We start from the raw sequence: 101,476 nt of genomic DNA on the forward strand, positions 1-101,476 counted from the left end.
CATGGCCGTCTGGCCGAGCCCCTGGAAGATGAAGACGCCGAAACCGCCGCCGCCGATCAGCGCCGCCACCGTCACCAGCCCGATCGCCTGCACCAGCACGATGCGGATGCCCGTGAGGATGACGGGCAGCGCCAGCGGCAGGTCGATGCCGGTGAGGATCTGCCGCCGCGTCAGCCCCATGCCGGCGGCGGCATCGCGCACGGCGGGGTCGACACCCTCGAGACCGACGACGGTGTTGGCGACGATCGGCAGCAGCGAATAAAGCACCAGCGCGATCAGGGCGGGGGCCGCGCCGATGCCGCTGATCCCGAGCGCTGCAGCCAAGGGAACCTGCGCCGCGAGATAGCCAAGCGGCAGCATCAGCAGGCCGAAGAGCGCGAGGCTCGGGATCGTCTGGATCAGGCTCAGCCCCTGCAAGAGCGCATCCCGGAGCTTGGGTACCCAGAAGCAGACGATGCCGAGCGGCAGGCCGATCACCACGGAGATCGCCAGCGACCCGAAGGCGAGCTGCACATGCGTCCATGCCTCGGCCCAGAACTGGTCGCCGCGATTGGCGAATTCGCGCATGATCGAGAGACTGTCGAGCAGCCCCGACCAGAGAAAAACACCGAGCAGACAGGCGTAAGCCGCAAGCGCCGCGACCCGCATCCACGGCTTCAGCCGCACCTTCACCAGCGCATCCGATATGATCAGCGATGTGACCGCGAGCAGCACCCAGAAGCCGCCGCCCGGCGTCATGCGCGCCGCCGTGCTGCCCTCCGGTGTAAACGACGTCTCCACGAACCCGATCGCCGCCAGCAATGCCGCCAGACAGAGCGTCGAGATAGCAAGCCGCGCATAGGCGTTTTCGAGAAACAGCACGGCGCAGGCCGAGAGAACGAGGAGCAGGGTGAGGATGATGACGGAGGGCTGGTCCAGAAGCTGCATCAGCAACATCGGCTTGCCCGATGCGATCCGGTTCGCCTTCACGTAGATGAATGGCAGCAATGCCGCCGCCGCGACGCCCGTGACCACGAGAACGACGCCGAGCCGGTCCAGTCTGCGGACCGCTAAGGTTTCTTCCATCGATCCATCCCAGCCTGGAAGGAAAACGGCTCCGCATCCATTGCTGGATACGGAGCGTCGGCGATTACTTCAGGAAACCTTTTTCCTTCAGGTAGGCCTCGGCGACGCTCTTCGCCGGCTCGCCATCGACCTGGATCTTGCCGTTCAGCTTGCGCAGCTCGTCGGCCGTCAGGCTCTTGAAGATCGGCGCCAGGATCTCTTCGATCTTCGGGTTGGCCTTCAGCACCTCCTCGCGGATAATCGGCGTCGGCGCATAGACCTGCTGCACGCTCTTGTCGTCTTCGAGAACGGTGAGCTCGGCCGCCTCGATGGCGCCATCCGTTCCGTAAACCATCGCGGTATTGGCGCCGTTCGTCTGGTCGGCGGCGGCCTTGATCGTGGCGGCGGTATCACCGCCCGAAAGCACGATTTCCTGCTCCGGCTTCAGCGTGAACCCATAGGTCGTCTGGAACGCCGGCAGCGCGCCGGCGGTGTTGACGAACTCGGCCGAGGCCACGAGCTTCGCTTCGCCGCCACCGGCAACCCACTTGCCGAAATCGGACATGCTCTTCAGGTTGTTTTTCCCGGCAACGTCGTTGCGCACAGCGATCGCCCATGTGTTGTTGGCGGGCGAGGGCGTCAGCCAGACGATCTTGTTGGCGTCGTAATCCAGCTTCTTGGCCATGTCATAGCCCTGCTGGATGTTCTTCCAGGCCGCATCGTCGGGCTTGTTGAAGAAGAAGCCGGCATTGCCTGTGTATTCGGGATAGATGTCGATCTCGCCTGCGGTGATCGCCTTGCGCAACACGGGCGTGGCGCCGAGCGCGATGCGGTCCTTCGTCTTGATGCCGTTGGCGTTCAGCGCCAGCGCGATCACGTTGCCGAGCAGCGTGCCCTCCGTGTCGATCTTCGACGACACCACGACATCCGCGGCCTGCACCGCACCTGCCGTCAGGGCACAGAGCGATACGGCAAGGGCTATTCTCTTCAGCATGACCATCCCCTTTAATCCTTCAAAGGCGCGGAAAGCCTTGGCGCAAGGCGAACCGCTCGAAACTCCCCGGCGAAGACAGCGGACTGTCGGCGACCGATCCAATGCGTAACTGACATAGTGTGCACGATTGAAAAATCGATGCGATTGCGAAAATACTGTTCACGACACTGTCCAATCGATCGATGTTCCTACTCGCAAACCCGATCCTGCGATGTTAACCCGGAGATCAGGCTCAGGCTTGGACGATCATGAGATGACCAGGGAGGAAAGCGTGACAATCTTGCTTGAGGTATGCGTGGATAGCCCGCGCGGTCTGGCGGCGGCCATCGAAGGCGGTGCCGATCGTATCGAATTGTGCTCGGCGCTCGAGATTGGCGGGCTCACGCCCGTCGCCGGCATGATGAAAGCGGCAGCTGCCGCTCCCATCCCCGTCTACGCGATGATCCGCCCGCATGCCGGCCCTTTCGTGTTCGACAGCGGCGATGAAGCGGCGATGATGGCGGATATCGATGCCGTCAGGGCCTTCGGCCTCGCTGGCGTGGTCATCGGTGCAAACCTTGCAGATGGCACGCTCGACATGCCGCTGCTGCGCCGGTTGAAAGCGCATGCCGCCGGCCTCGGCTCGACGCTGCACCGCGCGTTCGATCTCGTTCCCGATCCCGATGCCGCCTTGGAGCAGGCCGTCGAGCTCGGCTGCGAGCGCATCCTCACCTCCGGCTGCATCCCCAAGGCCATCGATGGCCTGGAGACATTGGCGCGGCTGTCGAAGAAAGCGGCCGGGCGGATATCGATCATGCCGGGCAGCGGCGTGCGTCCCGCCAACGCGCCACAGATCCTGCGCGCCACCGGTGCCCGCGAAATTCACGGCTCCTGCAGCTCGCCAGTCGCAAACGTCGATCCCCGCGCAGTCGCCTTCGGCTTCGAGGCCGCGTCGCCCAACCGAACGGACGCGTCCATCGTGCGCCAGATGCGCGAGGCGATCGATAGTCTTTAGGAGACCTTGATGACGGCCTTGATCAGGCCGCTCTTCTCATGCGCCCAGCGCGCCAGATCGCGCGGGGTATCGGTAAGCGTCGTGCGGTGGGTGATCAACCGATCCACCGGCACGAGGCCATTGGCGATCGAGGCCGCCACATGCTCGAAGTCGATCCGCGTCGCATTGCGGCTGCCGATCACCATCATTTCGCGCTTGTGAAACTCGGGGTCGGAGAAGCGGATATCGTCCTTGACGACGCTGACCAGAACCAGTGCGCCGCCATGCGCAACGAACTGGAACGCCTTCTCCATCGAGGGGCCATAGCCGGTCGCGTCGAAAACGACGTCGAAGCCATCCCCGCCGGTCTTCTCCTTCACCGCATCAAGGCTCGCATCGTTGGCGACGATGCCTGACGTAAATCCGAAGCGCTCGGCGGCCATCTCCAGCCGCTCCGCACTGGTGTCGAGCAAGGTCACCTCATGGCCAGCGATCCGCGAAAAGATCGCAGCCCCGAGACCGATCGGGCCGGCGCCGATGACGAGCGCGCGCGAGCCGGCTGGCGAAAGCGAGCGACGCACGGCATGCGCCCCGATCGCCAGGAATTCCACCGTCGCCGCCGCCTCAAGGCTCAGCCCCTGCGCCGCATAGAGATTGCCCGCCGGAACCGTGATCTCCTCGCAGAATGCCCCATCGGTGTGGACGCCGAGCACCTTGATGTCGGTGCAGCAGTTCGCCTTGTCCTTGCGGCAAGCGACGCATCGGCCGCAGGAGATATACGGGTTTACGATGACGGGCGTACCGACCGCGATCTCGACCCCAACGCCGGTCTCCACCACCGTTGCGGAAATCTCGTGGCCCATCACCCGCGGATATTCTAGAAACGGATGCTTGCCCTCGAAGATATGGTAGTCGGTGCCGCAGATGCCGACATGGCTGACGGCGAGCCGCGCCCAGCCGGCTTCAGGCGTGCCGGGAGAGGGGCGCTCAACGATCTCGAGAACACCCGGTTGTTGGCAAAGCACGGCTTTCATGACGGTTCCTGCATTCGATTAAAGGAGAGCCGACGGCGTTGGCCGGCTCCCCATATTGGCATTTAAGAGCTGCGGCGACGGCGCAGCTGATCGAAGTGGACGATCACGATGATCAGCAAGCCGGTGATGATGCGCTGCCAGAATGAGTTGACGTTGAGCAGGTTCGCGCCGTTGTTGATCGTCGCCAGAATGAAAGCGCCGATCAGCGGACCATGCACGGAGCCGACCGCGCCAAACAGCGAGGTGCCGCCGATGACCGACGAGGCGATCGCCTGCAGTTCCCAACCGTCAGCCTGCGTGGCGTTGCCGATGGCGATACGCGACGCGAGCAACACGCCGACGAAGGCCGCGAAGGTCGCCGACAGGATGTAGGCCATGTAGATGATGCCGTTGACCCTGACACCCGACAGACGCGCTGCCTCGCGGTTGGAGCCGACCGCGAAGAGATAGCGGCCCCAGCGGCTGAGATGCAGGAAGATGTAGGATGGGATCGCGACCAGCACGACCATCCAGAACAGGCTCGGGACGCCGAGGAAGTCGGCGCGGGCGAAGTTCGTGAAGGGCTCGTTGACGATGTTGATCGTCGAGCCGTTGGTGATCAGAAGCCCGATGCCGCGCAGCGACGTCAGCGTCGCCAGCGTGATGATGAAGGGCGGCAGGCCCATCTTGACGATGCCGAAGCCATGAAACACGCCTATGCCGACGCCGATCAGAAGCGTGATCAGGATCGCCGCCCAGACGGGGAAGCCCGCCTGCAGCAGCCATGCCAGGATAACGGTACAGAAGCCGACGATCGCGCCGACGGAAAGGTCGATGCCGGCGGTGATGATCACGAAGGTCTGGCCGAGCGCCAGGATCGCCGTCATCGCGCCCTGGCGCAGAAGGTTGGAGATATTGAGCGGCGTCCAGAAGCTGGCGGTGACGACGCCGAGCAGGATCCACAGGAAGGCCAGGAGGCCGATCAGGGTCAGGCCGAACAGGATGTTGACCTTGCGGCGCGGCGGCGGCGCGGCGATCTCGGTGGGGGTTACGGTCATTTTTCTCTCTCCCTCTTATTCTTTTAGACGCCGATCGCTTCGCTCAGCACTTCTTCATGCGTGGCGGCGTGGAAGTCGTGGCTCGCCACCAACTGGCCACTGCGGAACACATGCAGCCGGTCCGCCAGTTCGTAGACCTCGGGCAGGTAGGAGGAGATGAGAATGATCCCCGCGCCCTGCTTCAGAAGCTTGGCGAACAGCCGGTAGATTTCCGCCTTTGTGCCGACATCGACCCCGACGGTCGGTTCGTCGAAGATGAAGAGCCGCGCCCCATGGCTCAGCCACTTGCCGATGACGACCTTCTGCTGATTGCCACCCGACATCGCCGACACCAGCACACGCCGGCTGGGCGTCTTGATCGCGAGGTCGCGGATCTGCTGGTCGGCGTTTTGCGTCTCCTCGCTGTGGCTGATGACGGGGCCCTTGCTCAGCCGCTTGAAGACCGGCAGGTTGATGTTGAGGCCGATCGGCAGGTTGAGGCAGAGACCCTGGTCGCGGCGACTTTCCGGCGCCAGCGCGATGCCGAGCTCCATCGCGGTGCGCTCGTCCTTGATGTTGACCTTCTTGCCCATCCAGTGGATTTCGCCGGCCGTGGTCTTTTCGCGACCGTAGAGCCCGAGCGCGAATTCGCTGCGTCCGGCGCCGATCAGGCCGTAAAGTCCGACGATCTGTCCGGCTTTCACCGAAAGCGACACGTTCTCGAAGCCCGGCCCGGACAGGCCGTGCACATCGACGATGGTCTCGCCGATCGGGATTTCTTCCTTGTGATAGATCTGCTCAATAGAGCGGTTGATCATCAGCGCGATCAGCTCGTTTTCGTTGGTCTCGCCGATATCGCGCGTTCCCACATGCGTGCCGTCGCGCAGAACCGAAACGCGGTCCGCGAGTTCGAAGACTTCTTCCATGCGGTGGCTGATGTAGACGATCGTGACACCTTCGCTCTGCAGGCGTCGGATGAGCTTGAAGAGCTGTGCGGATTCCTGGCGCGTCAGATAGGCGGTGGGCTCGTCGAAGATCAGGAACTGCGTGCCGCGCATCGCGGCGCGTGCGGTCGCGACCAGCTGCTGCTGGCCGATCGTGAGATCGCTAAGCGGAACGCCTGCGGGCAAGCCGAAGCCGAGATCGTTGAGAACGGCCTGCGCCATCTTCTCCATTTCGCGCTTGCGCATCAGCCCGAATTGATTGACCTCGTCGCCGAGGAAAAGATTGGCCGCCACCGTCAGGTGCGGGCAGAGCACGACTTCTTGGTGCACCGCGTTGATCCCTCGTGCGATCGCCTCGTTGGGCGTCGCCAGCGCGACCGGGTGTCCGCACCAGAGCACTTCGCCGGCCGTGCGGGTGATGACGCCGGTCAGAAGCTTGATCAGCGTCGACTTGCCGGCGCCGTTTTCGCCGACGATCGCGTGGATCTCGCCGGCAAGGAAGGTGACCGTTGCCGGCTTCAGCGCCTGCACATATCCGTAATTCTTCTGCAATCCCTTGAGTTCGAGGATCGGGGCCCCCGCGGGTACGCGGTTCGCCTCCTTCAGCTTGGCGCTGTCATCGTGGCGATGACTGACCTCTTCCAGGCTCATTTGCGTCTCCTCCTCGCGAATTGCCCATGTCGTCCTTCGCCGTCCGCTCCCCTTGAGGAGTTCGGCCGAAGGGAAGAAGGGCCGTGCGGAATCGCTCCCGCACGGCGCTCGTCAGGTCGTTACTTGATCTTCGGGTTCAAGAGAGCGTCGATCTTCGGGTCGCTCATGTTGGCCTTGGTGACGAGGTTGGCGCCGGTATCGACGTTTGCCTCGACCTTCTCGCCCTTGGATACGGCAAGCGCGGTCTTCACGCCGTCATAACCCATGCGATAGGGGTCCTGCACCACGAGGCCGGCAATCGAGCCGTCCTTGAGGAAGCCGACCGTCTTGTCGTCGCTGTCAAACGCGATGACCTTGATCTTGTCGCCGAGCTTGTTTTCGGCGATCGCCTGGCCGACGCCCTGGCCGAGGATGAGGTTCGAGGCGAACACACCCACGAGGTTCGGGTTGGCGGTGATCAGGTCGGTCATCATGTTGAGGCCGGTCGTTGCCTGGCCGTCACCATACTTGTCGGCGATGAGCTTCAGGCCCGGATGCTTGGTCTTCAGCTGATCGAGGAAGCCTTCGCGGCGCTGCTCGAGCGAGCCGACGCCGGGCAGGTTGGTCAGGATGACCACTTCGCCTTCTTCCTTGCCGGTCATTTCCTTGATCGCCGCGGCCAGGCCATCGGCTGCAATGCGGCCGCCCTGGACGTTATCGGTGGTGAGGAACGACTTGAAGGCCTTCGAATCCGCGCCGGAGTCGATACCGATGATCGGAACAGACTTGGCGGCTTCGTCGATCGGCTTGCCGAGCGCCTTGAATTCGGTCGGCGAAATGACGATCGCAGCCGGCTTGCCGGCAACGGCGTTCTCGAGAATGCTGATCTGGCCGTTCACGTCGGACTCGGCCTGTGCGCCGAGCTCCGGCACCTTGACGCCGAGATCCTGACCCGCCTTGCGGGCACCGGCCAGCACGATCTGCCAGTAGAAGGACGTGGTGTCCTTGACGATAATCGGAATGGTCACGTCTGCCGCAAAGGACGGCATCGGCACGGCTGTTGCCATGACGGCGGCGCCCGCGAGAGCGGTAAAGGCGCGACGCGAAAGAATGGACTTCATGCGCATGTTGGTTCTCCTCCAAGTGCGTTCTTCCTCCAGGAAATCTCTCGCGAACGCGAACAAGAGACTTTTATCGATAAAAAACATTTACGAGTTTGAAGCTAGCCGAGGCCTGCCTTGTTTGCAAGACTGCGCCGGGTAAGCCCTTTGGCTCTTTCCGGACCAGTCCTGCACTCGCTTATCGATCGAGCCGCCGGCGTTAAAACGCCGGCAACTCCCCATTCCCAGTCTCGTTGCCTTTTCCTCCGAGGCCAGACGTCCCTCCAAGACATCCGGCCAAAAAGGCTTCGAGTTCGATTTATGAAACATAGGTTCCGCGTGAATGTCAATGCGGAACGTTTATTCCGTTTTTATCCTTATCCCCAGAATACCTCTTCCGGCAGCACGACGCCTTTCTTCAGGATGATGTTGCCATAGAGCCGAAACTCGGTGGTTGCGACGATATAGGCGGCCTTGCGCGACCGTTCGTAGAAAGCGAAACGCTCAAGCGTCGAAATGCCGAAATCGCCGGCGCGCTTGGATACGATGGTCTGAAATTCCTTGCAAACCTCGGGCACGGCCGTCGGATCGCCCACCACTTCCATCACCCAGGCCGATTCCGGCACGAACGTATCGAGCGGCATATGCGTCAGGATCGCTTCCGCCATGGTCGTGGCACTGACGCCATCGGCGCGGATCATTTCCGGGCCCATGGAAAAGGACGGGAAGTTGGCGTCGGCGATGACGATCTCGTCCCCATGGCCCATACGCGCGATGGCGCACAGTAGATCGGGGCTGAGGACGGGATGAATTCCTTTAAGCATTCTGTTTTTCCTTAAACGCGAACAGCATCGTCGCCGAGTGGCGGCGCAACGAGAGTGAAGCTATCGAATTCCGGATAGATCGTCTCCGGCAAAATCGGTGAGAACAGGTCCATGTTGCGCGTCACGCTGGATGCCTTGCCGGTGCCGATCAGCACCGACGACACGAGCGGGTCGCGCAGCGCGAACTGCAGCGCCGGCGCGGCGAGCGATACACCGTTATTGGCTGCGACCTGTTCCATGCCACGCACCTTGGCGAGCACCTCTTCGGTCGCCGGCATATAGTCGAAGTTCGACCCCGCCACCGCACCGGTCGCCAGAATGCCGGAGTTGAATACGCCGCCGACCACAAGCGACGTCCCCTTCTTGCGGCAGAGCGGCAAGAGTTCGGCTTCGGCCGAGCGGTCGAGCAGCGTGTAGCGGCCCGCCATCAGGATGCAGTCGATATCGGCATTGCGCATCACGTCGAGGCACACGGGCACCTCGTTGACGCCAAGCCCGAAGGCCTTGATCGCGCCCGATGTCTTCAGCTCTTCCAGCGCCTTGATGCCGGTATCGAGGAACTGCTTGAGATAGACGGCATTCTTCGCCGCGCCATGCGTATAGCCGCCGATATCGTGCACATAGAGGATATCGATCCGGTTCAGCCCCAGCCGCGCATAGCTGAATTCGACCGAGCGCATGATGCCGTCATAGGAGTAGTCGTAATCGGCATCGAAGGAGAGCGGATCGACATAGGAGTAGTCGGGAACCGTCCCCGTCGGCACCGGGCGCAGCAGCCGCCCGACCTTGGTGGAGAGCACCCATTCGCTTTCCGGCTTGCCGCGCAGGAAATCGCCGACATGGCGCTCGCCGAGCCCCAGGCCATACCAGGGCGCCACATCGAAATAGCGGATGCCGCTATCCCATGCCGCGTCGAGCGTTTCCATCGCCTGGTCGCGCGGGCAGGCGCGGTAGAGGCCGCCAAGGGCTGCGGCGCCGAAGCTCACCTCGGTCACCTCAAGCTCGGTCCGGCCGATCCTCCTCGTCTTCATCATTCCTCCCTGAAGACTGTCGATATTATTGATTAAAGCGTTGCTCCGAGATGCCAAGGCACGAATTCGTTATCGCCGTAGCCGAACTCCTCGCTCTTGGTCTTCTTGCCCGATGCCGTATCGATGATCAGATCGAAGATCTCGCGACCCTTGCCCGATATCGTCGCGTCGCCGCTGGCGATCGTGCCGCAGTCGATGTCCATGTCCTCTTCCATCGAGGCATAGAGCGCCGAATTGCTGGAGAGCTTGATCGACGGTGCCGGGCGACAGCCGAAGCAGCTGCCGCGGCCGGTGGTAAAGGCGATCATGTTGGCTCCACCAGCGACCTGGCCGGTGGCCGAGACGGGATCGTAGCCGGGTGTGTCCATGAAGACGAGGCCGGGCGCGGTCACCCGTTCGGCATAGCCGTAGACAGCCGTCAGTGGCGAACGCCCGCCCTTGGCGACAGCCCCGAGCGACTTTTCCAGGATGGTGGTCAGGCCGCCGCGCTTGTTGCCGGGGGAGGGGTTGTTGTCGAGCGAGGCGCCGTGCATCGCCACATATTTCTCCCACCAGACGATCTTCTCGTCGAGCTTGCGGGCGACCTCCTCGCTGACCGCGCGGCTGCGAAGCAAGTGCTCGGCGCCGTAGATCTCGGAGGTCTCCGACAGGATCGCCGTGCCGCCGGCGGCAGCCAGAAGATCGGCCGCGACACCCAGCGCCGGATTGGCGGTTATGCCCGAAAAACCGTCGGAGCCGCCGCACTGCATGCCGATGATGATATCGCTGATCGGCAGCGGCACGCGACGCTCGCGCCCGACATCGTCGGCGATCTCCTTGAGCATGCCCATGGCACGCTCGACGGCGCGGCGCGATCCGCCGGCATCCTGAATGTTGAAATGACGCTTGGAATTGCCGGCGCCGCTCTGGCCGTAAAGCGTCAGCTGGTTCACCTCGCAGCCGAGCCCGATCATCAGCACGCCGCCGAAATTCACATGCCTGGTATAGCCGGCAAGTGTCCGATGCAGGACAGCCATGCCGTCGCCTGTCGAGCTCATGCCGCAGCCCTGGTCATGGACAATAGGCACGAAGCCGTCGATGCCCTCGTAATGCGGCAGGATGGTGCGGTTGGCCTGGTCGGCGATGGCGCGACAGACCGTGGTGGAACAGTTCACGCTGGCGATGATGCCGATATAGTTGCGCGTCGCCGAGCGTCCATCGGCGCGCTTGTAGCCCATGAAGGTGCGCGCGCGGTCGGCCGCACTTGCTTCTTCCGGCGCCGAATTGGCGGTGGCGGCCAGGCGGTCGTTTTCGAAATGCAGGTTCTGGCTATGGATGTGCTGGCCGGCCTTGACGTCCGATGTCGTGCGCCCGATCGCCTGCCCGTACTTCACCACCGGCTGCCCGAGCGCAATATCTGACAGCGCGATCTTGTGACCGGGGTCGATCTTCTCCAGTGTCGTTATCCCCGCCACCATCTCGCCGGCGGCGATCGGGGCCGTGGCCACCGCGACATTGTCGCCTGATGACAGGATAATCCAAGGGTCTTTCTTCAACGATCTTCTCCCTAGGGAAACACTCGCTGCATCGGCGAATGTGCATTGCTTTTGTTTTTTATCTACAATAAACATTTTCAAGTCAACGGGATTATTGATCCTGTGGACGAGGGAGGCAAACAGCCGCGGACGATCCAAAATAAGATAAGGATCGCCGAGAGATAAGCTCCTGCCACGCGCCGGCGCCCGCCATTCGCGGGCTTTCGCCGTGTGGCGCAGGGCAACAAGGCGGGGTGTGCATGGCGCGGCAAAACACGGTCTTCAAAGAAGCGTATAATCGCTATGTCGCGGCGCTGCGCGCCGACGAGACCCTGCCATCCGAGCCCGACATCGCCGCCAAGCTCGGCATCAGCCGCAGCACCGCCCGCGCCATCCTGACCCGGCTGGACGAGGAAGGCATCATCAGCTGGAACAAGCGCCAGAAGGTAGTGCTGCGTACGCCGACCCAGGCAGATCTCTTTCCCTCGGAAGAGACGGATTCCCTGCACAACATCATCGAGCGCAGCTTCATGCAGCGTATCCTGTCGGATGATGCAGCTCCCGGCACGCAGATCAACGAACTGGAGCTCGCCCGCGACATCGGCACCGGCACCACAAGCGTGCGCGAGTTCCTCATCCGCTTCTCGCGTTTTGGGTTGATCGAGAAGCGGCCGAACAGCCACTGGATATTGAAGGGTTTTACCCGCGAATTCGCGCTGGAGCTCGCGGAGGTGCGCGAGATGTTCGAGCTCCACTCCGCCGCCGAATTCGGCCGGCTGCCTCAGGACAACGAAGCCTGGCGGGCGCTGGCGGAGATCAAGGCCGAGCACCACGCCCTGCTCGATGATCTCGATGGTCGCTACAAGGAATTCTCAGCCCTAGACGAGCGCTTCCATTTGCTGATCCACGGCGCGGCGAAGAACCGCTTCATCGCCGATTTCTACGACGCCATCGCCATCGTCTTCCACTATCACTACCAGTGGAACAAGGCCTTCGCCCGCCAGCGCAACGAGCGCGCCATCCACGAGCATCTGGATTATATCGCCGCCCTTGAAGCCGGCGATCCCGTCGCGATCGAGGCCGCCTGCAGGGTGCACCTGCGCTCCGCGCGCCAGACCTTGCTGCAGTCTTTGCCGCAGACTGCGACGGACGCGGAAGCCTTGGCGAAGTAACGCCTAGCGGCGTCGTGCGGGCGAAAAAAAGCCCGCTCAGGGCGGGCCACGTCTCGCGAACTCAATACAATCGATAACGCAATACCAACGAGACAGCTCAACCTACCACCCCGCGCGCCGCCTTGCACTTCGCTCATTCGGATGAGTTTCGCAGGCTGGCATCAGGCAATGGGAGCAGGCGCTTCTTACGGCGTCATGCGTCTCGGCAGATCGAAGCAAGCTCGATCGCAAACGGCTTAGCGCCGGGGAAAATCATTCCATCCGGAAGCACGCGCCTTCGCGAAAACGATCTGCGCCTCACGCCCCAGAAAGAGCAGGCCGAAGATGCCTATGATCGTCAGGATATCCCACATGTGCGCTCTCCCCGTTTGCGTTGCGGGCCGTGCCTCAGACCCCTCATGACACGGCCCGCCCAATCCAAACGCGACCGCCATCACGTTTCAGGACGATCGCACTCATATGCGACATCAATGCGTCGCGGTATCGCGAATTCTGGGGATGTGGCCGTTTGGCGCATCACTTTACGGTGCGCGCGCAAGGGCAAATCGTGAGCGCGAACGAGGTTCGGACTGACGCTATGTGAAGGCGGTCGAAATTCTTTCGGCCGGGCCTAATTCCTGAGTTTCCTGATCGAAAACCTCGAAGAGCGACTTGGAGACTACTTGATGGCGCGACTTTTGTGACTTTTTTCGCGGCGGCCACAAGAACAACTCCCGAGTTGTACCATTTTCGTCAGATTTAGCTAATCGTATCCATACTTTGTTAACCGTGATTTTCTTAGTTAAGCACCCATAGGCTGTAAGAATCAGCCGAAACGCTCTTCGTTTTAATTCAAGGTTTTATTTATCTGGATCTCCGATGACGTCCCTTTTGACAAACACCTCGGCGCTTGCAGCACTACAGACGCTAAGCTCTCTCAACTCAGGACTGCAGGAGACCCAAGGCCGGATATCGTCGGGCCTGCGCGTGGAGACGGCGTCCGACAACGCCGCCTACTGGTCCATCGCCACGACGATGCGATCCGACGGCAAGGCGGTGTCCGCGGTCTCGGATGCACTGGGAATGGCGTCCGCCAAGGTCGATGTCGCCTATGCCGGTACTGACTCGATCGTCGACGTGCTGACCGAGTTCAAGGCGAAGCTCGTCGCCGCCACCGAGGACGGCGTCGACAAGGCTAAGGTCCAGGATGAATTGAAGCAGCTCAATCTCCAGGCCGAAAGCATCGTGGCTTCGTCGAGCTTCAATGGTGTGAATTGGTTGACGACGAATGCGCCGACGCATCTCATGGTCACGGATGATCTCACGGCCTCCGTCATGTCGTCGTTCGTCCGCTCGGATGACGGATCGGTAAAGGTGGAAACTGAAAACGTGAATCTCAAGCTGAGCAGCATGCTGAACACCGGTGGTGGCGGCATCCTGCAGAAGGAGTTGGGCGGTGTCGGCGATATCGGCGGTTTCCGCGGCACCAACATCAATTCCGACGCCCATCAGGGCCACGAGAACCACAATTTCACCGGCCCCGCCACCTTCGGTTCGGCGGACTACATCGACTTCGATCTGGTTGTCGATGCAGGAGACTATTCCGCTGGCGAAACCTTTACCGCGCTCAGGATCGACAAGAGCGTGATCGACGCCGCCTTGGGCACGAACGACGGCAAGATTCGCAATGCTTCCGACATGCGCAAGGTGCTCAACCAGGTCTTCTCCGATAACGGCGTCCCCGCGACAGCCAATGAGACGCGTTTCTCCGGTTCGCTGACGGCGGCGAGTTTCGAGATCGCTTCGCTGGAGACCTCTGGTCATCCGGGCTCCAGCATTGACATAACGGGCGTTGCATCGGATTTCGGCGGCGTCTACCCGTCCGGCTTCGGGCTCGGTCTGGAGAATGCGCCGCTTGCCAATCACGACAATATGTATCCTGAGGCCCACATGACGTTCGGCCGGTCGTTCACCGTTTCCGCGGAGGCGTCGATCACCTTCGACGTACAGGTTGGTCCCAGCCCGATGCAGACCTACACGATCGACCGGGCCACTGTTGATGCGGCGCTCGGCACGAGCGATGGCTATGTCGGCAATGCCACGGACCTCGCCACCATCATTGCATTCGCCTCGGCGGGCAGCAATCTGGTGGTCGTGCCATCGGGCGACACCATCACATTCTCGGCCGATCGAAGCATCTACCCCGAGGCGGGCAACCACGCCGCCCGTGTCAGCGTTGGCAACGTGCAGTCCGATCCGCCGTGGACGCTCGAGTTCGACCTCGACGAGGTCGACGTCACTGGCTCCGCCTTCGGCGTGGATGAGTATCTCACCGGCGTCGAGTATATGCTGAAGCGATCGATCGAAAGCGCCAGCACGCTCGGATCGCTGCAGAGCCGTATCGAAGGGCAGACGCTTTTCGCCAGCAAGCTCATGGACAGCCTCGACAGCGGCATCGGCCGTCTGGTCGATGCCGACATGGAGCAGGAATCCTCCAGGCTCGCCGCCCAGCAAACCCAGCAACAACTCGCCATCCAGGCGCTGTCGATCGCCAACTCCGCGCCGAGCGGCATCATCAGCCTGTTCCGGTAGTTTGGGCTGGAAAAATTTCGGCCGCTCTTTTGTCGATGAGGTGTCGCCTCTGGGCGGCGACGTTTAGTCCGTGATGCGGCTCTTACTCCGCAGCTTCGGGAACGGCTGGCAAAAGGCTATTTTGCCAATCCTCGTATGTTTGGGTCGTGCCTTTTACCCGCCAAGCAGTACGGCCGTTGGCCGCTCTCCCATACACGATTGCGGCTGCGGCGCTCGGACTGGAGAAAACCACATCCTCTCTGAAAACGGAACGTCCTGTTTCATCGGGGCCGATCTTATTTTGCTGAGAAAGTGTTTCCCAGAGATTTTTATAGTTATGACTCGTTGTCCCCTCCCACGCCGAGCGGCATTGTGATCCTGCTTGCACTATGAATTCGCCATCTATCTCCTGAGCAGACGCCGCGAGGTTGTGCCGGGGGCTTGTAATTTCGAATACGGGCGACTGAGGGCTTCGATTGATGTCGCGCCCAGCAACAACGGATGAGCTTTTCAGAAGCGTCGCAGTTTCTCGAAGAAATTCGAAGCCAAGCAAGGGCAGCATCAACCTCAGTTGGACCAGAAAATATTCCATGTCGGCGATATCTGCTTCTGGCAGGTTGGATGGCTCCGGAGAAGTGTCATTGGTCAAGCTAACCAAGCCGGAGTTTGCGGACACTAAAATCAAACGACTTTCTAGATACTTGATGTGACCGCTCGTTAGGTTAGAGTCTTTGCTCGTGATAACGCAGGTTTTTTCCCAGAAAGCCTTTCGGTCATCTTTGTTATGCTGGGTTAAGCGCCTTCCGATGTTTTCGCTTTGTCCGATGTAGACAAACGTCTGGCCGTCGTCGTCCGGATTGGGGCCAACAAGAAAGTATACTCCTGCTTTTGTGATTTCGGGCCGGGATAGGAGGCCTGCGAGTTTTGAGCGTGGTGCGCTTAGGACATGCCCAGTCCAGTTTATTATCTCGGCGGTCAAGATCCCCTGGGGCGTTCCTTCCACTAGATGAAGCCGAACTGACTTTCCTTGCGCCACGCTCATAATTTGTCCTGATGTGTTCCGAGAATCATTGCCGCAATACAACTAACGCGATTTCGCGGAGTCAACGGCAAACGAGCCCTGAAATCGGAGGTCACAAGATTCGTACGGACAGATTCGAATAGGAGAAATCTCTCTCAGTCGCCGCCGGCCGACAGGATCGAAAGGCCGTTAGCCTTAAGCACCGAAGACGCTATCATCGCGCGCGAAAGCCGGCGAAATATCGAAACTCTGAGAAATCTAAAAAATGGTGCCGCTTGCAGGACTCGAACCTGCGACCCCATCATTACGAATGATGTGCTCTACCACCTGAGCTAAAGCGGCAATCCGGCGGGTGATTTGTGTTCGGCCCGCGATTTGCATGGCGCTGATACAAGCATTGTCGGAAGATTTCAAGCGCCCTGTCACGTCTTTGGTAAAAAAGAACGCGGCTGTGGAAATATGCCCCGCGCCGCTCAGGCCGGCGAGGGGAGCGCCAGTCGGTCGCGGGCCGCGTCGTATTCCTTTTTCATGCGGTCCACGAGCGCCTCGACGGGTTCGACGGCCTTGATGGCGCCGATGCCCTGGCCGCTGCCCCAGATGTCCTTCCACGCCTTGGCGCCGCCAACGGCCTGTTCGAAATCCATCTTCGAGGCGTCGGCGACCGGCAGGTTGTCGGGGTCGAGGCCGACGGCCTTGACTGACGGTTTCAGGTAGTTGCCGGCGACGCCGGTGAAATAGTTGGAATAGACGATATCGCTCGACGCGCCATCGACGATCGCCTGCTTGTAGGCGTCGGAGGCGCGCGCCTCGTCGGTCGCGATAAAGGGGCTGCCGATATAGGCCATGTCGGCGCCCATCGCCTGCGCGGCCAGGATCGCGCCGCCATTGGCGATTGCGCCGGCAAGCAGAAGCGGACCGTCGAACCATTCGCGGATTTCCTGCACCAGCGCGAAAGGCGAGAGCGTTCCCGCATGGCCGCCGGCACCCGCCGCCACCGCGATCAACCCATCGGCGCCCTTGCGGATCGCCGAATTGGCGTGCCGGTTGTTGATCACGTCATGCAGCACGATGCCGCCATAGGAGTGCACGGCCGCATTCACCTCGGGCACCGCGCCGAGCGAGGAGATGACGATCGGCACCTTGTATTTCACGCAGAGCATCAGGTCGTGTTCGAGCCGCTTGTTCGACGTATGGACGATCTGGTTGACGGCAAAGGGTGCGGCCGGCCGGTCCGGATTGGCGGCGTCGTGTGCTGCGAGATCCTCGGTCATCATCGCAAGCCACTCGTCGAGCTGGCTTTCCGGCCGCGCGTTGAGCGCCGGGAATGCGCCGATCACGCCGGCCTTGCACTGCGCCAGCGTCAGCGCCGGGTGCGAAATGATGAACAGCGGAGAGGCCACCACGGGCAGTCTGAGGTTTCGCGTCAGGATCGAGGGCAGGGCCATGGGTCACCGTGAAGAATTGACGTTTACGAAAACGTCAATGTGATAGCAGAGAGTTTTCGCCAGGAAAAGACCGTGTCGCGGTTCCGCCAACATCGCTTGCTCTATAAAAAGGCCTGCCTTTCGGTATTATCCCCTATTGAACGGGCGCCGTCGGCAGCCTCAGCCTTGCGGTTTGCGGCATCAGCCGCTACCGCAGTTGCATATTGTTAAGCATATGACGCCTGTCATCAGCACGAAGGACCGGACGTGAGCGGATTAGAAACGGCTATTAGAACGGCGCTAGACAATGCCGATCGCGACAATCCCGAAGTCCGAGCCAAGATCTATCAATCCGCGCGCCAGGCGTTGGAAGCCGGCCTGCGCAAGCAGGACGTCACCGATACCAACGCGATCGCCCATCATCGCCACCGTCTGGAAACGACGATCCACATGATCGAGGCGGAGGAGCGACAGCGCCTTCATCCGCGCCAGGGGCCGCCCGAGGTGCCGGTGCCGCCAGTCGTCGATATCCCGCCACCCCCGCCGCCTCGCGTGCCTGACGATTTCGACAGCCCCACCATCGGCGGCGAAACGCGGGTGCCCGCGCCTGACGTCATGGTCGCCGACAATCGCTACGAAGAGGACTCCGGTCTCGGCGGCCTGCATGCCGGCGATGCCGATCATCTGGCTGCGGCGCCCGAACCCTTCGTGGCCGAGAAAAAGCCGGCCAACATGGATTTCCGGCCCGAGCGCGCCGTCGCTCGCCGCAAGCCACGCAAGTTCTTCTCGCGCTTGCTTGTTTGGTGCGTCCTGCTTGCCTTCATCGGCATGGGCGCCTGGTGGGCGCATACGTCCGGCCTGCTGATGACGGCGGCCGAGCGCGATACCAGCGTCGCCAATCCGCCCGCCACCACTGCACCGGAGGATTTCAACGGCGCGAATGACAATCACACCGCCGACAGCGATGCCAGCCAGGCACCGGTCATCGATCCACAGAATTCCTTCTCCGCCGCTTGGCTGGAGATATTCAAGCCGTCGGATGCCAACAAGATCGTCAAGGGCGCGCAGTCGCGCGTCGAGAGCATTGCCGAAAACGATGGTCCGGCCGTGCGCCTCACCTCGCAAAGCGCCGGCGCCGACGGCAACGTCGGCATTACGGTTCCGCCCGATATCCTGCAGCAGCTCGCCGGCAAGTCCTCGACGATCGCTGTGACCCTGCAATCGACCTCCGACGAGCCGACGCAGATCACCGTCGAATGCGATTTCCAGTCGCTCGGCGATTGCGCCCGCCACCGCTTCACGGTCAACCGCGAGAAGTCGGACGTTCTTCTGCAGGTCCGCTTCGATCGTTCGCTCGCGCCGACCTCAGCCGGCACGCTTCTGATCAACAGCGACGTGGACGGCAAGGCGAGGGGCATCAACCTCTACGCCGTGCGCATCCTGCCCGGCCAATAAGGCGGTCGGGCAAGGCGCTCAGTTAGTACGTTTGGCCACGGTCACTTAAGGAACTTCGGCCCCTGGCCGATGATCTTGTCGTCGAGCTTGCCGATAGCGTCCTTGTCCTTGCCGTCATAATCGATGGTCTTCAGTATGTGGCGGATGAGGTTCAATCGGGCGCGGCGCTTGTCGTTGGCGTGAACCACGGTCCAGGGCGCGAATTCCGTGTGCGTTTCCTTCAGCATCCGGTCGCGCTTTTCGCTGTAGTCGTCCCACTTGGTCAGCGCCGCGATATCCATCGACGACAGCTTCCATACCTTCCGGGGATCATGGCGACGGTCGTGAAAGCGCTTCAGCTGCATCTCGCGGCCGATATCCAGATAGAACTTGAAGAAGAAGATGCCCTCGTGACTGATCACCTTCTCGATCTGCGGCGCCTGCGCGAGAAAATCCTCATATTGCTTCGGCGTGCAGAAGCCCATGATCGGCTCGACGCCGGCTCGGTTGTACCAGGAGCGGTCGAAGAGCACGAACTCGCCCGCCGTCGGAAACTGCGCGATGTAGCGCTGGAAATACCATTGTCCGGCCTCGCGGTCGGTGGGCTTGGTCAGCGCCACCACGCGCGCAAGGCGAGGGTTCATGTGGGCGGAAGAGGCGGAGATCGCGCCCCCCTTGCCGGCGGCGTCGCGGCCTTCGAACAGCGCCATCACCCGCTTGCCGGTCGCCTGCAGCCAGAACTGCACCTTCACCAGCTCGATCTGAAGCGCCTTGAGCTCTTCGAGATACTCTTCTTCCTTGAGCTTCTTGTTATAGGGAAAGTCGCCCGATTTCAGCGCCTCCTCGTCCACCCAGTCGGGCAGCACCGGATCGTCCACGTCGAAGACGCGCTTCTTGCCCTTGATATCCAGTTCGACTGCTCTGCTTTCGACATCTTCCGACATGGCGATCCTCCTCTTTATGTGCGTAGCCGCCAAGGCGAACATATTTCCTTTTGAAAATCAAACCTCTCGTCATCGGTAAAAATTATGTGCGCAGTCGGGGCGCATTGTCGGTTTGCTGGCGGCATCGGTAAACTTCTGTCATGAAAGAGCGCTATCAGGCGAAGTTTGATAGCCAACGAAGAACGAATCGACGTCGCGAGGGGCACTTGGAACAGCAAACGCCATGGACGGCCAAACTGACGGCGAAGCTCCGTCGGGAGAGCTTCGTGCTTCTCGTCGCGCTGGCGATTGCGTTCATCGCGGTGACCGCTGGCATGAACGGCTGGGGCGTGCTGGGCCTGCTGGCGATCATGCTGCTTGCCATCATGTGCTCGTCCGAGCCGCGCCCACAAGTGGCCTCGGCCCCGCCGGCGTCCGAGGTCGAGGAGCCGGCCGCGCGCAGCCTTCTGCCCGAGGTGTCGGCGACGCTATCGGCGCTCGACATTCCCGTCATGGTGCTGGCCGGCGATGCCTCCGTGCTGTTCCAGAACCGCGCCGCTGAAAAGGCCTTCGGAGAGGTCGTCATCGGCGCCCATATCTCCGCGCGCCTTCGTTCGCCCGGCATTCTCGACATGGTTCGCGAAACCATCGTCACCAACGCGCCGAACCAGATCGAGCACTCCGAACGCCTGCCGTCCGAGCGCGTCTATATTGTCCGGAGCTCGCCGGTCGAGCTCGGCGCCGTCAGCGGTGCCAATCATGGTGCAAGCGAGCGGCTTTTCGTCCTGTCCTTCCGCGACATATCGGAAGTGCGCCGCATCGATCGCATGCGCTCGGATTTCGTGGCCAATGCCAGCCACGAGCTGCGCACGCCGCTCGCCTCGTTGCGCGGCTTCATCGAAACCATCCAGGGGCCGGCGAAAAGCGACTTCAAGGCGCAGGAACGCTTCCTCGGCATCATGTTCGATCAGACCACGCGCATGAGCCGCCTGGTCGACGACCTGTTGTCCCTGTCACGTCTCGAATTGAAGTCGCATATCGCACCCGATGAGAAAGTGGATCTCGTCCCTCTGCTTGGCCATGTCCGGGATGCGCTTCTGCCCCTCGCCAATGACGTCGGCGTCGATATCCAGCTGCATCTGCCGGAAGGCCGAGCCGAGGTGGCGGGCGATCGCGATGAGCTTGTGCAGGTGTTTGAAAACCTGATCGAAAACGCCTGCAAGTATGGCCAGGAAGGCAAACTCGTCGAGGTCTTCCTGAAAAATGGCCCCAGCGGACCGGTCGAGGTCACCATCGTTGACAAGGGGCCGGGTATTCCGGCCGAACACGTGCCGCGCCTGACGGAGCGCTTCTATCGCGTCAACATCGAAGACAGCCGCTCCAAGAAGGGCACCGGCCTTGGCCTTGCCATCGTCAAGCACATCCTGACGCGCCACCGCGCCCGCCTGATCGTCAAGTCCGAGGTCGGCAAGGGAACGAGCTTTACCGTCCGATTTTGACATAAAAGACGTCCCGGTCTTTATGAAGCCTGATTTTATCTATGCATTTCAATTGCATAGACTGTCATAAATGTTTCACCGAACTGACATAAAAGCTCTTGTCATCAGGGGCTAAAGAATGCGTGCCGCTGACAGAGACGGCACCGTCAAAGGGCCGTTCAGGCCCCACCCAGACAGTTATAAGCCCGGGAGACTATTATGAACGCTTTTAAACTTACGGTCGCTGCACTTGCTGCTTCCGCCGCTTTCGCAGGCGCGGCTGTTGCTCGCGACCAGGTCCAGGTCAGTGGTTCGTCCACCGTTCTGCCTTACGCCAAGATCGTTGCCGAAACCTTCGGCGAAACCTTCAAGGACTTCAAGACGCCGGTTGTTGAATCCGGTGGCACCGGCGCTGGCCTCAAGGAATTCTGCAAGGGCGTAGGCCCTGACACGATCGACGTTGCCAACGCTTCGCGTCCGATCAACGCCAAGGAACTGGAAGCCTGCAAGGCTGCCGGCGTTACCGACATCCAGGAAGTCAAGATCGGCTACGACGGCATCGTCTTCGCAACCGACTCGTCCAACCCTGACGTCGCTTACGAGCCGGCCGACCTCTACAAGGCTCTCGCCGCTCAGGTTGTTGTTGACGGCAAGCTTGTCGCAAACCCCTACAAGAAGTGGTCGGAAGTCAACTCCAAGCTCCCGGCTGTTGATATCGCTGCCTACATCCCCGGCGAAAAGCACGGCACCCGCGAAGTGTTCGAACTGAACGTTCTCGCTGCTGGCTGCAAGGATAGCGGCGCTCTCGACGTGATCTCCAAGGAAATCGCTGACAAGGCTGCCCAGAGCAAGGCTTGCGTTGCAGTTCGTAAGGACGGCGCTGCAGTCGACATCGACGGCGACTATCCGGAAACGCTGGCACGCATCGCTGCCAACAAGACCGGCGTTGGCGTATTCGGCCTCTCCTTCTACGAAAACAACGCTGACAAGCTGAAGGTCGCTACCGTCAAGGGTATCGTTCCGAGCCCGGAAACGATCGCTGACGGCACCTACCCGGTTTCCCGTCCGCTGTTCTTCTACGTCAAGAAGGCTCACCTGGGCGTTATCCCGGGCCTGAAGGAATACGTAAACTTCTTCGTATCCGACCAGATGGTTGGCCCTGACAGCCCGCTCGTCGAGTACGGCCTGGTTGCTGCTCCGGACGCTGAGCGCGAAGCGACCCGCAAGTCGGTCGAAGACGGCAAGACCATGTAATAAACTTTGCCGGCGCGATCCAAGGGGTCGCGCCGGCATTGCCTTTGTCCGCTCTAAGGGAGCGGTGAAGCTGAACTACTCCATGATTGGAAGCCGAGATGGCCGAAGCGCCGTTTCGCTCTTGGGGGCCGAGGGCCTGGGGGACCTTAACGAATGAGTACATCCGTCTTACTCTTGTGCCTCGTTGTGCTTGGCGCGGTTGCCTTTGTGGCAGCACGCAGCCGCGCGACGGCGCTTGCCGGAGGTAAATCCTCGGCGCTGCACTCCCGGCCTGGCTACTACGGTGCCTATGCCGCAATCTGGGCTATCCTGCCTGCGCTCATCGTTCTGTGCGCCTGGCTTGCCATCAGCCCCTCCATTATCGAATCCTCCGTCCGCGGCGGCTTTCCTGATGACGTCAAGGCTCAGCCAGCCGCTCAGCAGAACCTGAACTACGGCATGGTCAGCGCCATCGCCCGCGGTCTGCCGCTGCTCGCGAGCGAAGACGTTGCCGCAGGCGTCGGCGATCCCGCCGGTCTCCAGGCCAAGCTCGCCGCCAAGGGCGTTCCGCTCGCCGGCGTGCCGCAGCCTTACATGATCGAAGGCGCGCAGAAGCTGAACACCGAGAGCGGCATCAGCCGCTTGATCATGACGCTGGTCGTTCTGGCGCTCGGCGTTGCCGGTGGCTTCTATGCCCTGCGCGAAGTCGCTCCCCGTTTCCGGGCCCGCAACCGCGTCGAGCGCGTCATGCTCTGGGGTCTGCTGCTCGCATCCTCCATCGCCATCCTGACCACTGTCGGTATCGTCATGTCGATGCTGACGGAAGCCGCCCACTTCTTCGCTGAAGTTCCGGCCGCCGACTTCTTCTTCGGCACCGTCTGGGATCCGCGCTTTGCCGGCGCCGGCAGCTCGTCCTTCGGCCAGTTCGGTCTCATCCCGCTGCTGCTCGGCACGCTCTACATCGGCTTCGTCGCCATGCTGGTCGCCGTTCCGGTTGGTCTCTTTGCGGCCATCTACATGGCGGAATACGCGGCTCCCAAGGTTCGCGGTATCGCAAAGCCGCTGCTCGAAGTCCTGGCCGGTATCCCGACCATCGTCTACGGCTTCTTCGCCCTCGTCACTGTTGGCCCGTTCCTGCGCGACCTCTCGTCCCAGGTGAACGGCCTTCTGACCGGCGACTACAGCAACTTCATCCAGGCACAGAGCGTTCTGACCGCCGGTATCGTCATGGGCATCATGCTGATCCCATACGTCTCCTCGCTGTCTGACGACATCATCACCGCCGTGCCGCGCGCCCTGCGTGACGGTTCGCTCGGCCTCGGCGCCACGCGTTCGGAAACGATCAAGAAGGTCGTTCTCCCCGCCGCCCTGCCGGGTATCGTCGGCGCTCTCCTGATGACCGCCTCGCGCGCCATCGGCGAGACCATGATCGTCGTGCTTGCAGCCGGTGTTGCAGCCCGTATCCAGATCAATCCCTTCGAGCCGATGACGACGGTGACGGTCAAGATCGTCAACCAGCTGACGGGTGACCTTGAGTTCACCTCGCCGCAGACGCTGGTTGCCTTCGCGCTTGGCATCACGCTGTTCTTCATCACGCTTTGCCTTAACATCTACGCGCTCTTCATTGTGCGCAAATACCGGGAGCAGTACGAATGACGGACGTTGTTTCCTCCGGACAGGGCGTCGTCGTCTCCAAGGCGCCGGCCCGCCGCGATATCGGCATCAAGCGTCGCTACGCCGCCGAACGCCGCTTCCAGGCCTATGGCATCGCTGCCATCTCCTTCGGTCTGATCTTCCTGGCCATCCTGCTCACGACGGTTATCCGTCAGGGCTACACGGCCTTCGCGCAGACCTCGATCACTCTGCCGATCGAGTTCTCCGAAAAGGTGCTCGACCCCAACAACAAGCGCGCCACCGACCCGTCGGTGCTGATCGCCGCCAACTATCCGGTGCTGATCCGCGACGCCATGGTCAAGACGCTCGGCATCAACGCCCAGAGCCGTCCTGAAGTCCGCGACGCCACCGCGATGATCTCCAAGGGCGCCCCGATCGTGCTCCGCGACATGGTCGTCGCCGATCCGTCGCTGATCGGCAAGACGGTCAACGTCACGCTTCTTGCCGACGCCAATATCGACTCGGCCAACAAGGGCCAGATCGACCTGACAGTTGACGAGAAGAACCGTAAGGTCAACGACCGCCAGGTCGGCTGGATGCAGCAGATGGCGGCCAGCGGCACGCTCCACAAGGAGTTCAACACCGGCCTCTTCGTCAACGGCAATTCCAGCCGTCCGGAAGCCGCAGGTCTTGGCGTCGCCCTCATCGGCTCGCTCTACCTGATGCTGATCGTTCTTGCCCTGTCGCTGCCGATCGGTGTCGCTGCTTCGATCTACCTCGAAGAGTTCGCGCCGAAGAACAAGCTGACCGACCTGATCGAGGTCAACATCAACAACCTCGCGGCCGTTCCTTCGATCGTCTACGGTCTGCTCGGTCTCGCCGTCTTCATCAACTTCGCAGGTCTGCCGCGCTCCGCGTCGCTGGTCGGCGGTCTGGTGCTGACGCTGATGACGCTGCCGACCATCATCATCGCCACCCGCGCAGCGCTGCGCGCCGTGCCCCCTTCGATCCGCGCGGCCGCTCTCGGCCTCGGCGCTTCGAAGATGCAGATGGTGTTCCACCACGTTCTGCCGCTGGCAATGCCTGGCATCCTGACCGGCACCATCATCGGTCTGGCGCACGCGCTCGGTGAAACCGCGCCGCTGCTCCTGATCGGCATGGTCGCCTTCGTCGCCAATGCGCCTGCCACCCCGATGGATCCCTCCACGGCTCTGCCGGTGCAGGTTTACATGTGGGCAAACGAAGCCGAACGCGCCTTTGTCGAGCGCACGTCCGGCGCCATCATCGTCCTGCTCCTGTTCCTGATCGTCATGAACCTCGGAGCCATCCTCTTGCGTCGTCGCTTTGAGCGCCGCTGGTAAACGGAGTAAACATCATGAACATGTTGACGGAAGCAGCAGTTGAGAAGGCGCTAGACCAGAAGATGAATACCATTCCGTATAAAATGATCGGCCAGGACGTCTCGGTTTACTACGGCGAGAAGCGTGCGCTTTTCGACGTGAAGCTGAACATCCGCGAAAACACCGTGACGGCTCTCATCGGTCCGTCGGGCTGCGGCAAGTCCACCTTCCTGCGCAGCCTGAACCGCATGAACGACACGATCGACAACTGCCGCGTCACCGGCAAGATCACGCTCGATGGCGATGATATCTACGATCCGGATATCGACGTCGTCGAACTGCGCGCCCGCGTCGGCATGGTGTTCCAGAAGCCGAACCCGTTCCCGAAGTCGATCTACGAAAACGTCGCCTACGGCCCGCGCATCCACGGTCTCGCCAAGGCGAAGGCCGACATGGACGTCATCGTCGAGCAGAGCCTGCAGCGCGCCGGCCTGTGGAACGAAGTCAAGGACCGCGTGCATGAAGGCGGCACCGGCCTCTCGGGTGGTCAGCAGCAGCGTCTGTGCATCGCCCGCGCGATTGCCGTCAGCCCCGAGGTCATCCTCATGGACGAGCCCTGCTCGGCGCTCGACCCGATCGCGACCGCCAAGGTCGAGGAGCTCATCCACGAGCTGCGCGAAGCCTACACGATCGTCATCGTCACGCATTCGATGCAGCAGGCAGCCCGCGTCTCGCAGCGCACCGCCATGTTCCACCTCGGCAACCTCGTCGAGGAGAACGATACCGACAAGATGTTCACCAACCCGGATGATCCGCGCACCCAGGATTACATCATGGGCCGCTTCGGCTGATCTCCGAAACCGGTAAACCTCAGGACATTCAAGGATAAGCCCCATGGCATCGACACATATCTATTCCGCCTATGACGATGATCTCAAGTTCCTGACGCGCCGCATCTCCGAAATGGGCGGCCTCGCGGAACAGATGGTCGGCGACGCTGTTCGCGCGCTCGTCAACGGCGACACTTCGCTCGCCCAGAAGGTCATCTCCGACGACGTGATCCTCGATCACGCCGAGCGCGAGATCGGCGAGAAGGCGATCATCACCATCGCCCGCCGCCAGCCGATGGCTGCCGATCTTCGCGAAATCATGGGCTCGATCCGCATCGCGGCCGATCTCGAGCGCGTCGGCGATCTCGGCAAGAACACTGCCAAGCGCGTCATCGCGGTCCAGAGCACCGGCGTTCCGCGCAAGCTCGCCCGTGGCCTCGAGCATCTCTCCGAACTGGCGCTCGTCCAGCTCAAGGAAGTTCTCGACGTCTACACCAGCCGCGTTGCCGACCGCGCCAAGTCGATCCGCGAGCGCGATGAGGAAATCGACGCGATGTACACCTCGCTGTTCCGCGAGATGCTGACCTACATGATGGAAGATCCGCGCAACATCACCAGCTGCACGCATCTTCTCTTCTGCGCCAAGAACATCGAGCGCATCGGCGACCACGCCACCAACATCGCAGAGACCATCTACTACATGGCTACCGGCGCCCAGCCGGAAGGCGAACGTCCGAAGGACGACACCGCCAACACCGTCGGCGCGGTCACGGAATAAGCGTTCCGGACCCACGCCCCCAGGAGACCGAGACGAATGATCCCAAGAGTAGCAGTCGTTGAAGACGAAGAAGCACTGAGCGTGCTTCTTCGCTATAACCTTGAGGCCGAAGGCTTCGAAGTCGATACCATCCTTCGCGGTGACGAGGCCGAGATCCGGTTGCAGGAACGCACGCCGGACCTTTTGATCCTCGATTGGATGTTGCCCGGCGTATCCGGCATCGAGCTGTGCCGTCGCCTGCGCATGCGCCCGGAGACGGAGCGCCTGCCGATCATCATGCTGACCGCCCGTGGCGAGGAAAGCGAACGCGTTCGCGGCCTGTCGACCGGCGCCGATGACTATGTCGTCAAGCCGTTCTCGACGCCTGAGCTCGTCGCCCGCGTCAAGGCGATGCTGCGCCGCGCCAAGCCGGAAGTGCTCTCCTCGTTGCTGAAGTGCGGCGATATCGAGCTCGATCGCGAAACCCATCGCGTTCACCGCAAGAGCCGCGAAGTCCGCCTCGGACCGACCGAATTCCGCCTCCTGGAATTCCTGATGTCGTCGCCCGGCCGCGTCTTCTCCCGCTCGCAGCTGCTCGATGGCGTCTGGGGCCATGACATTTATGTCGACGAGCGCACCGTCGACGTTCACGTCGGCCGCCTGCGCAAGGCGCTCAACTTCTCGAACATGCAGGATGTCATCCGCACCGTTCGCGGCGCTGGTTATTCGATGGAAGCGTAAGGCGCTTCCATTTCATCCGATCCAACGAAAAACGGGCCCCGCGAGGGCCCGTTTTCTTGTGTTCCTTATCCGGCTTTCCGGGTCATGCGACCCGGTTGGCGGCCTTGCGGCGCTCGTTGACCGGCTGGTAGGCCATCCGCTGGTGGTAGGTGCAGTATGGCGAGTTGTCAGGGGACTCGCAGCCGCAGAAGTGAAAGTCATCCGTCAGCGGATCGCCGACCGGCCACTTGCACGTACGCTCGGTCAGTTCCGTAAGGCCGAGGCGGCGCGAGATCGGAACGACAACGTTGGAAGCCGGACGGTAACGGACTTCCTCGATCGCATCGATGTCCATCTCTTCCTTGAGAGCCACTGCGCCCTGCGGGCGGGCAACGGCGCGGCTTGGCGAGATGCGTGCGGAATTGAAGTTGCTGGCGGGGCGGGGCGTCGAAACCGCCGGGCGCTTCGGCGCCCGGGTCGCGGTCGTCGTGCCGCCGGCCTTGGCGCGGCCAGGCAGGTTCAGACGGTGGACCTTGCCGATGACGGCGTTGCGGCTTACACCGCCAAGTTGTGCCGCAATCTGGCTGGCGCTCAGGCCTTCGGCCCAAAGCTTCTTCAGTCTTTCAACGCGCTCGTCTGTCCAGTTCATGCCCTGTCTCCGCCTTATTGCGTTGGTGTAGGCAGAATCCCTCACCCATGGCACGGACGTGTCCGGACCAAGAAACGCTTGCTCGATTTTGGTGACTAGTTCCGCCGCATGCAGTCTAGTAATTGAGTTTTAACCTAGAGTGAGGGCGACTCCGTGACAAGAGTCGGTTGAATCGCGGCGAATCGATTTCTCGGTTTTCCCCAACTTGCTGGGTGAGAGAGTCATTTCTGCAACATTAGCTGTTGATAGCTCACCGGCACCCCGATGCTTGCTTGACGCATGCGACAAAAGCTCAGTTTTGTTGACATCGCACTGCGAAAAGACAATAGTGCCCCTCGCCGCCGAAAGGCGGCATTTTTCATTTCCGGGCACCCGCTTTTTAGCCGGAGTCCGGGCGATTATTGAGCGAATGACAGGAGATCGCGCCATGGCTGAAGCCGCGCCGCTTTATGATACCTACTCTCGTGCCCCGCTGCGGTTCGAGCGAGGAGAGGGCGTGTGGCTGATCACCGAAACTGGCGAGCGATATCTCGATTTCGGCGCGGGCGTTGCCGTGACCTCCGTCGGCCATAGCAATCCGCATGTCGTCGGAGCACTGAAGGATCAGGCCGATAAGGTTTGGCACCTTTCCAACATTTACGAGATCCCCGGTCAGGAGCGCCTCGCCAAGCGGCTTACGGATGCAACCTTCGCGGATAAGGTGTTCTTCACCAACTCCGGCGCCGAGGCGCTGGAATGCGCGATCAAGACCGCGCGCCGCTACCAGTATTCGAAGGGCCATCCCGAGCGCTTCCACATCATCACCTTCGAAGGTGCCTTCCACGGCCGCACGCTGGCGACGATCGCTGCCGGCGGCCAGGAGAAGTATCTCGAAGGCTTCGGCCCCAAGGCACCCGGTTTCGACCAGGTTCCCTTCGGTGATATCGAGGCCGTTCGCGCTGCGATCACCGATGCCACGGCCGGCATCCTGATCGAGCCGGTACAGGGTGAGGGCGGTATCCGCCCTGCGACCGTGGAGTTCATGAAGGCGCTGCGCCAGCTCTGCGATGAAAACGGCCTGCTTCTGATCCTGGACGAGGTTCAGACCGGCGTCGGCCGTACAGGCAAGCTCTTTGCTTATGAGCGGTTGGGCGTAACGCCGGACATTCTGGCCGCCGCCAAGGGCATCGGCGGTGGTTTCCCGCTCGGCGCCTGCCTTGCAACGGCTGAAGCAGCCTCCGGCATGAAGGCCGGCACCCATGGCTCGACCTATGGCGGCAACCCGCTTGCCATGGCTGTCGGCAATGCCGTGCTCGATGTGATCCTTGAGGAAGGCTTCCTGCAGCACGTCAGCGACGTGGCACTCGTCTTCCGCCAGGGGCTCGCATCGCTGAAGGACCGCTTCCCCGATGTGATCGAGGATGTCAGGGGCGAAGGCCTGATGCTTGGCGTCAAGGCGGCTGTTCCGTCGGCTGAGCTCCTGCAGGCCATCCGCGCTGCCAACCTGCTGGCCATTCCGGCCGGCGACAATGTCATCCGTTTGCTTCCTCCGCTCGTCGTCACCGCCGACGAAGCCCGCGAAGGCCTCGCACGCCTGGAGCGTGCCGCCGAGAGCGTGCGCGCCAAGGCAAAGAAGACGGCTTGAATGGATGGATGCCCGGCCGGATGGCGGGCGCAACAGGTTAAAGACAGATGGCTTCCCCAAAACACTTTCTCGATCTTTCCGCGGTAACCTCCTCCGACCTCAGGGTCATCATGGATGACGCCAAGACCCGCAAGCAGGCCTTCAAGGCCGGCCAGGGCGACAAGCCGCTGGCAGGCAAGATGCTGGCGATGATCTTCGAAAAGCCCTCGACGCGTACCCGCGTCTCCTTTGACGTCGGCATGCGCCAGCTCGGTGGCGAGACGCTGTTCCTTTCAGGCACCGAAATGCAGCTCGGCCGCGCCGAAACGATTGGCGATACCGCGAAGGTCCTGTCGCGCTATGTCGACGCAATCATGATCCGCACCACCGACCATGCGCGCATGCTGGAGCTCGCCGAACACGCGACGGTTCCCGTCATCAACGCTTTGACGGATGACACCCATCCCTGCCAGATCATGGCCGATATCATGACCTTCGAAGAGCATCGCGGCCCCATCAAGGGCAAGACGATTGCCTGGATGGGCGATGGCAACAACGTGCTGCATTCGCTGGTCGAAGGCGCTGCCCGTTTCGGCTATCGCATGAACATGGCGGTACCCCTTGGTTCCGAGCCGAAGGATCACTATCTGAACTGGGCCCGCAATGAGGGCGCCGAGATCATGCTGAGCCATGATGCAGACCGTGCGGTCGCCGGCGCCGATTGCGTGGTGACCGATACCTGGGTCTCCATGAATCAGGAACATCGGGCCCGGGGTCACAACGTCTTCCAGCCTTATCAGGTCAATTCGGCTTTGATGGCACAGGCCGACAAGGATGCATTGTTCATGCATTGCCTGCCGGCCCATCGTGGTGAGGAAGTTACCGACGAAGTGATCGACGGCCCGCAATCCGTGGTCTTCGATGAAGCGGAAAACCGTCTTCATGCGCAGAAGTCGATTCTTGCTTGGTGCCTGGGCGCGATCTGAACCATACTGGAGGCCACATCGGGCCGGACAGGCCCGTGGCCGCGCTGGCGGATGGACGGGCTCGTCCGCTGCCCTCAGACTAGGAGAAGACCATGGCAGAAGCTGCAGCCACCCTCGGCGAATTCGATTTCGCCGGCGATGATCATGTCGTTCCGTTTCAGGTGGAAGGCCTGGATGTGCGCGGTCGCGCTGTCCAGCTCGGCCCGATGCTGGATGCGATCCTCGATCGCCACAACTATCCCGCACCCGTCGCCCGCCTGCTGGCCGAAGTCATCGCGCTGACGGTGCTGCTTGGCACGTCGCTGAAGTTCGAAGGCAAGTTCACCGTCCAGACCAAGAGCGACGGCCCGGTCGATCTGCTTGTCGCCGATTTCTCGACGCCCGAGAACGTGCGCGCCTATGCCCGCTTCGACCAGACGCTTCTGGACGAGGCAGTTGCCGCCGGGCGCGCCGAGCCCGAGCACCTGCTCGGCAAGGGCATGCTGGCGTTCACCATCGACCAGGGCAAGTTCAGCCAGCCTTACCAGGGCATCGTCGCGCTCGACGGCGCCACGCTGGAGGATATAGCCGGCACCTACTTCCGCCAGTCGGAGCAGATCCCGACGCGCGTGCGCCTCGCCGCCGCCGAACTGTTCGATCGCGACGAAGCGGGCAAGCCGCGTCATCGCTGGCGGGCAGGGGGCCTCGTTGCCCAGTTCCTGCCGGAAGCGCCCGAGCGCATGCGTCAGGCTGACCTGCACGGCGGCGATGGCGATGAAGGTACCGTCCAGCATGCGGAAGACGATGCCTGGGCCGAAGCGCGTTCGCTGGTGGAAACCATTGACGCCGACGAGCTGACCGATCCGCAGGTCGGCGTCGAGCGCCTGCTGTTCCGGCTGTTCCACGAGCGCGGTGTGCGCGTTTACGAGCCGCGCGAAGTGTTCGACCGCTGCTCCTGCTCGCGCGAGAAGATCAAGGGCGTGCTGAAGGGCTTCTCCGCCGAGGAAATCGAGGCGAGCCAGGAAGAGGGCAAGATCGCGGTCACCTGCGAGTTCTGCTCGACGACCTATCGTTTCGAGGCCGAAGAGCTCGCGCAGGCGGCTGAGTAACCTGCGACGAAACGAAGGTTAGTTCAGCACTCTGAGCAGGCCGGGTGAATCAAGAGAGAAGGCGGGGATTTCCACCTGGAAGACCTCGCCTTTATCGGTTTCCATCTGGTAGTGGCCGAACATCAGGCCCGATGGCGTATCGAGAGGGCAGCCCGATGAATACTCGTAGGTATCACCAGGGCTGAGCGTCGGCTGTTCGCCGACAACGCCGGCGCCGCTCACTTCATCGACGACGCCGTTCTGGTCGGTGATGTTCCAGTAGCGGTTGACGAGACGTACCGTGAGGTCGGAATTATTGCTGATGACGATGCGGTAGCCCCACACATAGCGGTCGTCGTCCGGGTCGGATTGCTCCTCCAGGTAAAAGGGCTCGACCACCACTTCAATATCTCGTGTCAGGGCGCGGTACATGCCTACACCATAATAAGAATACCTTACTGGTATCTTATAAGAGGTGCGGCAGGTCAATAAACCAGGCCGGAATCCGCAATCAATTGGCTGTAAGCGCGAAAAATTCGCGCGTTAAGACTAATGCTACTCCCGCTCAGCGCGAGTAAATTGCAAAAATGCGCGCTTAAATGCCGGCCGGATCACATCGACCCGGCCGGCTATTCTTGATCAGGCCTTGATCTTGGAGAGCGCCTGCGCGAAATCCTCGATCAGGTCGTCGGTATCCTCGATACCAGCAGACAGGCGCACGGTGCCCGGAGAGATGCCGAGTTCGGCGCGGGCCTCGTCCGTCAGGTTCTTGTGCGTGGTCGTCGCCGGATGCGTGATCAGGCTCTTGGCGTCGCCGAGATTGTTGGAGATCTTGACGATCTCAAGCGCGTTCTGCAGCGCGAACGCCGCTTCCTTGCCACCCTTGAGTTCGATCGCCACCAGCGTCGAGCCGCCCTTCATCTGTTTGGCGACGATATCGGCCTGCGGATGGTCCTTGCGGCCTGGATAGATCACCTTCGCGACCTGCTTCTGCTCGGCCAGGAAGTCGGCGATCTTGCCGGCGTTCTCGGTCTGCTGCTTGACGCGCAGCGGCAGCGTCTCGAGACCCTTGAGCAGCGTCCAGGCCGTGAACGGCGACATGGCCGGGCCGGTGTGGCGATAATAGTCCTGCAGATGCTCGTTCACCCACTCCGTATCCGAGAGGATCACGCCACCGAGGCTGCGGCCCTGGCCGTCGATATGCTTGGTCGCGGAATAGACGACGATATGGGCGCCGAGTTCCAGCGGCTTCTGGAAGATCGGCGTCGCGAAGACGTTGTCGACCACGACCTTGGCGCCGACCTGGTTGGCGAGCTTGGCAACGCCTGCGATATCGACCACTTCGAGCGTCGGGTTGGTCGGGCTTTCCAGGAAGAACACCTTGGTGTTCGGGCGGATCGCCTTTTCCCAGTTCTCCAGATGGCGGCCGTCGACCAGCGTGCATTCGATGCCGTATTTCGGCGCCAGCGTCTCGACCACCCAACGGCAGGAACCGAAGAGCGCGCGGGCGGCCACGATATGATCGCCGGCCTTCACCTGGCAGAGGATGGCGGCGGCAACGGCTGCCATGCCCGATGCGGTGGCGCGGGCTTCTTCGGCACCTTCCATCGCGCACATGCGCTTTTCGAACATGTCGTTGGTCGGGCTGCCGTAGCGGGCGTAGATATAACCCTCGGTCTCGCCCTTGAAGCGCGCCTCTGCGGCTTCCGCGCTATCGTAGACAAACCCTTGCGTGAGATAGATCGCCTCGGATGTCTCGCTATACTGCGAGCGCAGCGTTCCGCTGTGGACCAGTTGGGTTGCCGGGCGCCAAGTCTTGCTCATGCCATCACCACTTTCAAACACAAAAAAACCGGCCGCGAATGCAGACCGGTTTCAACCCGGTCTATTTAGCCACTTGTTTAACGTGGCTGCAAGCCGACCGGCCAAATCACCACGGGATAAAGCTGCAATACTGCTGTTGCGCGCTTGCGTCAATTCCTCGATTTTGGTTTTGTCTGCGGCAAATTATGGATGGGGCATGATGGCTCGCGAAACAGGAATATTGGCAGACCGCGCGATTGCCGCGTTGTTCGAGACGGGGCGCCTCGTCGCGGAGCGCGAGCTCGACAGCGACCAGATCCAGCCGGCGAGCCTTGATCTCCGCCTCGGCACCAAGGCCTTCCGCGTCCGCGCCAGCTTTATGCCGGGTCCGAACAGCCTCGTCTCCGACAAGCTCGACCGTTTGAAGCTGCATGTCGTCGATCTCTCGGAAGGCGCGGTGCTCGAAACCGGCTGCGTCTACATCGTCCCCCTGATGGAGCGCCTCGATCTTCCGGCCGACATGTCGGCCTCGGCCAATCCGAAAAGCTCGACCGGCCGCCTCGATATCTTCACCCGCGTCATCACCGATTACGCGCAGGAATTCGACAAGATCCCGGCAGGCTATTCCGGCCCGCTCTATCTCGAAATCTCTCCGCGCACCTTCCCGATCGTCGTGCGTCGCGGCTCACGCCTGTCGCAGATCCGCTTCCGCATCGGCCAGTCGCTGCTCGGCGAACCGGAGCTTCTGGCGCTGCACGATGCCGAAACGCTGGTCGCAAGCACAAAGCCGAACGTCTCCGGCGGCGGCATTGCACTGTCGATCGATCTCGCCGGCGACAAGGACGGCCTGATCGGCTATCGCGGCAAGCACCACACGGCTGTCGTCGACGTCGACAAGAAGGCCCAGCACGACATCTTCGATTTCTGGGAGCCGATCTACAGCCGCGGTCGCAACGAACTGATCCTCGATCCGGACGAGTTCTACATCCTCGTCTCGCGCGAAGCCGTCCACGTGCCCCCGCACTACGCCGCCGAGATGACGCCTTTCGATCCGCTGGTCGGCGAATTCCGCGTCCACTACGCCGGCTTCTTCGACCCAGGCTTCGGCCACGCCCCCGCCGGCGGCCGCGGCAGCCGCGCCGTCCTCGAAGTCCGCAGCCACGAGGTCCCCTTCATCCTCGAAGACGGCCAGATCGTCGGCCGCCTGGTCTACGAGCACATGCAGGAACACCCCGAAAGCCTCTACGGCACCGGCCTCGGCTCCAATTACCAGGCACAGGGCCTCAAGCTCTCCAAGCACTTCCGGATCTGAGCAGCCTCACCCGGAAGTCGCCAACCCCGCTTGACACCGACCGCCATCTGTTGGAAATCTGCGCGTAACGCGGGTGTAGCTCAATGGTAGAGCAGCAGCTTCCCAAGCTGAATACGAGGGTTCGATTCCCTTCACCCGCTCCAGCGAACCCAAGCGGACATTGCCCAATATTTCAAGCCTACCAATTCCCGGCTATCGTGATCCGGGGGTGTAGAACAATGGTACGTTTACTTATCGCGCAATGCTGCCCACCGGCTCCAGGTCCGCCCCTGCCTTGATCACCCCGCGCTCAAGCATTGTCACTAAATCTGGCGGAAGACCTACGGCATCAACGGTCTTTTTGAAGGCGGCCGCGTCGATGCCTCCATCCGTCACGCTACCTGGCGCTTGCTCTGAGCCAAGCTCCCCGAGCGCGGCAGCGCGGATAACACTCGTCAGCGAACTGCGGCCGGTCACCCGCTCGGTCCAAAGGAGAGCCTCTGAATAGCGGGCGTCACGGAAGGCGTCCAGTGCGAGGACGACCATGGCACATCGGGGAACGATGTCGGTTTCGGCGCTTGCCTCCTTCGCCATTGCCAGTCCGGCAGACGTATATCCTGCTGAGTAAAGCAAGCCACCCAAGGCCGCTACAGAGTCCGGATTGTTCGGATTCAACGCGACGGCTTTGTTGCCTGCCTCGATCGCAGCTTCCAAGCTTCCACCTGCTGCTTGAGCCGCCATCAAAGCAAGCTGCGCCCGGTCGGAAAATGGGGCTCTGGCAACGGCGTCCTGCGCAAGCCGAAGCGCACGATCGACGACATCAGACGGCGTCGCTCTTCCAGCGGGTGCAAGCAGAATACGGGCGAGAATTGCATTGGCGTCGGAATCGTGTGGCATGAGCCGCACCGTTCGTTCGAGGCAATTGGCTGCCGCCTCAAGGCTGCCCCGAACTTCGAGCGCGTACTCCGCGCGCACGACGCAGTCGTTACCGACGGAATCCTGAGCGGCATTCAATTTGATCGAGTTGATCACGCCTCGACTGGCGGCGATCCGCTTGGCAAGCGAAGCAACGATCTGCTGTCTCGCGACGGCCGCGCTCTTTCCTGCCGTTTCAACCCTTTCCAACCCGGACATCAGCAGGTTTCCGGAAGCGTTCTCGGTGACCTGCCACCAGACGCTTCGCTCGCCGAGATCCGAATAGTATTTGAGCTGAACCGAGTAACGCCGGTCGGCAGCGTTGGTCCTTACAGACGCATATGCCGGCTGCGCGACAATGATCGTCTGAAACTGTGTGAGTGCCGTCAGCAGGCCGTCACGTACCTGGCTTGCCTCTCCGGCTTGTTGTGGGTTCGCCACGTCGACGGTGACGTACACGACGGGTTTCGTGGAAATGACGGGTCTCTGCGCGTAGGAGTATATGCCCAGCGTGGCGATCGCTGCCAGAACCGACACCATTAACCCGGCAAACATCAATCTTCGCTTGGGCGGCGTGTTCTCCGGCTGGTATGGATTACGCCGGACGGCATGGCCGAGCGCTATCTCGTCGGCTTTTCTGTGATGAGGCGCGTTAGCGGTGTTGCGAGCAAAGCAGGCGATGTATTTCCCTTTTTTTACGCTTATCCAGATGTCGTGGTCTTCGCCGAACGCAACGTAAAAGGATTCCAACGTTGATCTGAGACGGCTGATCTCGATGCGGACGATTGGATCGATGCTAGAGTCGAAATTACTCGGCCGTCCCAGCACATCCACGGCAATGGCATAGGCCTTGACTTCCTCGTCTTTGATACGTTGCGCTACGAGATAGGTAAGTATTGCCTTCTGGCGGTCGGCAGTCTTGAACCTTTGATCTGCGAGAAGCCGTTGGAGTGCGGCTTCCGCCTCGGTGTCGTCCACGTGCTCCTGGAATTCGTCGTCAATCTCAGCACCCATGGTCGTCCCCGATACGCCGGTCGAAAAGCTGAAATATGCGCAGAACCCTATATCAACCCAATAACATTAAGTTGCAACCTTGAATCCTAATGAAACCATCAGTCATTAAGCGAAGTCCTAAATCGATGTCGTGTCGCCAAGCACAATAGAGAGCACGTCACTTTCAATCTCGGAACAAAGCGTCTCGTACTCTTCGATCAGCGGGCAATCGTTTCGATCACGCTCCTTCTGGAACCTCTGCAGCGTAACGTATGCCTCCTCGTAGGCTTCGAACATGCCGTTGAGATGGGGCGATTGGGCTGCGATGACTTGCAAGCGCCCACGTATGGCGGGCAATTTGAGCATGAGACGCCAGAGGCCGCGCTGGGCCTTTCTCGAACTCGTGCTTGCTGGCTCCTCCGCATCGCTCATCGGATCATCGCTCGCAGTTCCGACCAAACGCTCGACCGAAGATGCTCCCGTCACCGACGTTGAGAAGTACGTTACGGTAAACTGCTCGAACGGCGAGATTCTGTAACGTTTGTAATGTCGCCTATTACCGTAACGTACTTCCAATATGCCTCCGCACCCGTACCGTCCGGGCCGCGGAATGTTGAGACATGCAAACTCACGGAGAACGACATGACCTCCCCAGACGGCAATGGCATCAGCAGAGCGGATTTCCTTCGAGGCATGGCGTCGGCCGGTCTCGCTGTCACCCTGGTCGGAAAATCCGCGCAGGCGAACGCGCAGGACGCACCGCCTGTCTCGAAAAGCGGTGTCGCGGCCAAGCCCGCGACCAAAGCGACCCTTGATTACAACGCACTCTATCGAAACGGCCTTCCGTTCGACGACGTGCAGGATTTCAAGGACGCGCACCGCGGCCTGCTGGCTGCACTGCCTGATCCGGCGATCATCAAGAACGCGGAAGGGACGCCCGTCTGGGACCTCAGCGTCTACAACTTCCTCGGCAATTCCGAAACGGACGACGCCCCTGACACTGTGAACCCCAGCCTGTGGCGCATGGCCAAGCTGAACATGGTTCACGGCCTCTTCGAGGTGGTCGACGGCATCTATCAAGCCCGTGGCTACGACCTGTCGGTGATGAGTATCATCCGTACTGACACCGGCTATATCGTCATCGATCCGCTGGTCAGCTCCGAAACGGCTCGCGCGGTCTGGAAGGAGCTCGTCATCCCCAAACTCGGTGACAAGCCGATCGTCGCGGTGATCTACACCCACAGCCACGTCGACCACTATGGCGGTGTCCGCGGCCTGGTCAACCAGGCGGACATCGATGCCGGCAAGGTGAAAATTCTTGCGCCTGAGGAATTCACCAAGGCGGCTGTCGGTGAGAACATCATCGCGGGTAACGCAATGAGCCGCCGCGCCAGTTACATGTACGGCAATCTTCTGCCGCGTGGGCCGCAGGGCCAGGTCGATGGCGGTCTCGGCAAGACGACTTCGACCGGCGAGATCGGCCTGGCGCTGCCGACAGACTGGGCAACCGAGACCGGACAGAAGATCACCATCGACGGCGTCGAACTGCAGGTGCTGATGGCACCGGAATCCGAAGCGCCATCGGAGTTCATGTTCTACATCCCCAGATACAAAGCCTTCTGCGCTGCCGAAGACGCCTGCCACACGCTGCACAATCTCTATACGCTGCGTGGCGCCAAGGTTCGCGACGGTCTGCTGTGGTCGAAATATCTCCAGCAGTCGATCGACATGTTCGGCGACGAGACCGAGGTCCTCTTCACCTCTCACCATTGGCCGACTTGGGGCAACGACCGCGTCATCGCCCACCTGAAGAGCCAGCGCGACATGTTCCGCTTCATCCATGACCAGGTCATGCGCATGGCCAATAGCGGCATGACGCCCAAGGAGATCGGCGAAGTTATCCGGCTTCCGCAGGCTTTGGCGACGACATGGGCTTGCCGCAGCTACTACGGCACGGTCTATCACGACGCGGTGGCGCAATATAACCTTCGCCTCGGCTTCTTCGACGGCGTGCCTGCCACGCTGCATCAGCTTCCGCCGACGGAAGCCGGAAAGCGCTATGTGGACTTCATGGGTGGAGCAGACAATGTCCTGCGGCAGTCGCAGGTTTCCTTCGAGCAGGGTGACTATCGATGGGTCGCCGAGGTCGTGAACCATGTGGTCTTCGCCGATGGCAACAACGTCGCCGCCAAGCAGCTTCTGGCCGATACCTACGAGCAGTTGGGCTATCAGGCGGAATCCGGACCGTGGCGTAACTTCTATCTCACGGGCGCCAGCGAATTGCGCCAGGGCGTAACCGAGCTCCCGGTTCCGAACACGGCGAGCCCGGACACGATCAAGGCGATGCCGATCGACATGTTCTTCGACTTCCTCGGCGTCCGCCTGAATGGCGACCGGGCCGCCGGCAAGACCATCGAGATCAACATGGAACTGACGGATACCAAGGAGAAGTATGTCGTCGGCGTGGAAAACTCGGCCATCCACTACTCCAAGGACAAGTCAGCACCCAGCGCCGACGTGTCGATCTCGACCACCCGAGAGGCGTTGAATGACGTCATGCTCGGAACGTCGACGATGGAAAAGCAGGTCGTCGAGGGCAAGGCCAAGCTGACGGGCGACCCGAAGAAATTGTCGGAGTTCGTCGGGCTGCTCGACAACTTCGAATTCTGGTTCCCGATCGTCACGGCGTGATCAGCCAGGAGGCCTTTCAATGTGCACCATCTGCTCCTTGACGATCGAGTTTGCCGTCGAGCACCCGCAATCATTGGCGGTTGCTGTCGCGACGCGGCAGGCGATTGACACGGGCCTCCTTCCTGAACCCGATCCGACGATCGAAATCGACATGGCACGATCGCGTCACGACGCGGTCGTGCAGCTCACCACGATGCAACAGCGGTTGGAGCAGGTTTTGTCGGCGTCGCGGTTGATGGCATTGCCCAATTTCTATGTTCTCATGATCGAAAGCCGCACCTGGGGCTATTTCAGCCCAACGCGCGGCGGCTTCGATGTGAAGGCCAACCCGTCTCCTCCAAGGATCGAACCGGACGAAGACGGAATCCGCGACAGTGTCGTCCTGATGTCGCAGGCTGCCGCATCGGAGATCAGCAGCGGTCGGCTTCCTTTTGAGCGCGCCATGGCGGACGGGCTGGCGATCGTCGATGCGCCGGGCCTCTACGAAGAGATAGTCCGATCGGCCTTCGTCAGCTCCTATCCCATGGGTGCCTTCAGCACTCTGGTCTGCACGGAAGTCGCATGACACCGCCACAGCGCATGAGTACGGCGATCGCCTCCCACAAACCAAACGGCAGTGCAGCGGTGATCGCGCGTAGCGGCCATGCAACATCCGAGAGTAATCTATCTCGCTCCAGGGTCCCCGCGTGTGTGATCGCTTTCCTTACCGCAAAAACGAGAGCAAGCTCAGGTTGACCTATGTCCCTTCATACTACAGCCTTCGGGGGAAGCTGATGTTTCGTAAGTTTGGGTACGTCGCCGGCATTGTAACAGCACTTGCCATGTCATCCTCAGCATTCGCAGCCGACCTCCTGCCGGCATCCGCTCCACAGCCTTTGCCGCAGGCCGCCAACGGCTGGTCCTTCTCCTTCTCTCCCTACTTCTGGGTGGCTGGGCTCGACGGCAAATCGCAGGTGTTCGGCCTGCCGACCGTGGATATCAGCCAGTCATTCGGTGACATCGTTTCCGATCTCGACTTTGCCTTTTCGGCGGCGGGCGATGCTCGCTATGACAGGTACAGCGTCTTCACCGACATCAGCTACGTGAAGGTGACGAGCGACGCCGCCACGCCTCGCGGCGTGATCGCCGATGAGGTGAGCCTCAAGTCCGTCACCTTCACGGCCATGGTCGGCGGCGCCTATACGCTTTACGAAGATCAGCAGACGCGGTTCGACATACTCGGTGGCGCGCGTTTCTGGCATGCGGAAACCCGCATCGGCCTCAGCGGCGGATCGCTCGGCGACGTCTCGCGCTCTGATGATGCCAATTGGGTCGATGGTCTGGTCGGCTTCAAGGGAAGCCACTCGTTCACCGATACGATCTTCGTCACTGGGTGGGGCATGATCGGCGGTGGCGGAGCGGATCTCGACTGGGATGTGCTTGGCGCGATCGGATACCAGTTCAACGAAACGGTGTCGGCGGTTGCCGGATATCGTGCGCAGGGTGTCAACTACAGCAATGACGGCTTCACCTACGACATGATCCAGCACGGGCCGATCCTCGGATTGCAGGTTCGTTTCTGAGCCAAAGGTCGGAGCGTGAAAAGATGAAGACACGTTTGCCTCTGCTCGTCCTGGCGGGCCTTCTTTCAGCGATGTCGGCCGCTTCGGCACAGGACGCCGATCTCGCGAAGAAGCTCTCCAACCCCATCGCCTCACTGGTCAGCGTCCCGTTCCAATTCAACTATGACAGCGGCTACGGTCCAGAGGATGGGCACAAGGCGGTTCTCAATATCCAGCCCGTCATTCCGTTCGACCTCAACGGCGACTGGGAAGTGATTTCGCGGACGATCGTTCCGGTGACATGGCAAGACGATATCGCGGGCGACAGCGGAACCCAGTTCGGCCTTGGCGACACGCTGCAGAGCTTCTTCTTTTCGCCGAAACAGCCGGCACCCGGTGGCATCATCTGGGGGCTGGGTCCAGCCATCCTGATCCCCACGGCGACGGAACCGTTGCTTGGCAGCGAAAAGCTCGGTCTTGGCCCGACCGGCGTTGTCCTCAAGCAGGATGGTCCATGGACCTACGGCGCGCTTGCCAACCATATCTGGTCCGTGGCGGGCGACGGAGGGCGGTCGGATATCAGCTCGACCTTCCTGCAGCCATTCATTTCCTACACCACGCACGATGCCTGGACCTTCGCGCTGAACACCGAAAGCACCTATGATTGGGAAAGCAACCAGTGGAGCGTCCCGATCAATGTCTCGGTCTCCAAGCTCGTTACCTTCGACAAGCAACCAGTGAGCTTCCAGCTCGGCGCACGCTACTGGGCGCAATCGCCGGATGGTGGTCCGAGCGGCTGGGGCGTTCGCGCCGGAATTACATTCCTCTTCCCCAAGTGATTTTAGACCGCCCAGGCTGGCAGTTACTCTGCGTCGTCGGTGGTAACAGAGGTCCCTGTAACATTGCGCTTTACGGTAACGTACTTACAGCGCGCTGAATTATCTGTTCCCCTGCTTCTTCGATCCCGTTGCGTCCCCGCCGCTTGGCGGTTGTGGCTTCATGCTCGAAGGAGACCTGTCGATGGCGTTGTGTTCTCTCGCTGCCCCCGGACGTTGGGCGATCCTGGTCCTTGCGTCGGCGTTTCTCGCTGTCGGTGGGGGCGCTCTTAACGCTCAGGAGCAGCCAACCCCGGCGCCGTCGGCCGCACCAACGCCGGCATCAGCCCCGGCCCCGGCGACCGATGCGTTGACCGACGAGGAGATGCAGGTGCTCGTCGCCAGGATCGCGCTCTATCCCGATGAGCTCGTCGCGCTGGTCACCTCTGCCTCCCTCTATCCGCTGCAGATTGTCGAGGCTTCCCGGTTCCTCGGTGAGGTCAAGAATAATACTTCGCTGAAGCCCAAGGATGATTGGGATGGCAGCGTGGTCTCGCTCCTTAATTACCCCGATATCGTCAAGATGATGAGCGACGACCTCGACTGGACGCAGCAACTCGGCGACGCCGTCGCCGACCAGCAGAAGGACCTGCTGATCGCCATCCAGACACTGCGCGACAAGGCGGTCGCGGACGGCATCATCAAGACTGACGACAAGGTGAAGGTTGTCCAGCAGAACGACAATGTGGTCATCCAGGCCGCCAACCCCGAGAAGATCTACGTGCCGCAGTACGAGCCGCAAATGCTCTACGACGACGGATACGCGCCGGCGCCGATCGGCTATTTCCCCGATCCCTATCCCAACTACTATTACCCCACGGCCACCTATTTCGCGGGCTTCGTGACCGGCGCGATCTTCGGCGCCGTGGTCGATTGGGATCGATGGGGCGTGTGGGGCGGCCGGTTCGACGGCAACGATATCGACATCGACTGCGACCACTGCTTCAACCGTTTCGATCGCAACGGCAAGGTCAACTTCAACGATGTTGACTGGAAGAATGTCGATCGCAGCAAGATCAAGTTCGATCACAACCAGTTCGCCAACATCGACAAGACCAACATTCGCAACCGGCTGGAAGCGGGCGGCAATAATGACATTCGCACGAAGGCCAAGTCCGTCAAGGCAAGAGCAGCCAACGCCAACCATGCCCGCGTAACGCCGTCCGCCATCAAGGACATCAGGGCCAACAAGATCGCCGGCGGCGGTGGCGAGTTGCGAGACCGTGTTGCCAATCGCCCCGCGGGCGACCGTCGCGGCGAAATCGGCGAACGCGGAAACCGTGACATCGGAAACCACGCAATGGCGGGCAAACGGGATGTACGGCCGAACCGTCCGTCCGGCCTCGGCGAAGTCCGCTCGCGAAGCGCGGCCAACCTCCACTCGCAGCGCGGCGGCCGCGCAATGGGTGGCGGACACCACGCCAGCCGACCGGAGTTCGCGGCGCATCGCGGGGGCGGAGGCGGAGGTCCTCACTTCAGCGGCGGCGGCAGAGGTGGCGGTGGAGCCCACTTCAGTGGCGGCGGCCGTGGTGGTGGTGGCCATGCCCGCGTGCCCCATGGTGGACGTCGACGCTAATCGAACCGAACGGAGTTATTGCCATGAGCGCTCATACCTCTCGCATTGGATTTCGTCTGTTCACCGCTGCAGCGCTGTCCGTTGTGTTATCGACCTCGATGACGTTTGCCGCCGAGAAGAACCTCGTCGATCTCGTGTCGAAGCAATTGCCGACCGAATATGACAACGCGGATGCCGCACTGGCAGCGTTCAAGGAAGCAGTTACCGCCTCCGACCTGGACAAGCTGGCCACCATCCTCGGCGTCGACGCTGCACACCTCAAGGCGACCGCGGGCGTGACGGAGACGCTTGCGGCGATCAAGGATGGGATCGGGAAGCGGATCGGCCTTGAGGAGAGGAACGGCCAAAGCATCGTCGATGTCGGCGATATCATGTGGCCGTTTCCGTTCCCGATCGTGAAGTCAGAGAACGGCAAGTTCGCCTTCGATCCTGTCGTCGGCATCGAGGAGATCATCAATCGCCGCATCGGCGAGAACGAAATCCAGACGATCGAAACCGTGCGCGGCTATGTCGATGCCCAACAGCAATATGCGACCGCCGATCACGATGGCGACGGCGTCCTCGAATACGCGCAGAAGCTCGTGAGCAGCCCCGGTCGGGCGGATGGTCTCTACTGGCCCGAGAGCGAAGGTCTCGGCGAGAGCCCGGCGGCGCCCTATCTCGACTACGTCCAGTTCGACAAGTCGAAGGACAACAACGGGTACTTCGGCTACCGCTACAAGGTGCTGACCCGACAGGGCGGCAATATCGCCGGCGGCCCCTATGACTACGTGATCAACGGCAACATGATCGCCGGTTTCGCCCTGGTCGCGTGGCCGGTGAAGTATGGCGAGACGGGCGTCAACACCTTCGTGGTCAACCGCAACGGCATCGTCTACCAGGCCGATCTCGGTGCCGACACCGACAAGATCGCGCGGGCCATGAAGCAATTCAATCCGGGCGATCGCTGGTCGGTGACCGAGGATTAGGCGGATGGTGAAGGCGAAGCTTGTGGCACAATCGACGAGCGAGGTTGCCCTGCAGCAGGACCGGCTGGAATATCTGGCGTCGCACGGCGGGCCGTTCTTCGAGCTTCAGCGGCGGTTCAATCTCGTTCACGAACGCAACCTTCATACGGGCCGCCGCATCCTCCTGTTTGTCGCCGCCGCATGGGTTATCCCGCTGCTTCTGACGCTGCCGACATTGGCCACGCAGACGCCAACGGTTCAGGCCTATCTGACCGACCCCGGTCCATGGGCCCGCTTCTTCGTCGGCATCGCAGCTTTTCTGGCGGCGGAGCAGGCGGTCGAAGCGGGATTGCGACGCAAGTTGGGTCAATTCCTCCGTGCACCCTTGATCCCGCCAACGGCCCAGGGAGCGGCTATGAACGCACTGAATAGGGCTATGGCACGCCGCAATTCGGTCCTTGCGGAAACTGCGTGTCTTGCGCTGGCGATCATCTCCGCGTTTCTGGCCTTCGCAACCTTCAAGCAGGCGCCGTCGACGAGCTGGGCAGCCACGGTGACAGGTGACGTCCGTCATCTCACCCTTGCGGGCTGGTGGTGTGTTTTCATCAGCATTCCGCTGTTCATCTTCCTGTTCACACGCGGTGTGTGGCGCCATCTGGTGTGGGCCTATCTGCTCAGAAGCATTGCGCGTCTCGACTTGAGGCTGGTTTCCACGCATCCAGATGGCAAGGGCGGCCTTGCCTTCGTCGGGGAGTATCCGAACGCCTACGTTCTCTTTGTATTCGGTGTGAGCTGCGGCATGGCAGCTGCCGTCGCCAAACACCAGATGCAGGCCGATCTATCGGCAGCGACGCTCACGACCATCATGGGCGTGTGGTTGCTGATCGTGCTCGCCTTCTTTGCCTATCCGCTGTCAGCCTTTTCGAAACCGCTCCGGCAGATGAAGGATCGCACGCTGTTGACCATGTCGGCGCGGGCGACAACGCAACAGCGCGCTTCCGAGCGCAAAGCGATCGGCGAGAATGTCGTCGCGCCGGATGCAAAAGAAGCCGAGCAGGCAATCGATCCCGTCGATCTTTCCAAGCAGTACGAGCAGACCCGCAAGCTGTCATCGATGCTCGTCAACCGCAAGACGCTGCTGCCAGTCGCTGCGGCAGCCCTGATCCCATTCGCAATCGCCGGCGCATCCAAACTGCCTTACAAGGAGGTGTTCTCCGTCCTGAAGAAGCTTCTGCTCATCTGAGCAGTCGAAGACCCTCCCAGGGCGCGGGAAGTGGGCTGGCTTCCCGCAGTCTCTGCCGTGTTCCGCTTTTGCCTGTGCGAATGATCACTGCGGCTGCGGTTCGGGAAACGTCCAGCTTCCATCCAGCACTTGCGGCTGTGGTCGATAGAGCCGAACGGTGTAATTCCACCCAGCCTCGACAGGCAGGCAGTTCGAAGCTTTGCCGTCGCAGCCGCCAAACTGAATCGTGATCCCCCCGTCGTTGTCCTTGGCGGCGGTCAGATTGTTGACCGAATAAGCCTTCTGCGGATTGGGAACGAAGAAGCCTTCGCTGTTGTAGCGGCTGACCGACCAGAAGCCATCGACAGGTACATCCGCAGGAACGTGCAGCGTGTAGATTGTCGTGCCATCGTTCTTTTCTGGTGTGACCGCGATATAAGTCGCCTCGCTGTCGGGATTGCCACCCCACCCCGCTGCAGTCCCGATCAGGTGATTGATGGGATCAACCTCATTCTTGCTGCCGAACGCCCGGTTGAAGCTGTCCATGGTGGCGTTGAGGGCCAAGAGCGCGCTGCGCACCTTGTCCTGACTGGCCTTATCCCAAGTGGGCAGCTCAAGCTTGCCGGGACCGCCCGGTTGATCCACCTTGATGGCGTCCTGGAGCTTGTGAACCTCGTCGGCATCTCCTTCCTTGCCGGGGTCGACCAGGGTGCGAACTGCCGCAAAGACGTACCGCGAGCCGGTGGCGTCCTTGGTGAGCGTGTGGCTCCCCGCACCGTGGTACACGCCGGTTACATAGTGATCCTGGTTGACTGTCATCAACGACATGAAGCGATTGCCCGCATCCGGCATGGTAATCGTCACGGGACCGGCATCAAGATCAAAAACACCGCTAGAATACAAGGTATCACGGTTGCCGCGCACGACCGTCTGGTGCTCCACGTCGAAGGGTTCGCGACGATGGAAGATCTTGCCGATGCCGGCTTCCTTGGCAGAAACCGCGAAGTACATATCGCTCTCCGCCCGAACGAAGTTGTCGGGGGTCACCCTTGTTCCGTCATCGGCCAGTGCTGAGCTTGCTACGAGAAAAAGGCTTGCAAACAACATCTTCGAAATCGTCATCATTCAAATCTCCGTCGAGCGCCGCAGCCTGGCGGCAGGCATCGTCGCCTTATGCGCCGATCGAATGATGTCACGGAGGCAAAACCCGCGTAAGTACGCAACGGTAAGCACGCCCGTAAATGTCCGCGTCTGGCCGGTCGCCGCTAACCAAGGATCGCGCCAAACCCAGTCGCCCCTTCCAGGCCAACGATCGCCATTTACGTCGCAGTTACTGTTACGTACTTCTCCGCATCTTCTGCGACCACTTAGAAGACTCCTGTCTAACATGGGAGATTTTGATGAACCGTCGCGTTGGCCCCTCCGTAGTTGCACTGCTCTTTCTCCTGCCGTCCGTCGCTTTCAGCCAGTCCGCCCCCACGCTCGTGACGGCCGACAACTTCGTGCGGGCCGAATCCGACACCTATATCGGCGGCCTCGCCAAGCAGGCCGGCGGGCTTGCGAAACTCGTTCATCACCGCGAGCCGGCGCCCATCGAGGATCACTCGATCATTCGGCTCAACCGCGACACGCTCTACAGTTTCGGGATTTTCGACCTCGACGCCGGCCCGGTCACCTTCACGCTGCCCGATCCCGGCTCGCGCTTCATGTCCCTGATGGCCGTGAGCCAAGATCACTATGCGACCACCGTTTACGGCGCCGGCACGCACAGCTTCGACAAGGCCACCGTCGGCACGCGTTACGTGTTGATCGGCACCCGCATTCTCGTTGATCCCAACGACCCAAAGGATATTGAACAGGTCCATGCGCTGCAGGATGGGATCAAGGCCAGCCAGGATGGCGCCGGCACATTGGAACTGCCGACCTACGACGCCGCCAGTCAGAAGAAGATACACGACGCGCTTCTCGTTCTGGCATCGACACTTTCAAACTTCGACAGAGCGTTTGGGACGAAAGCGGAGGTCGATCCGATCCGTCATTTGATTGGCGCGGCCTATGGGTGGGGCGGAAATCCGGACAAGGACGCCCGATACCTTAACGTCGTTCCGGCCAAGAATGACGGCAAGGTGGTCTACAAGCTCACGGTCAAGGACGTGCCGGTCGATGGCTTCTGGTCCATCAGCGTCTACAACGCTGAAGGGTTCTACGAAAAGAACCCATACAACGCCTACGCTCTCAATAGCGTCACCGCGAAGGAGGATAACGGATCGGTCACCGTTCAGTTCGGAGGCTGCGACGGCAAGATCGTCAATTGCCTGCCCGTGATGAAGGACTGGAACTATGTCGTCCGCCTCTACCGGCCACGCGCGGCAATTCTCGATGGCTCCTGGACCTTCCCCGAGCCGACGATCGCCAACTGAACCGCACCTGATGCAGTCGCAAACAAGGAGACATGCCATGACCATGTACAGTCGCCTCGCGGGTGCGCTGATGTTGCTGCTTGCTGCGCCGGTAATGGCCGAGCAGCCGAAATATTCCGCCGATGTCCCGAGCGACATCACCACCCCATCCACGGTCGAGACCCGGATCGGCACGCTGAAGTTCTTCGATGGCCTGCCGGACGAGGCAACGGCGCAGAAGGCCTATGACCAGCTCGATTTCTCCCGCGGCATCCAGGCGTTCCTGTCCGGCGTGCCAGCGGCTTCGCTGCATGCGATGTGCAAGGGCCTGAGCGATGCCGGCGTCGCGCCCAACAAGGGGATCGGCATCACCGAAGAGCTGATGGACGCGCGCTCGCTGTTTCTCACGCCCAACGCGACGACAGTCTATAATTTCTTCTGCATCGACCTGAAGGACGGCCCGATGGTCGTCGAGGTGCCGCCGAACGCCCTTGGTCCTGTTGACGACGCCTATTTCCGCTTCGTCACCGACATCGGCCTGACGGGTCCGGATAAGGGCAAGGGCGGCAAATATCTCTTCGTCGCGCCCGATTACAAGGGCGAGCTGCCGAAGGAGGGCTACTTCGTCGTCCGCTCGCCGACCTATATCAACTGGGTGCTGTGCCGCGTCTTCGTCGAAAACAACGACGTGGCGGCGGCGGTCAAGATCGTGAAGGAGAAGGCCCGGATCTATCCCTACGCGTCGGCCGACAATCCGCCTGAGACAGCCTTCGTCAACATGACCGGCAAGAAGATCAACACGATTCATGCCAACGATTTCAGGTTTTACCAGGAGATCGACGAGGTCATCCAGCATGAGCCCGAGGATGCGTTCGACCCCGAGATTGTCGGCCTATTCGCCTCGATCGGCATCAAGAAGGGCCAGCCGTTCAATCCCGACGCCCGCATGAAGGCGATCCTCGTCGATGCCGTCGCGGTCGGCAACGCCTCGGCGCGCGCGATCCTGTTTTCCTCGCGCGATCCCCGGGTCAAGTTCTATCCCGATCGCCAGTGGGGCAACGGCTTCATCGGCAACAGCTACCAGTTCCTCGACCATGGCGAGCGCATGCTCGATGCTCGCACGCTCTTCCACTATGCCGCAACCGGCATCACCCCCTCGATGGCCGCAGCGAAACCCGGAACGGGCTCTGCCTATGCGTTTGCGGTGCGAGATACGACCGGGGCCTATTTGGACGGCGGCAAGACCTACAAGGTCACCTTGCCCGGTCCCGTGCCCGCCAAGCAATTCTGGTCCTTCACCGTCTATGACGCCCAGACGCGATCCATGCTTGAAACCGATCAACGCACTGCCGGCGTAGACAGCAACTCCAAGGATATCAAGGCCAACTCCGACGGGTCGTATACAGTGTGGTTCGGCCCCAAGGCCCCGGCCGGCCACGCGGGCAACTGGGTCGAGACCCGTGAAGGCAAGAGTTGGCAGGTGATCATGCGGCTCTACGCACCCCTGGAGCCATGGTTCGACAAGAGCTGGAAACCGGGCGATCTGGAACTCGTGCCGTAGCTCGACACTCGGGCGCGTTCGCGACGCTCGATGGCGGCAGTTGCGCTGGAGAGCGGCGCAACTACATAACTCTGGGGTGTGCTTCAATTTTTCCCGACAATGTCCATTTAGCTCGAACCCCCAAAGCAGAATACTAGCGTCGGTACCTCGCCTCACTTTCTCTTGTCAAAATACGTGATCTCCAGCGCCCCATTCGCGCCGGGCACCCGTGCATCCCGACCCGCATCACCGCTGAACACCCCCACACCCTAACGCTTTCCGTGTACTTGACGAATCCCTAATGAACGTGGTTAATTTTTAACTATTCTCCGGTACATGGAACTTGGACGGCGCTCTGGCCGTTACTGGCGCACACGAGGAGGAATAGCGAAATGCTCTTGAAGATTTTCACCGCAAAGCGCGATGTCGTCGACGCCGATGACACCGGCACCTACGCGGATGGTTACCATATGCCGGAACTCGACGTTGCCGCATACAAGCGCAGCGACCGCCGCTCCTCCTACGAGCGCGACTATGGTCGTGGCCGCAAGGTTGAAGAGATCTCGCTCGGTCTCGTCTGAAAGATCGATCACATCGCGGGTAAAGTCGGCATTAGCCGAAATGAAAATGGGCGGCCTTGAGCCGCCCATTTCATGTTTGCGAGAGCCTTGTCGCGGCTCAGAATTCCGTCCAGTCGTCATCCTTCTTGTCGGCGGAAGACGTGCCGCCGAAGGCGTTGGCGAGCTTTTGGCCGAGTGCCAGCGCCGGCGAGGAGGTCGGTCGCGTCACACCCGAGGTGGCGATCCGCACCGGCGCCTTGCGGGTCAAGACAGGCTTGGCTGGGCGCGGCGCCAGGGGCTCGTTGGCGTCGGGAACCACCCGTGGCGTGAACGCCATGGTGCTGCCGCCGGTGCCGGTGAGCTTGAACTGGTCGAGCAGGGTGTTGAGTGCGGCGGCCTCGGTGGCGAGCTTGTGGCTGGCGGCGGTGCTTTCTTCCACCATCGCGGCGTTTTGCTGCGTTCCCTGATCCATCGTGTTGACCGCCGTGTTGATCTCCTGCAGCCCGATCGATTGCTCGCGCGCGGCCTCGGCGATTGCGTTGACGTGCTGGTTGATCTCCTGCACCTCATGCACGATCTCTTCCAGCGCCTTGCCGGTCTCGCCGACCAGCGATACGCCGGATTTCACCTGGTTGCCCGAAGTGAGGATCAGCGACTGGATTTCGCGTGCGGCATTGGCGGAGCGCTGCGCAAGTTCGCGCACTTCCTGCGCGACAACAGCGAAACCCTTGCCCGCTTCACCTGCACGCGCGGCTTCCACGCCGGCGTTCAGCGCCAGAAGATTGGTCTGGAAGGCGATGTCGTCGATCACGCCGATGATGTTGCCGATCGAGGCCGAGGACTGTTCGATCTGCTGCATGGCATTGACCGCCTTGCGCACCACTTCGCCGGATCGCTCGGCGCTGTGGCGGGTTTTCGACACCAGCGTGCGCGCTTCTTCCGCCCGGCGCGCGGCGTCCTTCACCGTGGTGGTGATCTCTTCCAGCGCGGCCGCTGTTTCCTCGACGGAGGCTGCCTGCTGCTCGGTGCGGCGCGAGAGCTGGTCGGCAGACGAGCGGATCTCGCCCGCGCCGGCCGTAATCGCGCGGGCATTGTCGCCCACGGTCTGCATCGTTTCGTTGAGCTTGAAGATCGAGTTGTTGAAGTCCTGGCGCAGGCTGTCCAGGCTGCCTTCGAACGGCGTGTTGATCTGCGAGATCAGGTCGCCGGCCGCAAGCTTGCGCAGGCCGTCGCCGAGCGCGCTGACGGTGCGCGAGAGGTCGGCCGCCTCGGTGGCGCGCTGCGCTTCGATTTCGCGCCGCTCGCTGTCGGTGAGATTGCGGTTGCGCTCCGCCTCGCGCTCGAGACGCACACGCTCGATGGCGTTGTCGCGGAAGATCGAGACGGCGGCCGCCATCTCGCCCACTTCGTCCTGCCGGTCCATGCCGTCGACGGCGCTTGCCGTCTCGCCCTCGGCAAGCCGCGTCATGCGCTGGCGAAGCCGGGCCATCGGCGCGGCGATACCGGCCTGCGCAATCCAGATGCTGAGGCCGATCGCGACAAGCACGGCGAGCCCGATCAGCACAAAACAGTAAAGGATGCGGCTGTTGACCGTGGCCGAAAGCGCGTCGCCGCCGTCATTGAGTTGCACCATCAGCGCATCATTGTTGGCGATCATCTTCGGCGTGACGATCGAGAGCTTGGCGTTAAGCTCGGCTGCCGTGGCGCGCGCACCGGTGCGGTCGCCGGCCTTGGCCTGCTCGAACACCTTGTTCGAGAGCGCGTCCATCTCGTCGATACCGGCGATGATCTCGTCGATCGCGGGCTTGCGGTTCGGCACGAGGTCGGCTGCCTGCTGTAGACGCTCGCGCGCTTGCGGCATCTTGCTGGGCGCGGCGATCGCGGCATCGAAGTCGGGCGTGCCGGGGGTGAGATCGGAGATGACGGTTGCCTGCAGAACGGCTGCGGTGGCAGACGCGCTGGCGCGCGAGGCCTGCATGGCTGCCAGCGCTTCATGGTCGATGAAGGCGCTGTAGGCGGCATCGGCGCCGCGGAATTCCTCGACGACATAGACAAGACCGCCGATCGCGATGACGCCGAGAAGCGCAACGACCGAGATGATCTTGGTGCGGATTTTGAAGTTTTTCAGCATGAATGGGCCCATGGGCTGCGGCCAGGGGGATGGCCGGATACGATCGTTTTCAAGGACAGGCGTTTTCGAAGGCAGAGCTGGCGCTTGTGGCGCCGTGGGAGATGCCCGCTAAGGCTCGACAGGCGCATCATGCATTCGGTCGGGAACCGGTGTCGTCGAACGCGACTAGAATCCATATTGCTTAAGACGAAACTAACGCATCCCGGGGTCCACAGAATTTAGTGGGACGGGTCATTGTGAAGGGGCCGTGGTCGCGCGCATCGGTTGCGAAGAGACCGTTGGCAGGTGCGGGGTCTTGTCCCAGAAGAACGGCTTGAAATGCAGCTGGAAGACAGCGCGCCACGCTGCGCCCGATATCATCATCCAGTAGAGGGGCAGGGCAACCCAGCGCCAGCCGACCTTTCGCTTCTCGTCGCGCAGCATGGCGCGCCGGCCGAGCACCAGCAGGATGACGTAACTTCCCAGCATGTTGGCGACATCGACCAGAAACAGCAGCGCCTCGCCAGTGCCGGTTTCAGGGAAGCCCAGCATCATGTAGCTGGCGGTGGTGAGGATCAGCATGACCATCCACGGGTGCGCCAGCGAAGCGACGAGCATGCCGCCGATCAATACCTGAAAAACGAGGAACGGCCAGATCCCCATCTCGCGCACGAGTTTGCCCGGTGCGCGCATCATCACCAGCCATGTCTGCAGCCATCCCTTGAACCACCGTGTGCGCTGGTTCAGCCAGACATTGTGCGTCGTCGGCGCATCCTCGTAGGTCGGGCAGTCGATGACGCCGCAGCGGTAGCCGAGCCTGTAGAGCCGCAAGCCGAGATTGGCATCTTCAGTCACGTTATAGGGATCCCACCCGCCGCACGCCTTGAGATCGGCGACACGCAGATGGTTGGACGTGCCGCCGAGCGGCATCGGTAGCCGGTGCTTCGCCAGCATCGGCAGCACCAGCCGAAACAGCGCAGCGTATTCGAGCGCGAAGGCCGCGCTGATCCATGAGCTGCCGACGTTGGAGATGATCAGCGGCGCCTGCAGGCAGGCGACGTCGTCCCGGCTGGCGCAGAAGCTCGCATAGGCCGCGCACAGCTGGTCCGGATGCGGTCTGTCCTCGGCGTCGTAGATCACGAGGAACTCGCCGCGCGCGGCGCTCAGAGCATAGTTGAGCGCCTTCGGTTTCGTTCTCGGATGGGAGACCGGTACCGCGACGATTTCGAACTGCGGGCCGAGATCCTGCTTCTCAAGTGCCGTGATCGTCGCGTGGTCGTCGGCCTCGCATATCAGCTTGATGTCGAGCTTGGCGATCGGCCAGTTGAGCTGCTTCAGCGCCGCGACCAGCTGGCCGGCCACCTCCGCCTCCTTGTAGAGCGCGACGAACACGGAATAGACGGGCAGCCGCTCCGTGGGTTGCGGTGTCGGCTGCGGGCCGCGACGGTGGCTGAGTGCGCAGGCCCTGAGCAGGATCGCCGCCATGTAGATGAACGACAGCGCGAGATGAACGATCGCGATCAGCGGCAGCTCGGAAAACGCCGCGAATATAAGCGCGCAAAGTGCCGCGCCGGCGATGAACCCCTGCTTGCCTGACAGCACGATGCGGGCGCTGAACCGGTCCTTGTCCTCGAACAGCGTCCCGATGCTCTCCTTCACCCGTCGCTTGGCGCCGACGCGCCAGATGGCGTCGCGCATCGCGACGGGCGTGGTGACGATGATCCGCTCCGCAAGCCCCGGCCGCGCCTCGATCGTCTGCGCCAGCGCCAACAGGCGGCCGGCCTCGGGAATGATGGCGATCATCGCCTTGTCGGCATAGTTCAGCCGCACGGAGCGCGTGTCGGCCAGCTGCGTGTCGAGCGCCTGGTCGTCATGGATCAGGGCCGGATCGAGCTGTGACAGGAATGGCAGGCGAAGCGCGCGGGCAAGACCGGCATAATAGTTCTCGGCGTCCACCCACCGGTTGGCCAGCAGTTCACGCTCGATCGACGTGCCGTTATGGCGGGCCATGGCCGCCGCGCGCGCGATCGTCGGCTTGCCGATGCCGAGGCGGAGCAGCGCTTCGATCTCGATCTGTTTGATATCATTGACCACGCCCGCCGGCACGGCCGGCAAGATCGGAGGTTTCGGTCGCTCCTGAAGTGTCGTGTGACGAGTGCTGATCCCGCCCGACGCATATTCCCCGATACGCATGACTCTGATACACCGTCCTTGAATTGGCAGTGCAGTCCCCGGGGCAGATCATAATGGTGCGATTTAAGCTGGCATCTCTCAATCCTAAGGGGTTTTGCAGCCTCTGGCTGTTTCTGGCGGCGTTTTGGCTACCTCTTTCGGCTGCGGCGCAGCAGGCAGCGCCCTCCTTGCCGCTGTTGTTCGACAGCCGCGAGCGCTTGGCCAAGCCTGATCTGACGAGCCTCGTGCGCCTGCGTTTCCTGACTTCAGTCGATTTTCCGCCCTTCAATTTCATGGATCAGAACGGCAAGCTCTCGGGCTTCAATGTCGATCTCGCCCGCGAGATCTGCGCCGAGCTGGAGATATCGGACAAGTGCCAGATCCAGGCCTTGCCCTTCGGCGATCTCAAGGATGCGTTGGCCGCCTCGCAGGGCGATGCCGTGATCGCGGGGCTGGCCGTCGGCAGCGAGCTGCGCCGGCAGTTCTCCTTCTCGCGCCCGTATCTGATGCTGCCCGCCCGCTTTGCCCGCAATCTGAAGGCGCCGATCAAGGGCGAGAATGCCGCAAGCCTTGCCGATCGCTCCGTCGGCGTGGTCAAGGAAACCGCCCACGCCGCCATGCTCGCCGCCTATTTCCCAAAGGTCAAGGCGGTGCCGTTCGACAGCAAGGAGGCGCTGCTGGCAGCATTGAAGGACGGCAAGGTCGACGCCGTCTTCGCCGATTCGCTGCAGCTCTCCTTCTGGGTGTCGTCGCAGGCATCGGAGAAATGCTGCGCCCTGTTCGACGGTCCCTATATGTCGGAAGAGTTTCTGGGCGAGGGCATGACGATCATGCTGCGGCAAAAGGACGAAGTCCTGCGCTCGGCCTTCGACCACGCGCTGGCTGCCCTTTCGCGCAGCGGCCGCCTGCAGGAAATCTACCTGCGCTACTTCCCCTACGGACTATACTAGGCGGGTTAACCCTTGCGGAAACGGGCAATGGCGCTGCGCTCGATCGCGGCGCAGGTGAGCTTGTCGAGGCCGAGCCGGTCGCGCAGCAGGCTGAGCAGTCGCAGTTCCTCCGCCTTCACCGAAAGATCGGCCGACGCGACCTCGACCGCCAGCGCATAGGCCGTGTCGTAAAGCTTCGGCGACAGCGTGTCCTTGACCGTCTCGAGAACGACATCGAGCCCCTCGGGACCGGACAGAAGTGCCGCGCAGTCGCGGGCGACCGAGATCAGCTTGTCGTCGTCGAAGCCGCGAAACACAGGCAGAAAGCCGATCAGCTGTCCGATACGTTCCAGTTCCCGATCATTCATCGTGCTGTCGACGGCGGATGCCATGACCATCACGTAGATCAACGCGTCGTGGGCGGAAAGCGGCTTGTTCATGTCTGCATGGTTCCTCTGAAATGTCTGCAGAGTTTAGGAACTGGCCACGCCCATTACAAGGGATCGCTCATATCTTGAGGCTGCGTCAGGTCGGGTGTTTCGATTGCGCCGACCTGGCGAGGATCCTGCCCGTAGATACCGTTTCCATCTTGCTTTGCCTTGGCCCCGGCATCCGCGAAGGCGGAGCCCGCCGTAGCCTCTGCCCAGCCATTCTCGATCAGCCACTCGGAAAGATCCTGCGCGCCGATCTTGCAACTCGCCGTCGCGGTGCCGCTCCAATTGGGATCGCTGAGATCGCAGTTGACGGTCCGAAGCCGCAGGAAAAGCCGGAAATTGGTCTTCGCCAGCATGCCGCAGGGCCATTCCGTGCCCCCGGCTCCGGCGCAGCTCTTGTCGACCGGCGTCGGCGTCAGCCCTGCCAGTTGCAGCCGCCTGTCGCCGAAGCCGAGAACGCCGGCGCTTTCGGCCACCGGGCGCGGCAGGTCGATCCCTTTCTCGGCCATCACGGCAGGCTTTTTCTCCGGCTCCGGCGCCTGTTCGCGCTCCAATGGCTTGCCATCGACCGAGGTCGGGTAGAATTGGCTGGCGTCATCCACCGGCCGCGCCATCATGCTGGCATCCGGGTTCGTCGTCGGTTGCGCGGGCGAGGGCGTTTGCTGCGCGGCCACCCCTTGCGCAGATGCCGCGATCTCGCTCGCGTCCGAAGCACCGCTCAACCGATGCTCGCCGGCGGCGATCAGGCCGATGACGATCGCTATTCCCGCAGTCGCTGTCACAAGTGCCGCAGGCTTCATGGAAGATTTTCCTACTGGCTGGCCCAGATGATCCGGGCGATCCAATCCACGTCGGTGAGTTCGATCGTCCGGTTCGGGTGCTCGGGATTGAGCGACATGAGTTCGATCGAGCGCGGGCTCTGACGCATCAGCACCTTGGCCATCACCTCGCCCTCGCGGGTCTTCACCACGACGCGGTCGTTGCGGCGCACCTGCGCGCCCGGCTCGACGATCAGAACGTCGCCGTCGCGATAGAGCGGCATCATGCTTTCGCCCTGAACCTCGAGCGCATAGACGCCGGCCTTCTGAGACGGTGCGGCCGGAAATTCCACGACATCCCAGCCCTGTCCGGCCGGAAAGCCGCCATCATCGAAAAAGCCGCCAGCGCCCGCCTGCGCGAAGCCGAGCAGTGGTATGGAGCTCCCCTGCGGGGGAAATGCGCCGTCCGGCAGCGTCGAGAAACTGCCCTGCGGCCGCATGAAGGATAAAAACTCTTCCATGCTGGACCGGGTCGCTTCGAGAACCTTGGCGATCGATTCCGTCGATGGCCAGCGCAGGCGCCCATCGGCGGAAAGACGTTTGGATTTGTTGAAGGAGGTCGGGTCGAGGCCGGCGCGGCGGGCAAGCCCCGAGGGTGTCAGGTCGTGCCGTTCGGCAAGCCTGTCGAGCGCTCCCCAGATCTGCTCGTGTGACAGCATGTCGCCTGATCCCGTGCGCGCAACGGCGCTCCTTATCGGCTGAAAGATTAACCGGAAGGCGAACAGGAGTAAAGAGACAAGAGGAATAAAATCCTCTCTCCTGTCAGGCGACCATCGCCATGTTGATCTTGCCGAGCTGGATCACCGCTTGCGTGCGGCTGTCGACATTGAGCTTGAGGAGAATGGCCGAGACATGCGCCTTGATCGTCGCCTCGGAGACGCCAAGTTCATAGGCGATCTGCTTGTTTAGCAGGCCCTCGGCAAGCATGGTCAGCACCCGGTTTTGCTGCGGCGTCAGCGTGTGCAGCCGGTGGATGATGTCGGCCACATCGGGGTCCTGCTCCTGCCCGTCGCGGTAGCTCTCAGGCGTTGCGATATCGCCTGCAAGCACCGTCTGTATGCCGAGCCTGATATCGTCGATCCCCGCGGATTTCGAGATGAAGCCGGAGGCGCCGAGTTCCAGCGAGCGGCGGATCGTCGTCGCATCGTCGGACGCCGAAACGATGACGATCGGCAGGCCTGCGAATTCCGAGCGCAATGCCATCAGCCCGGAAAAACCGCTCACCCCCGGCATGGCGAGGTCGAGCAGCATGAGATCGGCATCCGGGTGCTCGCCGACCGACTTTCGCGCGGCCGCGAAATCGCCGGCCTCGACGATGTCGGGATGACCCTCCATTCCGGTCACGGCTTGGCGAAGCGCATCGCGAAACAGTGGATGGTCATCGGCAATAATGATTGTCTGCTCATGCATCGAAAACTCCCTCCCAAGAGCCCGATCATGAAGTCCATGCACCGCCTTCCTCCACGGTTCATGCCTTCCTGCTAAAGCAGACTATAGCAAATCATGTCTTTTGCGGAAGGGCGTTGCCCTGGTCCTCGCTCTGGAATTCCTTGACGATCCCCATGAAGCTGCGCATCCAGCGCTCCATGATGCCGATCGAGCGGTCGATCTCGGCGTCCGATGGCAGCGCCTTGTTGACGATGCTCTTGTTCTCGAGCGCGGTCACCCGGTCCGACAGCCGGTCGAGTTCGCTTTCGTAAGCTGCGCGTTCATCGGCGGCCATGCGGCAGACGAGCGCTCCGTCCTTCTCCTCACAGAGCGACATGGCGCCGGTCTGGCGATCGAGCCGCACGAAATGGTCGCCGCTGCGCTCCAGTTGGAAGCGGCTCGCGTCCGGCTCCGCGGCGGAAGCGGCAAGCGGAATGAGGATGGCGACGAGGCTGAGCGTGATATTTTTCATGGTTTCCTCCGGAAATCTCGATGGCCACCGCATTTTTTGCGGTGAGCGCGTGGACATCGCCGCTCAACTGCGGCAAAGCCCGGGAAAGACCAGCCATTCATGAGGCCATCATGACCCTGACACCCACGCTTTACAAGATCGTGACGGAAACGCTCTGGCAGGACGCCCGGGCGGCCGGCGTTTTCCGCGGCGCCGCCATCGATCTCAAGGACGGCTTCATCCACTTCTCGACAGCAAGCCAGGCGGTGCAGACAGCAGCCTTGCACTTCGCCGGCCAGACCGGCCTGCTTCTGGTCGCCGTCGATGCTGCGGCGCTTGGCGACAAGCTGATTTTCGAGCCGTCGCGCGGCGGCGATCTCTTCCCGCATCTCTATGCGGACCTCCCGCTTTCGGCCGTGCTCTGGGAAAAGCCATTGCCGCTCGATGCCGAAGGCAAACACATCTTTCCGGACCTTCAGCCATGATCGATCTCTTCAAGCACGCCGCCCGCAAGGGCCTCTTCCTCTTCGATCCGGAAACGGCGCACGGCATGTCGATCGCGGCGCTGAAATCAGGCCTCGTTCCGGCCTGCGCCGCACCTGCAGATGCGCGCCTGCGCCAGACGGTCGCCGGGCTTGAGTTCGCCAACCCGATCGGGATGGCCGCCGGCTATGACAAGAACGCCGAAGTGCCGGAAGCGCTGCTGAAGATCGGATTCGGCTTCACCGAGATCGGCACGGTCACGCCCAAGCCGCAATCCGGCAATCCGCGTCCGCGCATCTTCCGCCTGGTCGAGGACGAAGGCGTGATCAACCGCCTCGGCTTCAACAATGAGGGCCACGACGCCGCCTTCCAGCGCCTGTCGTCCGTCCGGGGCAAGGGCATCATCGGCGTCAATATCGGCGCCAACAAGGACAGCGCCGATCGCATCGACGACTACGTGAAGGGCATCCGCCGCTTCTGTTCGCTGGCGGGCTATTTCACCGCCAACATCTCCTCGCCCAACACGCCGGGCCTGCGCGATCTGCAGGCGCGCGAGAGCCTCTCGGCGCTGCTGTCGGCCGTGCTTGCCGCGCGCGACGAGGAAGCCGCAAAATCCGGCCGCAAGATCCCCGTATTCCTCAAGGTCGCGCCGGATCTGACGGAAGAGGGCATCGACGACATCGCCGCCGAAGCGCTCTCGCATACGCTTGATGGCCTGATCGTCTCCAACACCACGCTGTCGCGCGACGGCCTCAAGGATCAGCGCCAGGCGAAAGAGCAGGGCGGTCTCTCCGGCAAGCCGCTCTTCGAAAAGTCGACCGTGGTTCTGGCGAAGATGCGCAAGCGCGTCGGCCCCGCTCTGCCGATCATCGGCGCCGGCGGTGTCTCCTCTGCCGAAACGGCGCTGGAGAAGATCAAGGCGGGCGCCGATCTCGTCCAGCTCTATTCCTGCATGGTCTATGAAGGCCCGGGCCTGGCGGGTGACATTGTTCGCGGCCTGTCGAAGCTGATGGATCGCGAGAAGGTCGCCTCGATCCGCGAACTGCGTGACAGCAAAACGGACTATTGGGCCGGCCGGAACGTCTGATCTGCGCGCTCTCTGACCCGGAGCACCAGGAAGACGCCGCGCGAAAACAGGAACAGGTTGATCGCCAGCCACAGGCCGTGGTTGGCGAAGAGCGGCACGAAGATCGCGAGCGCCGCCAGATAGACGACAAACGACATCAGCATGCGGTTGCGCATGTCGCTCGACCATGTGGCGCCGATGAAGACGCCGTCCATCAGAAAGGCGAGGGCACCCGTCAGTCCCGTGATCGCCGCCCAGGGCAGATAGAGGTTTGCCGCCTCACGCACGTCAGGTGACGTCGTCAGCGCCGCGATCAGCCGCTCTCCGGCTACCAGGAAGAACAGCGAGATGATGCCGGCGAGCCCGAACGACCAGATCGTCGTCAGCTTCAAGCCGCGATCGAAGGCCGGGCGGTAGCGCGCCCCGACGGCGCGGCCGGTGATCTGCTCGGCGGCGTTGGCCAGCCCGTCGAGGTAGAAGCTCGACAGCATCAGAAAGTTCATCAGCACGGCGTTCGCCGCCAGCGTCACGGCGCCGAAGCTGGTGCCGATCCGCGTCATCAGGGCGAAGGCCCCAAGCAGCACGAAGGTGCGGATCAGGATATCGCGGTTGAGCGTGAAAAGCTCTGCAAGTGCGTGCCCGGCGAAAAGTTCGCGGCGCGTCGGCCGGTCAGCGCGGTCGAAGCTTCTCAGTACGATGATTAAACCGACCAGCGCCCCGATCGTCTCGCCGACGGTCGTCGCCCAGGCAACGCCTGATATCCCCCAGTCGAGCCAGAGGCCAAGCGCGATCGCCAGCACGATGTTGATGCCGTTGATGATCGTCTGCAGCAGGAGGCCGATGCTTCCCTGCCCACGCCCGAGCACGAAGCCGAGGATCGCGTAATTGGCGAGCGCTGCCGGCCCTGCGAGAATGCGGATGGAGAAATAGGTGCTGGTCGCCTGCGCAACGGCATTCTCCGGCCCCATCAGCGTCAGGCCCGCCGCTAGAAGCAGCGGTGACAGACAGAGCAGCGCAACGCCGCAGCCGAGCGCCGAAATGATCGCCCGCCAGAAAACGCCCTGCTCGGCATGCCGGTCGCGCCGCCCATAGGCCTGCGCCGTCAGCCCGGTGGTCGAGGCGCGCAGGAAGTTGAAGCTGCCGAGAATGAGATCGAAGAGCATCGCCCCGATCGCCAGGCCCGCCAGCGCATCGGGATCGCCCATGTGGCCGACGACGCCAGTGCCGACGAGGCCGAGCAGCGGCGTGGTGATAAAGCCGAGCGTCATCGGAATGGCGATCGACAGCACCATCCGGTGTGTGACCTCGAAGGCGAGGCCGTTGCGGCTATCGCTGCTGTTTACGCCTGCGTCCAAAACCCGCCTCCCGGCAAAGAGGCGGAATCACCTCAGTTGGAAAGCACCATGGCCCAATAGGGCACGTTGCGGGAAGCGGGATTATAGGCAACCGCGACACCAAGCCCGCTATAGCGGCCGAGCATGTTTTCGAGATGATGCGGTGAGTTGATCCAGGCGGTGACGACGGCCGGAACCGTCTGCTGCCCGGTCGCGATGTTTTCCGCCGCCGGCAGCTGCACGCCGCTCGCCTTAACGCGCGGTCCAAAACCATCGGCGATGCCCATCACGTGCTTCATCTTGCCGGCCGCTGCCATGCGCTTGGCCTGGAAGAGGGCGGCGGCCGTCGCGGCCGGATCGACCGTCAATGGAGGCAGGCCGTTCTTGGCGCGCAGCTGGTTGACGAGCGGCAGCGAGGCCGCCGTCTGGTCTTCGCCGTTGGAGGGTGTCGAGGGCTCTTTCGGCCCGGTGGCGCAGCTGGCGACGCCGGCTGCAAGCGCAAGCGCGGAAAAGCGCAGCAGGCTGCGCCGTGAGAGATCGATGGAGGTCATGTTACCGGCGATAGCTGAAGAGACGGATGATGAGGAAGATCGGAATGACGATGGTGGCGCCGAGCATCAGATAGTCGCCGACGCGGCCGAGCGCGGAGAAGCCGCGATGCCAGACCTCAAGGATGAAATTGCGGATGCCGTAGATGAAATCCAGCGGTGCCAGCCCGAAGACGGCCATGATGAAGCCGACGATCAGCGACACCACCAAAAGCTTGATCAATGTACGGCCGAGCGAGTCGCCCAGAAACTTGTTCACCTGATCGGACATGCATCATCTCCTGTTCACCCCTGAGATACGGGCGCGAATCGTTGCCCGCAAGCTTTTTCAGGGCTGTCGCGTCAGCCTCTGAAATAGGACTTGAGTTTTTTTGTGGCCATCGCCAAATGCGGGCCGCGCAACAGGTCACCATCATGCCGCCCCATCTCCAGACATCAGGCGATGCCATCGCCGACCGCCGTGCCGACTATGCCAGGATGCTGGACAAGGGCGGCGAGCCGGATGCCGCCGCCGAGTTGATGGAGCAGGCGCTGGAGCTGGTGCCGGATTGGGCGGTCGGCTGGTATTGGCTTGCCAACTACCGCGAAAAGTCAGGCAATGTCGCCGGAGCGATCGAGGCCTACAGGCGAACCCGCGAGCTCACCGAGGACGATATCTTCGGCGCCACGCTGAAGCTCGCCTTCCTTGGCGATATCGCCGTGCCCGATCAGCCGCCAAGCATCTATGTCGAGCGCCTGTTCGACGATTACGCCGCCCGCTTCGAGACCTCGCTGGTGGACAAGCTCGGCTACGACGTGCCGGCAAAGCTCGCCCGGATGATCGCAGCGACCGGCCGGCACTATGCGCTGGCCGCCGATCTCGGCTGCGGCACCGGGCTGATGGGTCCGGAAATCCGCGCCATGGCCGACCGGCTCGAAGGCTTCGACCTCTCGCAAAACATGCTGGCGAAGGCTGAGGAAAAGCAGGTCTACGACCATCTCGCCCAGGCGGATCTGTCGCTGCCCGCAGACGAGTCAGGACTGTTACTGGATGGCGGCCTGCATCGCGCAGATCTGGTTACGGCCGCCGATGTCCTGATCTATCTCGGCAATCTCGAGATTGCCTTTGCATCGGTTGCGGCCCTTTGTGCCGATGGCGCCGATTTCGGCTTTTCCGTCGAGGAAACCGAGAATGAGGAGGGCGTTCATCTTGCCCATTCCCTGCGCTATGCGCATTCGGAAGGCTATATCCGATCGCTCTGCGCCCGCCATGGCTTCGAGGTGATCGCGATGAGCCGCACCACCATTCGCAAAGATGGCGCCAACATCATTCCGGGCATTCTGTTCCTTGCACGCAAGAGCGCCTGACGGACCGATTCTTGCGAAGTTTGAATAGGTCAGTATTGCTTACGTATTTCGCTTGAAAACGTGCCGAATGAACCGGATAATTCCGCTCAGAAGCCGAAGAGCGCGAATGCCGCCCGGCGACAAATCATTCACATCCCCTGCCGCCTGGGGCCTGCCCGGGCGTTCTTGAACTCGTCTGCCGTTGGAGATTAGCGACATGACTCAGCTCATCAATGCCCTTGGCTTCTGGAACACGAGCGCCACGCGCCACACGCCTGTCGAGGACGTGCAGGGCATCTTCTCCGGCAGCCTTGTCGCTGCCCTTGGCCTTTATGTGCTCGCAAGCGCCGGTCTCTTGACCGGCAGCACGGCGGGTATCGCCTTCCTCGTGCACTATGCGTTCGGGATCAATTTCGGCCTTGCCTTCTTCCTGCTCAACCTGCCGTTCTTCTATCTCTCGTGGAAGCGCCTCGGTGTGTCCTTCACCATCAAGACCTTCATTGCCATCGGCCTGACCTCGCTGCTGACAAGCGTGCAGCCCAATGTCATGAGCATCGCGACGATCCACCCGGCCTGGGCAGCGCTTCTGGGCGGTCTTCTCCTCGGCTTCGGCCTCCTGGCGCTCTATCGCCACCGCGCCAGCCTCGGCGGCGTTGGCATTCTCGGCATCTACATGCAGGAGCGCTTCGGCATCCGCGCCGGCCTCGTGCAGATGGCCGTCGATCTCTGCGTGCTAGCGGCTGCCTTCTTCGTCACCACGCCGCCCGTCGTGTTCTACTCGGTGCTTGGCGCCGTGGTGCTCAATCTCTTCCTCACGATCAACCACCGCGCAGACCGCTACGTCGCGCTCTAAGCGCTAGCCAAGTAGATTGCCGAACCGGACCGAATAGATTCGGTCGCGGCCGAGCAGGTGCGCGATCAGTGACGGCTGATCGAACAGCCCCTTCATCGCCTTATGGCGCAGATCGAGCCCGCCGCTCATTACTCCGAAAGCCGGCATCAGCAGCCTTGCGCCGTCGGTGGCAAAACACGGCCGGCGGATGGATTTTTCGCGCCGGCGCACCGTAGCCGAGGGATGCAGGTGGCCGGCGATCTCGCCGCTCTGCAACCCGTCCTTCGGTTCGTGCCGGAAGGTAAGGCCGCCATGATGCAGTTCGTCGGCGCAGGCACCGGGCAGATCGACGGTGCCATCGGGATCATGATTGCCGTTGATCCAGATCCACTCGCGCCCGCGCGCCATATCCGAAATCAGCGTGCGGAATGTCTCCGGCATATGCGCGGAACCGATCCGGTCGTGAAAATTGTCGCCGAGCGAGATCACCAGCTTCGGATCGTAGCGGGTGATGACGGCCGAGAGCACCGTCAGCGTTGCCAGCGTATCATAGGGCGGCAGCATCATGCCGCGCCGGGCAAAGGCGGCGCCCTTTTCCAGATGCAGGTCGGAGACGACGAGAACCCCGGTGTCGGGCAGATAAAGCCCGCCCAGCGGATCGCACACGGCAGCGATCCCATGCACGGACGTTTCCACGCCCGGCATCGCCGCAATTCCGTTCAATTCCCGCGCCAGCGCCAGCCGGTTCATCAGTTCGTTTCTTTCCAGTGTCTAGGCGGGGAGGAAGGCCCAGAAGGCCCTCTCTGCCCTGCCGGGCATCTCCCCCACAAAGGGAGAGAAAACGTGTGGCGCCGCTCTGCCATGACCGTGACCTCGGCGGTGCGGCGGGTAAGTCCCTCCCCCTTGTGGGGAGGGGTTGGGGAGGGGACTTTACTCCAACGCCTCGGCAATCAGATCGTCCGCCGCCTCCGCCAGCAGAACATCCTGCGCCTCGCCATGCACATGCTCCTTGCCGATCTCCAGCATCACGGGCACGGCAAGCGGCGAGATGTGCTCCAGCGGGCGGTGGGTGATGTGCCCCTTGATTCGCTTCAGCATATCGCCAAGACGGCCGATGTCCAAAAGCCCCGTCGCCGCATCCTGCCGCGTCGCCTGCAGCAGGATATGGTCTGGCTCGTGGGTTCGGAGCACGTCGTAGATCAGATCGGCGGAAACCGTCACCTGCCGGCCGCTCTTTTCCTTGCCCGGGTGCCGACGCTCGATCAAGCCTGCAATCACGGCGCAATTGCGGAAGGTGCGCTTCAAAAGGAAGGATTCGTCGAGCCAGCTTTCGAGATCGTCGCCCAGCATGTCCTCGTCGAAGAGTTCGGCGAGGCTGAGCCGGCCGGTCGAGATCATCCGGCCCATATCCTCCAGCCCCCATATGCCGAGCGAATAGTCGGTGGCGACGAAGCCGAGCGGCTTGGCGCCAGCGCGTTCCAGTCGGCGGGTCAAAAGCATGCCCAGCGTCTGGTGCGCCAGCCGTCCTTCGAAGGGATAGGCCACCATGTAGCAGCGGCTGCCGCGCGGGAAGGTCTCGATCAGCAGCTCATCGCGCTTCGGCAGGATCGACTTCTCCTTCTGGATCGCCAGCCAGTCGCGCACCTGGTCCGGCAGCCGGTGCCAGCGGTCGGGGTCGTCGAGCATCGAGCGCACCTGATCGGCGAGATAGGTGGAGAGCGGAAACTTGCCCCCGGCATAGGACGGGATCTTCGGATCGTTGGAATAGGCCTGGCTCGCGAGCGCCTCGTTCTCGCGGATACCCTCGAAGCGCAGCACCTTGCCGGAGAAGATGAAGGTGTCGCCGGGCGAAAGCTGCTCGAAGAAATACTCCTCCATCTTGCCGAGCGTCGCCCCGCCACGCCCGATGCGGCCGCCTTCGCCGCGCTTCACCATCTTCAGGTTCAGCATCGGGCTCTCGACGATCGTGCCGAGGTTCAGCCGATATTGCTGCGCCACCTGCGGATTGGAAACCCGCCACCGCCCCTCCTTCGTCTTGCGGATGCGGGCATAGCGCTCATAGGTGCGCAGCGCATAGCCGCCGGTGGCGACGAAATCGACGATCCGCTCGAAGGTCTCCCAGGAAAGATCCGCATAGGGCGATGCGCTGATGATCTCGTCGTAGAGCTCCAGCATGTCGAATGGCTCGGCGCAGGCCATGCCGAGCACATGCTGGGCGAGCACGTCGAGCGCGCCGCGCCCGACCGGCGGCGTGTCCTGCGCGCCGATATAGTTGGCGTCGAGTGCTGCCTGGCACTCCATCACCTCGAAGCGGTTGGCGGGAACGAGGATTGCCTTGGAGGGCTCGTCCATCCGGTGGTTGGCGCGGCCGATGCGCTGCGCCAGCCGCGAGGCGCCCTTCGGCGCGCCGACATGGATGACCAGATCGACATCGCCCCAGTCGATGCCGAGATCGAGCGTCGAGGTGGCGACCACGGCGCGCAGCCGGTTCGCCGCCATCGCCGCCTCCACCTTGCGCCGCTGGCCGACATCGAGCGAGCCGTGATGCAGGGCGATCGGCAGATTGTCGTCGTTGGCGGTCCAGAGCTCCTGAAACAACATCTCCGCCTGGCTGCGGGTGTTGACGAAGAGCAGCGTCGTCTGGTGCTCGAGCAACTGCTTGTAGACATCGGGGATCGCGTATTTCGCCGAGTGCCCGGACCAGGGAATGCGCTCTTCAGTGGAAAGGATCGAGATATCGGGCTTGGCCCCACCTTCCACCGTGACGATCCCGGCATGCCGCTCCCCACCCTCCGGCTGCGCCACCAGCCACTTCTGCAGCTCCAGCGGCTCGGCGACAGTGGCCGAAAGGCCGATCGTCTGCAGCTTCGGCGCAAGCCGCCTGAGCCGCGCCAGCCCCAGCGACAGCATATGCCCGCGCTTCGAGGTGACCAGCGAGTGCAGCTCGTCGAAGATGATGTATCTGAGGTCCTTGAAGAAACGCTCCGCCTCGCCATTGGCAAGCAAAAGCGCCACCTGTTCCGGCGTCGTCAAGAGGATATCGGGCGGGCTGAGCTTCTGGCGCTGCCGCTTGGAAACGGGCGTATCGCCGGTGCGGTTCTCGACGGTGACGGGCAGCCCCATCTCCAGCACCGGCTTCATCAGGTTGCGCTCGATATCGACCGCCAGCGCCTTCAGCGGCGAGACGTAGAGCGTGTGAATGCCGGTGAAGGCAGAGCCGGGTGGGATCTTGCCGCGGCGGGTGAGATCGGTGAGCGATGGCAGAAAGCCGGCCAGGGTCTTGCCGGCCCCGGTTGGCGCGATCAGGAGCGTGCTTTCGCCGGCCTCGGCGCGGGCGAGAAGCTCCAGCTGATGCCTGCGCGGCTGCCAGCCCTTCTCCGCGAACCAGCGGGTAAAAGGGGCAGGCAGGGATATCAGGCGCTCGCTATCGATCTGGTCCACCGCCTGAATGTAGTTCAAACCGCGCCGATGAGAAGGCGTCGCGTCAGCCGATCGTCGATGCAGCCGGTAATTCCGCCGCATTGCTGGTTTGCCTTGCGGCAACCAGTGCAAACCGATGGAACGAAAGATGCTGACGCGCCGATCCGTGCTGACCGCCCTGAGCGCCGCAACCGTGATGCCGAACATGTTGCTGCCGGGCATGGCCCGTGCCGCCGGCAACCCGGCGGACGCGCCGAGCGAAATCCTGCCCCTGTGGCCGGGAGAGCCGCCGGGTGGAGGCGGCCCATCCGGCGCGATCGTCGAAAATGCCAGGGGCGCGATCAGCAACATCGCCATGCCCGATATTGCGGTTTACGCACCGGCGAAACCCAATGGCATCGCCGTGCTGGTCGCCGGCGGTGGCGGATACCGGCGGATCTCGATGCGCAACGAGGCGAGGCCGGCTGCGCGCTGGCTGAACAATCACGGCATCACCGCCTTCGTGTTGTCCTATCGATTGCCGGGCGAGGGCTGGGCGGCCGGCCCGTTGGCGCCGTTGCAGGACGCGCAGCGCGCGATCCGGCTGATCCGTGCCAATGCCGCGCATTTCAGCATCGATCCCGGGCATCTCGGCGTGCTGGGCTTTTCCGCGGGCGGCCACCTGCTCGGCCTTGCGGCGACCCGCTCCGCATTCGCTTCCTATCGAAAGGTCGATGCGGCGGACAAGCAATCGGCGCGACCGGATTTCGCGGCGCTCATCTATCCCGTCATCACGCTGAAGCCGCCCTACGACAACACCTGGACCCGCCGCATGCTGGTCGGCAGACATCCGAGCGCAGCCCTTAGCGCCGAATGGTCGGTGGATGATCATGTGGAGGCCCACTGCCCGCCCATGTTTATGGTGCAGGCAAAGGACGATCCGATCTCCGATCCTGAAAACACGGTCATCATGCAGCAAGCCTGCGTGAAGGCCGGTGTGCCGGTGGAATTGCACCAGCTGGAAAATGGCGGCCACGGCTTCGGCATGGGGCGAAAGGGCAAGGCGTCGGCGGATTGGCCGGCTGACTTCGTGCCGTGGTTGGCGCGTATCAACCGGCCGATCCCGCTAGGTCAATAGATATCGAAGGGGAAGTACTGCTTGGTGATCTTCTGGTAGGTGCCGTTGGCAACAAGCGCGTCGATCGCCTTGTTGAAGCGCTCCTTCAGCTCCGTCTCGCCCTTGCGGATGCCAATGCCGGCTTGCGTCTCGCTTCCCGGGATATCGCCGAGCAACTTGCAGCAATCCTTGCCCGCCTTGTTGAGCCAGTCAACGACCACGAACTTGTCGGAGACCACCGCGTCGGTGCGGCCGTTCTGCAGGTCGGCCACGGCCTCGTCCTGCGTCGGATAGAGCTTCGCTTCGGCGCCGCCCTTGGCGTAGACGTCGCTGGTGTAGTTCGCCTGCGTCGTCGATGCCTGCGCGCCGACCACCTTGCCCTTCATGTCCTCGACCGTAACGCCCTTGATCGGGCTGTCCTTGGGCACGGCGACGGCGAGCGGCGTCGTGTAATATTTGTTGGTGAAGTCGATCTGCTGCTTGCGCTCCTCGGTGATGCTCATCGAGGCGATGATCGCGTCGTATTTCTTGGCGAGCAGACCGGGAATGATGCCGTCCCAATCCTGGGCGACGATCGTGCACTTGGCCTTCATTTCCTCGCAGAGCGCCTTGGCCATATCGACATCGAGCCCCTTCAGACTGCCATCCGATTCCACGTAGTTGAAGGGAGGATAGGCGCCCTCGGTGGCGATCCGGATGGTGTCTTCGGCGGAGGCCAGGTGCGCCGTGGCGAGAAGCGCCGCGGCCGTCAGCAAGATCGTCTTTTTCATTGATGTTCCCTTTTGGAGTGTTTTGACACTGCAACCTTAGCTGATCCCAATCGCTTCACAAGCCTTCGCTGAATAAGCCGAAAGTCTACCGCCCCGGGCGCAATCGCGGCGTCTCGGAAAGAAGATTGACAGGCGGCATAATCATGGATATATTTTATCCATGAATTGAGGAGCTGGTCACATGAAACTCGGAGACGGTGTCGAACAGGCCATTCACAGTGTGGCGATGCTCTCGGGCTTGTCCGAGGGTGGCGTGCTGTCGGCCGCAGCACTCGCGGAGTTTCACGGGGTGTCGACGAGCTATCTCCTGAAGCATCTGCAGGCGCTGTCAGGCGCCGGCATCCTCCACACCGTGCCCGGCCCGAAAGGCGGTTACCGCCTCGCAAGGCCGGCGGAGAAGATCACGCTGCTCGACATCGTGCTGGCCGTCGAGGGACCTGCGCCCGCCTTTCGCTGCAACGAGATCCGCCAGCGCGGGCCGAACCCGGCGCCGGATCGTTTTTTCGCCAAGCCGTGCAACATCTCGGCGGCGATGCTGAAGGCCGAGCGCGTCTATCGCGCCGAGCTCGCCAAGACCACCATTGCCGATCTCGGCGCCGAACTGGCGGAGATCGACGACGGGACGATCGCAGCCAGAAGCTGCGCGTTCCTGGAACTGCATGAACGTCGAACGGCTCGCTGAGCCATCAAAGGAGAAAGTGCCATGCAACCGCGTTTCAATTTCGCCAAGGCCGCACCGGATGCCTACAAGGCCGTGCTCGCGCTTGAGGACTACGTCCAGAAGTCTGGCCTCGAACGCCGCTTCATTCACCTGATCAAGCTACGGGCGTCCCAGATCAATGGCTGTGCCTATTGCGTCGACATGCACGTCAAGGAAGCCCGCCATGATGGCCTGAGCGAGCAGTGGATCAACCTCATGTGCGTCTGGCATGAATCGCCCGTCTATGACGAACGCGAACGCGCGCTGCTCGGTTGGGTCGATGCCGTCACCAAGGTCGCCCAGACGGGCGCGCCCGATGCCGATTATGAGGCGCTCAAGGCGCATTTCAGCGAAGCCGAGATGATGAACATCACGGTTGCCATCGGCGCCATCAACGTCTGGAACCGCCTGGCCGTCGGCTTCCGCGCCCAGCACCCGATCGACAAGCCGGCCAAGGCCGCCTGATCTCATCGTGAACTTTAGACCGGGCTGGCGGCGATACCGCCGGCCCGTTTTCGTTCAAATCAATTGCAGCCGCCCTGCAACTGCCGCTGATAGTTGGCAGCCATGCCCGCAAACCGCTGCGCCGTCTTCTGCAGCTGCGCGTTCGAGCGCCAGTCGCCGCGTATGTAGCCCTTCGGACCGGAATAGTAGGCGAGGTAGAGGCTGTAGGCGTCGTTCAGCTGGATGCCTGTCGTCTGGCTGTTCTGCCAGTGATACCAGCCGATGAAGTCGATCGCGTCGGAAAAGTTGGTGCGCCGCGCGCTCCAGTTTCCGGTTGCCGATTGGTAGTGATCCCAGGTGCCGTTGAGCGCCTGCGAATAGCCATAGGCTGTCGATTGCCGCTTCCACGGTATGAAGCCGAACAGCTTCGTGCGGGGCGGCCGCGCATTCGGCTGGAAGCCCGATTCCGTATACATCGTTGCCATCAGGATCGGCACCGGCACGCCATATTTCTTCTCGGCTTTCTCCGCCGAGCGCTGCCAGCTGGTGAACATCCCGTCGCGCTGGTCGAACACCGCGCAGATGTTTCGTGTCTGTTTGGGAGCAGTCGCGCAGCCGGCAAGAACAGCCAGAACCACGACGGCAAGGAGAGTACGGATACGCATGACTAAACCTCTCGACGTCGGAGAGATTACTAACTGGTAAACGTTAATGGTCGGTTTTTAGACAATGACGATGCCGTGATCATCTCGTGGCGAGACCGGGGCAGGCCCATCCAGCCGAGGCCGCGATCACTCCTTGCGGAACACCACGCTGGCGCCCCAGCCAGTCACGACAGCCAGGAACACGGCAAACAGGCCGTAGATGATCGGCTGCTCGTGCGCGGCATCGGTGATCGTCTGCTCGATGCCGGTCTTGATCACCCGCAAGGGGGCCGATTTCTCGGTCACGAACTTGCCGCTCTTGAACAGATAGGCGCGAACCGTATGCACGCCGTTCGGAATGTTGGCGGGCAGCCGCAGGCTGGCCTTGAACAGATTGGAGCTGACGAAGCGCACGCCGCTCGGATCGCGAACGTAAAGGCCGCTGCGCTCCTGCAGCCGGCGATAAGCGTCACGGAACTCGCCGACATTGCTGGCATTGCCGAGAAAGCCCATCGGCGTCAGCGGAATATGGTCGATGCCGATGCCGCGATCGGTGAGATCGAGCGGCGTCGTCACGTCGTCGAGCATGCGCGAGCTCGACATCGAATAGGAATGCGGCACAGTCTCGAAGGTCATCGAATGCGTGTTGACCCAGATGCCGAACACGCGCTCCTTCTTGCGCACCGTGGCATTGTCACGCGGGCCTTCTAGCACCACGACCACATCATATTGGCCGATCGCGAGCAGCAGGCTGTCGGTGTTGGTCACGGCTCCGAAGATCGTCAGATCCGCGCCGTGAAAGTCCGAGGTGATGGCGATCTCGCTGGTGGACGTGCCGATCTCCAGTCCCTCGGCAACCGGCTGCGGCGCCTGGCCGGGCAGCAGCGTCTGCGCGCCGGCCGCCATCGGCAGCAGCATGAGGGAGAAGAGCAGGGTCCTGAGCAGGTGGCGCATCAGTTCGCACCCATCACGACCGAATAGATATCGCTCGGCGTGACCACCAGCGCCACGGCAAGGCGAAGGCCGACGGCGAGAACCAAAAGCCCAAGCAACGCGCGCAGTTGTTCGCCGCGCAGCTTCTGCCCGACGCGAACGCCATATTGCGCGCCGATGACGCCCGCGATCATCAGGATGAAAGCCAACACGATATCGACCGAGAAGTTGGTCGCGGCCTGCACGACCGTCGTATAGGCGGTCACGAAGATGATCTGGAACAGCGACGTCCCGACAACGACGTTGGTCGGAATGCGCAGCAGATAGATCATCGCCGGCACCATGATGAAGCCGCCGCCGACGCCCATGACAGACGTCAGGATGCCGATGCCGAAGCCGAGCGCCACGATCGGGATGACGCTGAGGAAGATCTTCGATTTCTTGAACCGCATCTTCAGCGGCAGGCGGTGAACCCAGTGATGATGTCCCGGCCGGCGTGGTGCGGCCGGGATGTTCTTCGATGCGCGCCGCATCGCGTTGACGCTTTCAAGCAGCATCAGCCCGCCGACCGTGCCGAGGAAAAGCACGTACATCAGGGAGATGATCAGATCGAGCTGGCCGAGCCGTCGCAGCAGCGAAAACACCCAGATGCCGACGGTGGCACCCGCGAGACCGCCCGCCAGAAGCACCGAGCCGAGCTTCACATCCAGCGTCCCGCGCCTGAAGTGGGTGAGCGCGCCCGAGATCGACGAGGCGACGACCTGATTGGCGCCGGTGGCAACGGCGACGACGGGCGGGATGTTGTAGAAGATCAGAAGCGGCGTGATGAGAAAGCCGCCGCCCACGCCGAACATGCCGGACAGGAAGCCGACGGCCGCACCCATGCCGAGAATGATGAAAATGTTCACCGACAATTCTGCGATGGGCAGATAGATTGTCACAGCCGACCCCGATTTGCGGACGACCCGGCGGGCCGTTGCGTTCCCCACATCTTATGCGAATGAGACACCGTAGCTTGAAATCGTTGCGATAGGCTTTCGATCAGCGACACCGCGTCTCCTCAATACGCGAAGAATTCTGATTAATCAGGCTTTTTTCAGGTTTTGTGACAATCACGGCACACTCGTGCGCGGAAGCGACCCAACGCCCAGCAGTGCGATTGAACGCCAGGTGGCGGCGCCCTAGGTTGGCCGCGCGGAACAAAGCACGGGGAACAATGTGGGATCAGCCATTCGAATGTTGACGTTGGGTGCGCTGATCGCGTCGATGCCTGTTATGGCGCTCGCGCAGTGGAAGCCGACTGAGGAGGTGCGCAACTACGCGATATCAGGCACGACCGGCGCCGAACTCTACGGCTCGATCGGCCAGCGCGGCCCCGAGGTCGGCGGCCAGTCCAGGGTAATCGCCCACACCACGTTCAAGCTGACATGGACGCGCAAATACGAACGGCAGCCCGATAATGCCTGCAAGCTGACGGTCGCCAAGCCGAAGCTGACGATCATCTACACGCTGCCCAAACCGTCGGCCAAGCTCTCGCCAGCGGTGCAGGCCAGCTGGAACAGCTTCATCGAGGAAATCCGCAAGCACGAGCGCGTGCATGGCGACACCATCATCGACATGGTGCATGAGATCGAGACGCTAAGCCTCGGCTTTTCCGCGCCTGATGATCCCGATTGCCGCAAGATCCGCGCCAATCTCACCGAGCGGCTCGGTGAGATATCCGGCAGGCAACGCCAGCGCGGTCGCGATTTCGACCGGGTGGAGATGAGCGACGGCGGCAATGTGCAGGCGCTCATCCTGAAGCTCGTCAACGGCCCCTGACGGGGCCATCCGAGATTGCTTTAGCCGCCGGTTGCGGCCGCGACATGCGGCCAGACTTCCAAGCCGCCGCGATAGATCATGTGCAGGGCGACATAGACGATGATCGCCAGGCCTATATAGGCGATCCAGTGATAGCGGTTGAGCAGGCGCGCGATGAAGTTCGCGGCGATACCCATCATCGCGATCGAGAGAATCAGGCCGATGACAAGCACGGTCGGATGCTCGCGTGCAGCACCCGCCACGGCAAGCACGTTGTCGAGCGACATCGACACGTCGGCGATGACGATCTGCGTTGCCGCCTGGAAGAAGGTCTTGCGAGGAACCTGTGAGCCTTCGGCATGCTCGCCTTCGCCGTCCTGGGCATTATTGGCGCGGATTTCCCGCCACATCTTCCAGCAGACCCAAAGCAGCAGGATACCACCCGCAAGCAGCAGGCCGATGATCTCGAGCAATTGCACGGTGACGCTGGCAAGCGCGATGCGAAGCACGGTGGCGGCCAGAATGCCGACCAGAATGGCCTTCTTGCGCTGGTCGGGGGCAAGACCCGCCGCCGCGAGCCCGATAACGACGGCATTGTCGCCGGCCAGAACCAGGTCGATGACAATGACCTGCAGAAGCGCCAGCAAGCCGGCGGATGTGAATATTTCCATGATGCAATTATCCCTGCGCTGCGCGAAGCCTCTCCCCGGCGTCGCCAAGGCTTAAAGGATCGGTCGGCAATGGATCAAGTGCTGTCGGCCAGCTTCGGCAAAAGATCCGCGCCTTTCGCGTAAATTCAGCCGGATGCCGATTGTTCCGCGTGAATGTTGCCGTGGACGTTGCACTGTCCCTCGGGCATGCGCCGGTCGAAGTCGGCCGCGATGTCGGCGATGGTCACCGTGCGGAAGCGTTCGAGAAGAAGCGCTTCTGCCTCTTTCAGCGCGTCGCCGAGCTTCGCATCGACGGCCTGTTCCACGAGACAGTCCGGCTGATCGACCGAAGGGCCGATCGCAAAGAGCGGCGGCTTGCCGATCGCTTCGTAGATGTCGAGGAGCGTGATCTGGTCGAGCCCGCGCGCCAGTTCCCAGCCGCCGCCATGCCCCTGTTCGGAGCGGACGTAGCCAAAGTCGCGCAAGCCCGCCATGGTGCGCCTGACGACCACGGCATTGGTGCCGAGCATTTTCGAAATGGTTTCCGATGTCGCGCGCTTGTAGTGCCGGTCCATGTGGATCAGCACGTGCAGCATGCGCGAAAGGCGGCTGTCGCGTCTCATTCGCTTACTCCTGTTGCAAGCAATCTAGCGCTAGAGTTCATCTGTAACAAGATAGGTTACGTGTCTTGACGGTAGGCTTTTATGTAACATATGAAGATGCGAAAGATAGGAGAACGTCATGACCTACGATGTGATCATTGTCGGCGGCAGCTTCGCCGGCCAGTCCGCCGCCATGCAACTCGCCCGCGCGCGCCGTAAGGTGCTCGTTGTCGATGGGCGCAAGCCGCGCAACCGTTTCGCTGAAGCGTCCCACGGCTTCCTTGGCCAGGACGGCAAGGCGCCGGCGGCGATCATCGCCGAGGCATCCCGCCAGCTCGGCCTCTACAAGACGGTGACGCAGCTGCAGGGCGAAGCAACCGAGATCGGCAGAGAAGGCGATATCTTCGCCCTCACGCTTGCCGACGGCACCACGCAGCGCGCCGCCCGCATCGTGCTTGCCACCGGTGTCCGCGACGAGCTGCCTGACATCGAGGGGCTGCAACAGCGCTGGGGCAAGACGGTGATCCATTGCCCCTATTGCCATGGCTATGAAGTCGCCGACCGGCCGCTCGGTGTGCTCGCCGGCAATCCGATGTCCGTGCATCAGGCGCAGATGATTCCGGATTGGGGACCGACCACCTATTTCACCCAAGGGCAATGGGAGCCCGATCCCGAGCAGGCGGCCTTGCTCGATGCGCGCGGCGTCGTGATTGTTCGCAGCCCGGTCGTCGAATTGCTGGGAGAGGGGACCGACCTGGAAGCCGTTCGTCTCGACGACAGCCGCGTCCTGCCGCTTGGCGGCCTGTTCGTCGCGCCGAAGACGCATCTGACGAGCCCGCTCGCCGAACAACTTGGCTGCGCGCTGGAGACCGGCCCTACCGGGCCGTTCATCCGCGTCGACAATTTTCAGCAGACCACGGCCAAGGGCGTCTATGCCGCCGGCGATGCCGCCGTGGCGATGGCCAATGCGACCATGGCGTCTGCTGCAGGCGTCATGGCAGGCGTTGCCGCCCACCGCTCGCTGATCATGCCGGACTGAGCACGCTTCGGGGAAGGGCGCAGGCAAGCACCGCTCAAACAAAAATCCCCCGCAAACGCCGGTTTGCGGGGGATTTTGGGTGAGCCTTCGCTCGATCAGGCCTTCGTCGATGGCGCCTTGTTGCGTTCCAGCAGCGCCTTGACCGTCGCGTCGTTGATCTTGCCGCTCGGCTCCTGGCCGATCGACTTCTGGAAGCTCTTGATCGCGGCAACCGTCTTGGTGCCCAGTTCGCCATCCGGCTGGCCGGCGTCGAAACCGTTATTGTTCAGGATCGCCTGGATGTTGCGGATCGCCCGCTTCATGTCGACGCTGGAGGTCTTGGTGGCGGTGCCGGCCCATTCATCCGGAACCTCGATACCGTTCGACTTGTTGTCGAGCGGCTCGGCCTTCCAGAGATCCGCCTTGGCGCGAGCCTTCTCCAGCTGATCCGGCTTCATGGCATTGGCGACTTCGTCACGCTTCTGCGAAGCATCCTTGTCACCGCCCTTGGCCGCAATCGCGAACCACTTGTAGGATTCCGTCAGATCCTGCGGCACGCCGTTGCCACGGGCGCACAGGATCGCCAGGTTGAACTGGCTGTCGGTGATGCCGAGATTGGCGGCCTTGGTGAACCAGTTGGCCGCTGCCGAATAATCCTGCTGGCCCAGCGCGCCGGAGGCGTAGAGCACGGCGAGATTGTGCATCGCGTTCGCGTTGCCCTGGTTGGCGGCCTGTTCGTAGAACTGCTTGGCCTTGTTGGCGTCGCGGGCAACGCCGGTGCCCTTCTCATACATGCTGCCGAGGCGGTACTGCGCCGGCGCAAAGCCCTTGTCGGCCGCCATCTGGTACCAGTTGAGCGCCTGGTTCGGATCCGCGGTCACGCCGGCGCGGCCATCGCTGTAACGCGCGCCGATTTCAAACAGCGCCAGCGCATCGCCGGACTTCGCGGCATCCGCAAGCGACTTCGGCTGGATCGTGTCGGGAACGGCGATCTCGGGTGCCGCTGCGGCCGGAGCCGTCTCGGTTGCCGCCGGAGCCGTTCCGGCTGCCGATGGTGCCGCGTTGTTGGCGGTGAAGGCGGACGTATCCTGCGGTGCGCCCGAAGGTGCGAGCGCGCCATTGCCGCCAAGCGGTGCGGCTTCGGTCAGCCGCTCGGGTGCAGCCGGCTCGGTTGGCGCAGGTGCGACATTGGCCGTCACGGGCGGGGCCGGCGTCGCGACAGCGGGTGCCTCAGGCGCCGCAGCGACTGGTGCGGAAGGCTCTGGAGCGGTTTCGCTGTCCGCGGGCAGCGTTGCGTTCTGTCCGTCGGTGATCGTTGCCACTTCGGCGGTCGGCGCGGGCGCGCCCGAGGTCAGCGTGCGGGCCAACGGAAACGCCATGATCGCCAGAAGCACGGCGCCGACGGCAAGCAGGATCGGACGGCGGAAGCGCGAGAATGCGCTGCCCTTGCCTGATTCCTTGGCCGGGTCCTTGACCTTCGCCTTCTTCTCGCCCTTCACCGATCCGGCCTTGCCGCTGGGATCGACTTCAAGCGCTGCGGCCTGTGCGGCGCGGCGGGCCGCCGCGATGTAGTCGGCGCGATCCGTATCGCTTGCCGGCTTCGGGTTGGTGCGGGCAGCGTTCTGGCTGGCGCGCACGCGCTCCAGGATCTTCTTGACGTCAGGCGCACCGGAGCCCGGCTCCAGCGGCTCGTTGGCGGCTTCCGGTGGCATCACGTCGACAGGATCGATCGAGGGCGACGGGTCGATGACGGCGCGTTCGCCGGTCTTGGCTTTCTTCGACGGCAGCAGGCGCTTGCCGAGGCTGACCAGCAGGCTTCCCTTTGCGGCGGCCGCGGCAGGCTTGCTGGCAGCTTCGATGGCAATGGCGCTGGTCTCGGATGCAGCGATCGCCGGTGCGGTCGGCTCGGGCGCTGGCTCGGCCTTACGCACGGCTTCCGGTACGCGCGTGCCGAACACGGCGGGCTTCTCGACCTCCTCGGCGCCGGCCTCAGCCATCGCGTAAGGGTCGACGTTGAAATCGACGTCTGCGGTCGGCATCCGCGCCGGCGGACGGGCCGTGCGGCTTTCCATGTCGTCGAGCCGGTCGGCGATGTGCACCAGCGTCTCGTGCAGCGCCTGGAAGGTCTTGTGCGTGCGCTCCTCGCCGCTGCGGCTCAGATCCTCGAGATGGCGAAGATCGGCGGCGAGCGCATTGAGCGCCGACATGTCGACGCCGGCACCACCGCCCTGCAGGGCGCCGTTGCGCGAATAGGCCTCGACAACCGCTTCGGCGGCCTGGCGGGCGGCTTCGACGATGTATTCGTCGCTGGTCGCCATATAGTCTTCGATCGCGCCCATGCGGCGATCGAAATCGATGGCGATCTCGGTGCTTGGACGCGGCTCGCTCATCAGCGCGGAAAGATTGGCAATCTGGTCTTCCAGATTGCGCAGCGCGTTTGCGTCGGTCGCCGGTGCCGCCGAGCTCTCGTCGAGACGGGCGGCGATATCGCTCAGGCGGTCCTCGATGCGCAGGAAGGCGGCGTCGTCGACCGGGCTCTGCATGGCCTGCTGCGGCTGGAATTCCATCTCGTCGATGCGGCGGGCGAGATAGTCGAGGCGCTGCGCCAGCGCATCGTTGACGGCGCCGTTCTCGAGCGCGTCGATCTTGCGCGAGATATCGGCGAGCGCGCCGGTCAGTTCCGGCTGCGGTGCGGCCCGCTGGCTTTTTTCGAGCAGGAAGGCCAGATGTTCGAGCCGCTCGTCGAGGCGCGACGTGGCCTCGGCATTGGCGACTTCCTCGACGCGGGCGGTCAGCGCTTCCAGCCGTTCGGCAAGCCCATCGGCCGGGTTGGCGCGGCTTGCCACGCTCTGGCCCATCAGCTCGATCTGGTCGGCAAGGCCGCTCAACCGTCCCTCGAGGCGGTGCATGGCAGCCGGGTCGCCGGATGTCGCGGCGCGGCCGGTCGCGGCGATCGCGCGGCTGATTTCGTCGAGCCGGCTGTCCATCGACGCGAACTGCTCGGACATCGCCCGGTCATGCGGCTGGATCATGCTGCCGAACTGCTCCATCGCCGTTGCGATGGAAATGAGCTTGTCTTCGAGCGCCTTGACGGCCGGGCTTTCGCCCATGCCGCCGATATGGCGCTTGATGTCGTCGAGCCGGTAGGCAAGCGCCACCAGCTCTTCCTGCAGACCGGATGTGTCGAGCGCGTGCAGCTGGTTTTCGAAACCGTCCCAGCGCTGGTCCATGTGGCGCAGCGAATCCTCGCGCGCCAGCCCGTCCATCAGCGAGCGCAGGTCTTCGAACTCACCGCGCAGGCCGTGGGCCTCCGACGTTTCGGAGCGAGCGGCAAGATGGTTGATGCTGTCGGCAAGACGGCTCATGTCGGCATGAATGTCTTCGGCGAAGGGACGATCGGCGGCGGTTGCCTTGATCTCGCGCAGTTCGCCACGCAGCGCATCCATTTCGCGGGCGACGCCCTCGGAGATATCGCGCTTCAGATCCTGGCGCAGGCTGACGAGCGCCTGGGCGATTTCCGTCATCGTGTCTTCAGCCCCACGCGGATTGGCGATGGGAGCCTGCGGCTGCTGAACGGCCGCGCGCGGCTGGGGCGCTGGCGTGTGTGCGGGAGCCGGCTGGGCCGCGTAGGCCGTCGCCTGCTCGCGGGGTGCGTAAGGGGTGGTCTCGCGGGCGGCGCGCTCGCGGCTTGCGTCGAGCATGCGCTGGCGCTGGCGGATCTCGGCGAGCGGATCAGGACGCGGCTCGGCGGCGGCGTAGGGCGCGCGCGGCGTGTAAGTAGCGGGGGCGGGTTCGCGTTCGGGCGCCGGCTGGCGATTGCGCTGCTCGCGCACTCCGCTGCCGATCAGGCCTTCGATCCGTGCTTCCAATCCCTCGATCGTACGGTTCAGCGCGTCGAGCGACGCCCTGTCGGAAGGCCGGGGAGAATGTGATCGCGATCCGTTCATCTTCTTGCTCGCTTGTCTGTTCGCACCCTCGTCAGGGCCGATCATTGGCTTTTCCGTCAGAGCCGCAACGAATGCGGATCAGAGAGCATCGTCCATAAGAGGATAATCAATTAGGCTTTCCTCAAGCTGTACGTGTGGCGCGCATCCCATAAAACGCGAGACTTGAAAGAAGGAATGCAGGACACCAATGCTCAAACGTCACCTTTCACGGAACGTGGTAAACAACCCGTTAACCGGTGTGGCGATTTTTTAACTTTTGTGGCTGTCGAGGCGGATTTCGTGCCGAAATCGGCCTTCTAATGTACAAGCGGGTGCAAATGGATACCGCCGTTGATGCGAGGTCCATGTAGACTGGCCGGAGGACGCGAAACGTCAGATCCGGCGCGCCTTGATTGTGTTCATCACGAAGCTCGTCTCGATCGTGTCGACGCATTTCAGCCGCGCGATCTTCTCCTTGATGAAGCGCTCATAGTCGTCGAGCCCGGAGCTCATCACCTTCAGCACGTAGTCGCGCGATCCGGTGACGAGATGACATTCCAGCACCTCATCCCACTCCCGCACGGCATTCTCGAACATCTGGATTTCGTCCTCGTGCTGCCGGCTGAGGCGGATCGAGGCGAGCGCCGTCATCGTCCAGCCGTTGACGGCGGGATCGATCAGCGCCGTATATCCCTGGATGATCTCGGCCTCCTCCAGCCGCCGCAGGCGACGCAGGCAGGCGGAAGCGGAGAGGCCGACGCGCTCGGCGAGTTCGTTGTTGGCAAGCCGTGCGTCGCCGGCCAGCTCCTTGAGAATCCGCCGATCCATCTCATCCGCAACTTTCTGCACGAAATCTTCTCCCCTCTCGCATGATGTTGCTTCCAACATCGCAGCCGCGCTCCAAATAGCAATAACATCAAGCGCATTTCGATATAATTTGCCGTCATCAATCCATCTTTGAAGCAGGAGACGACCATGACCGCGCCGCATCCCTCCAAGACCCATATCGGCAATCACGCCCTGCATCCCGAAACCCAGATGCTGAACTATGGTTATGATCCCGAACTGTCCGAGGGCGCGGTCAAGCCGCCGGTGTTCCTGACCTCGACTTTCGTGTTCAAGTCTGCCGAGGATGGCCGCGATTTCTTCGATTATGTCTCCGGCCGCCGCGAGCCGCCGGCAGGGCAGGGCGCCGGCCTCGTCTATTCGCGCTTCAATCATCCGAACAGCGAGATCGTCGAGGACCGTCTCGCCGTCTACGAACGCACGGAGAGCTGCGCGCTGTTCTCATCGGGCATGTCGGCCATTGCCACCACGCTGCTCGCCTTCGTACGCCCCGGTGATGCGGTGCTGCACTCGCAGCCGCTCTATGGCGGCACCGAAACGCTTCTTGCCAAGACCTTCCTCAATCTCGGCGTCGCGGCCGTCGGTTTCGCCGATGGCGTCGACGAGAACTCGGTGCGCGCCGCCGCCGAACAGGCGATGGCCAAGGGCCGGGTATCGATGATCCTCGTGGAAACCCCTGCGAACCCGACCAACAGCCTCGTCGATGTCGCGATGATGCGCCGCATCGCCGACATGATCGGCGCCAAGCAGGGCCACACGCCGATCGTCGCCTGTGACAACACGCTGCTCGGTCCCGTCTTCCAACGCCCGATCGAGCACGGCGCCGATATCTCGCTCTATTCGCTGACGAAATATGTCGGCGGGCACTCCGACCTGATCGCCGGCGCGGCGTTGGGCAGCAAGGCTGTGATGAAGCAGGTCAAGGCGCTGAGAGGCGCGATCGGCACGCAGCTCGATCCGCATTCCTGCTGGATGCTTGGCCGCTCGCTGGAAACACTGCAGATCCGCATGGAGCGCGCCAACAACAATGCGCTTGCGGTGGCCGATTTCCTGCGCGCGCATCCGAAGGTGAAGAAGATCCACTATCTTCCGTATCACGAGCCGTCATCGCCGCTCGGCCGCACCTTTGCCGCGCAATGCACCGGCGCCGGATCGACCTTCTCGTTTGACATCGAAGGCGGCCAGCCGGCTTCGTTCAAGTTCCTCAACGCGCTGCAGATCTTCAAGCTCGCCGTCAGCCTTGGTGGCACGGAATCGCTCGCCAGCCATCCGGCGACGATGACGCACTCCGGCGTTCCGGCCGATGTGCGTCAGAGAATCGGCGTTCTGGATTCCACCATTCGCCTGTCGATCGGCATTGAGCATCCAGACGATCTCATTGCCGATCTGACCCAGGCGCTGGACGCGGCCTGATCGCCGCGAGCGGGGAAAGGGTGGCGGCTCAGGCCGCCGCCGTCTCCCTGACATCGTCGAGCAGGAAGTGCACGACGACATATTTGGTGGTGAAGTGGCGTCCGCCCTCGGTGACGTTGTCGACCGAGCCGCCATCGGCGGGGTGCCAGGCGTGATAATGCGGATTGGTGGTGATCAGCGTCACCGCCTTGCCGAGGTTTCGGCCGTCGAGCCGGTAGCGCGCTTCCGCCAGCGGCCAGATGCGCTCGTAATCCTCCATCGGAATGCGGACTTTCAACGCCTGCCGGCTGATTGCCTCGCTGCGCGAGCCGTCCTCATGTTCTATCGCGGGAAGATCGAGTGTTACTTCTTCTGCGTTGTCCAGAACGAAGTTGAACTCTTCGGGCCACATCCGTCTCATGAAATCGCTCCTCCTAAGCTTTTTCGTCGGTTAGCCAACGAAGTTTAGCGCGTCTTCTGCAGGAAGCAAACGATACCTGCGGCGCGTCTCAATGTCGGCCGGCCGCAGGCTGTTTCAGGAGTTGGATGTCTTACTGCTGCCAGCGCACGGCGACATAGGTGCCATCAGCCTTACCGTCGCGTCCGTAGCTTATCTCGGCGCCGAGCGTCGTGCCCATGGCATTGATCAGCCGTGTCCCGAGGCCGGTTCCCTTCGGGCCGACAGTGCGATCATAGCCGATCCCGTCGTCCTCGACCGAAAGCACCGCGAAACCATCGTCGGTGGCTTCGAGCACGACGCGCACCTCGCCGGTGCCGGCCGTATACGCGTATTTCGTGGCGTTGGTGACGAGCTCGATCAGGATGACACCCAGCGCAACCGCCTTGTCGGCTGTCGTCGAAATCCGACACAGCTGCGATTTCAGCGTGATGCCGCGGGCGATCGTGCTGCTGCCGTGCAATTCGGCAAGCAGCGGCCCGAGATAGACGTCGAGCTCGACCTCACCGATGATCTCCGATGTGTAGAGGCTGCGATGCACACCGGCGATCGCCGTGATGCGGTTCTGCGTCTCGTTGAGCGCCGTCTTCGTCTCTTCGCTGCCGGCGATCTGCATCTGCATGCGGATCATCGCTGAAACCAGCGACAGGCTGTTGGCAATGCGGTGGTTCATCTCCGCAAGCAGCAGTTCGGCGCGTTCCTTGGCGACGACGAGCTGCCGGTCGGCCTCCTCTTTCTCGCTGCGCAGCCGCGAATTTTCCATCGCCTGGTTGAGCGCGCTGATCAGAAGCGGGAAGAAATCGTCCGTCGCCGTCTTCACGACGTAATCCGCAGCCCCGCCCTTGAGCGCCCGGATGGCGACGTCGGCGTCGCTCGATCCGGTGACGTAGAGAACCGGCGTCGGCTTGCCGATCTCGGCGATCGCCTCGAGAAAATTCAGGCCCGTCTGGTTCTCGAAATAGTGGTCGAGAACGACGGCCTCGAAGGTCTCGGCCGCGAAAAGCTCAAGCCCGATCTCGATCGACGGAGCATGGACGACCGTGAAATCACTGCGCGCAAGCACCCGCGTTGCGAGGCGGGCTAGGGCCGGATCATCATCGACATAAAGGATGCGCACAGATTTTGGCTACTCGTTAGGGGACTTGGATGACGGAGAAGAACAGGCCGAGATTGCGGATCGCCGTGGAGAAGCCGTCATAGTCCACCGGCTTGGTAATATAGACGTTGGCGCCCAGATCGTAGCACTTCTGGATCTCGCGCTCGTCGTCGGTCGTGGTCAGGACGACGACCGGCATGCGGCGCGTGTGCTCGTTGGTCTTGATCTTTTCCAGAATGTCGAGGCCGGACATGTCAGGCAGGTTGAGATCGAGCAGGATCAGCAGATAGCGATCCTTGCTGACCAACCCGTCGCGATCCGGTCCGAGAATGTAATCGAGCGCGCCCTTGCCGAGCGTGAACGGCACGATCTCGTTGTTGACGCCGGCGCGGCGCACGTTCTTTTCGATGAGACGGGCATGGCCCTCGTCATCCTCGATCATCACGATCGTGACTTCCTGACCGGTCGCTTTCATAGTTCCATACTCCGTACGATTTTGGTGAGGTCCGCGGGCAGCGTCAGAATGAACGTGCTGCCCTTCCCGAGTTCGGATGTGACCGTAATGTCTCCGCCCAAATTTCGGATTAACGAACGCACATGGGCAAGGCCGATGCCTTCGCCGCGCTGATCCTGCTCGCCGGCCCGGCGAAACAGTTCGAAAACCCGTTCGAGATCGTTGCCGGCGATGCCGCGGCCATTGTCTTTCACGTCGATCCTGACACGCCCGGGCCCGTCGGGATAGGCGTCTACATCGATTTTAAGCGGCCGTCCCGGCATTTGATACTTCACCGCATTGTCGAAGAGGTTGCCGAAGATCTGGTCCAGCGAGAAGCGGTCGTTGACGATGTTGCCGATGCGAACGCGGGTTTCTGTCGTCCCGCCCGTCTCCACCAGCTGGTGGTGAACGTTGGCGGCGACCGTATCGATCATCGTCTTCAGGTCGATCCGTTCGGGCTGCAGCTTGCGGCGTCCATCGCGTGAGATCTTCAGGATCGCGTTGATCAGCGCGTCCATCTTGCGGGTCGACGAGCGGATGAAGCCGAGCGCTTCCGGTAGGTCTTCCTCGACCGCCAGCCGCGCATCCTGGATATCCTGCTCGCTCAGCGTCTTGTTGTCGGCGAGCACATAGGTCGAGACCGACTTCATCGCCGTATCGAGCTCGCTCAGGAAGCCCATGATATTGACCAGCGGCGCCCTCAGATCGTGAGTCACGATATAGGCGAAACGCTGGATTTCCTGGTTGGCGCGCATCAGGTCTTCGGTGCGCTCGTTGACGCGCGCCTCGAGCCCGACATTGAGCACCTCGACCTCCTTGGTGGCGAGCGACAGGTCGCGCACGTGCTGCACGATGATGAGGATGGCTCCGCCCAGCACAACGAGGATCGCCAGCGCGCCGCCAATCGTCACCAGTTGCAGCGTGCTGGCCGCTGAAAGCTGCTTTTCCACCAGAACCCGCAGGCGGTTGTCGGTCTGATCGAGGAAGTCGCCGATGATCGCGCGGATCTTGTCCATGTAGACAAGCCCCGCATCGTCACGAACGATCGCCACCGCTTCCGCCGTCTTGCCCTCACGTGTCAGCGCGACCGTCTTGGCGAGTTCGTTCATCTTCCCGTCGATCGCGGCGTTCAGCGCATCGAGCTGCATTGCATAGCTCGGTAGCGACTTGACGTTGTCGAGCAGGACTTGCCGGCGCTTCGGCAGGTTTTCCAGCGCGGACGTATAGGGCGCGAGGTAAACGACATCGTTCGCCAGCAGATAGCCGCGCTGGCCCGTTTCTGCGTCCTGCACGGTTGTCAGAACGCCGACGATGGCGCTGCGCACGCGGCGCAGCGATGCCGTCTCGTCGGAATATTCGCGGTTCGCCTGGACAAGCCAGAGCGACGAGCCGACGATGCCGAACAGGATGAGGACACCCACGGCAAGCATGATCAGGCTGGAGCGGAAGAAAGCGGCTGTGGAGGTCATACGGCATCCGTTTGGATCAGATTTTAGACATGTACACACAGCTGTGTTCGAAAGATAGCACCCTTACAGTGTGTTCCTGCAGCGGTTCCCGTGGCGCGCAGGCCTCGTACGCGGCCCTCTTGGCTCACAAATTTGCGATGCAATAAAATTTGACGTTTACGCAAACGTCAATATTTTGTAAGACACTTGCACAGGCCGGTCCGCCCGGCTGACGAATTGGAGGAATTCGAACGATGCCAGTCTACAAGGCCCCGGTAAACGACACGCTTTTCGTGCTGAACGATGTGCTGGGTCTGGAGCGTTACAACAACCTGCCGGGCTTCGCCGACGCCACGCCTGATATGATCGAGGCGATCCTCGGCGAATCCGCCAAGGTGGCCGAGGAAGTGCTTTTCCCGCTGAACTATTCCGGCGACCAGGAAGGCTGCACGCGCAAGGAAGACGGCTCGGTTAAGACGCCGAAGGGTTTCAAGCAAGCCTATGACGCCTATTGCGAGGGTGGCTGGACGGGGCTGGCCGTGCCGGAGGAGTTCGGCGGCCAGGGGCTGCCCTACACGCTGCACGCCGCCGTCGGCGAATACACCTCGGCCGCCAACATGTCGCTGATGATGTATCCGGGCCTGACCCAGGGCGCCATCGCCGCCATCATCGTTCACGGCTCCGACCAGCAGAAGCAGACATATCTGCCGAAGATGGTCTCAGGCGAATGGTCCGGCACCATGAACCTGACCGAGCCGCATTGCGGCACCGACCTCGGCCTGCTGCGCACCAAGGCCGTTCCGCAAACCGATGGCAGCTACAAGATCTCCGGCCAGAAGATCTTCATCTCCGCTGGCGAACACGACATGTCCGGCAACATCGTCCACCTCGTTCTTGCCCGCATTGAAGGCGCGCCCGAGGGTACCAAGGGCATCTCGCTCTTCATCGTGCCGAAGTTCATGGTCGGTGCCGATGGCGCGGCCGGAGCGCGCAACGGCGTTTCCTGCGGCGCGCTCGAGCATAAGATGGGCATCCACGGCAACGCGACCTGCGTCATGAACTACGACGAGGCGACCGGCTTCCTGATCGGCGCCGAGAACAAGGGCTTGGCTGCCATGTTCGTGATGATGAACGAGGCCCGCCTCAGCGTCGGCCTGCAGGGGCTTGCGATCGCCGAGATCGCCTACCAGAACGCCGCCGAATATGCCCGCGAGCGCATCCAGGGCCGGGCTCTCTCTGGCGCCAAGGCGCCGGACAAGAAGGCCGATCCGATCATCGTCCATCCCGACGTTCGCCGCGCGCTGATGACCATCCGCTCGTTCAACGAGGCGGGCCGCGCCTTCCTGCTCTGGACCGCGCTGAAATCAGACATCGCCCACCGCGCGACCGACGAGAAGGAACGCCAGACGGCCGACGACATTCTCGGCCTCGTCACGCCGATCCTGAAGGGCGTGATGACCGACAAGGGCTTCGACCATGCGGTCATGGCCCAGCAGGTCTTCGGCGGCCACGGCTATATCGAAGAGCAGGGCATGAGCCAGTATGTCCGCGATGCCCGTATCGCCATGATCTACGAAGGCGCCAATGGCATCCAGGCGCTCGACCTCGTCGGCCGCAAGCTCGGCCAGAATGGCGGTCGCGCGGTGATGGCGCTGTTCAAGGAGATCGGCGATTTCTGCGAGGAAAACCGCAGCGACGAGCAGATGTCCTTCTTCACCAAGAACCTGAAGAAGGGCTTGAACGACGTGCAGGCGTCGACCATGTGGTTCATGCAGCATGCGATGGCAAAGCCCGACAATGCCGGCGCCGGCTCGACCGACTACATGCATCTCTTCGGCCTCGTCATTCTCGGCTATATGTGGGCGAAGATGGCCAAGGCCGCCAATGACGGACTGGCCGCGGGAGAGACAGATCGCGAGGCTTTCCTGCGCAACAAGCTGATCACCGCCCGCTTCTTCATGGAGCGGATCATGCCGGAAACGACGCTGCGCAAGGCACGCATCGAGACCGGCGCGGAAACGATGATGGCATTGAGCGCCGAGGCGTTTTGACCACTGCTTTCTCTTCTCCCCAACGGGGAGAAGATGTCCGAAAGGACAGATGAGGGGGTGAGCGACGAAGGAGCGATCGGCCGTCAGGTCGAGCCAGCCGCCCCCTCATCCGACTCCTTCGGGGCCACCTTCTCCCCGCTGGGGAGAAGGGAAGGTTGAGACACACAATTCACGGCCTAACAGCCGCCAGGGAGACGAGACAGGATGACCGAAGTTTTCATTTACGATCACGTCCGCACGCCGCGCGGCCGCGGCAAGAAGGATGGCTCGCTGCACGAGGTGCCGTCGGTGCGCCTCGCGGCGAAAACGCTGGAAGCGCTGCGCGACCGCAACGGGCTCAATACAGAGACGGTCGATGACATCATCATGGGCTGCGTCGATCCAGTCATGGAAGCCGGCGCCGTCATCCCGCGTGGTGCGGCTTTCGAGGCGGGCTATTCCATCAAGGCGCCGGGCATGCAGATCTCCCGTTTCTGCGCGTCCGGCCTCGACGCCGTCAATTTCGCCGCCGCCAAGATCGCGCAAGGCGCCGATGACATCGTCATCGCCGGTGGCGTCGAGAGCATGTCGCGCGTCGGTCTCGGCATGTCGGGCGGTGCCTGGTTCATGGACCCGTCGGTCAACTTCCCGGCTTATTTCATGCCGCAGGGCGTCTCGGCCGATCTCATCGCCACCAAATACGGCTTCAGCCGCGACGACGTCGACGCCTATGCCGTCGAAAGCCAGAAGCGCGCCGCCAATTCCTGGGAGAAGGGCTACTTCAAGAACTCCGTCATTCCGGTGAAGGACCAGAACGGCCTCGTGATCCTCGACCGCGACGAGCACATGCGCCCCGGCACCGACATGCAGGCGCTGGCATCGCTCAACCCGTCCTTCCAGATGCCGGGCGAGATGGGCGGTTTCGAGGCCGTCGGCATCCAGGCGCATCCGGAGATCGAGCGGATCAACTATGTCCACCACGCCGGCAATTCGTCGGGCATCGTCGATGGCGCCGCCGCCGTGCTGCTCGGCTCAAAGGTGGGCGGCGAGAGCATGGGGCTGAAGCCGCGCGGCCGCATCAAGGCCTTCGCCAACATCGGCTCCGATCCGGCGCTGATGCTGACCGGCCCTGTCGACGTCACCGAAAAGCTCTTGAAGCGTTCGGGCATGACGCTCGCCGATATCGATCTCTTCGAACTCAACGAAGCCTTCGCTGCCGTCGTCCTGCGCTACATGCAGGCCTTCGACATCGGCCACGACAAGATCAACGTCAACGGCGGCGCGATTGCCATGGGCCATCCGCTCGGCGCCACCGGCGCGATGATCCTCGGCACAGTGCTGGACGAGCTGGAACGCCGCGATCTCAACACCGCGCTGGTCACACTCTGCATCGGCGCCGGCATGGGCACGGCGACTGTGATCGAACGCGTTTAAGGGAGAGAGACGATGAGCTACACCAATTTCACCGTCGAGACCGACGCCGATGGCATTGCCCTCGTCACCTGGGACATGCCCGGCAAGTCGATGAACGTCTTCACCTCCGAGGTGATGGACGAACTGAATGCGATCATCGACCAGACGGTCGCCGATAGCGCCGTCAAGGGCGTGGTCATCACCTCCGGCAAGTCGAGCTTCTCCGGCGGTGCCGACCTCTCGATGATCAAGGCGATGTTCACCTTCTACAACGAGGAGAAGGTCAAGGATCCGTCGACCGCCGCGCAAAAACTCTTCGATCTCGTCGGCCGCATGACAGGCCTGTTCCGCAAGCTGGAAACCTCAGGCAAGCCCTGGGTCTCGGCCATCAACGGCACCTGCATGGGCGGCGCGCTGGAGATGTCGCTCGCCTGCCACGGCCGCGTCGCCTCCAATGCCAAGTCGGTCAAGATCGCGCTTCCCGAGGTCAAGGTCGGCATCTTCCCGGGCGCCGGCGGCACGCAGCGCGTCGCGCGTCTGGCGGATGCGCAATCCGCCCTGCAGATGATGACGACCGGCCAGTCGCTGACGGCTTCGCGCGCCAAGGCGATGAACCTGATCCATCAGGTGGTCGAGCCGGATCAGCTGATCCCTGCAGCCAAGCAGATGATCAAGGACGGCCTGAAGCCGATCGCTCCCTGGGACGAAAAGGGCTTCAAGGCCCCCGGCGGCGGCATCTGGACGCCGGCGGCAGCCCAGCTCTGGCCGGCCGCACCCGCGATCCTGCGCCGCGAAACGGCGGGCAATTATCCCGGCGCGCTCGCCATCCTGAAATCCGTCTATGAAGGCCTGCAGGTTCCCTTCGATACGGCGCTGAAGATCGAGCAGCGCTATTTCACTCAGGTGCTGCAGACCACCGAAGCATTCTCGATGATCCGTTCCCTCTTCATCTCCATGCAGGAGCTTGGCAAAGGGGCCCGCCGCCCCGCCGGCATCGCAAAAACGGAGCTGAAGAAGGTGGGTGTCGTCGGCGCCGGTTTCATGGGGGCGTCGATCGCCTACGTGACCGCCGCCGCCGGCATTCCCGTCACCCTCATCGATCGCGACATGGAGGCGGCAGCCAAGGGCAAGTCGGTCACCGAAGGCCTGGTGAAGGACTCGGTCGGTAAGGGTCGCCTGACGCAAGATGAGGGCGCGGCGCTTCTCGCGCGTATCACGCCTTCGGCCGATTACACCGATCTCGCGGACGTCAACCTCGTCATCGAGGCGGTGTTCGAAGATCGCGACGTCAAGAAGGCCGTGATCGAGGCTGTTGAAGCCGTGCTGCCCGAAGGCGCAATCTTCGCTTCCAACACTTCGACCCTACCGATCTCCGGCCTTGCGAAAAACTCGAAGCGGCCGGTCGATTTCATCGGCGTGCACTTCTTCTCGCCGGTCGAAAAGATGATGCTGACGGAAGTCATCCTCGGCAAGGAGACCGGCGACAAGGCGCTGGCCGTAGCACTGGACTACGTCGCCGCGATCAAGAAGACGCCGATCGTCGTCAACGACACGCGCGGTTTCTTCGTCAACCGCTGCGTCTTCCGCTACATCCATGAAGCCTACGACATGTTGATCGAAGGCGTGCCGCCGGCGATGATCGAAAACGCCGCCAAGATGGCCGGCATGCCGGTTGGTCCGCTGTCGCTCAACGACGAGGTGGCGATCGACCTCAGCCAGAAGATACTGAAGGCGACCGTCGCCGATCTCGGCGAGGCAGCCGTCGATCCGAGGCACCTTGCGCTGATCAACAAGATGGTCGACGAACTCGATCGCCGCGGCCGCAAGAACGGCAAGGGCTTCTACGATTATCCGGCCAAGCCCGCGAAGAAGTCTCTCTGGCCGGAGCTGAAGACCTTCTATCCGCAGAAGAAGGCCGACGAGATCGATGTCGAGGTGCTGAAACAGCGCTTCCTCGTCACCATCGCGCTCGAGGCCGCGCGCACGATGGAAGAGGGAATCGTTACCGATCCGCGTGAGGCCGACGTCGGCTCCATCCTCGGCTTCGGCTTCGCGCCCTATACCGGCGGCGTGCTCTCCTACATCGACGGCATGGGGTCGAAGAATTTCGTGGCGCTGTGCGAGAGGTTAGCCGCCTCTTACGGACCACACTTCGCGCCGACCGCGCTGCTTAAGGATATGGCGGCGAAGGGCGAGACCTTCTACGGCCGATTCGACCCTTATGCCGGCGCGAAGGCTGCGGCCTGACCGGCCTTTCCATGCGTATGATCGGGCTGGCTTTTAAGCCTGCCCGGTCGCCCCCAGAATTCATCGATGAATTCATCGATCCGGGCATCTCTGGTCGCTAAAGTTGCCTTGCCAGAGACACAATTACCACGTAAAAGCCTCGCATCGATCTTGCTAGATGAACTTTGTTACGGCCGCTCGTGCTGTTGCTCGCGAACTTCCTCCAAAATCGGTTTCCATCGCATGCTGGCTTTGTTCGGTGTGCACCATCTATGTACGATTTATAAAAGGATATCGTCATGAGCACAGGTACTGTTAAGTGGTTCAACGCAACCAAGGGCTACGGCTTCATTCAGCCGGACGACGGTTCTGCCGACGTTTTCGTTCACATCTCTGCTGTTGAGCGCGCCGGCATGCGCGAACTCAAGGACGGCCAGAAGCTGTCTTACGAGCTCGTTGCCGACAAGCGTTCGGGCAAGATGTCCGCAGACCGTCTGCAGGCTGCTTAAGTTTCGAATATATCGTCTCCGGTTCGCCGGGACGAACGAAAGGCCGGGTTCGCCCGGCCTTTTTTGTTGCCTGCTTTTCGGGTTCAGGCGGCGATCCGGTCCGCTTTGGCGCGATCCGCCCGCAGGCCGAGAAAGCCGATCCAGGTGACGAGAATGATCGCCGTCGCATAGATATCCGTCGTGAGCTGGTAGCCGAGCGATTTCGCCAGGAACCCGGCGAGAATGGCCGGTAGACTGAAGGCGAGATAGCTCTGGATATAGAAGGCCGACAGCAGTTCGGCGCGCTCGTCCGGCTTGGCATGCGGCATGATCGTGCCCATCGCGCCCAGGAAATTGGTGCCGAAGCCGACACCGGTCAGCAGCGTGCCTAGAAGCAGCAGCGGCACGCTGGCAAGGTGTACGCCCGCAACCACGGTGAGCACGCCGAGCGTGGTCGCCAGCGTTCCGAAGGCGAGGTTGCCGTTGGCCGATTTGGCGCGCCTCAGATAGACGGCGACCGCCCCCGATACCATCAGCGCCGTCACCACCGATCCGCCCGTCAGCGGCGCATGGCTGCCTGTCGTGCTCACCACCAGAGACGGCACGAGCGAGAGATAGAAACCGCCAAGCGTCCAGTTGGCGATGTTGATCGGCGTGACCAGCGCCAGCGGCCGCCGCACCTGCGGCGGGATGGCGACGCGCGGCTTCAGCGAAGCCCATACGCCCGGTCGCGTGGATGCGGTCTCGCCGGTTGCCCAGATCGCGCCCGCCTGGATGACGAAGGCGACGAGCAGGATCGCGTAGACGAGATGCAGCGGAAACGGCCCATACTGGATCAATGCGCTGGTTCCGAAAGCGCCGATCGCCATACCTGACAGCGGCGCGATCGAATTCACCAGCTGCCCCTTGGCCTTGTCGACATCGACGAGCGCCGCACCGATCGAAGCGCCGGCGATCCCTGTCGCCAGCCCCTGCATGATCCGCGCCGCGATCAGCCACTCCGGCCCGCTGGCGGCGGCAAACAGCGCCATGGCGATGATCTCGAGCACCAGCGCCGAAAAGATCACAGGCTTGCGGCCGAGATGGTCGGAGATCGAGCCGGCGATCAATAGGGCAAGCAGCAGCGCGAAGGCATAGACCGCGAAGATGACGGTGATCAGCACGGGAGAGACCGCGAAGTTCTCCTGGTAGATCCGGTAAAGCGGCGTCGGCGCCGCCGAGGCGCCGAAGAAGGTGGCAAGCGTCACCGCGTGAAAACGGATGGGGTTTGACTTCGTCTCTATGGATTTGCCGGGCGCGGGCATATATAAGCTCCTTAAAGCTAAGTCGTTGCGTTAGTCCGATGTAGGGCAGGCGCGCACTAAAAGCAAATAATTTGCGTTAATGGATCGCTCAAAGTTTTTGAACCATGGCGCGCTCGGGAGGCCGAAGGTCGGATAGCCAATGCCAGCAAAAGAAAATCTCCGCCCCGGCGGGCGCAGCGCCCGCGTTCAGGCCTCCGTCCACAATGCCGTTCGGGCTCTTCTGAAGACGATGGACCGCGCCGACGTCACCATCCCGCTGATCGCGGCTGAAGCCGGCGTCACGCCATCGACGATCTACCGCCGCTGGGGTGAGCTGCAGGAATTGTTGGCCGATGTCGCCGTCGAGCGCCTTCGCCCGGATATGCTGCCGATCGATACCGGGAGCGCCCGCGGCGATCTGGAGGTGTGGACGGAGCAATATTGCGAGGAAATGTCGTCCGGCATCGGCCGCGACATGATGCGCGACGTGCTGGCCGCCCAGGACAATGCCAATGCCTGCAAGTGCGATGCCTTCACCCGTGAACAGATCGCGTTGATTGCTGAGCGCGCACATGCCCGTGGCGAGGCGTTTCCCGATATCGATGCGGTCATGGATGGCGTCGTCGCCCCCATCATCTACCGCATCCTCTTTGGCGACCAGCCCTCGATCGAGCGCGTGCGCGACTTCGTCACGAACGTCCTGGCAGGCGCCTCTACTCTGCCGCCGCAGCCCGTTTCTGCGCCGATATCTGGGTGATGTAGGCACGCAGCGCGGCGGGGCGCACCGGCTTGTGCTGGATGCCGATCCCGTGCCGCTCCGCGTCCGCGCGCACCTCCAGCGTCCGGTCGGCGGTGATGCAGAGACCTGGAACATAGGTGGCGAAGCGTTCGCGGACGGAGAGGATCGCGGCCACCCCGGTCCCGTCTCCAAGATGATAGTCAGCGATGACGAGATCGGGCGCACCCTCCCGCGCATCGAGCGCTGCCACACCTGACAGCGAATCCGCCGATTGCACCGCACAGCCCCAGCCGCTCAGCAGCAGCTGCATGCCCTCGAGGATATGCGGCTCGTTATCGATGCAGAGCACCTTCAGCCCTTCCAGATTCCGCGCCGAGCGCTCGGCGGGTGCGGCTGTGATCGGCGCTTCGGCGACCGGCGAGATATCGCGCGGCATGACGATACGGAAATCGGTGCCCTTTCCATGCGTCGAATGCAGTTCCACCGGGTGGCTGAGCACACGCGCGATGCGATCGACGATCGATAGGCCGAGCCCAAGGCCCGACGCCGTCTTCGCGCCTTCGTCCAGCCGCGCGAACTCCTTGAACACAGTGCGGAATTTCGATGGCGGAATGCCGATGCCCGAATCCATCACCTGGATCACCACCTGGTTGCCGCGCCGGCGCGCGCCCACCAGCACCTTGCCGGTCAGCGTATATTTGATCGCATTCGACACCAGGTTCTGCACCAGCCGGCGCAGCAGATTGGGGTCGGACCGCACGCGCAGAGAGGTGGGCATCACCACCAGCTTCAGCTCCTTCTCGCGGGCGATCGGCGCGAAATCGGTCTGGATGCGCTCCAAGAGATCCGCGAGCGGAACGGAGGCGAGGCGAGGGCGCATCGCCCCGGTATCGAGCCTGGAAATATCGAGCACGGCGCCGAGAATGCTCTCGACCGATTCCAGTGCCGAATCGATGTTGCGCACGATGGCGCTGCTGTCCGATTGCCCCATACGCTCGACCAGCGCCGAGGAATAGAGCCTTGCGGCGTTGAGCGGCTGCAGGATGTCGTGCCCGGCGGCCGCGAAGAAGCGCGTCTTGCCAAGGTTCGCCTCGTCGGCCGAGGCGCGTGCTTCGCCGAGTTCGTGGTTGACGCGGGTAAGCTCCGCCGTGCGCTCGGCCACGCGTTGCTCCAGCGTTTCGTTCGCCTGCTTCAGCGCCTGGTCGGCGGCCACGCGCTGGGTGATATCGGTGAAGGTCGCGACGATGCCCTTGTCGGGCATGGCGTTGGAGCGCACCTCGATGATGCGTTCCCCGCGCCCGAGCACCAGCGCGAAGGGCTTGTCCAGAGTCAGGAAATGCCGCACCGTCTGGCTGACCTCGGAGACTGGGATATCGCCGCGCTGGCTGAGAATGGCGACGATATCGGCGAGCGGAAACCCGACCTGTCCCGATGTCTCGGGCAGATCCAGAAGCTGCCGGAAGCGCCGGTTCCATATCGTCAGGTGGTTCGAGCTGTCGAACACCGCGATGCCCTGGTCCATCTGCGACAGCGCCGTCTGCAGCATGTCCTGATTATATTGCAGCGCCTCGCTCGCCTGGTCGAGCAGCCATGCGGTGTCGGCGGAGGCATCCTCCACCTTCTGCAGGATGAGCGATAGCACCAGCCGCGCCGAAGAAGAGCCGATGGCGCTTCCGAGCAGCTGCTCCGTGAAATGGATAAGCGCCATGTCGGCGGGTTGGTCGTCCTCCAGCTTGCGACCGGAATTCTGCTGGTAGGTCTGGAACGACCGCTCCATCCGCTCTTCGCCGAGATAGCGCGAGATCGTCGCCTTCAGGTCGCCGACGCTGATCCGCGTTTTCCATCCGCGCGTGGCAAATTGTGATCGCGACTGCCGCTTGACGAAGATGCCCGCCTGGATGCGCTCAAGCGGCCGCGCATTGCGCGTCATCGAGCCGATCACGAAGAAACCGGTATTGACCAGCAGGCTCATGACCGTGGCGTTGACCAGCGGGTCGGCATTGTCCGTGAAGACGGTGAGCCCGGGAAAGACGAAGCCCAGCACGGCGCTCGCCACCGCAGAATAATCCGGCCCGCCAAGCGAAGGCAGGAACAGCAGGTAGATCCAGATCACGAAGCCGGAGGATAGGCCGAGGATTGCGCCGCGCGCATTCGCCCGCCGCCAGATAAGGCCGCCCAGCAGCGACGGCGCCATCTGCGCAATGGCGGCAAACGATAGCAGGCCGATCGAGGCCAGTCCCGTCGTACTATCAGTCGAGCGGTAATAGGCGTAGCCGAGCAGCAGCACGGCGAAGATGGCGCTGCGGCGGATATTGAGCAGCGTCTTGGCGAAATCGTCGCGCTGGCCGCCGCGCCCGGCAAGCCGTCGGCGCAGGAAGATCGGCATGACGATATCGTTGGAGACCATGATCGACAGCGCCACCGAGGCGACGATCACCATCGCAGTCGCTGCCGAAAAACCGCCGATGAAGGTGATCAGCGACATCACGGGCATCTGCCCAACGATCGGCAGCGACAGCATGTAGAGATCGGCATTGCCGTTGCCGCCGAAGGTCAGCAGGCCCGCAATCGCCATCGGCAGCACGAAGAGATTGATGGCGATCAGGTAGAGCGGAAACAGGAAGCCCGCCAGCCGCAACTCCTTCGCCGTCCGGTTCTCGACCACGGTCACATGAAACTGCCGCGGCAGCATGACGATCGCGAAGGCGGAAAGCACGGTCAGTGTCAGCCAGCGGCTGATCGGCGTCTGGTAATGCAGTGCCGACAGCACCAGCTCGTTCTCCGACGCCTTACGCCACAGATCGGCCGGCCCGTCGAACAGGAACCAGACGACGCAGACCCCGGCCGTCAGAAACGCAAACAGCTTCACCACCGATTCCATCGCGACCGCCAGGATCAACCCGTCCTGATGCTCGGTCGCATCCGTGTGGCGGGTGCCGAACATGATGGCGAAGCAGGCGAGCACCAGCGTCACGAGCAGCGGCAGATCGAGGAAATAGAGATTGCCGCTCCCTATACCGTAGTCCGATGGATTGAGCATGGAGGTCACCGTGCTCGACACCGATTTCAGCTGCAACGCGATGTAGGGGATGGCGCCGACCAGCGAGATCAGCGCCACGATCGTGCCCACCGCCGAGTTCTTGCCATAGCGCGCCGAGATGAAGTCGGCGACGGAGGTGAGCTTCTCCGTCTTGGCAAGATCGATGATCCGCCGCAGCACCGGCATCCCCAGCGTGAAGACCAGGATCGGGCCGATATAGATGCCGGTGAATTCCAGCCCGCGCTGCGAGGCAAGGCCGACGCCGCCGAAATAGGTCCACGAGGTGCAGTAGATCGCGAGGCTGAGCGCATAGACCACCGGCCGCCCGCTGTCCGGCGCGCCAAAGCGCCTGCGCTGCCGGTCGCCATGGCTGGCCACGGCAAACAGCAGGAACAGGTAGCCGAACGCCGATGCGAGTATGACCCAGCCTGGCAGCATTTCTCCTCCGCCGGCGTCCCATGCGCCGGTCCTCCCGGAGCTCGAAGCCTACGGCAAATCGGGGCCTTTGAAAATTCCCGCCGTCTAGGTCTTAAGTCAAAGACGGGTGGAGCATTTGAATAATTCGTAATTTGTAATTGAATAATCGCAACGAAGATGTAGCTAATAAAAACAACAGCCTGCAATCAAACTGCATCAGAGGGAGACAGATCGCATGCTCAACGAGTTCAAAGCGTTTATTGCCCGCGGCAACGTCATGGACCTTGCCGTTGGTGTCATCATCGGTGGTGCGTTCGGCGGCATCGTCAAATCCTTGGTCGACGACGTCATCATGCCGATCGTCGGTGCCATCTTCGGCGGCTTCGATTTCTCCAACTACTTCATCGGCCTCTCGTCCAACGTCAATGCGCCGACGCTGGCCGCTGCCCGCGCACAGGGCGCCGTGCTCGCTTACGGCAGCTTCATCACCGTTCTCATCAACTTCCTGATCCTCGCCTGGATCATCTTCCTGATGGTCAAGGGCGTGAACACGCTGCAGAAGCAGGTCGAGCGCCAGAAGAAGGTTGCTCCGGAAGATGCACCGCCGCCGCCGGCCGACGTCGCCCTTCTCACCGAAATCCGCGACCTGCTGGCCAAGCGCCCGACGGTCTAATGGGCTCAAGAGCCCTGCCGGATGAGGCGGGGCTCACCCATCACGGAAATCGATCGGCCATCACCTAATATCATGGGATTCGCCCGCGCATTTGTTTTATGTAGGCGAAAACCGGAGTGATGCATGTCGATCGTCAATAGCCTCAGCCCGCGCGCCATCCAGGCGCCTGAAAGCGGGATCGTCGAAGTCGTCAACTATGCCCGTGGCCGCGATGGCCTGTTGCCGCTTTGGGTCGGCGAGGGCGATCTTCCCACCCCCGATTTCGTCAATCAGGCGGCCATGACGGCGCTGTCCGCCGGCGAAACCTTCTACACCTACCAGCGCGGCATTCCCGAACTGCGCCAGGCGCTCGCTGATTATTACGCCCGCCACTTCGGCATCAATCTTCCCGTCGAGCATTTCTTCGTCACCGGCTCCGGCATGCAGGCGATCCAGATCGCGGTGCAGGCTATGACCTCGCCCGGCGACGAGCTGGTCTATCTGACGCCCGCCTGGCCGAATATCGCAGCCGCGCTCGAAATCGCCGGCGCCCGTTCCGTCGGCGTGCAGCTCGAGTTCGAAGGCGGCAAGTGGTCCGTCGACCTCGATCGTATCGCCGCCGCGATCACGCCGAAGACGAAAGCCCTCTTCATCAACACGCCCTCCAACCCGACCGGCTGGACCGCGACACGGGAGGATCTGGCCGCCATCCTCGGCCTTGCCCGCAAGCATGGCCTCTGGATCATGGCGGACGAAATCTACGCCCGTTACTACTTCCCCGGCGACCGTGCGGCTTCGTTCCTCGATGTGATGGAAGCGGGCGACAAGGTGATGTTCGTCAATTCCTTCTCGAAGAACTGGTCGATGACCGGCTGGCGCGTCGGCTGGATCGTGGCGCCGCCGGAGACCGGGCAGGTGCTCGAGAACCTGATCCAGTATTCGACCTCTGGTGTCGCCCAGTTCATGCAGCGGGGCGCCGTCGCGGCCTTGAACCAGGGCGATGCCTTCGTGCAGGCGAATATCGACAAGGCAAGGCGCTCGCGCGATATCCTCTGCGACGCGCTGATTGCGACTAACCGGGTGCAGACGCTGAAGCCCGATGGCGCGCTCTATGCCTTCCTGAAGATCGACGGCGTCACCGACAGCCGCAAGGCGGCGATCGATATCGTCGACAAGACCGGCGTCGGCCTGGCGCCCGGAACCGCCTTCGGTCCCGGCGGCGAGCTCTTCCTGCGTGCCTGCTTCCTGCGCGATCCCGCCCAGATACAGACCGCGGCCGACAGGCTCTGCGACTATATCCTGAAGCTCTGAACCGGGAGCATCCGCATGTCCGAAAAGATCACCGCCGACCACCTGGAAGGCTTTCTCGGCAACCGGCGCCTGATGGAGCAGCTGGCCTTCATTCTTGAGGTCGAGAAGCTGAAGACGATCCTGCGCCGCACGTCGCTGCTCGATCGCTCGCGTGTCGAGACCGACGCCGAGCACACCTGGCAGATTGCGCTGATGGCGGCGGTGCTTGCCGAACATTCGAGCGAGCCGATCGATCTGCTGCGCGTCTTGAAGATGCTCCTGATCCACGACATCGTCGAAATCGATGCTGGCGACACCTTCGCCTATGACGCGGTTGCCCGTACCAGCCAGGCCGAGCGCGAACTGCGCGCCGCAGACCGCATCTTCGCCCTGCTGCCCGCCGATCAGGCCGTCGAGTTCCGCGCGCTCTGGGATGAGTTCGAGGAGAAGCACACCAGCGATGCGCGTTTTGCCAACGCCATGGACCGCTTCCAGCCGCTGCTCCACAATTTCTTCACCGGCGGCGGCACCTGGCATACGGCCGGCGTCACCGAGCCTGATGTCGTCAGGCGCATGGAGCCGATCGCAATCGCCTCGGGCACGCTCGGAGACCTTACCGAGCGGCTGATCGCGCTCGCCGTCGAGCAGGGCTTCCTGGCCCCCCGGGCCGCCGCCCAACCGGGCGCTTGAACCCTCGATGGGGCCGAAATGGCCACATCGATAAAATTCTAGCAAACCTGCAAATCAGCCCCTAACCACACCGGCAAACTTCGCCCCGGCACACGTCCCGCCGGGGCCGTTTATTCGAATTTCGGAAAGGAAAGCCGGGTCAGATGCCCCCGTGAGATGAAACGGGAGTGCGGGACATGGCAATTCTGGTGACGGGTGGCGCCGGCTATATCGGCAGTCATATGGTCTGGACATTGCTGGATGCGGGTGAGCAGGTGGTCGTGCTCGATCGCCTCTCCACGGGCTTCCGCTGGGCAGTGGCGCCGGAAGCGCGCTTCTATCTCGGCGATGTCGCCGATGCCGAATTGCTCAAAACCATCTTCATCGAAAACGACATCGAGGCGATCATCCATTTCGCCGGCTCCGCCGTCGTCCCGGCCTCTGTTGCCGACCCGCTGTCCTACTACGACAACAACTCCGGCAAGACCCGCGCGCTGATGAGCGCGGCGGTCAGCGCCGGTATCCGCCATTTCGTCTTCTCCTCCACCGCCGCCGTCTATGGTCCGCAGAAGACGTCGGACCCGGTCAAGGAAGACGCATCGCTGAACCCGGAAAATCCCTACGGCCAGTCGAAGCTGATGACCGAGTTCATGCTGCGCGATGCCGCGGCCGCTTATGACTTCAACTATGTGGCCCTGCGCTATTTCAACGTCGCCGGCGCCGACCCGCTCGGCCGCGCCGGGCAGTCCACCTCGGGCGCGACACATCTGATCAAGGTCGCCTGCGAGGCCGCCCTTGGCCGCCGCGACAGCGTCAACGTCTATGGTCTCGACTATCCCACCCACGACGGCACCGGCGTGCGCGACTACATCCACGTCAGCGATCTCGCCGAGGCGCATCTCAGAGCTCTGCAGCACCTGCGCGGCGAGCGCGGCTCTCTGGTTGCCAATTGCGGCTATGGCGCCGGCTATTCGGTGCTCGACGTGCTGAACATGGTGACGCGCCTGCATGGCCACGCCTTCAAGATCCACATGGCCCCGCGTCGCCCGGGCGATTCCGCCAGTGTCGTCGCCGACGCCACCCTGGCGAACCGGGCACTCGGCTGGACCCCGCGATACGATTCGCTCGAGACGATCGTCCGCAGCGCGCTCGATTGGGAATTGTCTCTCATGAACCGCAACGTCGAGGATCTGCAGGGCCTGCACCGCGTGCTCGCCGCCGCCTCCTTCTAGAGCCTTTCCTGGTTGGCTTGAAGCATTCTGCCGGAGCAGGTTTTCGTCAGGGCAAAGGCGATTGGCGAAG

89 protein-coding genes, 2 tRNA genes and 1 riboswitch (1 of these 92 cut by a window edge) are annotated in these 101,476 nt (G+C 62.3%); of the genes, 46 read left to right on the forward strand and 45 right to left on the reverse strand.

All coding sequences use genetic code 11. The features are described 5' to 3' along the window. Both ACODTZ_RS09620 and osmF read right to left on the reverse strand, forming a co-directional pair. Positions 1-1,065 carry the 5' portion of an ABC transporter permease gene (locus ACODTZ_RS09620; protein ID WP_489025356.1) on the reverse strand. It extends 102 nt beyond the left edge of the window, so only the first 1,065 of its 1,167 coding nucleotides appear in the window; the start codon lies at positions 1,063-1,065; its stop codon lies beyond the left edge, outside the window. Between the two features lie 64 nt (positions 1,066-1,129). Then, positions 1,130-2,038: a glycine betaine ABC transporter substrate-binding protein OsmF gene (osmF, locus tag ACODTZ_RS09625; protein WP_047507534.1), complete on the reverse strand. Its 909-nt coding sequence runs from the start codon at positions 2,036-2,038 to the stop codon at positions 1,130-1,132. A 271-nt stretch (positions 2,039-2,309) separates the two neighbouring features. Here osmF and ACODTZ_RS09630 point away from each other — a divergent pair, with 271 nt between their 5' ends. Further along, positions 2,310-3,032: a copper homeostasis protein CutC gene (locus tag ACODTZ_RS09630; protein WP_489025358.1), complete on the forward strand. Its 723-nt coding sequence runs from the start codon at positions 2,310-2,312 to the stop codon at positions 3,030-3,032. Here ACODTZ_RS09630 and ACODTZ_RS09635 read toward each other — a convergent pair. The 7 genes from ACODTZ_RS09635 to ACODTZ_RS09665 all read right to left on the reverse strand — a co-directional run bounded on the left by ACODTZ_RS09635 (position 3,029) and on the right by ACODTZ_RS09665 (position 11,125). Then, the gene (locus tag ACODTZ_RS09635) at positions 3,029-4,045 is read right to left on the reverse strand and encodes a zinc-binding alcohol dehydrogenase family protein (RefSeq protein ID WP_489025360.1); all 1,017 of its coding nucleotides are present in this window, start codon (positions 4,043-4,045) and stop codon (positions 3,029-3,031) included. The genes ACODTZ_RS09630 and ACODTZ_RS09635 overlap by 4 nt on opposite strands. A 62-nt stretch (positions 4,046-4,107) precedes the next feature. Then, positions 4,108-5,082 (reverse strand): ABC transporter permease, encoded by a 975-nt coding sequence (locus ACODTZ_RS09640; RefSeq protein WP_489025361.1) that lies wholly within the window; start codon positions 5,080-5,082, stop codon positions 4,108-4,110. Between the two features lie 23 nt (positions 5,083-5,105). Beyond that, on the reverse strand, positions 5,106-6,656 hold the full coding sequence (locus ACODTZ_RS09645; protein WP_489025362.1) for a sugar ABC transporter ATP-binding protein: 1,551 nt from the start codon (positions 6,654-6,656) through the stop codon (positions 5,106-5,108). 119 nt (positions 6,657-6,775) lie between these two features. Beyond that, positions 6,776-7,762 carry an ABC transporter substrate-binding protein gene (locus ACODTZ_RS09650; RefSeq protein ID WP_047507194.1) on the reverse strand — a complete coding sequence of 329 codons (987 nt, stop codon included), beginning with the start codon at positions 7,760-7,762 and terminating at the stop codon, positions 6,776-6,778. A gap of 350 nt (positions 7,763-8,112) precedes the next feature. After that, on the reverse strand, positions 8,113-8,559 hold the full coding sequence (locus tag ACODTZ_RS09655) for an RbsD/FucU family protein (RefSeq protein WP_018898291.1): 447 nt from the start codon (positions 8,557-8,559) through the stop codon (positions 8,113-8,115). A gap of 11 nt (positions 8,560-8,570) precedes the next feature. Beyond that, positions 8,571-9,590 carry an aldo/keto reductase gene (locus ACODTZ_RS09660; RefSeq protein WP_489025365.1) on the reverse strand — a complete coding sequence of 340 codons (1,020 nt, stop codon included), beginning with the start codon at positions 9,588-9,590 and terminating at the stop codon, positions 8,571-8,573. Positions 9,591-9,622: 32 nt separating this feature from the next. Continuing rightward, positions 9,623-11,125 (reverse strand): UxaA family hydrolase, encoded by a 1,503-nt coding sequence (locus tag ACODTZ_RS09665; protein WP_113235877.1) that lies wholly within the window; start codon positions 11,123-11,125, stop codon positions 9,623-9,625. Positions 11,126-11,364: 239 nt separating this feature from the next. Here ACODTZ_RS09665 and ACODTZ_RS09670 point away from each other — a divergent pair, with 239 nt between their 5' ends. Both ACODTZ_RS09670 and ACODTZ_RS09675 read left to right on the forward strand, forming a co-directional pair. Next, on the forward strand, positions 11,365-12,276 hold the full coding sequence (locus tag ACODTZ_RS09670) for a GntR family transcriptional regulator (RefSeq protein WP_489025367.1): 912 nt from the start codon (positions 11,365-11,367) through the stop codon (positions 12,274-12,276). Positions 12,277-13,134: 858 nt separating this feature from the next. Beyond that, entirely contained in the window at positions 13,135-14,847 is a 1,713-nt protein-coding gene (locus tag ACODTZ_RS09675; protein WP_489025368.1) for a flagellin N-terminal helical domain-containing protein, read from the forward strand. An 82-nt stretch (positions 14,848-14,929) separates the two neighbouring features. Here ACODTZ_RS09675 and ACODTZ_RS09680 read toward each other — a convergent pair whose 3' ends face one another. The 3 genes from ACODTZ_RS09680 to ACODTZ_RS09690 form a co-directional block, all read right to left on the reverse strand. Further along, a complete protein-coding gene (locus ACODTZ_RS09680; protein ID WP_489025370.1) occupies positions 14,930-15,868 on the reverse strand; it encodes a GIY-YIG nuclease family protein in 939 nt (312 codons plus the stop codon). A 245-nt stretch (positions 15,869-16,113) separates the two neighbouring features. Beyond that, positions 16,114-16,189: transfer RNA gene (locus tag ACODTZ_RS09685), tRNA-Thr, on the reverse strand. 131 nt (positions 16,190-16,320) lie between these two features. Then, positions 16,321-17,292: an NAD(P)H-dependent flavin oxidoreductase gene (locus ACODTZ_RS09690; protein ID WP_489025372.1), complete on the reverse strand. Its 972-nt coding sequence runs from the start codon at positions 17,290-17,292 to the stop codon at positions 16,321-16,323. Positions 17,293-17,538: 246 nt separating this feature from the next. Between ACODTZ_RS09690 and ACODTZ_RS09695 the strand changes: the two genes are divergently transcribed. Beyond that, positions 17,539-18,726: a hypothetical protein gene (locus tag ACODTZ_RS09695; protein WP_489025373.1), complete on the forward strand. Its 1,188-nt coding sequence runs from the start codon at positions 17,539-17,541 to the stop codon at positions 18,724-18,726. A 41-nt stretch (positions 18,727-18,767) separates the two neighbouring features. Here the strand turns inward: ACODTZ_RS09695 and ppk2 are convergent, their stop codons facing one another. Further along, entirely contained in the window at positions 18,768-19,649 is an 882-nt protein-coding gene (gene ppk2, locus ACODTZ_RS09700; RefSeq protein ID WP_112940959.1) for a polyphosphate kinase 2, read from the reverse strand. 206 nt (positions 19,650-19,855) lie between these two features. On the opposite strand from ppk2, the gene phoR reads away from it, so the two are divergent. The 7 genes from phoR to phoB all read left to right on the forward strand — a co-directional run bounded on the left by phoR (position 19,856) and on the right by phoB (position 27,621). Then, entirely contained in the window at positions 19,856-21,127 is a 1,272-nt protein-coding gene (phoR, locus tag ACODTZ_RS09705) for a phosphate regulon sensor histidine kinase PhoR (RefSeq protein ID WP_489025375.1), read from the forward strand. Positions 21,128-21,325: 198 nt separating this feature from the next. Next, the gene (locus ACODTZ_RS09710) at positions 21,326-22,360 is read left to right on the forward strand and encodes a substrate-binding domain-containing protein (RefSeq protein ID WP_209232632.1); all 1,035 of its coding nucleotides are present in this window, start codon (positions 21,326-21,328) and stop codon (positions 22,358-22,360) included. Between the two features lie 153 nt (positions 22,361-22,513). Beyond that, entirely contained in the window at positions 22,514-23,995 is a 1,482-nt protein-coding gene (pstC, locus tag ACODTZ_RS09715) for a phosphate ABC transporter permease subunit PstC (protein WP_209189080.1), read from the forward strand. Continuing rightward, positions 23,992-25,314: a phosphate ABC transporter permease PstA gene (pstA, locus tag ACODTZ_RS09720; RefSeq protein WP_489025376.1), complete on the forward strand. Its 1,323-nt coding sequence runs from the start codon at positions 23,992-23,994 to the stop codon at positions 25,312-25,314. Before pstC ends, pstA begins: the two co-directional genes overlap by 4 nt. Positions 25,315-25,328: 14 nt before the next feature. Continuing rightward, entirely contained in the window at positions 25,329-26,144 is an 816-nt protein-coding gene (pstB, locus tag ACODTZ_RS09725) for a phosphate ABC transporter ATP-binding protein PstB (RefSeq protein WP_018898305.1), read from the forward strand. Between the two features lie 43 nt (positions 26,145-26,187). Continuing rightward, a complete protein-coding gene (gene phoU, locus ACODTZ_RS09730; protein ID WP_018898306.1) occupies positions 26,188-26,901 on the forward strand; it encodes a phosphate signaling complex protein PhoU in 714 nt (237 codons plus the stop codon). Positions 26,902-26,937: 36 nt separating this feature from the next. Further along, entirely contained in the window at positions 26,938-27,621 is a 684-nt protein-coding gene (phoB, locus tag ACODTZ_RS09735) for a phosphate regulon transcriptional regulator PhoB (protein WP_018898307.1), read from the forward strand. A gap of 82 nt (positions 27,622-27,703) precedes the next feature. On the opposite strand, the gene ACODTZ_RS09740 is transcribed toward phoB, so the two are convergent. After that, entirely contained in the window at positions 27,704-28,249 is a 546-nt protein-coding gene (locus tag ACODTZ_RS09740; protein ID WP_018898308.1) for a GcrA family cell cycle regulator, read from the reverse strand. Between the two features lie 427 nt (positions 28,250-28,676). Here ACODTZ_RS09740 and ACODTZ_RS09745 point away from each other — a divergent pair, with 427 nt between their 5' ends. The 3 genes from ACODTZ_RS09745 (at position 28,677) to ACODTZ_RS09755 (ending at position 31,926) form a co-directional block, all read left to right on the forward strand. Continuing rightward, the gene (locus tag ACODTZ_RS09745; protein WP_489025379.1) at positions 28,677-29,873 is read left to right on the forward strand and encodes an aspartate aminotransferase family protein; all 1,197 of its coding nucleotides are present in this window, start codon (positions 28,677-28,679) and stop codon (positions 29,871-29,873) included. Between the two features lie 47 nt (positions 29,874-29,920). Next, positions 29,921-30,838 carry an ornithine carbamoyltransferase gene (gene argF, locus ACODTZ_RS09750; RefSeq protein ID WP_026282967.1) on the forward strand — a complete coding sequence of 306 codons (918 nt, stop codon included), beginning with the start codon at positions 29,921-29,923 and terminating at the stop codon, positions 30,836-30,838. A gap of 92 nt (positions 30,839-30,930) precedes the next feature. Continuing rightward, entirely contained in the window at positions 30,931-31,926 is a 996-nt protein-coding gene (locus ACODTZ_RS09755; RefSeq protein ID WP_489025381.1) for an Hsp33 family molecular chaperone, read from the forward strand. Positions 31,927-31,944: 18 nt separating this feature from the next. Here the strand turns inward: ACODTZ_RS09755 and apaG are convergent, their stop codons facing one another. Both apaG and ACODTZ_RS09765 read right to left on the reverse strand, forming a co-directional pair. Next, positions 31,945-32,337: a Co2+/Mg2+ efflux protein ApaG gene (apaG, locus tag ACODTZ_RS09760; RefSeq protein ID WP_026282968.1), complete on the reverse strand. Its 393-nt coding sequence runs from the start codon at positions 32,335-32,337 to the stop codon at positions 31,945-31,947. A gap of 207 nt (positions 32,338-32,544) precedes the next feature. Continuing rightward, the gene (locus ACODTZ_RS09765; RefSeq protein ID WP_489025383.1) at positions 32,545-33,729 is read right to left on the reverse strand and encodes an O-succinylhomoserine sulfhydrylase; all 1,185 of its coding nucleotides are present in this window, start codon (positions 33,727-33,729) and stop codon (positions 32,545-32,547) included. A 44-nt stretch (positions 33,730-33,773) separates the two neighbouring features. Continuing rightward, positions 33,774-33,852: riboswitch (SAM riboswitch) on the reverse strand. Between the two features lie 73 nt (positions 33,853-33,925). Between ACODTZ_RS09765 and ACODTZ_RS09770 the strand changes: the two genes are divergently transcribed. Continuing rightward, positions 33,926-35,020: a 2'-deoxycytidine 5'-triphosphate deaminase gene (locus ACODTZ_RS09770; RefSeq protein WP_489025384.1), complete on the forward strand. Its 1,095-nt coding sequence runs from the start codon at positions 33,926-33,928 to the stop codon at positions 35,018-35,020. Positions 35,021-35,089: 69 nt separating this feature from the next. Beyond that, positions 35,090-35,163, forward strand: a tRNA-Gly gene (locus ACODTZ_RS09775). 88 nt (positions 35,164-35,251) lie between these two features. Here the strand turns inward: ACODTZ_RS09775 and ACODTZ_RS09780 are convergent. After that, positions 35,252-36,928: a hypothetical protein gene (locus tag ACODTZ_RS09780; RefSeq protein ID WP_489025386.1), complete on the reverse strand. Its 1,677-nt coding sequence runs from the start codon at positions 36,926-36,928 to the stop codon at positions 35,252-35,254. A gap of 117 nt (positions 36,929-37,045) precedes the next feature. Then, positions 37,046-37,483, reverse strand: a complete 438-nt coding sequence (locus tag ACODTZ_RS09785) for a hypothetical protein (protein ID WP_489025387.1) — start codon at positions 37,481-37,483, stop codon at positions 37,046-37,048. A gap of 66 nt (positions 37,484-37,549) precedes the next feature. Between ACODTZ_RS09785 and ACODTZ_RS09790 the strand changes: the two genes are divergently transcribed. The 7 genes from ACODTZ_RS09790 to ACODTZ_RS09820 all read left to right on the forward strand — a co-directional run bounded on the left by ACODTZ_RS09790 (position 37,550) and on the right by ACODTZ_RS09820 (position 45,780). After that, the gene (locus ACODTZ_RS09790; RefSeq protein ID WP_489025388.1) at positions 37,550-39,598 is read left to right on the forward strand and encodes an alkyl/aryl-sulfatase; all 2,049 of its coding nucleotides are present in this window, start codon (positions 37,550-37,552) and stop codon (positions 39,596-39,598) included. Positions 39,599-39,617: 19 nt separating this feature from the next. Beyond that, on the forward strand, positions 39,618-40,163 hold the full coding sequence (locus tag ACODTZ_RS09795; RefSeq protein WP_489025390.1) for a hypothetical protein: 546 nt from the start codon (positions 39,618-39,620) through the stop codon (positions 40,161-40,163). A 256-nt stretch (positions 40,164-40,419) separates the two neighbouring features. Beyond that, the gene (locus ACODTZ_RS09800; protein ID WP_489025461.1) at positions 40,420-41,160 is read left to right on the forward strand and encodes a hypothetical protein; all 741 of its coding nucleotides are present in this window, start codon (positions 40,420-40,422) and stop codon (positions 41,158-41,160) included. Positions 41,161-41,231: 71 nt separating this feature from the next. After that, positions 41,232-41,978 (forward strand): transporter, encoded by a 747-nt coding sequence (locus ACODTZ_RS09805; protein ID WP_489025462.1) that lies wholly within the window; start codon positions 41,232-41,234, stop codon positions 41,976-41,978. 181 nt (positions 41,979-42,159) lie between these two features. Then, complete coding sequence (locus tag ACODTZ_RS09810) at positions 42,160-43,590, forward strand: DUF3300 domain-containing protein (protein ID WP_489025391.1); 1,431 nt, start codon at positions 42,160-42,162, stop codon at positions 43,588-43,590. A 23-nt stretch (positions 43,591-43,613) separates the two neighbouring features. Continuing rightward, positions 43,614-44,558, forward strand: coding sequence for a DUF2950 family protein (locus tag ACODTZ_RS09815; RefSeq protein ID WP_489025393.1), 945 nt, complete (start codon positions 43,614-43,616; stop codon positions 44,556-44,558). Positions 44,559-44,562: 4 nt separating this feature from the next. Next, the gene (locus ACODTZ_RS09820) at positions 44,563-45,780 is read left to right on the forward strand and encodes a hypothetical protein (protein WP_489025395.1); all 1,218 of its coding nucleotides are present in this window, start codon (positions 44,563-44,565) and stop codon (positions 45,778-45,780) included. A gap of 84 nt (positions 45,781-45,864) precedes the next feature. Here the strand turns inward: ACODTZ_RS09820 and ACODTZ_RS09825 are convergent, their stop codons facing one another. Beyond that, positions 45,865-46,881, reverse strand: a complete 1,017-nt coding sequence (locus ACODTZ_RS09825) for a DUF1214 domain-containing protein (protein WP_489025464.1) — start codon at positions 46,879-46,881, stop codon at positions 45,865-45,867. Between the two features lie 278 nt (positions 46,882-47,159). On the opposite strand from ACODTZ_RS09825, the gene ACODTZ_RS09830 reads away from it, so the two are divergent. From ACODTZ_RS09830 to ACODTZ_RS09840, 3 genes are all read left to right on the forward strand, one after another. Then, positions 47,160-48,179, forward strand: a complete 1,020-nt coding sequence (locus ACODTZ_RS09830; RefSeq protein ID WP_489025397.1) for a DUF1254 domain-containing protein — start codon at positions 47,160-47,162, stop codon at positions 48,177-48,179. A 37-nt stretch (positions 48,180-48,216) separates the two neighbouring features. Further along, positions 48,217-49,719 (forward strand): DUF1254 domain-containing protein, encoded by a 1,503-nt coding sequence (locus ACODTZ_RS09835; protein WP_489025398.1) that lies wholly within the window; start codon positions 48,217-48,219, stop codon positions 49,717-49,719. A gap of 371 nt (positions 49,720-50,090) precedes the next feature. After that, positions 50,091-50,279: a hypothetical protein gene (locus tag ACODTZ_RS09840; RefSeq protein ID WP_018898317.1), complete on the forward strand. Its 189-nt coding sequence runs from the start codon at positions 50,091-50,093 to the stop codon at positions 50,277-50,279. 97 nt (positions 50,280-50,376) lie between these two features. Here the strand turns inward: ACODTZ_RS09840 and ACODTZ_RS09845 are convergent, their stop codons facing one another. Then, on the reverse strand, positions 50,377-52,389 hold the full coding sequence (locus ACODTZ_RS09845) for a methyl-accepting chemotaxis protein (RefSeq protein ID WP_489025400.1): 2,013 nt from the start codon (positions 52,387-52,389) through the stop codon (positions 50,377-50,379). A 231-nt stretch (positions 52,390-52,620) separates the two neighbouring features. Next, the gene (locus tag ACODTZ_RS09850; RefSeq protein WP_489025402.1) at positions 52,621-54,561 is read right to left on the reverse strand and encodes a glycosyltransferase family 2 protein; all 1,941 of its coding nucleotides are present in this window, start codon (positions 54,559-54,561) and stop codon (positions 52,621-52,623) included. A gap of 53 nt (positions 54,562-54,614) precedes the next feature. Between ACODTZ_RS09850 and ACODTZ_RS09855 the strand changes: the two genes are divergently transcribed. Next, complete coding sequence (locus tag ACODTZ_RS09855) at positions 54,615-55,490, forward strand: transporter substrate-binding domain-containing protein (protein WP_047507236.1); 876 nt, start codon at positions 54,615-54,617, stop codon at positions 55,488-55,490. A gap of 5 nt (positions 55,491-55,495) precedes the next feature. On the opposite strand, the gene ACODTZ_RS09860 is transcribed toward ACODTZ_RS09855, so the two are convergent. The 5 genes from ACODTZ_RS09860 to ACODTZ_RS09880 all read right to left on the reverse strand — a co-directional run bounded on the left by ACODTZ_RS09860 (position 55,496) and on the right by ACODTZ_RS09880 (position 58,621). Next, a complete protein-coding gene (locus tag ACODTZ_RS09860; protein ID WP_047507238.1) occupies positions 55,496-55,909 on the reverse strand; it encodes a tellurite resistance TerB family protein in 414 nt (137 codons plus the stop codon). A 53-nt stretch (positions 55,910-55,962) separates the two neighbouring features. After that, positions 55,963-56,703: a thermonuclease family protein gene (locus ACODTZ_RS09865; RefSeq protein ID WP_489025404.1), complete on the reverse strand. Its 741-nt coding sequence runs from the start codon at positions 56,701-56,703 to the stop codon at positions 55,963-55,965. Between the two features lie 11 nt (positions 56,704-56,714). After that, complete coding sequence (locus ACODTZ_RS09870; RefSeq protein WP_018898323.1) at positions 56,715-57,380, reverse strand: S24 family peptidase; 666 nt, start codon at positions 57,378-57,380, stop codon at positions 56,715-56,717. A gap of 103 nt (positions 57,381-57,483) precedes the next feature. Continuing rightward, a complete protein-coding gene (locus ACODTZ_RS09875) occupies positions 57,484-58,131 on the reverse strand; it encodes a response regulator (RefSeq protein WP_489025406.1) in 648 nt (215 codons plus the stop codon). Positions 58,132-58,222: 91 nt separating this feature from the next. Beyond that, on the reverse strand, positions 58,223-58,621 hold the full coding sequence (locus ACODTZ_RS09880; protein ID WP_112940945.1) for a hypothetical protein: 399 nt from the start codon (positions 58,619-58,621) through the stop codon (positions 58,223-58,225). 110 nt (positions 58,622-58,731) lie between these two features. On the opposite strand from ACODTZ_RS09880, the gene ACODTZ_RS09885 reads away from it, so the two are divergent. Beyond that, positions 58,732-59,085: a DUF952 domain-containing protein gene (locus ACODTZ_RS09885; RefSeq protein WP_489025408.1), complete on the forward strand. Its 354-nt coding sequence runs from the start codon at positions 58,732-58,734 to the stop codon at positions 59,083-59,085. After that, a complete protein-coding gene (locus tag ACODTZ_RS09890; protein WP_489025410.1) occupies positions 59,082-60,170 on the forward strand; it encodes a quinone-dependent dihydroorotate dehydrogenase in 1,089 nt (362 codons plus the stop codon). Before ACODTZ_RS09885 ends, ACODTZ_RS09890 begins: the two co-directional genes overlap by 4 nt. Here ACODTZ_RS09890 and ACODTZ_RS09895 read toward each other — a convergent pair. From ACODTZ_RS09895 to ACODTZ_RS09905, 3 genes are all read right to left on the reverse strand, one after another. Next, positions 60,146-61,441, reverse strand: a complete 1,296-nt coding sequence (locus ACODTZ_RS09895; RefSeq protein WP_489025465.1) for an MATE family efflux transporter — start codon at positions 61,439-61,441, stop codon at positions 60,146-60,148. The genes ACODTZ_RS09890 and ACODTZ_RS09895 overlap by 25 nt on opposite strands. Before the next feature lie 95 nt (positions 61,442-61,536). After that, positions 61,537-62,034 carry a CAP domain-containing protein gene (locus ACODTZ_RS09900; RefSeq protein ID WP_047507248.1) on the reverse strand — a complete coding sequence of 166 codons (498 nt, stop codon included), beginning with the start codon at positions 62,032-62,034 and terminating at the stop codon, positions 61,537-61,539. A gap of 1 nt (position 62,035) precedes the next feature. Then, positions 62,036-62,302, reverse strand: coding sequence for a DUF6460 domain-containing protein (locus ACODTZ_RS09905; RefSeq protein ID WP_018898330.1), 267 nt, complete (start codon positions 62,300-62,302; stop codon positions 62,036-62,038). 143 nt (positions 62,303-62,445) lie between these two features. On the opposite strand from ACODTZ_RS09905, the gene ACODTZ_RS09910 reads away from it, so the two are divergent. After that, positions 62,446-63,378, forward strand: a complete 933-nt coding sequence (locus ACODTZ_RS09910) for a class I SAM-dependent DNA methyltransferase (RefSeq protein ID WP_489025413.1) — start codon at positions 62,446-62,448, stop codon at positions 63,376-63,378. A 196-nt stretch (positions 63,379-63,574) separates the two neighbouring features. Continuing rightward, on the forward strand, positions 63,575-64,210 hold the full coding sequence (locus ACODTZ_RS09915; RefSeq protein WP_209232641.1) for a YitT family protein: 636 nt from the start codon (positions 63,575-63,577) through the stop codon (positions 64,208-64,210). Positions 64,211-64,213: 3 nt separating this feature from the next. Here ACODTZ_RS09915 and pdeM read toward each other — a convergent pair whose 3' ends face one another. Both pdeM and ACODTZ_RS09925 read right to left on the reverse strand, forming a co-directional pair. Then, positions 64,214-64,939, reverse strand: coding sequence for a ligase-associated DNA damage response endonuclease PdeM (gene pdeM / locus ACODTZ_RS09920; RefSeq protein WP_489025414.1), 726 nt, complete (start codon positions 64,937-64,939; stop codon positions 64,214-64,216). A gap of 180 nt (positions 64,940-65,119) precedes the next feature. After that, positions 65,120-67,630, reverse strand: coding sequence for a ligase-associated DNA damage response DEXH box helicase (locus ACODTZ_RS09925; RefSeq protein ID WP_489025466.1), 2,511 nt, complete (start codon positions 67,628-67,630; stop codon positions 65,120-65,122). A gap of 127 nt (positions 67,631-67,757) precedes the next feature. On the opposite strand from ACODTZ_RS09925, the gene ACODTZ_RS09930 reads away from it, so the two are divergent. Beyond that, complete coding sequence (locus ACODTZ_RS09930) at positions 67,758-68,726, forward strand: alpha/beta hydrolase (RefSeq protein WP_489025416.1); 969 nt, start codon at positions 67,758-67,760, stop codon at positions 68,724-68,726. Here ACODTZ_RS09930 and ACODTZ_RS09935 read toward each other — a convergent pair. After that, positions 68,720-69,475, reverse strand: a complete 756-nt coding sequence (locus tag ACODTZ_RS09935; protein WP_113009864.1) for an ABC transporter substrate-binding protein — start codon at positions 69,473-69,475, stop codon at positions 68,720-68,722. The two genes, ACODTZ_RS09930 and ACODTZ_RS09935, sit on opposite strands and share 7 nt — an antisense overlap. Positions 69,476-69,656: 181 nt before the next feature. Between ACODTZ_RS09935 and ACODTZ_RS09940 the strand changes: the two genes are divergently transcribed. Then, positions 69,657-70,157: an RrF2 family transcriptional regulator gene (locus ACODTZ_RS09940; RefSeq protein ID WP_112942836.1), complete on the forward strand. Its 501-nt coding sequence runs from the start codon at positions 69,657-69,659 to the stop codon at positions 70,155-70,157. Positions 70,158-70,178: 21 nt separating this feature from the next. Beyond that, positions 70,179-70,640, forward strand: a complete 462-nt coding sequence (locus ACODTZ_RS09945; RefSeq protein ID WP_018898338.1) for a carboxymuconolactone decarboxylase family protein — start codon at positions 70,179-70,181, stop codon at positions 70,638-70,640. A 59-nt stretch (positions 70,641-70,699) separates the two neighbouring features. Here the strand turns inward: ACODTZ_RS09945 and ACODTZ_RS09950 are convergent, their stop codons facing one another. From ACODTZ_RS09950 to ACODTZ_RS09960, 3 genes are all read right to left on the reverse strand, one after another. Continuing rightward, positions 70,700-71,284, reverse strand: a complete 585-nt coding sequence (locus ACODTZ_RS09950) for a transglycosylase SLT domain-containing protein (protein WP_489025417.1) — start codon at positions 71,282-71,284, stop codon at positions 70,700-70,702. A gap of 126 nt (positions 71,285-71,410) precedes the next feature. Then, a complete protein-coding gene (locus ACODTZ_RS09955; protein ID WP_489025419.1) occupies positions 71,411-72,217 on the reverse strand; it encodes a TIGR02186 family protein in 807 nt (268 codons plus the stop codon). Beyond that, positions 72,217-73,137, reverse strand: a complete 921-nt coding sequence (locus tag ACODTZ_RS09960; protein WP_018898341.1) for a sulfite exporter TauE/SafE family protein — start codon at positions 73,135-73,137, stop codon at positions 72,217-72,219. Before ACODTZ_RS09960 ends, ACODTZ_RS09955 begins: the two co-directional genes overlap by 1 nt. 295 nt (positions 73,138-73,432) lie before the next feature. Between ACODTZ_RS09960 and ACODTZ_RS09965 the strand changes: the two genes are divergently transcribed. Next, the gene (locus ACODTZ_RS09965) at positions 73,433-74,017 is read left to right on the forward strand and encodes a DUF922 domain-containing Zn-dependent protease (RefSeq protein WP_489025420.1); all 585 of its coding nucleotides are present in this window, start codon (positions 73,433-73,435) and stop codon (positions 74,015-74,017) included. Between the two features lie 20 nt (positions 74,018-74,037). On the opposite strand, the gene ACODTZ_RS09970 is transcribed toward ACODTZ_RS09965, so the two are convergent. Beyond that, positions 74,038-74,667 (reverse strand): TerC family protein, encoded by a 630-nt coding sequence (locus ACODTZ_RS09970; RefSeq protein WP_489025422.1) that lies wholly within the window; start codon positions 74,665-74,667, stop codon positions 74,038-74,040. A 125-nt stretch (positions 74,668-74,792) separates the two neighbouring features. Continuing rightward, complete coding sequence (locus ACODTZ_RS09975) at positions 74,793-75,269, reverse strand: RrF2 family transcriptional regulator (protein WP_489025423.1); 477 nt, start codon at positions 75,267-75,269, stop codon at positions 74,793-74,795. A 118-nt stretch (positions 75,270-75,387) separates the two neighbouring features. Between ACODTZ_RS09975 and ACODTZ_RS09980 the strand changes: the two genes are divergently transcribed. After that, positions 75,388-76,287: an NAD(P)/FAD-dependent oxidoreductase gene (locus tag ACODTZ_RS09980; protein WP_489025425.1), complete on the forward strand. Its 900-nt coding sequence runs from the start codon at positions 75,388-75,390 to the stop codon at positions 76,285-76,287. A 95-nt stretch (positions 76,288-76,382) separates the two neighbouring features. Here ACODTZ_RS09980 and ACODTZ_RS09985 read toward each other — a convergent pair whose 3' ends face one another. Both ACODTZ_RS09985 and ACODTZ_RS09990 read right to left on the reverse strand, forming a co-directional pair. Beyond that, positions 76,383-80,213, reverse strand: a complete 3,831-nt coding sequence (locus ACODTZ_RS09985; protein ID WP_489025468.1) for a peptidoglycan-binding protein — start codon at positions 80,211-80,213, stop codon at positions 76,383-76,385. A 372-nt stretch (positions 80,214-80,585) separates the two neighbouring features. Beyond that, positions 80,586-81,020, reverse strand: a complete 435-nt coding sequence (locus ACODTZ_RS09990; protein ID WP_018898347.1) for an Lrp/AsnC family transcriptional regulator — start codon at positions 81,018-81,020, stop codon at positions 80,586-80,588. 147 nt (positions 81,021-81,167) lie between these two features. On the opposite strand from ACODTZ_RS09990, the gene ACODTZ_RS09995 reads away from it, so the two are divergent. Then, positions 81,168-82,451, forward strand: a complete 1,284-nt coding sequence (locus ACODTZ_RS09995; protein ID WP_209232653.1) for a cystathionine gamma-synthase family protein — start codon at positions 81,168-81,170, stop codon at positions 82,449-82,451. Positions 82,452-82,479: 28 nt separating this feature from the next. Here the strand turns inward: ACODTZ_RS09995 and ACODTZ_RS10000 are convergent, their stop codons facing one another. The 4 genes from ACODTZ_RS10000 to ACODTZ_RS10015 all read right to left on the reverse strand — a co-directional run bounded on the left by ACODTZ_RS10000 (position 82,480) and on the right by ACODTZ_RS10015 (position 85,948). Continuing rightward, entirely contained in the window at positions 82,480-82,851 is a 372-nt protein-coding gene (locus ACODTZ_RS10000) for a hypothetical protein (protein WP_081619891.1), read from the reverse strand. Positions 82,852-82,981: 130 nt separating this feature from the next. Next, a complete protein-coding gene (locus ACODTZ_RS10005; protein ID WP_047507273.1) occupies positions 82,982-84,004 on the reverse strand; it encodes a sensor histidine kinase in 1,023 nt (340 codons plus the stop codon). A gap of 16 nt (positions 84,005-84,020) precedes the next feature. Then, entirely contained in the window at positions 84,021-84,458 is a 438-nt protein-coding gene (locus ACODTZ_RS10010) for a response regulator (protein ID WP_047507275.1), read from the reverse strand. Further along, positions 84,455-85,948, reverse strand: coding sequence for a sensor histidine kinase (locus tag ACODTZ_RS10015; protein WP_489025428.1), 1,494 nt, complete (start codon positions 85,946-85,948; stop codon positions 84,455-84,457). The genes ACODTZ_RS10010 and ACODTZ_RS10015 overlap by 4 nt, the downstream gene beginning before the upstream one ends. A gap of 233 nt (positions 85,949-86,181) precedes the next feature. Here ACODTZ_RS10015 and ACODTZ_RS10020 point away from each other — a divergent pair, with 233 nt between their 5' ends. The 4 genes from ACODTZ_RS10020 to ACODTZ_RS10035 all read left to right on the forward strand — a co-directional run bounded on the left by ACODTZ_RS10020 (position 86,182) and on the right by ACODTZ_RS10035 (position 92,105). Then, on the forward strand, positions 86,182-87,978 hold the full coding sequence (locus ACODTZ_RS10020) for an acyl-CoA dehydrogenase C-terminal domain-containing protein (protein WP_489025430.1): 1,797 nt from the start codon (positions 86,182-86,184) through the stop codon (positions 87,976-87,978). Between the two features lie 204 nt (positions 87,979-88,182). Further along, on the forward strand, positions 88,183-89,391 hold the full coding sequence (locus ACODTZ_RS10025; protein ID WP_489025432.1) for an acetyl-CoA C-acetyltransferase: 1,209 nt from the start codon (positions 88,183-88,185) through the stop codon (positions 89,389-89,391). A 12-nt stretch (positions 89,392-89,403) separates the two neighbouring features. Further along, a complete protein-coding gene (locus ACODTZ_RS10030) occupies positions 89,404-91,617 on the forward strand; it encodes a 3-hydroxyacyl-CoA dehydrogenase NAD-binding domain-containing protein (protein ID WP_489025434.1) in 2,214 nt (737 codons plus the stop codon). 278 nt (positions 91,618-91,895) lie between these two features. Next, positions 91,896-92,105: a cold-shock protein gene (locus ACODTZ_RS10035; RefSeq protein ID WP_018898356.1), complete on the forward strand. Its 210-nt coding sequence runs from the start codon at positions 91,896-91,898 to the stop codon at positions 92,103-92,105. 83 nt (positions 92,106-92,188) lie between these two features. Here the strand turns inward: ACODTZ_RS10035 and ACODTZ_RS10040 are convergent, their stop codons facing one another. After that, the gene (locus ACODTZ_RS10040; protein WP_489025435.1) at positions 92,189-93,388 is read right to left on the reverse strand and encodes an MFS transporter; all 1,200 of its coding nucleotides are present in this window, start codon (positions 93,386-93,388) and stop codon (positions 92,189-92,191) included. Positions 93,389-93,527: 139 nt separating this feature from the next. Here ACODTZ_RS10040 and ACODTZ_RS10045 point away from each other — a divergent pair, with 139 nt between their 5' ends. Next, positions 93,528-94,124: a TetR/AcrR family transcriptional regulator gene (locus ACODTZ_RS10045; protein WP_489025437.1), complete on the forward strand. Its 597-nt coding sequence runs from the start codon at positions 93,528-93,530 to the stop codon at positions 94,122-94,124. On the opposite strand, the gene ACODTZ_RS10050 is transcribed toward ACODTZ_RS10045, so the two are convergent. Next, positions 94,081-97,584 (reverse strand): PAS domain-containing hybrid sensor histidine kinase/response regulator, encoded by a 3,504-nt coding sequence (locus tag ACODTZ_RS10050; protein ID WP_489025438.1) that lies wholly within the window; start codon positions 97,582-97,584, stop codon positions 94,081-94,083. The two genes, ACODTZ_RS10045 and ACODTZ_RS10050, sit on opposite strands and share 44 nt — an antisense overlap. 214 nt (positions 97,585-97,798) lie before the next feature. On the opposite strand from ACODTZ_RS10050, the gene mscL reads away from it, so the two are divergent. The 4 genes from mscL to galE all read left to right on the forward strand — a co-directional run bounded on the left by mscL (position 97,799) and on the right by galE (position 101,406). Then, complete coding sequence (mscL, locus tag ACODTZ_RS10055) at positions 97,799-98,236, forward strand: large conductance mechanosensitive channel protein MscL (protein ID WP_018898360.1); 438 nt, start codon at positions 97,799-97,801, stop codon at positions 98,234-98,236. A gap of 123 nt (positions 98,237-98,359) precedes the next feature. Further along, positions 98,360-99,526 (forward strand): pyridoxal phosphate-dependent aminotransferase, encoded by a 1,167-nt coding sequence (locus tag ACODTZ_RS10060; protein WP_489025441.1) that lies wholly within the window; start codon positions 98,360-98,362, stop codon positions 99,524-99,526. A 15-nt stretch (positions 99,527-99,541) separates the two neighbouring features. Beyond that, positions 99,542-100,195, forward strand: a complete 654-nt coding sequence (locus ACODTZ_RS10065) for an HD domain-containing protein (RefSeq protein ID WP_489025443.1) — start codon at positions 99,542-99,544, stop codon at positions 100,193-100,195. Between the two features lie 176 nt (positions 100,196-100,371). Next, a complete protein-coding gene (gene galE / locus ACODTZ_RS10070; protein ID WP_489025445.1) occupies positions 100,372-101,406 on the forward strand; it encodes a UDP-glucose 4-epimerase GalE in 1,035 nt (344 codons plus the stop codon). Positions 101,407-101,476 lie beyond the last annotated feature (70 nt).

The sequence above is a fragment of the Rhizobium sp. FG113 genome, from assembly GCF_057809895.1.

What these genes read in the sequence shown, in the direction of transcription:
- osmF (WP_047507534.1), bottom strand. Translation starts at nt 2,038, where the DNA reads ATGCTGAAGAGAATAGCCCTTGCCGTATCGCTCTGTGCCCTGACGGCA.
- ACODTZ_RS09635 (WP_489025360.1), bottom strand. Translation starts at nt 4,045, where the DNA reads ATGAAAGCCGTGCTTTGCCAACAACCGGGTGTTCTCGAGATCGTTGAG.
- ACODTZ_RS09640 (WP_489025361.1), bottom strand. Translation starts at nt 5,082, where the DNA reads ATGACCGTAACCCCCACCGAGATCGCCGCGCCGCCGCCGCGCCGCAAG.
- ACODTZ_RS09645 (WP_489025362.1), bottom strand. Translation starts at nt 6,656, where the DNA reads ATGAGCCTGGAAGAGGTCAGTCATCGCCACGATGACAGCGCCAAGCTG.
- ACODTZ_RS09650 (WP_047507194.1), bottom strand. Translation starts at nt 7,762, where the DNA reads ATGCGCATGAAGTCCATTCTTTCGCGTCGCGCCTTTACCGCTCTCGCG.
- ACODTZ_RS09655 (WP_018898291.1), bottom strand. Translation starts at nt 8,559, where the DNA reads ATGCTTAAAGGAATTCATCCCGTCCTCAGCCCCGATCTACTGTGCGCC.
- ACODTZ_RS09660 (WP_489025365.1), bottom strand. Translation starts at nt 9,590, where the DNA reads ATGAAGACGAGGAGGATCGGCCGGACCGAGCTTGAGGTGACCGAGGTG.
- ACODTZ_RS09670 (WP_489025367.1), top strand. Translation starts at nt 11,365, where the DNA reads ATGGCGCGGCAAAACACGGTCTTCAAAGAAGCGTATAATCGCTATGTC.
- ACODTZ_RS09675 (WP_489025368.1), top strand. Translation starts at nt 13,135, where the DNA reads ATGACGTCCCTTTTGACAAACACCTCGGCGCTTGCAGCACTACAGACG.
- ACODTZ_RS09680 (WP_489025370.1), bottom strand. Translation starts at nt 15,868, where the DNA reads ATGAGCGTGGCGCAAGGAAAGTCAGTTCGGCTTCATCTAGTGGAAGGA.
- ACODTZ_RS09690 (WP_489025372.1), bottom strand. Translation starts at nt 17,292, where the DNA reads ATGGCCCTGCCCTCGATCCTGACGCGAAACCTCAGACTGCCCGTGGTG.
- ppk2 (WP_112940959.1), bottom strand. Translation starts at nt 19,649, where the DNA reads ATGTCGGAAGATGTCGAAAGCAGAGCAGTCGAACTGGATATCAAGGGC.
- ACODTZ_RS09710 (WP_209232632.1), top strand. Translation starts at nt 21,326, where the DNA reads ATGAACGCTTTTAAACTTACGGTCGCTGCACTTGCTGCTTCCGCCGCT.
- pstC (WP_209189080.1), top strand. Translation starts at nt 22,514, where the DNA reads ATGAGTACATCCGTCTTACTCTTGTGCCTCGTTGTGCTTGGCGCGGTT.
- pstA (WP_489025376.1), top strand. Translation starts at nt 23,992, where the DNA reads ATGACGGACGTTGTTTCCTCCGGACAGGGCGTCGTCGTCTCCAAGGCG.
- pstB (WP_018898305.1), top strand. Translation starts at nt 25,329, where the DNA reads ATGAACATGTTGACGGAAGCAGCAGTTGAGAAGGCGCTAGACCAGAAG.
- phoU (WP_018898306.1), top strand. Translation starts at nt 26,188, where the DNA reads ATGGCATCGACACATATCTATTCCGCCTATGACGATGATCTCAAGTTC.
- phoB (WP_018898307.1), top strand. Translation starts at nt 26,938, where the DNA reads ATGATCCCAAGAGTAGCAGTCGTTGAAGACGAAGAAGCACTGAGCGTG.
- ACODTZ_RS09740 (WP_018898308.1), bottom strand. Translation starts at nt 28,249, where the DNA reads ATGAACTGGACAGACGAGCGCGTTGAAAGACTGAAGAAGCTTTGGGCC.
- ACODTZ_RS09745 (WP_489025379.1), top strand. Translation starts at nt 28,677, where the DNA reads ATGGCTGAAGCCGCGCCGCTTTATGATACCTACTCTCGTGCCCCGCTG.
- argF (WP_026282967.1), top strand. Translation starts at nt 29,921, where the DNA reads ATGGCTTCCCCAAAACACTTTCTCGATCTTTCCGCGGTAACCTCCTCC.
- ACODTZ_RS09755 (WP_489025381.1), top strand. Translation starts at nt 30,931, where the DNA reads ATGGCAGAAGCTGCAGCCACCCTCGGCGAATTCGATTTCGCCGGCGAT.
- apaG (WP_026282968.1), bottom strand. Translation starts at nt 32,337, where the DNA reads ATGTACCGCGCCCTGACACGAGATATTGAAGTGGTGGTCGAGCCCTTT.
- ACODTZ_RS09765 (WP_489025383.1), bottom strand. Translation starts at nt 33,729, where the DNA reads ATGAGCAAGACTTGGCGCCCGGCAACCCAACTGGTCCACAGCGGAACG.
- ACODTZ_RS09770 (WP_489025384.1), top strand. Translation starts at nt 33,926, where the DNA reads ATGATGGCTCGCGAAACAGGAATATTGGCAGACCGCGCGATTGCCGCG.
- ACODTZ_RS09780 (WP_489025386.1), bottom strand. Translation starts at nt 36,928, where the DNA reads ATGGGTGCTGAGATTGACGACGAATTCCAGGAGCACGTGGACGACACC.
- ACODTZ_RS09790 (WP_489025388.1), top strand. Translation starts at nt 37,550, where the DNA reads ATGACCTCCCCAGACGGCAATGGCATCAGCAGAGCGGATTTCCTTCGA.
- ACODTZ_RS09795 (WP_489025390.1), top strand. Translation starts at nt 39,618, where the DNA reads ATGTGCACCATCTGCTCCTTGACGATCGAGTTTGCCGTCGAGCACCCG.
- ACODTZ_RS09800 (WP_489025461.1), top strand. Translation starts at nt 40,420, where the DNA reads ATGTCATCCTCAGCATTCGCAGCCGACCTCCTGCCGGCATCCGCTCCA.
- ACODTZ_RS09805 (WP_489025462.1), top strand. Translation starts at nt 41,232, where the DNA reads ATGTCGGCCGCTTCGGCACAGGACGCCGATCTCGCGAAGAAGCTCTCC.
- ACODTZ_RS09810 (WP_489025391.1), top strand. Translation starts at nt 42,160, where the DNA reads ATGGCGTTGTGTTCTCTCGCTGCCCCCGGACGTTGGGCGATCCTGGTC.
- ACODTZ_RS09815 (WP_489025393.1), top strand. Translation starts at nt 43,614, where the DNA reads ATGAGCGCTCATACCTCTCGCATTGGATTTCGTCTGTTCACCGCTGCA.
- ACODTZ_RS09820 (WP_489025395.1), top strand. Translation starts at nt 44,563, where the DNA reads ATGGTGAAGGCGAAGCTTGTGGCACAATCGACGAGCGAGGTTGCCCTG.
- ACODTZ_RS09825 (WP_489025464.1), bottom strand. Translation starts at nt 46,881, where the DNA reads ATGACGATTTCGAAGATGTTGTTTGCAAGCCTTTTTCTCGTAGCAAGC.
- ACODTZ_RS09830 (WP_489025397.1), top strand. Translation starts at nt 47,160, where the DNA reads ATGAACCGTCGCGTTGGCCCCTCCGTAGTTGCACTGCTCTTTCTCCTG.
- ACODTZ_RS09835 (WP_489025398.1), top strand. Translation starts at nt 48,217, where the DNA reads ATGACCATGTACAGTCGCCTCGCGGGTGCGCTGATGTTGCTGCTTGCT.
- ACODTZ_RS09840 (WP_018898317.1), top strand. Translation starts at nt 50,091, where the DNA reads ATGCTCTTGAAGATTTTCACCGCAAAGCGCGATGTCGTCGACGCCGAT.
- ACODTZ_RS09845 (WP_489025400.1), bottom strand. Translation starts at nt 52,389, where the DNA reads ATGCTGAAAAACTTCAAAATCCGCACCAAGATCATCTCGGTCGTTGCG.
- ACODTZ_RS09850 (WP_489025402.1), bottom strand. Translation starts at nt 54,561, where the DNA reads ATGCGTATCGGGGAATATGCGTCGGGCGGGATCAGCACTCGTCACACG.
- ACODTZ_RS09855 (WP_047507236.1), top strand. Translation starts at nt 54,615, where the DNA reads ATGGTGCGATTTAAGCTGGCATCTCTCAATCCTAAGGGGTTTTGCAGC.
- ACODTZ_RS09860 (WP_047507238.1), bottom strand. Translation starts at nt 55,909, where the DNA reads ATGAACAAGCCGCTTTCCGCCCACGACGCGTTGATCTACGTGATGGTC.
- ACODTZ_RS09865 (WP_489025404.1), bottom strand. Translation starts at nt 56,703, where the DNA reads ATGAAGCCTGCGGCACTTGTGACAGCGACTGCGGGAATAGCGATCGTC.
- ACODTZ_RS09870 (WP_018898323.1), bottom strand. Translation starts at nt 57,380, where the DNA reads ATGCTGTCACACGAGCAGATCTGGGGAGCGCTCGACAGGCTTGCCGAA.
- ACODTZ_RS09875 (WP_489025406.1), bottom strand. Translation starts at nt 58,131, where the DNA reads ATGCATGAGCAGACAATCATTATTGCCGATGACCATCCACTGTTTCGC.
- ACODTZ_RS09880 (WP_112940945.1), bottom strand. Translation starts at nt 58,621, where the DNA reads ATGAAAAATATCACGCTCAGCCTCGTCGCCATCCTCATTCCGCTTGCC.
- ACODTZ_RS09885 (WP_489025408.1), top strand. Translation starts at nt 58,732, where the DNA reads ATGACCCTGACACCCACGCTTTACAAGATCGTGACGGAAACGCTCTGG.
- ACODTZ_RS09890 (WP_489025410.1), top strand. Translation starts at nt 59,082, where the DNA reads ATGATCGATCTCTTCAAGCACGCCGCCCGCAAGGGCCTCTTCCTCTTC.
- ACODTZ_RS09895 (WP_489025465.1), bottom strand. Translation starts at nt 61,441, where the DNA reads ATGGTGCTGTCGATCGCCATTCCGATGACGCTCGGCTTTATCACCACG.
- ACODTZ_RS09900 (WP_047507248.1), bottom strand. Translation starts at nt 62,034, where the DNA reads ATGACCTCCATCGATCTCTCACGGCGCAGCCTGCTGCGCTTTTCCGCG.
- ACODTZ_RS09905 (WP_018898330.1), bottom strand. Translation starts at nt 62,302, where the DNA reads ATGTCCGATCAGGTGAACAAGTTTCTGGGCGACTCGCTCGGCCGTACA.
- ACODTZ_RS09910 (WP_489025413.1), top strand. Translation starts at nt 62,446, where the DNA reads ATGCCGCCCCATCTCCAGACATCAGGCGATGCCATCGCCGACCGCCGT.
- ACODTZ_RS09915 (WP_209232641.1), top strand. Translation starts at nt 63,575, where the DNA reads ATGACTCAGCTCATCAATGCCCTTGGCTTCTGGAACACGAGCGCCACG.
- pdeM (WP_489025414.1), bottom strand. Translation starts at nt 64,939, where the DNA reads ATGAACCGGCTGGCGCTGGCGCGGGAATTGAACGGAATTGCGGCGATG.
- ACODTZ_RS09930 (WP_489025416.1), top strand. Translation starts at nt 67,758, where the DNA reads ATGCTGACGCGCCGATCCGTGCTGACCGCCCTGAGCGCCGCAACCGTG.
- ACODTZ_RS09935 (WP_113009864.1), bottom strand. Translation starts at nt 69,475, where the DNA reads ATGAAAAAGACGATCTTGCTGACGGCCGCGGCGCTTCTCGCCACGGCG.
- ACODTZ_RS09940 (WP_112942836.1), top strand. Translation starts at nt 69,657, where the DNA reads ATGAAACTCGGAGACGGTGTCGAACAGGCCATTCACAGTGTGGCGATG.
- ACODTZ_RS09945 (WP_018898338.1), top strand. Translation starts at nt 70,179, where the DNA reads ATGCAACCGCGTTTCAATTTCGCCAAGGCCGCACCGGATGCCTACAAG.
- ACODTZ_RS09950 (WP_489025417.1), bottom strand. Translation starts at nt 71,284, where the DNA reads ATGCGTATCCGTACTCTCCTTGCCGTCGTGGTTCTGGCTGTTCTTGCC.
- ACODTZ_RS09955 (WP_489025419.1), bottom strand. Translation starts at nt 72,217, where the DNA reads ATGCGCCACCTGCTCAGGACCCTGCTCTTCTCCCTCATGCTGCTGCCG.
- ACODTZ_RS09965 (WP_489025420.1), top strand. Translation starts at nt 73,433, where the DNA reads ATGTTGACGTTGGGTGCGCTGATCGCGTCGATGCCTGTTATGGCGCTC.
- ACODTZ_RS09970 (WP_489025422.1), bottom strand. Translation starts at nt 74,667, where the DNA reads ATGGAAATATTCACATCCGCCGGCTTGCTGGCGCTTCTGCAGGTCATT.
- ACODTZ_RS09975 (WP_489025423.1), bottom strand. Translation starts at nt 75,269, where the DNA reads ATGAGACGCGACAGCCGCCTTTCGCGCATGCTGCACGTGCTGATCCAC.
- ACODTZ_RS09980 (WP_489025425.1), top strand. Translation starts at nt 75,388, where the DNA reads ATGACCTACGATGTGATCATTGTCGGCGGCAGCTTCGCCGGCCAGTCC.
- ACODTZ_RS09985 (WP_489025468.1), bottom strand. Translation starts at nt 80,213, where the DNA reads ATGAACGGATCGCGATCACATTCTCCCCGGCCTTCCGACAGGGCGTCG.
- ACODTZ_RS09990 (WP_018898347.1), bottom strand. Translation starts at nt 81,020, where the DNA reads ATGGATCGGCGGATTCTCAAGGAGCTGGCCGGCGACGCACGGCTTGCC.
- ACODTZ_RS09995 (WP_209232653.1), top strand. Translation starts at nt 81,168, where the DNA reads ATGACCGCGCCGCATCCCTCCAAGACCCATATCGGCAATCACGCCCTG.
- ACODTZ_RS10000 (WP_081619891.1), bottom strand. Translation starts at nt 82,851, where the DNA reads ATGAGACGGATGTGGCCCGAAGAGTTCAACTTCGTTCTGGACAACGCA.
- ACODTZ_RS10010 (WP_047507275.1), bottom strand. Translation starts at nt 84,458, where the DNA reads ATGAAAGCGACCGGTCAGGAAGTCACGATCGTGATGATCGAGGATGAC.
- ACODTZ_RS10015 (WP_489025428.1), bottom strand. Translation starts at nt 85,948, where the DNA reads ATGACCTCCACAGCCGCTTTCTTCCGCTCCAGCCTGATCATGCTTGCC.
- ACODTZ_RS10020 (WP_489025430.1), top strand. Translation starts at nt 86,182, where the DNA reads ATGCCAGTCTACAAGGCCCCGGTAAACGACACGCTTTTCGTGCTGAAC.
- ACODTZ_RS10025 (WP_489025432.1), top strand. Translation starts at nt 88,183, where the DNA reads ATGACCGAAGTTTTCATTTACGATCACGTCCGCACGCCGCGCGGCCGC.
- ACODTZ_RS10030 (WP_489025434.1), top strand. Translation starts at nt 89,404, where the DNA reads ATGAGCTACACCAATTTCACCGTCGAGACCGACGCCGATGGCATTGCC.
- ACODTZ_RS10035 (WP_018898356.1), top strand. Translation starts at nt 91,896, where the DNA reads ATGAGCACAGGTACTGTTAAGTGGTTCAACGCAACCAAGGGCTACGGC.
- ACODTZ_RS10040 (WP_489025435.1), bottom strand. Translation starts at nt 93,388, where the DNA reads ATGCCCGCGCCCGGCAAATCCATAGAGACGAAGTCAAACCCCATCCGT.
- ACODTZ_RS10045 (WP_489025437.1), top strand. Translation starts at nt 93,528, where the DNA reads ATGCCAGCAAAAGAAAATCTCCGCCCCGGCGGGCGCAGCGCCCGCGTT.
- ACODTZ_RS10050 (WP_489025438.1), bottom strand. Translation starts at nt 97,584, where the DNA reads ATGCTGCCAGGCTGGGTCATACTCGCATCGGCGTTCGGCTACCTGTTC.
- mscL (WP_018898360.1), top strand. Translation starts at nt 97,799, where the DNA reads ATGCTCAACGAGTTCAAAGCGTTTATTGCCCGCGGCAACGTCATGGAC.
- ACODTZ_RS10060 (WP_489025441.1), top strand. Translation starts at nt 98,360, where the DNA reads ATGTCGATCGTCAATAGCCTCAGCCCGCGCGCCATCCAGGCGCCTGAA.
- ACODTZ_RS10065 (WP_489025443.1), top strand. Translation starts at nt 99,542, where the DNA reads ATGTCCGAAAAGATCACCGCCGACCACCTGGAAGGCTTTCTCGGCAAC.
- galE (WP_489025445.1), top strand. Translation starts at nt 100,372, where the DNA reads ATGGCAATTCTGGTGACGGGTGGCGCCGGCTATATCGGCAGTCATATG.